The organism is Guptibacillus hwajinpoensis (assembly GCF_020171785.1).
In the GTDB taxonomy this organism is placed as follows: Bacteria; Bacillota; Bacilli; order Bacillales; family Guptibacillaceae; genus Guptibacillus; species Guptibacillus sedimenti.
The window spans coordinates 516,891-632,233 of record NZ_JAIVAE010000002.1; the positions used below are offsets into that span (position 1 = coordinate 516,891).

124 protein-coding genes, 2 tRNA genes and 2 pseudogenes (1 of these 128 only partly in view) are annotated in these 115,343 nt (G+C 40.9%); 107 read left to right on the plus strand and 21 right to left on the minus strand.

Annotation, left to right across the window (positions count from 1 at the left end):
• Positions 1-187 precede the first annotated feature (187 nt).
• From LCL91_RS22305 to hfq, 18 genes and pseudogenes are all read left to right on the plus strand, one after another.
• A pseudogene (locus tag LCL91_RS22305) lies at positions 188-625 on the plus strand (recombinase RecA); the annotation flags it as partial.
• Between the two features lie 377 nt (positions 626-1,002).
• On the plus strand, positions 1,003-2,565 hold the full coding sequence (gene rny, locus LCL91_RS03110) for a ribonuclease Y (protein WP_098443419.1): 1,563 nt from the start codon (positions 1,003-1,005) through the stop codon (positions 2,563-2,565).
• Positions 2,566-2,670: 105 nt separating this feature from the next.
• Positions 2,671-3,465: a TIGR00282 family metallophosphoesterase gene (locus LCL91_RS03115; RefSeq protein WP_098443420.1), complete on the plus strand. Its 795-nt coding sequence runs from the start codon at positions 2,671-2,673 to the stop codon at positions 3,463-3,465.
• Between the two features lie 101 nt (positions 3,466-3,566).
• Positions 3,567-3,827, plus strand: a complete 261-nt coding sequence (gene spoVS, locus LCL91_RS03120; protein WP_044391806.1) for a stage V sporulation protein SpoVS — start codon at positions 3,567-3,569, stop codon at positions 3,825-3,827.
• 88 nt (positions 3,828-3,915) lie between these two features.
• On the plus strand, positions 3,916-4,839 hold the full coding sequence (locus LCL91_RS03125) for a dipeptidase (RefSeq protein WP_224879842.1): 924 nt from the start codon (positions 3,916-3,918) through the stop codon (positions 4,837-4,839).
• Between the two features lie 109 nt (positions 4,840-4,948).
• The gene (locus tag LCL91_RS03130; RefSeq protein WP_224879844.1) at positions 4,949-6,700 is read left to right on the plus strand and encodes a 2-oxoacid:acceptor oxidoreductase subunit alpha; all 1,752 of its coding nucleotides are present in this window, start codon (positions 4,949-4,951) and stop codon (positions 6,698-6,700) included.
• Complete coding sequence (locus tag LCL91_RS03135) at positions 6,687-7,553, plus strand: 2-oxoacid:ferredoxin oxidoreductase subunit beta (RefSeq protein WP_098443423.1); 867 nt, start codon at positions 6,687-6,689, stop codon at positions 7,551-7,553. The genes LCL91_RS03130 and LCL91_RS03135 overlap by 14 nt, the downstream gene beginning before the upstream one ends.
• A 186-nt stretch (positions 7,554-7,739) precedes the next feature.
• Positions 7,740-8,780 (plus strand): L-threonine 3-dehydrogenase, encoded by a 1,041-nt coding sequence (tdh, locus tag LCL91_RS03140; RefSeq protein ID WP_179886195.1) that lies wholly within the window; start codon positions 7,740-7,742, stop codon positions 8,778-8,780.
• Between the two features lie 43 nt (positions 8,781-8,823).
• Positions 8,824-9,999: a glycine C-acetyltransferase gene (locus LCL91_RS03145; protein ID WP_224879846.1), complete on the plus strand. Its 1,176-nt coding sequence runs from the start codon at positions 8,824-8,826 to the stop codon at positions 9,997-9,999.
• Positions 10,000-10,296: 297 nt separating this feature from the next.
• A complete protein-coding gene (gene miaB / locus LCL91_RS03150; RefSeq protein ID WP_224879848.1) occupies positions 10,297-11,829 on the plus strand; it encodes a tRNA (N6-isopentenyl adenosine(37)-C2)-methylthiotransferase MiaB in 1,533 nt (510 codons plus the stop codon).
• The gene (locus LCL91_RS03155; protein WP_159782403.1) at positions 11,829-12,245 is read left to right on the plus strand and encodes a RicAFT regulatory complex protein RicA family protein; all 417 of its coding nucleotides are present in this window, start codon (positions 11,829-11,831) and stop codon (positions 12,243-12,245) included. Before miaB ends, LCL91_RS03155 begins: the two co-directional genes overlap by 1 nt.
• 207 nt (positions 12,246-12,452) lie before the next feature.
• Positions 12,453-12,971: a DUF6886 family protein gene (locus LCL91_RS03160; RefSeq protein WP_224879850.1), complete on the plus strand. Its 519-nt coding sequence runs from the start codon at positions 12,453-12,455 to the stop codon at positions 12,969-12,971.
• Between the two features lie 18 nt (positions 12,972-12,989).
• A complete protein-coding gene (locus tag LCL91_RS03165) occupies positions 12,990-13,739 on the plus strand; it encodes a phosphotransferase family protein (RefSeq protein ID WP_224879852.1) in 750 nt (249 codons plus the stop codon).
• A gap of 249 nt (positions 13,740-13,988) precedes the next feature.
• Positions 13,989-14,540, plus strand: a complete 552-nt coding sequence (locus tag LCL91_RS03170; RefSeq protein ID WP_159782405.1) for an outer spore coat protein CotE — start codon at positions 13,989-13,991, stop codon at positions 14,538-14,540.
• A 254-nt stretch (positions 14,541-14,794) separates the two neighbouring features.
• Complete coding sequence (gene mutS / locus LCL91_RS03175; RefSeq protein WP_224879854.1) at positions 14,795-17,398, plus strand: DNA mismatch repair protein MutS; 2,604 nt, start codon at positions 14,795-14,797, stop codon at positions 17,396-17,398.
• Between the two features lie 16 nt (positions 17,399-17,414).
• The gene (mutL, locus tag LCL91_RS03180) at positions 17,415-19,298 is read left to right on the plus strand and encodes a DNA mismatch repair endonuclease MutL (protein WP_224879856.1); all 1,884 of its coding nucleotides are present in this window, start codon (positions 17,415-17,417) and stop codon (positions 19,296-19,298) included.
• A gap of 38 nt (positions 19,299-19,336) precedes the next feature.
• Positions 19,337-20,275 (plus strand): tRNA (adenosine(37)-N6)-dimethylallyltransferase MiaA, encoded by a 939-nt coding sequence (gene miaA / locus LCL91_RS03185; RefSeq protein ID WP_224879858.1) that lies wholly within the window; start codon positions 19,337-19,339, stop codon positions 20,273-20,275.
• 52 nt (positions 20,276-20,327) lie between these two features.
• On the plus strand, positions 20,328-20,561 hold the full coding sequence (gene hfq, locus LCL91_RS03190; protein ID WP_048309744.1) for an RNA chaperone Hfq: 234 nt from the start codon (positions 20,328-20,330) through the stop codon (positions 20,559-20,561).
• Between the two features lie 53 nt (positions 20,562-20,614).
• Here the strand turns inward: hfq and LCL91_RS03195 are convergent, their stop codons facing one another.
• Positions 20,615-21,595 (minus strand): tyrosine-type recombinase/integrase, encoded by a 981-nt coding sequence (locus LCL91_RS03195; protein WP_224879861.1) that lies wholly within the window; start codon positions 21,593-21,595, stop codon positions 20,615-20,617.
• 128 nt (positions 21,596-21,723) lie between these two features.
• Here LCL91_RS03195 and LCL91_RS03200 point away from each other — a divergent pair, with 128 nt between their 5' ends.
• The 7 genes from LCL91_RS03200 to LCL91_RS03230 all read left to right on the plus strand — a co-directional run bounded on the left by LCL91_RS03200 (position 21,724) and on the right by LCL91_RS03230 (position 28,730).
• Entirely contained in the window at positions 21,724-21,909 is a 186-nt protein-coding gene (locus tag LCL91_RS03200; protein ID WP_098443435.1) for a cold-shock protein, read from the plus strand.
• A gap of 14 nt (positions 21,910-21,923) precedes the next feature.
• The gene (locus LCL91_RS03205; RefSeq protein ID WP_224879863.1) at positions 21,924-22,280 is read left to right on the plus strand and encodes a hypothetical protein; all 357 of its coding nucleotides are present in this window, start codon (positions 21,924-21,926) and stop codon (positions 22,278-22,280) included.
• A 90-nt stretch (positions 22,281-22,370) separates the two neighbouring features.
• Positions 22,371-23,297 (plus strand): stage V sporulation protein K, encoded by a 927-nt coding sequence (gene spoVK / locus LCL91_RS03210; RefSeq protein WP_224880163.1) that lies wholly within the window; start codon positions 22,371-22,373, stop codon positions 23,295-23,297.
• 55 nt (positions 23,298-23,352) lie between these two features.
• A complete protein-coding gene (hflX, locus tag LCL91_RS03215) occupies positions 23,353-24,615 on the plus strand; it encodes a GTPase HflX (RefSeq protein ID WP_224879865.1) in 1,263 nt (420 codons plus the stop codon).
• A gap of 12 nt (positions 24,616-24,627) precedes the next feature.
• Complete coding sequence (locus LCL91_RS03220; RefSeq protein ID WP_224879867.1) at positions 24,628-25,896, plus strand: aminotransferase class I/II-fold pyridoxal phosphate-dependent enzyme; 1,269 nt, start codon at positions 24,628-24,630, stop codon at positions 25,894-25,896.
• 276 nt (positions 25,897-26,172) lie between these two features.
• On the plus strand, positions 26,173-27,510 hold the full coding sequence (gene glnA, locus LCL91_RS03225; protein WP_165995448.1) for a type I glutamate--ammonia ligase: 1,338 nt from the start codon (positions 26,173-26,175) through the stop codon (positions 27,508-27,510).
• Positions 27,511-27,713: 203 nt separating this feature from the next.
• Complete coding sequence (locus tag LCL91_RS03230; RefSeq protein WP_224879869.1) at positions 27,714-28,730, plus strand: hypothetical protein; 1,017 nt, start codon at positions 27,714-27,716, stop codon at positions 28,728-28,730.
• A 522-nt stretch (positions 28,731-29,252) separates the two neighbouring features.
• On the opposite strand, the gene cdr is transcribed toward LCL91_RS03230, so the two are convergent.
• Positions 29,253-30,902, minus strand: a complete 1,650-nt coding sequence (gene cdr, locus LCL91_RS03235) for a CoA-disulfide reductase (RefSeq protein ID WP_224879871.1) — start codon at positions 30,900-30,902, stop codon at positions 29,253-29,255.
• 325 nt (positions 30,903-31,227) lie between these two features.
• Between cdr and LCL91_RS03240 the strand changes: the two genes are divergently transcribed.
• From LCL91_RS03240 to LCL91_RS03280, 9 genes are all read left to right on the plus strand, one after another.
• A complete protein-coding gene (locus tag LCL91_RS03240; protein WP_224879873.1) occupies positions 31,228-31,992 on the plus strand; it encodes an NlpC/P60 family protein in 765 nt (254 codons plus the stop codon).
• Between the two features lie 125 nt (positions 31,993-32,117).
• Complete coding sequence (locus tag LCL91_RS03245) at positions 32,118-32,582, plus strand: NUDIX hydrolase (protein WP_224879875.1); 465 nt, start codon at positions 32,118-32,120, stop codon at positions 32,580-32,582.
• A 111-nt stretch (positions 32,583-32,693) separates the two neighbouring features.
• Positions 32,694-33,320, plus strand: a complete 627-nt coding sequence (locus tag LCL91_RS03250) for a TetR/AcrR family transcriptional regulator (RefSeq protein WP_224879877.1) — start codon at positions 32,694-32,696, stop codon at positions 33,318-33,320.
• Between the two features lie 465 nt (positions 33,321-33,785).
• On the plus strand, positions 33,786-34,319 hold the full coding sequence (locus LCL91_RS03255; protein WP_224879880.1) for a dihydrofolate reductase family protein: 534 nt from the start codon (positions 33,786-33,788) through the stop codon (positions 34,317-34,319).
• Between the two features lie 149 nt (positions 34,320-34,468).
• Complete coding sequence (locus LCL91_RS03260; protein WP_224879883.1) at positions 34,469-34,723, plus strand: hypothetical protein; 255 nt, start codon at positions 34,469-34,471, stop codon at positions 34,721-34,723.
• A gap of 28 nt (positions 34,724-34,751) precedes the next feature.
• A complete protein-coding gene (locus tag LCL91_RS03265; protein ID WP_224879885.1) occupies positions 34,752-34,985 on the plus strand; it encodes a hypothetical protein in 234 nt (77 codons plus the stop codon).
• 228 nt (positions 34,986-35,213) lie between these two features.
• Complete coding sequence (locus tag LCL91_RS03270; RefSeq protein WP_224879886.1) at positions 35,214-37,025, plus strand: glycoside hydrolase family 2 protein; 1,812 nt, start codon at positions 35,214-35,216, stop codon at positions 37,023-37,025.
• Between the two features lie 17 nt (positions 37,026-37,042).
• The gene (locus tag LCL91_RS03275; RefSeq protein WP_224879888.1) at positions 37,043-38,422 is read left to right on the plus strand and encodes an MFS transporter; all 1,380 of its coding nucleotides are present in this window, start codon (positions 37,043-37,045) and stop codon (positions 38,420-38,422) included.
• Between the two features lie 108 nt (positions 38,423-38,530).
• Positions 38,531-39,445, plus strand: coding sequence for an ArsR/SmtB family transcription factor (locus LCL91_RS03280; protein ID WP_224879890.1), 915 nt, complete (start codon positions 38,531-38,533; stop codon positions 39,443-39,445).
• A 731-nt stretch (positions 39,446-40,176) separates the two neighbouring features.
• On the opposite strand, the gene LCL91_RS03285 is transcribed toward LCL91_RS03280, so the two are convergent.
• Both LCL91_RS03285 and lexA read right to left on the minus strand, forming a co-directional pair.
• Positions 40,177-40,668, minus strand: a complete 492-nt coding sequence (locus tag LCL91_RS03285; protein ID WP_224880165.1) for a ferritin — start codon at positions 40,666-40,668, stop codon at positions 40,177-40,179.
• A gap of 122 nt (positions 40,669-40,790) precedes the next feature.
• On the minus strand, positions 40,791-41,411 hold the full coding sequence (gene lexA, locus LCL91_RS03290) for a transcriptional repressor LexA (RefSeq protein ID WP_159782425.1): 621 nt from the start codon (positions 41,409-41,411) through the stop codon (positions 40,791-40,793).
• A 154-nt stretch (positions 41,412-41,565) separates the two neighbouring features.
• Between lexA and yneA the strand changes: the two genes are divergently transcribed.
• The 10 genes from yneA (at position 41,566) to LCL91_RS03340 (ending at position 47,071) form a co-directional block, all read left to right on the plus strand.
• Positions 41,566-41,886 (plus strand): cell division suppressor protein YneA, encoded by a 321-nt coding sequence (gene yneA / locus LCL91_RS03295; protein ID WP_224879892.1) that lies wholly within the window; start codon positions 41,566-41,568, stop codon positions 41,884-41,886.
• Positions 41,887-41,889: 3 nt separating this feature from the next.
• Entirely contained in the window at positions 41,890-42,540 is a 651-nt protein-coding gene (locus LCL91_RS03300) for a YneB family resolvase-like protein (RefSeq protein ID WP_224879894.1), read from the plus strand.
• 66 nt (positions 42,541-42,606) lie between these two features.
• Complete coding sequence (locus LCL91_RS03305) at positions 42,607-42,843, plus strand: DUF896 domain-containing protein (RefSeq protein ID WP_224879896.1); 237 nt, start codon at positions 42,607-42,609, stop codon at positions 42,841-42,843.
• Positions 42,844-42,965: 122 nt separating this feature from the next.
• Positions 42,966-43,250 carry a HesB/YadR/YfhF family protein gene (locus tag LCL91_RS03310; protein ID WP_224879898.1) on the plus strand — a complete coding sequence of 95 codons (285 nt, stop codon included), beginning with the start codon at positions 42,966-42,968 and terminating at the stop codon, positions 43,248-43,250.
• Between the two features lie 159 nt (positions 43,251-43,409).
• Positions 43,410-43,853: a sporulation inhibitor of replication protein SirA gene (gene sirA, locus LCL91_RS03315; RefSeq protein ID WP_098443498.1), complete on the plus strand. Its 444-nt coding sequence runs from the start codon at positions 43,410-43,412 to the stop codon at positions 43,851-43,853.
• A gap of 92 nt (positions 43,854-43,945) precedes the next feature.
• The gene (locus tag LCL91_RS03320) at positions 43,946-44,173 is read left to right on the plus strand and encodes a YneF family protein (RefSeq protein WP_098443499.1); all 228 of its coding nucleotides are present in this window, start codon (positions 43,946-43,948) and stop codon (positions 44,171-44,173) included.
• A 113-nt stretch (positions 44,174-44,286) separates the two neighbouring features.
• Positions 44,287-45,180: a M15 family metallopeptidase gene (locus LCL91_RS03325; RefSeq protein WP_224879900.1), complete on the plus strand. Its 894-nt coding sequence runs from the start codon at positions 44,287-44,289 to the stop codon at positions 45,178-45,180.
• A 105-nt stretch (positions 45,181-45,285) separates the two neighbouring features.
• Positions 45,286-45,996: a cytochrome c biogenesis CcdA family protein gene (locus LCL91_RS03330; RefSeq protein WP_224879902.1), complete on the plus strand. Its 711-nt coding sequence runs from the start codon at positions 45,286-45,288 to the stop codon at positions 45,994-45,996.
• 20 nt (positions 45,997-46,016) lie between these two features.
• Positions 46,017-46,472, plus strand: a complete 456-nt coding sequence (locus LCL91_RS03335) for a Na(+)/H(+) antiporter subunit B (protein ID WP_098443502.1) — start codon at positions 46,017-46,019, stop codon at positions 46,470-46,472.
• A 110-nt stretch (positions 46,473-46,582) separates the two neighbouring features.
• Positions 46,583-47,071 (plus strand): CcdC family protein, encoded by a 489-nt coding sequence (locus tag LCL91_RS03340; protein WP_224879904.1) that lies wholly within the window; start codon positions 46,583-46,585, stop codon positions 47,069-47,071.
• A 32-nt stretch (positions 47,072-47,103) separates the two neighbouring features.
• On the opposite strand, the gene LCL91_RS03345 is transcribed toward LCL91_RS03340, so the two are convergent.
• Positions 47,104-47,529, minus strand: coding sequence for a DUF2621 domain-containing protein (locus LCL91_RS03345; RefSeq protein ID WP_159782434.1), 426 nt, complete (start codon positions 47,527-47,529; stop codon positions 47,104-47,106).
• A gap of 87 nt (positions 47,530-47,616) precedes the next feature.
• Entirely contained in the window at positions 47,617-47,997 is a 381-nt protein-coding gene (locus tag LCL91_RS03350; RefSeq protein ID WP_224879906.1) for a DUF4183 domain-containing protein, read from the minus strand.
• A 146-nt stretch (positions 47,998-48,143) separates the two neighbouring features.
• On the opposite strand from LCL91_RS03350, the gene LCL91_RS03355 reads away from it, so the two are divergent.
• Positions 48,144-48,491: a DUF4183 domain-containing protein gene (locus LCL91_RS03355; RefSeq protein ID WP_224879908.1), complete on the plus strand. Its 348-nt coding sequence runs from the start codon at positions 48,144-48,146 to the stop codon at positions 48,489-48,491.
• A gap of 1 nt (position 48,492) precedes the next feature.
• Here the strand turns inward: LCL91_RS03355 and LCL91_RS03360 are convergent.
• Positions 48,493-48,589, minus strand: a tRNA-Sec gene (locus LCL91_RS03360).
• A 494-nt stretch (positions 48,590-49,083) separates the two neighbouring features.
• Between LCL91_RS03360 and selB the strand changes: the two genes are divergently transcribed.
• From selB to phnC, 4 genes are read left to right on the plus strand one after another with little or no spacing between them, the layout of a single operon-like run.
• The gene (selB, locus tag LCL91_RS03365) at positions 49,084-50,964 is read left to right on the plus strand and encodes a selenocysteine-specific translation elongation factor (RefSeq protein WP_224879910.1); all 1,881 of its coding nucleotides are present in this window, start codon (positions 49,084-49,086) and stop codon (positions 50,962-50,964) included.
• A gap of 24 nt (positions 50,965-50,988) precedes the next feature.
• A complete protein-coding gene (phnD, locus tag LCL91_RS03370) occupies positions 50,989-51,891 on the plus strand; it encodes a phosphate/phosphite/phosphonate ABC transporter substrate-binding protein (protein ID WP_224879912.1) in 903 nt (300 codons plus the stop codon).
• 55 nt (positions 51,892-51,946) lie between these two features.
• On the plus strand, positions 51,947-52,645 hold the full coding sequence (gene phnE / locus LCL91_RS03375) for a phosphonate ABC transporter, permease protein PhnE (protein WP_255639859.1): 699 nt from the start codon (positions 51,947-51,949) through the stop codon (positions 52,643-52,645).
• Positions 52,635-53,390: a phosphonate ABC transporter ATP-binding protein gene (gene phnC, locus LCL91_RS03380; RefSeq protein WP_224879917.1), complete on the plus strand. Its 756-nt coding sequence runs from the start codon at positions 52,635-52,637 to the stop codon at positions 53,388-53,390. The genes phnE and phnC overlap by 11 nt, the downstream gene beginning before the upstream one ends.
• Before the next feature lie 34 nt (positions 53,391-53,424).
• Here the strand turns inward: phnC and selD are convergent, their stop codons facing one another.
• Positions 53,425-54,474, minus strand: a complete 1,050-nt coding sequence (selD, locus tag LCL91_RS03385) for a selenide, water dikinase SelD (RefSeq protein ID WP_224879919.1) — start codon at positions 54,472-54,474, stop codon at positions 53,425-53,427.
• Between the two features lie 146 nt (positions 54,475-54,620).
• On the opposite strand from selD, the pseudogene LCL91_RS22175 reads away from it, so the two are divergent.
• Both LCL91_RS22175 and selA read left to right on the plus strand, forming a co-directional pair.
• Positions 54,621-54,815 (plus strand): annotated as a pseudogene (locus LCL91_RS22175) (Rdx family protein); the annotation flags it as partial.
• A 47-nt stretch (positions 54,816-54,862) separates the two neighbouring features.
• Positions 54,863-56,254, plus strand: coding sequence for an L-seryl-tRNA(Sec) selenium transferase (selA, locus tag LCL91_RS03395; RefSeq protein WP_224879921.1), 1,392 nt, complete (start codon positions 54,863-54,865; stop codon positions 56,252-56,254).
• 33 nt (positions 56,255-56,287) lie between these two features.
• On the opposite strand, the gene LCL91_RS03400 is transcribed toward selA, so the two are convergent.
• Positions 56,288-56,425 (minus strand): small acid-soluble spore protein P, encoded by a 138-nt coding sequence (locus LCL91_RS03400; protein WP_098443510.1) that lies wholly within the window; start codon positions 56,423-56,425, stop codon positions 56,288-56,290.
• 115 nt (positions 56,426-56,540) lie between these two features.
• Here LCL91_RS03400 and LCL91_RS03405 point away from each other — a divergent pair, with 115 nt between their 5' ends.
• On the plus strand, positions 56,541-56,798 hold the full coding sequence (locus LCL91_RS03405; protein WP_159782439.1) for a hypothetical protein: 258 nt from the start codon (positions 56,541-56,543) through the stop codon (positions 56,796-56,798).
• Between the two features lie 40 nt (positions 56,799-56,838).
• Here the strand turns inward: LCL91_RS03405 and sspO are convergent, their stop codons facing one another.
• Complete coding sequence (sspO, locus tag LCL91_RS03410) at positions 56,839-56,988, minus strand: small acid-soluble spore protein O (RefSeq protein ID WP_098443512.1); 150 nt, start codon at positions 56,986-56,988, stop codon at positions 56,839-56,841.
• A 190-nt stretch (positions 56,989-57,178) separates the two neighbouring features.
• Here sspO and acnA point away from each other — a divergent pair, with 190 nt between their 5' ends.
• From acnA to LCL91_RS03450, 8 genes are all read left to right on the plus strand, one after another.
• Positions 57,179-59,890 carry an aconitate hydratase AcnA gene (gene acnA, locus LCL91_RS03415; protein ID WP_224879922.1) on the plus strand — a complete coding sequence of 904 codons (2,712 nt, stop codon included), beginning with the start codon at positions 57,179-57,181 and terminating at the stop codon, positions 59,888-59,890.
• Between the two features lie 159 nt (positions 59,891-60,049).
• Positions 60,050-60,178, plus strand: coding sequence for an FbpB family small basic protein (locus tag LCL91_RS03420; protein WP_098443514.1), 129 nt, complete (start codon positions 60,050-60,052; stop codon positions 60,176-60,178).
• Positions 60,179-60,235: 57 nt separating this feature from the next.
• Complete coding sequence (sspN, locus tag LCL91_RS03425; protein WP_098443515.1) at positions 60,236-60,379, plus strand: small acid-soluble spore protein N; 144 nt, start codon at positions 60,236-60,238, stop codon at positions 60,377-60,379.
• A gap of 137 nt (positions 60,380-60,516) precedes the next feature.
• Positions 60,517-61,041 carry a hypothetical protein gene (locus tag LCL91_RS03430; protein WP_224879925.1) on the plus strand — a complete coding sequence of 175 codons (525 nt, stop codon included), beginning with the start codon at positions 60,517-60,519 and terminating at the stop codon, positions 61,039-61,041.
• 46 nt (positions 61,042-61,087) lie between these two features.
• Positions 61,088-61,582 carry a hypothetical protein gene (locus LCL91_RS03435; RefSeq protein ID WP_224879927.1) on the plus strand — a complete coding sequence of 165 codons (495 nt, stop codon included), beginning with the start codon at positions 61,088-61,090 and terminating at the stop codon, positions 61,580-61,582.
• Between the two features lie 79 nt (positions 61,583-61,661).
• Complete coding sequence (tlp, locus tag LCL91_RS03440; protein WP_224879928.1) at positions 61,662-61,871, plus strand: small acid-soluble spore protein Tlp; 210 nt, start codon at positions 61,662-61,664, stop codon at positions 61,869-61,871.
• A 113-nt stretch (positions 61,872-61,984) separates the two neighbouring features.
• Complete coding sequence (locus LCL91_RS03445) at positions 61,985-62,425, plus strand: acyl-CoA thioesterase (protein WP_224879930.1); 441 nt, start codon at positions 61,985-61,987, stop codon at positions 62,423-62,425.
• Positions 62,425-62,736 carry a hypothetical protein gene (locus LCL91_RS03450; RefSeq protein WP_224879932.1) on the plus strand — a complete coding sequence of 104 codons (312 nt, stop codon included), beginning with the start codon at positions 62,425-62,427 and terminating at the stop codon, positions 62,734-62,736. The genes LCL91_RS03445 and LCL91_RS03450 overlap by 1 nt, the downstream gene beginning before the upstream one ends.
• Before the next feature lie 37 nt (positions 62,737-62,773).
• Here the strand turns inward: LCL91_RS03450 and LCL91_RS03455 are convergent, their stop codons facing one another.
• Positions 62,774-63,064, minus strand: a complete 291-nt coding sequence (locus LCL91_RS03455) for a HesB/YadR/YfhF family protein (protein WP_160919379.1) — start codon at positions 63,062-63,064, stop codon at positions 62,774-62,776.
• Between the two features lie 194 nt (positions 63,065-63,258).
• Between LCL91_RS03455 and LCL91_RS03460 the strand changes: the two genes are divergently transcribed.
• The 5 genes from LCL91_RS03460 to LCL91_RS22310 all read left to right on the plus strand — a co-directional run bounded on the left by LCL91_RS03460 (position 63,259) and on the right by LCL91_RS22310 (position 66,212).
• Complete coding sequence (locus LCL91_RS03460; RefSeq protein ID WP_224879934.1) at positions 63,259-64,185, plus strand: GDSL-type esterase/lipase family protein; 927 nt, start codon at positions 63,259-63,261, stop codon at positions 64,183-64,185.
• 68 nt (positions 64,186-64,253) lie between these two features.
• A complete protein-coding gene (locus tag LCL91_RS03465) occupies positions 64,254-65,078 on the plus strand; it encodes an SGNH/GDSL hydrolase family protein (RefSeq protein ID WP_224879936.1) in 825 nt (274 codons plus the stop codon).
• A gap of 16 nt (positions 65,079-65,094) precedes the next feature.
• The gene (locus LCL91_RS03470) at positions 65,095-65,748 is read left to right on the plus strand and encodes a uracil-DNA glycosylase family protein (RefSeq protein WP_224879939.1); all 654 of its coding nucleotides are present in this window, start codon (positions 65,095-65,097) and stop codon (positions 65,746-65,748) included.
• A gap of 135 nt (positions 65,749-65,883) precedes the next feature.
• Positions 65,884-66,024, plus strand: coding sequence for a hypothetical protein (locus LCL91_RS03475; protein WP_224879943.1), 141 nt, complete (start codon positions 65,884-65,886; stop codon positions 66,022-66,024).
• A gap of 92 nt (positions 66,025-66,116) precedes the next feature.
• A complete protein-coding gene (locus tag LCL91_RS22310; protein WP_425589651.1) occupies positions 66,117-66,212 on the plus strand; it encodes a putative holin-like toxin in 96 nt (31 codons plus the stop codon).
• A 1-nt stretch (position 66,213) separates the two neighbouring features.
• Here LCL91_RS22310 and LCL91_RS03480 read toward each other — a convergent pair whose 3' ends face one another.
• Entirely contained in the window at positions 66,214-67,101 is an 888-nt protein-coding gene (locus LCL91_RS03480) for a helix-turn-helix domain-containing protein (protein WP_224879945.1), read from the minus strand.
• Between the two features lie 181 nt (positions 67,102-67,282).
• Between LCL91_RS03480 and LCL91_RS03485 the strand changes: the two genes are divergently transcribed.
• On the plus strand, positions 67,283-68,059 hold the full coding sequence (locus LCL91_RS03485) for an SDR family NAD(P)-dependent oxidoreductase (protein WP_224879947.1): 777 nt from the start codon (positions 67,283-67,285) through the stop codon (positions 68,057-68,059).
• 35 nt (positions 68,060-68,094) lie between these two features.
• On the opposite strand, the gene LCL91_RS03490 is transcribed toward LCL91_RS03485, so the two are convergent.
• A complete protein-coding gene (locus LCL91_RS03490; protein ID WP_224879949.1) occupies positions 68,095-68,640 on the minus strand; it encodes a hypothetical protein in 546 nt (181 codons plus the stop codon).
• 175 nt (positions 68,641-68,815) lie between these two features.
• On the opposite strand from LCL91_RS03490, the gene dat reads away from it, so the two are divergent.
• From dat to LCL91_RS03510, 4 genes are all read left to right on the plus strand, one after another.
• Positions 68,816-69,658 carry a D-amino-acid transaminase gene (gene dat / locus LCL91_RS03495; protein ID WP_224879951.1) on the plus strand — a complete coding sequence of 281 codons (843 nt, stop codon included), beginning with the start codon at positions 68,816-68,818 and terminating at the stop codon, positions 69,656-69,658.
• A gap of 213 nt (positions 69,659-69,871) precedes the next feature.
• Positions 69,872-71,356 (plus strand): DEAD/DEAH box helicase, encoded by a 1,485-nt coding sequence (locus tag LCL91_RS03500; protein WP_224879953.1) that lies wholly within the window; start codon positions 69,872-69,874, stop codon positions 71,354-71,356.
• A gap of 191 nt (positions 71,357-71,547) precedes the next feature.
• Positions 71,548-75,162, plus strand: a complete 3,615-nt coding sequence (locus tag LCL91_RS03505) for a dynamin family protein (RefSeq protein WP_224879955.1) — start codon at positions 71,548-71,550, stop codon at positions 75,160-75,162.
• A 3-nt stretch (positions 75,163-75,165) separates the two neighbouring features.
• On the plus strand, positions 75,166-75,981 hold the full coding sequence (locus LCL91_RS03510; protein WP_224879957.1) for a sulfurtransferase: 816 nt from the start codon (positions 75,166-75,168) through the stop codon (positions 75,979-75,981).
• A 58-nt stretch (positions 75,982-76,039) separates the two neighbouring features.
• Here LCL91_RS03510 and LCL91_RS03515 read toward each other — a convergent pair whose 3' ends face one another.
• Positions 76,040-77,194 (minus strand): aminotransferase A, encoded by a 1,155-nt coding sequence (locus LCL91_RS03515; RefSeq protein WP_224879959.1) that lies wholly within the window; start codon positions 77,192-77,194, stop codon positions 76,040-76,042.
• Positions 77,195-77,542: 348 nt separating this feature from the next.
• The gene (locus tag LCL91_RS03520) at positions 77,543-78,997 is read right to left on the minus strand and encodes a PucR family transcriptional regulator (protein ID WP_224879962.1); all 1,455 of its coding nucleotides are present in this window, start codon (positions 78,995-78,997) and stop codon (positions 77,543-77,545) included.
• Between the two features lie 135 nt (positions 78,998-79,132).
• Between LCL91_RS03520 and LCL91_RS03525 the strand changes: the two genes are divergently transcribed.
• The 11 genes from LCL91_RS03525 (at position 79,133) to LCL91_RS03570 (ending at position 88,834) form a co-directional block, all read left to right on the plus strand.
• Entirely contained in the window at positions 79,133-80,503 is a 1,371-nt protein-coding gene (locus LCL91_RS03525; RefSeq protein ID WP_224879965.1) for an aspartate aminotransferase family protein, read from the plus strand.
• Positions 80,504-80,522: 19 nt separating this feature from the next.
• Complete coding sequence (locus LCL91_RS03530) at positions 80,523-81,215, plus strand: CoA transferase subunit A (RefSeq protein ID WP_224879967.1); 693 nt, start codon at positions 80,523-80,525, stop codon at positions 81,213-81,215.
• Entirely contained in the window at positions 81,185-81,847 is a 663-nt protein-coding gene (locus tag LCL91_RS03535; RefSeq protein WP_224879969.1) for a 3-oxoacid CoA-transferase subunit B, read from the plus strand. Before LCL91_RS03530 ends, LCL91_RS03535 begins: the two co-directional genes overlap by 31 nt.
• On the plus strand, positions 81,844-83,094 hold the full coding sequence (locus tag LCL91_RS03540; protein ID WP_224879971.1) for a peptidase: 1,251 nt from the start codon (positions 81,844-81,846) through the stop codon (positions 83,092-83,094). The genes LCL91_RS03535 and LCL91_RS03540 overlap by 4 nt, the downstream gene beginning before the upstream one ends.
• 85 nt (positions 83,095-83,179) lie before the next feature.
• On the plus strand, positions 83,180-84,034 hold the full coding sequence (gene ablB, locus LCL91_RS03545) for a putative beta-lysine N-acetyltransferase (protein WP_224879973.1): 855 nt from the start codon (positions 83,180-83,182) through the stop codon (positions 84,032-84,034).
• A 42-nt stretch (positions 84,035-84,076) separates the two neighbouring features.
• Positions 84,077-85,450 carry a sigma-54 interaction domain-containing protein gene (locus tag LCL91_RS03550; protein ID WP_224879975.1) on the plus strand — a complete coding sequence of 458 codons (1,374 nt, stop codon included), beginning with the start codon at positions 84,077-84,079 and terminating at the stop codon, positions 85,448-85,450.
• A 132-nt stretch (positions 85,451-85,582) separates the two neighbouring features.
• On the plus strand, positions 85,583-86,986 hold the full coding sequence (gene ablA, locus LCL91_RS03555; protein ID WP_224879977.1) for a lysine 2,3-aminomutase: 1,404 nt from the start codon (positions 85,583-85,585) through the stop codon (positions 86,984-86,986).
• Positions 86,983-87,270, plus strand: coding sequence for a YokU family protein (locus LCL91_RS03560; protein ID WP_224879979.1), 288 nt, complete (start codon positions 86,983-86,985; stop codon positions 87,268-87,270). Before ablA ends, LCL91_RS03560 begins: the two co-directional genes overlap by 4 nt.
• A gap of 125 nt (positions 87,271-87,395) precedes the next feature.
• Positions 87,396-87,653 carry an IDEAL domain-containing protein gene (locus LCL91_RS03565; RefSeq protein WP_224879982.1) on the plus strand — a complete coding sequence of 86 codons (258 nt, stop codon included), beginning with the start codon at positions 87,396-87,398 and terminating at the stop codon, positions 87,651-87,653.
• A 60-nt stretch (positions 87,654-87,713) separates the two neighbouring features.
• The gene (locus LCL91_RS21965) at positions 87,714-87,836 is read left to right on the plus strand and encodes a hypothetical protein (RefSeq protein WP_255461983.1); all 123 of its coding nucleotides are present in this window, start codon (positions 87,714-87,716) and stop codon (positions 87,834-87,836) included.
• Between the two features lie 119 nt (positions 87,837-87,955).
• Positions 87,956-88,834 carry a 5'-3' exonuclease gene (locus tag LCL91_RS03570; protein ID WP_224879984.1) on the plus strand — a complete coding sequence of 293 codons (879 nt, stop codon included), beginning with the start codon at positions 87,956-87,958 and terminating at the stop codon, positions 88,832-88,834.
• Between the two features lie 64 nt (positions 88,835-88,898).
• Here the strand turns inward: LCL91_RS03570 and LCL91_RS03575 are convergent, their stop codons facing one another.
• A complete protein-coding gene (locus LCL91_RS03575; RefSeq protein WP_224879986.1) occupies positions 88,899-89,291 on the minus strand; it encodes a reverse transcriptase-like protein in 393 nt (130 codons plus the stop codon).
• Positions 89,292-89,417: 126 nt separating this feature from the next.
• Between LCL91_RS03575 and LCL91_RS03580 the strand changes: the two genes are divergently transcribed.
• Positions 89,418-89,594, plus strand: coding sequence for a zinc-finger domain-containing protein (locus LCL91_RS03580; protein WP_098443544.1), 177 nt, complete (start codon positions 89,418-89,420; stop codon positions 89,592-89,594).
• A 12-nt stretch (positions 89,595-89,606) separates the two neighbouring features.
• Positions 89,607-90,269: a DUF771 domain-containing protein gene (locus tag LCL91_RS03585; RefSeq protein ID WP_224879988.1), complete on the plus strand. Its 663-nt coding sequence runs from the start codon at positions 89,607-89,609 to the stop codon at positions 90,267-90,269.
• Between the two features lie 26 nt (positions 90,270-90,295).
• Here LCL91_RS03585 and LCL91_RS03590 read toward each other — a convergent pair whose 3' ends face one another.
• The gene (locus LCL91_RS03590; protein ID WP_098443546.1) at positions 90,296-90,544 is read right to left on the minus strand and encodes a DUF2564 family protein; all 249 of its coding nucleotides are present in this window, start codon (positions 90,542-90,544) and stop codon (positions 90,296-90,298) included.
• A 117-nt stretch (positions 90,545-90,661) separates the two neighbouring features.
• Positions 90,662-90,862 (minus strand): cold-shock protein CspD, encoded by a 201-nt coding sequence (gene cspD / locus LCL91_RS03595; protein ID WP_159782470.1) that lies wholly within the window; start codon positions 90,860-90,862, stop codon positions 90,662-90,664.
• Positions 90,863-91,145: 283 nt separating this feature from the next.
• Here cspD and LCL91_RS03600 point away from each other — a divergent pair, with 283 nt between their 5' ends.
• Together LCL91_RS03600 and LCL91_RS03605 are read left to right on the plus strand one after the other, a co-directional pair.
• Positions 91,146-92,834 (plus strand): formate--tetrahydrofolate ligase, encoded by a 1,689-nt coding sequence (locus tag LCL91_RS03600; protein WP_224879989.1) that lies wholly within the window; start codon positions 91,146-91,148, stop codon positions 92,832-92,834.
• Between the two features lie 16 nt (positions 92,835-92,850).
• Positions 92,851-93,369: an acyl-CoA thioesterase gene (locus LCL91_RS03605; RefSeq protein ID WP_224879991.1), complete on the plus strand. Its 519-nt coding sequence runs from the start codon at positions 92,851-92,853 to the stop codon at positions 93,367-93,369.
• Positions 93,370-93,406: 37 nt separating this feature from the next.
• On the opposite strand, the gene LCL91_RS03610 is transcribed toward LCL91_RS03605, so the two are convergent.
• Complete coding sequence (locus tag LCL91_RS03610; RefSeq protein ID WP_224879993.1) at positions 93,407-93,676, minus strand: DUF2524 family protein; 270 nt, start codon at positions 93,674-93,676, stop codon at positions 93,407-93,409.
• A 131-nt stretch (positions 93,677-93,807) separates the two neighbouring features.
• Between LCL91_RS03610 and LCL91_RS03615 the strand changes: the two genes are divergently transcribed.
• The 14 genes from LCL91_RS03615 (at position 93,808) to LCL91_RS03680 (ending at position 108,218) form a co-directional block, all read left to right on the plus strand.
• Positions 93,808-94,668, plus strand: a complete 861-nt coding sequence (locus tag LCL91_RS03615) for a CvfB family protein (protein WP_224879995.1) — start codon at positions 93,808-93,810, stop codon at positions 94,666-94,668.
• Positions 94,669-94,745: 77 nt separating this feature from the next.
• Complete coding sequence (locus LCL91_RS03620) at positions 94,746-95,003, plus strand: YhdB family protein (RefSeq protein WP_098443551.1); 258 nt, start codon at positions 94,746-94,748, stop codon at positions 95,001-95,003.
• Positions 95,004-95,100: 97 nt separating this feature from the next.
• Complete coding sequence (locus tag LCL91_RS03625; protein WP_224879997.1) at positions 95,101-96,111, plus strand: glycoside hydrolase family 15 protein; 1,011 nt, start codon at positions 95,101-95,103, stop codon at positions 96,109-96,111.
• A gap of 216 nt (positions 96,112-96,327) precedes the next feature.
• Positions 96,328-98,235: a 1,4-alpha-glucan branching protein GlgB gene (gene glgB / locus LCL91_RS03630; protein ID WP_224879999.1), complete on the plus strand. Its 1,908-nt coding sequence runs from the start codon at positions 96,328-96,330 to the stop codon at positions 98,233-98,235.
• The gene (locus LCL91_RS03635; RefSeq protein ID WP_224880001.1) at positions 98,228-99,367 is read left to right on the plus strand and encodes a glucose-1-phosphate adenylyltransferase; all 1,140 of its coding nucleotides are present in this window, start codon (positions 98,228-98,230) and stop codon (positions 99,365-99,367) included. Before glgB ends, LCL91_RS03635 begins: the two co-directional genes overlap by 8 nt.
• 17 nt (positions 99,368-99,384) lie before the next feature.
• On the plus strand, positions 99,385-100,491 hold the full coding sequence (gene glgD, locus LCL91_RS03640; RefSeq protein WP_224880003.1) for a glucose-1-phosphate adenylyltransferase subunit GlgD: 1,107 nt from the start codon (positions 99,385-99,387) through the stop codon (positions 100,489-100,491).
• 15 nt (positions 100,492-100,506) lie between these two features.
• Positions 100,507-101,937: a glycogen synthase GlgA gene (gene glgA, locus LCL91_RS03645; RefSeq protein WP_224880005.1), complete on the plus strand. Its 1,431-nt coding sequence runs from the start codon at positions 100,507-100,509 to the stop codon at positions 101,935-101,937.
• 91 nt (positions 101,938-102,028) lie between these two features.
• On the plus strand, positions 102,029-103,063 hold the full coding sequence (locus LCL91_RS03650) for an EAL domain-containing protein (protein WP_224880006.1): 1,035 nt from the start codon (positions 102,029-102,031) through the stop codon (positions 103,061-103,063).
• Between the two features lie 162 nt (positions 103,064-103,225).
• Entirely contained in the window at positions 103,226-104,329 is a 1,104-nt protein-coding gene (gene ytvI / locus LCL91_RS03655; protein WP_224880008.1) for a sporulation integral membrane protein YtvI, read from the plus strand.
• Between the two features lie 15 nt (positions 104,330-104,344).
• The gene (locus tag LCL91_RS03660; RefSeq protein ID WP_224880010.1) at positions 104,345-104,938 is read left to right on the plus strand and encodes a lytic transglycosylase domain-containing protein; all 594 of its coding nucleotides are present in this window, start codon (positions 104,345-104,347) and stop codon (positions 104,936-104,938) included.
• Positions 104,939-105,000: 62 nt separating this feature from the next.
• The gene (locus tag LCL91_RS03665; protein WP_224880012.1) at positions 105,001-106,122 is read left to right on the plus strand and encodes a conserved virulence factor C family protein; all 1,122 of its coding nucleotides are present in this window, start codon (positions 105,001-105,003) and stop codon (positions 106,120-106,122) included.
• A 20-nt stretch (positions 106,123-106,142) separates the two neighbouring features.
• On the plus strand, positions 106,143-106,571 hold the full coding sequence (locus LCL91_RS03670; RefSeq protein WP_165995577.1) for a BrxA/BrxB family bacilliredoxin: 429 nt from the start codon (positions 106,143-106,145) through the stop codon (positions 106,569-106,571).
• Positions 106,572-106,629: 58 nt separating this feature from the next.
• Positions 106,630-107,070: an OsmC family protein gene (locus LCL91_RS03675; protein WP_224880014.1), complete on the plus strand. Its 441-nt coding sequence runs from the start codon at positions 106,630-106,632 to the stop codon at positions 107,068-107,070.
• 179 nt (positions 107,071-107,249) lie between these two features.
• Positions 107,250-108,218 (plus strand): rhodanese-related sulfurtransferase, encoded by a 969-nt coding sequence (locus LCL91_RS03680; protein WP_224880017.1) that lies wholly within the window; start codon positions 107,250-107,252, stop codon positions 108,216-108,218.
• A 35-nt stretch (positions 108,219-108,253) separates the two neighbouring features.
• Here the strand turns inward: LCL91_RS03680 and LCL91_RS03685 are convergent, their stop codons facing one another.
• Together LCL91_RS03685 and LCL91_RS03690 are read right to left on the minus strand one after the other, a co-directional pair.
• Positions 108,254-109,114 (minus strand): hypothetical protein, encoded by an 861-nt coding sequence (locus tag LCL91_RS03685; RefSeq protein WP_224880019.1) that lies wholly within the window; start codon positions 109,112-109,114, stop codon positions 108,254-108,256.
• A 17-nt stretch (positions 109,115-109,131) separates the two neighbouring features.
• Entirely contained in the window at positions 109,132-110,202 is a 1,071-nt protein-coding gene (locus tag LCL91_RS03690; protein ID WP_224880022.1) for a toxic anion resistance protein, read from the minus strand.
• A 212-nt stretch (positions 110,203-110,414) separates the two neighbouring features.
• On the opposite strand from LCL91_RS03690, the gene LCL91_RS03695 reads away from it, so the two are divergent.
• From LCL91_RS03695 to LCL91_RS03730, 8 genes are all read left to right on the plus strand, one after another.
• Positions 110,415-110,669 (plus strand): glutaredoxin domain-containing protein, encoded by a 255-nt coding sequence (locus LCL91_RS03695; RefSeq protein WP_224880024.1) that lies wholly within the window; start codon positions 110,415-110,417, stop codon positions 110,667-110,669.
• Positions 110,670-110,695: 26 nt separating this feature from the next.
• A complete protein-coding gene (locus LCL91_RS03700) occupies positions 110,696-111,841 on the plus strand; it encodes an acyl-CoA dehydrogenase family protein (RefSeq protein ID WP_224880026.1) in 1,146 nt (381 codons plus the stop codon).
• 145 nt (positions 111,842-111,986) lie between these two features.
• Complete coding sequence (locus LCL91_RS03705; protein WP_224880029.1) at positions 111,987-112,595, plus strand: cell wall hydrolase; 609 nt, start codon at positions 111,987-111,989, stop codon at positions 112,593-112,595.
• Between the two features lie 74 nt (positions 112,596-112,669).
• Positions 112,670-113,065: a kinase-associated lipoprotein B gene (locus tag LCL91_RS03710; RefSeq protein WP_224880030.1), complete on the plus strand. Its 396-nt coding sequence runs from the start codon at positions 112,670-112,672 to the stop codon at positions 113,063-113,065.
• Between the two features lie 100 nt (positions 113,066-113,165).
• Positions 113,166-114,068: a rhodanese-related sulfurtransferase gene (locus tag LCL91_RS03715; protein WP_224880032.1), complete on the plus strand. Its 903-nt coding sequence runs from the start codon at positions 113,166-113,168 to the stop codon at positions 114,066-114,068.
• Between the two features lie 58 nt (positions 114,069-114,126).
• Positions 114,127-114,882 (plus strand): NRDE family protein, encoded by a 756-nt coding sequence (locus LCL91_RS03720; RefSeq protein ID WP_224880034.1) that lies wholly within the window; start codon positions 114,127-114,129, stop codon positions 114,880-114,882.
• A 126-nt stretch (positions 114,883-115,008) separates the two neighbouring features.
• The gene (locus LCL91_RS03725; protein WP_224880037.1) at positions 115,009-115,164 is read left to right on the plus strand and encodes a hypothetical protein; all 156 of its coding nucleotides are present in this window, start codon (positions 115,009-115,011) and stop codon (positions 115,162-115,164) included.
• 153 nt (positions 115,165-115,317) lie between these two features.
• A tRNA-Val gene (locus LCL91_RS03730) sits at positions 115,318-115,343 on the plus strand; it runs 50 nt beyond the window's last position.

Here is a 115,343-nt window from a genome sequence, read left to right on the forward strand (position 1 = left end):
GTTTATGGGTAATACCGTGCCAAGCCTCTTTAAGAGGAAGGTGTAGAGACTACCGAAAAGAACTCATATAGGAGTTAACTTAGTAGGGTACGGCAGAAGATAGGCTGCTGCTGGAAGTGCAAGGCTCTCAATTTATTGAGATGAAGAGATAGTCCACACTATAGAAATGGAAAATCTATAGAAAATGCCAGAAACAACTCCAGGCGGACGTGCGCTGAAATTCTATTCATCTGTTCGATTAGAAGTTCGTCGTGCTGAGACGCTGAAACAGGGTAATGACATGGTCGGTAACAAAACGCGTATTAAAGTTGTAAAGAACAAGGTGGCTCCGCCGTTTAAACAGGCAGAAGTCGACATCATGTACGGGGAAGGTATTTCCAAGCAGGGTGAGATCCTTGATATTGGTTCTAACCTTGAAATCGTTCAGAAGAGCGGCGCATGGTTCTCATTCGAAGGCGAACGCCTTGGACAGGGTCGCGAAAATGCAAAACAATTCTTGAAAGAAAACCCGGCAATGGAAGCTGAGATTGAAGGGCGTATTCGCGCTCATCATAATCTTGATGCCGATAAGCAAGTGGATGAAGCGGCTGCAGGTAACGAAACGCTTCTTCCTGACGAAGAATAAAAGCTTTGAAAAAGCCGGTCACTAAGACCGGCTTTTTCTCTAACTACATAGTGTTTGTCTACTAGTCTTCTCACTATAGAACTTACTGGATTTCCATGATCAGGCAGTGAATGACCATTCAATTACAAAGTTATCACGAGAAGTTTAAGGCGTAAAAATGAGCTAGAAAGAGATATTTAAAGGGATTTTGCCTCTATGTGCTCTCTTGACAAGCTTTACGCTGAAAGATACAATATTAATTGTATAATTATAATTTTCTAGTAAAATTATACTTTACTCTTAAAAGATGACATGTGCTGGATTGAAATCTTGCAAGTGGTACTAAGAATTAACATGACAGCAAACCAACAAGTTGATAGCAGGAGGAGGTGAGTTCGATGGATATAGTGATCATCATCTCCACTATGCTGGTCTCTGCAGTAGTCGGAGCAGTTGTTGGATTTCTTGTTCGCAAAACGATTGCTGAAGCGAAAATCTCCAGTGCAGAAATGGAAGCGCAACGGATTATCAAAGAGGGTAAAAACGACGCTGAAGCTTTGAAAAAGGAAGCTATGCTTGAAGCGAAGGACGAGAATCATAACCTTCGTGTTGAAGCTGAGCGTGAAATTCGTGAACGCAGAAATGAGTTACAAAAACAAGAGAATCGTTTGGTACAAAAAGAAGAGGTCCTTGATCGTAAAAGTGAGACTCTTGACAAAAAAGAGGATTCCCTCGAAAGAAGAGAGGACTCTCTCACCAAAAAACAACGACAAATTGAAGAGATGGAAGGCAAAGTGGAGGAGTTGCTCCAAGAGCAACAACACGAGCTTCAGCGAATTTCCGGTTTAACAAGGGAAGAAGCGAAGCAAATCATCTTCCGTGAAAGCGAGCAGGAACTTGAGCATGAGCTTGCGCAGATGGTGAAAGAGCGCGAGAACTTTGCGAAAGAAGAAGCTGATAAGAAAGCGAGAGAAGTATTGTCGCTTGCGATTCAGCGCTGTGCAGCGGATCATGTTGCAGAAACGACGGTTTCCGTTGTTAACCTGCCTAATGATGAGATGAAAGGTCGAATCATCGGTCGTGAAGGCCGAAACATTCGAACTCTTGAAACGCTAACGGGGATTGACCTCATTATCGATGATACACCTGAGGCAGTTATTTTGTCCGGTTTTGATCCGATTCGAAGAGAGATTGCTCGTAATGCCCTGGATAAACTCGTACAGGATGGAAGAATTCACCCTGCACGAATTGAAGAAATGGTTGAGAAATCACGCAGGGAAGTGGATGAATACATTCGCGAAGTGGGAGAACAATCCACATTTGAAATTGGAGTTCACGGACTCCACCCAGATCTAATTAAGATTTTGGGCCGATTGAAGTTCCGTACAAGTTATGGACAGAATGTCTTGAAGCACTCTATGGAAGTAGCTTATCTAACCGGTCTAATGGCCGCAGAGCTTGGAGAAGATGTACAGCTTGCACGTCGCGCTGGTCTCCTTCACGATCTCGGTAAAGCAATTGACCACGAAGTTGAAGGTAGCCATGTTGAAATCGGCGTTGAGCTTGCAACGAAGTATAAAGAGCATCCGGTTGTTATTAATGCAATCGCATCTCACCATGGTGATACGGAAGCAACATCAGTAATCTCCACGCTTGTGGCAGCAGCAGACGCTCTATCAGCTGCACGTCCAGGAGCGCGTCGTGAAACGCTTGAGACGTACATTCGTCGTCTTGAGAAGCTTGAAGAAATTTCTGAGTCGTTTGAAGGCGTTGAGAAATCATTCGCTATTCAAGCAGGTCGAGAAATTCGGATTATGGTAAAACCTGATCTAGTCGATGACGTTTCATCGTATCGTCTTGCACGAGAGATTACAAAGAAAATCGAAAATGAACTGGACTACCCTGGGCACATTAAGGTCACGGTCATCCGTGAAACAAGGGCAGTTGAGTATGCAAAATAAAGCGATGCCGCGCGCATCGCTTTATTTAATTTCACCAAAAACTTACGAACGATACTTTCTTTTGATAAACTGATAAAGACTGAAAAAAGAGATTGGAGCATTCATATGAAGATTTTATTTATTGGAGACGTTGTCGGGTCCCCGGGACGCAATATGGTTTCAACTTATTTACCTCGCTTAAAGAAAAAGTATAAACCTACCTTTACGATTGTAAATGGAGAGAATGCTGCAAGTGGGCGCGGCATTACAGAGAAAATTTATCGTGGCTTCCTTGAGTCAGGTGCTCAAGTCATTACAATGGGGAACCATACGTGGGATAACCGGGAGATTTTTGAATTTATTGATCGAGCTCCGAAACTCGTCAGACCTGCAAATTATCCAGAAGGAACACCTGGTAATGGATCAACGATTGTAAATATAAATGGCATTGAAGTTGGCGTCATTAACCTCCAAGGTCGAACGTTTCTTCCTGCAATGGATGATCCCTTCCGTAAAGCGGATGAACTGATTGAAGAAATGAGAGAAAGGACACCGGTTATCTTTGTTGATTTTCATGCAGAAACAACAAGTGAAAAACAAGCGATGGGCTGGTACCTTGATGGAAGAGTAACTGCGGTTGTTGGAACGCACACTCATGTGCAAACGGCTGATGAGCGTATTTTACCTGGCGGAACAGCTTACTTAACAGATGCAGGGATGACGGGACCTTACGATGGCATTCTAGGTATGGAGCGAGAAGCTGTTATCAATAAGTTCCTGACAACGATGCCTGTGAGGTTTGAAGTAACGAAAGGGCGGGAACAACTTAGTGGGGTCTTTTTAACACTAGATCCAAAAACTGGTAAGGCCACTAAGATTGAACGGATTGCCATTAACGACGACCATCCATTCTATGATTAAAGAACGTTTGGAAAAAATGGCGGAAACAGCAGGAATACAAGCTTCTTACAAGGAATATAGTCTAGAGTGGTAATGGATGATCAAATTAAGGAGGGGCTATAATGGATATATTAAAAGTTTCAGCAAAATCCAATCCTAATTCTGTAGCTGGTGCACTTGCGGGCGTCCTTCGGGAACGCGGAAATGCCGAGATTCAAGCGATTGGAGCAGGTGCACTAAATCAGGCTGTGAAGGCAGTAGCCATCGCAAGAGGGTTTGTAGCACCTAGTGGCGTTGACCTCATTTGTATCCCTGCTTTCACCGATATACTAATTGATGGTGAAGAGCGTACCGCAATTAAGCTAATTGTAGAGCCTCGCTAAATAGTTCCGTCAGAAAAACCTGTTTGTTTTTACAAACAGGTTTTTTATACTTTTATTTGAACCATAGGAAGCATGAAGGAGGATCATCATGAATATAGTAGATGCACATTGTGATGTGCTATGTAAAATGTGGCTTAACCCTTCTCTCTCATTTGAGAATGGTCAAAGTCTTCATACAAATCTTGAACAAATGAGGGAAGCGGGAGCAAAGCTACAGCTCTTTGCGATTTACGTTCCAGAAAGCGTACCAGATTCCGCTAAATTTGATTGTGCGCTAGAGATGGTGGATATTTTCCATGAGAAAATTGTAAAACCTTATGATGACGTCATCGCAGTCTATTCGAAAAAAGAAGCAGAGCAACTTCCTAAAGGGAAAATAGGTGTGATGCTAACACTAGAGGGTGTGGATGCAATTGGAAGAGAAGCAACTAGACTAAAAACGCTGATCAGACTTGGCGTGCGATCCGTTGGTTTAACATGGAACTATGGGAATGCAACGGCTGACGGGATCCTTGAATCGCGCGGTGCAGGATTAACCGATTTTGGTAGAAGCGTTGTTGATTTACATAACCAGCATCGGATTTGGACAGATGTTTCCCATCTTTCTGTACGGGCCTTCTGGGACGTCGTCGAACATGGACGTTATGTTATCGCAAGTCATTCTAACGCAAAAGCCATTTGCACGCATCCAAGGAACCTTGATAACCAGCAGTTAACGTCTTTAATCGAAAAGAATGCCTTAATCGGCGTTACTTTTGTACCAAAGTTTTTGCGCAATGACCGCAATGCTAGTGTTTCGGATATTATCCATCATATTGAACACATTTGTAGCCTCGGGGGTGCGGAAAATATAGGGCTTGGCTCTGATTTTGATGGGATTGATCAAGTGCCGAAAGATCTAACATGTTACAGCGACTATCCTCGACTTATTGAGGAGCTACATCGCTATTACAATGACGACCAGGTAAAGGGCTTTTTAAGTGAAAATTTGATTGCTAGAATCCCTAGTTAAGTAAGAATTTAGGAATTGTCAGTTTTAAGAGCAGGGAATTATCATCCTATTTCGAACTAGTAATATAAGCAAGCGGTTTCAGGTACTAGATTAGAAAGGGTGGGACGTTATGATCGAACAACTTTCGTGGAAAGTTGGAGGACAGCAGGGTGAAGGAATAGACAGTACAGGAGAAATATTTGCAATCGCATTAAATCGACTTGGCTACTATTTATACGGTTACCGGCATTTCTCGTCCCGTATTAAAGGCGGGCATACGAATAATAAAATTCGGGTTAGCACGAAAGAAGTTCGAGCGGTTTCAGATGACCTCGACATGCTGATTGCGTTTGATCAAGAAACGATCGACGTCAATGCGCATGAACTTCATAGTAGAGGAATCATTATAGCCGATGCCAAATTTAAACCAGTTAAGCCTGATCATTGCCAGGCGACACTTGTTATCATTCCCTTTACTGAAATCGCGACTGAACTAGGCACTTCTTTAATGAAAAACATGGTAGCAATCGGTGCTACGAGTGCTGCTCTTGGTATAGACACTGCAACGTATCAAGCCGTTGTAGAAGAAATTTTTGGCCGAAAAGGCGAAAAGGTCGTCAACAATAACATGGAAGCTATTCAGCGTGGTGCCGATGCTTATACAGCTTCTGCTGGGGAAAGTGTCCAAACGCTTTCTCTTAAAAAAGCAGATGGGAAAAATCGCCTGTTCATGATTGGCAATGATGCGATTGCACTAGGGGCGCTTGCAGGTGGAGCAAGGTTAATGGCAGCTTACCCAATCACCCCAGCATCAGAAATCATGGAATACTTAATTAAGAAGCTTCCGGAATTTGGTGGCACCGTTGTGCAAACAGAGGATGAAATCGCTGCGGCAACGATGGCCATAGGTTCAAACTATGCGGGGGTTAGAACGTTAACAGCTTCGGCTGGACCGGGGTTATCGCTCATGATGGAAGCTATTGGGTTATCTGGTATTACCGAAACGCCGCTCGTCATTGTCGACACTCAGCGCGGTGGGCCAAGTACTGGACTTCCAACAAAGCAGGAGCAGTCAGATTTGCTGGCGATGATTTACGGCACGCATGGGGAGATTCCTAAGATTGTCATTGCGCCGAGTACCGTTGAGGAAGCATTCTATGATGCGATTGAAGCGTTTAATCTCGCAGAGGAATATCAGTGTCCCGTTATTTTACTCTCAGATCTTCAATTATCTCTTGGCAAGCAATCCGTTGAGCCGCTCGATTACAATAAAATCAACATTCGAAGGGGTAAGCTGAACGATCAAGAAATCGCTGAAAGAGAAGATAAGTCGTACTATAAACGTTTTGAACTTACGGATGATGGCGTTTCAAATCGTGTCATTCCAGGGACGAAAAATGGTATTTTTCACGTAACCGGTGTTGAGCACGATGAAACAGGTAAACCGTCAGAAGTTCCGCAAAACCGAAAAGATCAGATGGAGAAAAGACTTCGTAAAATTCAAAACATCTCCTTTCAAAATCCGATTTATACAGTAGCGCCGCATGAAGCGCCCGATTTGCTGCTAATTGGTTTTAACTCGACGAGAGGAAGTATCGAAGAAGTTATCCCAAGACTTGAAGCGGATGGCTTAAAAGTCAATCATGCTCAAATTCGTCTTGTACATCCATTTCCAGCAGATGAGCTTAAGCCATTGTTACAAGCGGCGAAGAAAGTGATTGTGGTTGAACACAATGCAACGGGCCAGCTGGCAAGTCTCGTGAAAATGAACGCAGGCTACGGTGAAAAGATTGAAAGTATATTAAAATACGACGGCAATCCATTCTTACCAGGTGATATCCATCAACAATGTAAGGAGATGTTCGCGAATGGCCACATTTAAAGATTTTCGTAATCAGGTAAAGCCAAACTGGTGCCCTGGCTGTGGAGATTTCTCCGTACAAGCAGCCATTCAACGAGCAGCTGCGAATGTGGGGCTAGAACCAGACGATCTTGCCGTCATTTCTGGAATTGGCTGCTCGGGGCGTATTAGTGGCTACATTAATGCGTATGGTTTCCATGGGATTCATGGGCGCTCGCTACCAATTGCACAGGGCGTGAAAATGGCAAATCGCGATTTAACCGTAATTGCGTCCGGGGGAGATGGCGATGGCTTTGCGATCGGAATGGGGCACACGATCCATGCGATGAGGCGAAATATAGACATCACGTATATCGTGATGGACAATCAAATCTATGGTTTAACAAAAGGGCAGACTTCTCCAACGAGTGCAGAAGGGTTTAAAACGAAAAGTACGCCTTCTGGATCCATTGAATCTTCTCTTTCCATCATGGAACTCGCGCTCTCAAGCGGCTGTGGTTTTGTAGCACAAAGCTTTTCAACCGATTTAAAGGACCTCGTAGCGATCATTGAACAAGGCATTCAACATAAAGGATTTTCATTGATTAACGTGTTTAGCCCGTGCGTGACGTTCAATAAGGTGAATACGTATGACTGGTTTAAACAAAACCTTATTAGTTTAAATGATATTGAAGGGTATGATCCACACAATCGGATGATGGCGATGCAAACGTTAATGGAGCACAATGGACTTGTGAAAGGACTGATTTACGAGAATCCAACTCGTCCATCTTACCAAGAATCAGTTCGAGGCTATAGTTCTAGTGCGTTATCAAAACAAGACTTAAATCTTCCTGAAGAAAAATTTACAGAGTTAATGGCTGAGTTTATGTAAGGCGACGAACCCTTCAAGTAGTGAAGGGTTTTTTTATGCTGAAAAGGATGAACGAATTTTTCCATAAATAAAACTATAAGTGTCCTTGTATGGAGGACAGATCACCTTTACGTTAGAAGTGATAAATGATACGATGTTTGTGATAACAGTGTTTGAAGAACGTTTTGAAAAAGTGAGGTGTACGCTGTGGAAGGAAAAATGAAGGCGATTGTGAAACATGAACGTAGCAAAGGTGCTCAGCTGCAAACCGTCGATATTCCACAAATTAATGATAATGAAGTATTAATTCAAGTAAAAGCAACTTCGATTTGCGGTACAGATGTACATATTTATACGTGGGATGAATGGTCTCAGAGTCGCGTCAATCCTCCATATGTTTTTGGACATGAGTTTGCGGGAGTTGTCGTAGAAAAAGGAAAGAACGTAACGAACTTGGAGGTTGGAGACCATGTTTCAGCAGAAACACATATTGTTTGCAACCAATGTCCACAATGTTTAACAGGGAAGTTTCATATTTGCGAAAATACGAAAATTATTGGTGTCGACACGGATGGCTGCTTTGCAGAATACGTCGCGCTCCCTTCTCAAAACATCTGGAAAAATCCTGAGTCACTATCATTTGATGTGGCTTCTGTACAAGAGCCGATGGGCAACGCAGTACATACTGTACTCGCTGGAGATGTAGCAGGAAAAACCGTAGCGATCATTGGCTGTGGGCCAATCGGTATTATGGCTGTAGGTGTAGCGAAAGCAGCTGGTGCTTCACAAGTTATCGCACTTGATTTAAATGATTATCGTCTGAACCTTGCGAAAGAAATGGGCGCAACGACTGTCATTAATTCTCGAAATGAAGATCCACTTCACGTTGTGAAAGAGCTGACTAACGGTCACGGTGTTGACGTTGTCTGTGAAATGTCAGGACATCCAATCGCGATGAACCAGGGCTTTAAAATGGTAACAAACGGTGGACGTGTTTCCATCCTAAGTTTGCCAGTCCGTCCTGTTGAAATTGATGTGACGAATGACATTGTTTTTAAAGGCATAACCGTTCAAGGTATCACAGGAAGAAAAATGTTCGAAACTTGGCGCCAGGTGTCCGGGCTTTTGCAGTCAGGACAGGTCGATGTGGAGCCGATGATTACGCATCACTTCCCGCTTGAAGACTTTGAAAAAGGCTTCGAATTAATGATTGAAGGTAAATGTGGTAAGGTAGTATTACATCCATAAGGCTCACACGTGAGCCATTACATACTAATGAGGAGGCCGATCAATGAAAGGTTTTGAATATCTCCAAGAAGAGCTTGATCAAATGCAGGAGGAAGGCGTTTTTCGTAACTTGATTCCACTAGAGTCTGCTCAAGGATCACGCGTTACGATTAAAGGAAAAAACGTTATTCAGCTATCATCAAACAACTATCTCGGACTGACGGACCACCCGAAAATGAAGCAAGCAGCGATTGAAGCCGTTGAAAAATACGGTGCGGGAACAGGCTCTGTTCGAACCATTGCTGGAACGCTCTCCATGCACGAACAGTTTGAAGAAAAGCTTGCTGAGTTTAAGCATACGGAAGCGGCACTCGTTCTTCAATCAGGATTTGCTACGAATCAGGCGGTCCTTTCAGCGATTCTAACAAAAGAAGATGTCGTCATTTCTGATGAATTAAACCACGCTTCGATTATCGATGGCATTCGCTTAACAAAAGCGGGACGTCGTATTTACAAGCATACGGACATGGAAGACCTCGAGAGCGCATTGAAAGAAACGCAAGATTATCGCACGCGTCTTGTTGTCACAGATGGCGTCTTCTCAATGGATGGAAACATTGCGCCGCTAACTGAAATTGTCGAGCTATGTGAAAAGTATGATGCGCTTGTCATGGTTGATGACGCTCATGCAAGTGGTGTACTTGGTGAGAACGGACGTGGAACGGTTGACCACTTCGGATTAAACGGACGCGTTCATATTCAGGTTGGGACACTTAGTAAGGCGATTGGCGTTCTTGGTGGTTACATTGCAAGTACGAAAACACTTCGCGATTACCTGATTCATAAAGGTCGTCCGTTCTTATTTAGTACCTCTCATCCTCCTGCAGTAACAGCAGCTTGCTCAGCCGCAATTGATGTTCTTGTGGAAGAGCCTGAATTGATTGAGAAGCTTTGGGACAACACAAAATTCTTTAAAGCGGGGTTAAAAGACCTTGGTTTTGATACAGGGATTAGTGAAACGCCAGTAACACCTGTTATCATCGGTGATGAGGCACTTACGCATAAGTTTTCCGATAAGCTATTTGAAAACGGTGTGTTTGCGCAGGGTATTGCGTTTCCAACTGTTGCAAAAGGGAAAGGCCGCGTGCGTACGATCGTAACGGCTCAGCATTCAAAAGAAGACCTTCAAGAAGCGCTAGACGCATTTGAAAAGTCTGCGAAAGAACTTGGAATTCTATAATTGAAAGAGAGGGGGGCTGATCCTCCTCTTTTTTTCGGCTAATGGGATCATTCTTTATTTGTTCACCTAATCGTGCTCGGAGGCTTTTCCAGGTTTTATTGATTAAATACTCTGAACCCCTTATAATAAAGGAATGTCCATTAGTTACACATTTCTTAATTGACGATAAAGGATAACAAATAAAACGGAAGCTTTTATAGAATTTATTTCTATTAGCGAGGTTTTTCTAAGTTTAGGAGCATTGCGCTCTTTTTCATAGCAGGGTCATCCTTTTTAATTAGAAAGGAGTCGAACGACATGAACGAACAGCAACGCCTGGATTCGCAAATCAATGTAAAGAAAACAGAGAAAACGACCGAAGATTACGCGAAGTATTTCCAGACAACGTACCAGGCACCTAACTTAAAAGATGCCAAGCGCAGAGGAAAAGAAAATGTAAACGTTCATTACGATTTTGAAATTCCAGAGAATATTAAAAACCTTGGAAAAGATAAGAAGTTTTTGATACGCACGTACGGATGTCAAATGAATGAACACGATACAGAAGTAATGGCAGGGATTTTTGAAGAAATGGGTTTTGAAGCTACAACAGAAGTGACAGAGGCAGATGTCGTTCTCCTCAATACGTGTGCCATTCGTGAAAATGCGGAGAACAAAGTATTTGGTGAGCTTGGCCATTTAAAACCATTAAAGATGGAAAATCCGGATCTGATCATTGGTGTATGTGGCTGTATGTCCCAGGAAGAATCTGTGGTCAATCGCATCATGCAAAAGCATCAGTTCGTTGATTTAATCTTTGGTACACATAACATTCACCGCCTTCCAGAACTGATGGAACAAGCAGTCTTTGGAAAAGAAATGGTGATGGAAGTATGGTCAAAAGAAGGTGACATTATTGAAAACCTTCCGCGTACAAGAAAAGGCGAAATCAAAGCATGGGTTAACATCATGTACGGCTGTGATAAATTCTGTACATATTGCATCGTGCCTTATACACGAGGTAAGGAAAGAAGCCGTCGCCCTGAAGATATCATTCAGGAAGTACGCCACTTAGCAGCAAAAGGCTATAAAGAAGTGACGCTCCTCGGACAGAATGTAAACGCCTACGGAAAAGATTTAGAAGATATTGAGTACGGCCTTGGTGATCTTATGAACGAGATTCATAAGATTGATATTCCTAGAGTTCGTTTCACAACGAGTCACCCACGTGACTTTGATGATCGTCTTGTAGAAGTACTTGGTCAGGGAGGCAATCTTGTCGATCATATCCATCTTCCTGTTCAAAGTGGAAGCAATGAGGTTCTGAAGTTGATGAACCGTCGCTATACGCGCGAGACGTATTTAGAGCTAGTTGGTAAGATTAAAAAGGTAATGCCAAACGCAACCTTTACGACGGATATTATCGTTGGTTTCCCGAATGAAACGGACGAACAGTTCGAAGAAACGATGGAACTCGTAAAAGAAGTCGAGTATGACAGTGCGTATACGTTCATTTACTCTCAGCGTGATGGTACGCCAGCGGCTAAAATGGCGGATAACGTACCAATGGAAGTGAAGAAAGAACGTCTTCAGCGCTTGAATGCCCTTGTGAATGAAATGGCTGCGAAAAACAACGCTGTTTTTGAAGGGCAAATCGTGGAAGTTCTCGTAGAAGGTGAAAGTAAGAAAAATGCGGATGTTCTTTCTGGCTATACGAGCAAGAACAAAGTAGTTAACTTTAGAGGTCCTAAATCATTAGTTGGTCAAATTGTCCAGGTGAAAATCACAAAAGCAAAAACTTGGTCACTTGATGGCGAATATATTGAAAAAACGGCTGAGGTGAATGCATAATGGTATCAAGAATGGAAGTTATTGCAAAAGCAAAAGATCTTGCGAAGCTCGTTTCAGAAACAGAAGAAGTCGATTTCTTCAAACGTGCAGAAGAAAAGATCAATGAAAATAAAAAAGTGCAAAGCTTGATTGCGCGAATTAAGTTAGAGCAAAAAGAAGCGGTAAATCTCCAACACTATAGCAAGCATGAAGCGTTGAAAGAGAAAGATGAGCGGATTGATAAGCTCATGCAGCAGCTTGATGAAATTCCTGTCGTGCAGGAATTCAAACGCTCGCAGTCTGATGTAAATGACCTTCTTCAGCTTGTCGCTAACACGATTTCGAATACAGTGACAGATGAAATTATTGAATCAACTGGTGGGAACGTGCTTGAAGGAACAACAGGCTCAACCCAGCAGGGACCTGGTTGTAAGTAATAGGGGCAAGATGAATACGAAAGTCTTCCAATCGTGCATTGGAAGACTTTTTTTTTGCCAAGGGACCTCTTTTTTCGTAATATTCTCTTAATTAATTAGGATATTATGCTACTATAAGCAAGAAGAGTTTGACGTGTGAACTCATTACATAACGAAAGAAGTTCAAGCCAACTTGGTAAGCCAACTGAAACGTAAAGGGGTGATCGTTTGCGTATTTTTCATGTTAGTGAAGAAGACGAAATTCATGAATTTCAGCCAAGGATTCCTACGCGTCAAGATCTTGACCAATCAAAAGGACTTGTATGGGCGGTTAACGAAACCTGTTTACCGAACTTTCTAACACCTCGTAATTGTCCCCGCATTTGCTTTCACGTCGGGCCAAATACTTCAAATGCAGATAAGCAAACATATCTATCATCGAGCTGTCAGCATGTGATCGTCCTCGAAAACAGCTGGTTTGAAACGATGACTCGAACTAAACTCTATTTGTATGAGTTTGATGCGATGCATTTTAAACTCCAAGACGAGAATGCCGGCTATTATGTAAGTGAAACCACTCAAGTTCCAAAGAATAAGATTAAGATTGATCACCCCATTCAGGAGCTATTCCGTCGTCAGGTAGAAGTGAGGTTTGTTGATCAGCTGTGGGATATCTATGATGAGATCCAACAAACCACACTTCAATGGTCCATGTGCCGGATGAGATTTGCTCGCTCAAGAAACTAAAAAGAGAGGAGTAGCGACATGGAACTTGGTCATCCAATCGCTGCTGGAAATACAGCGAAAGTTTACATTGTTCAAGATAAAATTGTGAAATTGTTTCGTGAAGACCTTCCAGAAGGAACCTCTTCCTATGAAGCTGAGAAACAACGTTATGCTTTATCAAAAGGTCTTCCGGTCCCAAAAATTATGGATGTAACGAAAATAGACGGTAGACAGGCGATCATCATGGAAAAAATTAGCGGACGCACATTAGGTGAGCGTCTTTTAGAGAATAAGAATCTAGCACATTATTATATGGAAATGTCCGTTAACATTCAACAAAACATTCATCGGATCAACGCCGATGCGTTTGAACCGATGAATGAAAAGCTAACACGCCAAATAGGTACAGCGGATCGATTAAGTCAATCTCAAAAAACAGCATTACTCTTTAAATTAAGTGAAATGCCAGTTAAGAAGCAGCTTTGCCATGGTGATCTTCATCTATTTAATCTGATCATGGGCGATAATGTGACGATTATTGATTGGGTTGATGCAAGTGCGGGGGATAGCCGAGCAGACGTTTACAGAACGTATCTATTGTATACGCAATTTTCAAGCGAATTAGCGGAACTGTATTTACAGCTCTATTGCACAAAAAGTGGCTTATCAAAAGATGAAGTCATGGAGTGGGCTCCGATTATTGCGGGGGCACGGTTATCAGAAGGAGTACTATCAGAAGACAGCGATCGTCTATTAGAGATTGTAAATAAGTTAAGCCTGAGAGGATAAAACGCCTCTCAGGCTTAACTTATTTCTATAAATAATTTCACATACCATACTTTTTTAAGAAAAATACGAAAAGGTTGTAAAGCATTGGACATTCGAGACATAGACTGATAGTGGAACAGCCTTTATATATAAAAAAACTTTTATTCTATGGTGTTGGTTATGTTCTTTTGCTGCGAAGAAAAAAAGAGGAACACTGGTCGTTTGTCTTGCATAGGATGAGAATGAAGATTGGAAGAGGAGGTATGATCGATGTCAGAGGAATATAATTACAGAGAGATATTCGCCAAAGCTGTTTGCGGAAAAGGGCGTAAATTTACACAGGATACAAACACAGTAACACCAACCCATAAGCCTTCTAGTATTTTGGGTTGCTGGATTATTAACAATCAATTCACTGCCAAGAAGCGTGGTGACGTTGTCCAAGTGGAAGGCTCTTATGACATTAATATCTGGTATTCTTACAGCCATAATACCAAAACAGAAGTTGTAACCGAAACAGTTAAATACCATGAAGAAATTCCTCTTCGCTACAAAGACAAAGACTGTGTTGCTGATGAAGTTGTTGCAAAAGCGATTCAGGAGCCTAACTGTCTCGAAGCTACCATTGCGCCGAGCGGTCATAAGGTGATTGTACAAGTGGAAAGAGAATTTCTAGTTGAAGTTATCGGCGAAACGAAGATTTGCGTTTACGTGAATCCAGATGGCTGTGAAGACGATGACGATGATTGGGATTATGATGTAGATGATGAAGAGTTTGAAGATTTAGATCCGAACTTCTTAATTGGTGATCTAGAGGAATAGTACGTCCAGGGAGAAGCAATCCTTCTTCCTGGTTTTTATTTTGTTATAAAGTACGTCTGTTCGATTTAAACAGAGGCTTCCGCTTTACTGATCCAGCTCCAACCTCCAGACACTCGGTCACTTCACCTTTTCCTCTGAATACAAAGAGCGTATTCAAATGAAAAGGTTCCAGTCCCGTGTCTAAACGGAGGCTTCCGCTTTACTGATATGCTATACTGTTAGGTGACTAGATTTAAGATTGGTGGAGAAGAAACATGGCTCGATATACCCCGATGATGGAACAATATTTGCGAATTAAGGCAGAGTATCAGGATGCCTTTTTATTTTTTCGTTTAGGCGATTTTTATGAAATGTTCTTCGATGATGCGATGCGTGCATCGAAGGAATTGGAAATTACATTAACGAGCAGAGATGGTGGGGGAGAAGACCGCATTCCGATGTGTGGTGTGCCTTATCATGCTGCTGAAAATTATATATCACAGCTGGTAACAAAAGGATACAAGATAGCGATATGTGAACAAACGGAAGATCCGAAACAGGCAAAAGGCGTTGTTCGAAGAGAAGTTGTTCAGCTCATTACACCTGGAACGGTTATGTCAGACCATTTAATTAAAGAAAAAGAAAACAACTACATCGTTGCGATCTCATCGTTTGATGATGAGACATTTGCGCTAGCAGCAAATGATTTAACGACTGGAGAATCCATGGCAACGATTTTAGCTGGTGATCATCATGAAGTGATCGGTGAGCTTTCAAATCTTGCCCCACGTGAAGTGATTCTTGCGAGCGACAGCGAAGCGCTATCGAACGCGATTCAAGAACGCATGACCGTGACCGTATCCATTGAAGATGACGTGACGATTCCGGACGCATTAAAGACGTTAAGTGACCATATCGACCAGCCGAAGCTCCTGCAAGTGTTTGGGAGATTGCTTCAATATTTGATTCGTACACAGAAGCGAGCGATGGATCACCTCCAGCCGCTTCGTCACTACCACGTTTCTCAATACATGAAGCTAGATGTGAACTCAAAACGAAACCTAGAGCTCGTTGAAACGATTCGCGATAAAAAGCGGACAGGCTCTCTCGTCTGGTTCTTAGATAGTTCCGTAACGGCAATGGGTGGGCGTTTGTTAAAGCAGTGGGTTGAGCGGCCGCTCTTACAGCAGCGAGAAATCGAGAAGCGTCAGGAGCTTGTTGAGACGCTTATGAAACAGTTTTTTGAACGTGAGACAATTCGCGAACAGCTTCAAGGCGTCTATGATTTGGAGCGACTTGCAGGGAAAGTGGCGTTTGGTAACCTAAATGCGCGTGACCTCGTGCAACTACGCAAATCGCTAGAGAAAATACCAGAGATCAAGCAAGCAGTAGGATCTCTAGATAATGTGTATGCGAATGAGCTTGCAGAAGAAATCCTTCCATGTGATGACCTTGTTCAGCTCCTGCAAGAAGCGATTGAAGACAACCCACCGCTTTCTGTGAAAGATGGGCAAATGATCCGAGACGGCTATCATGCCGATCTTGATAAATACCGAGATGCAAGCCGGAACGGGAAAGACTGGATCGCGGCACTTCAAATGCAGGAACGTGAGCGAACGGGTATCAAATCGCTTAAAATTGGCTACAACAAAGTGTTTGGCTATTATATTGAAATAACGCGATCAAACCTTGCGAACCTCCCAGAAGGTCGCTATGAGCGGAAACAGACGCTTTCCAATGCGGAGCGTTTTATTACCCCTGAATTGAAAGAAAAAGAAACGCTTATTTTGGAAGCTGAAGAAAAGATTGTTGATCTGGAGTATAGCTTGTTTACAAAACTGCGTGAAGAAGTAAAGGCCTACATCCCTGAGCTTCAGCAGCTTGCGAGAAAAATTAGTGAGCTTGACGTTCTTCAGTCATTTGCGGTTGTTAGTGAAGAGAACCGCTTCACAAAGCCCATTTTCTCAAAAGAGCGCAAAGTGGCTGTCGAAGGTGGGCGTCACCCGGTTGTTGAGAAAATGTTAAAAGGCAGAGAGTACGTCGCAAACGACGTAATGATGGATCGCGATCGTGAAATTCTCTTAATTACTGGGCCAAACATGAGTGGTAAAAGTACGTACATGCGCCAGCTTGCGCTCATTTCCATTCTTGGGCAAATCGGCTGCTTCGTTCCGGCAGAATCGGCGGTGCTTCCTGTGTTTGATCAAATCTTTACGCGAATCGGTGCAGCAGATGACCTTGCAGCAGGGCAAAGTACGTTTATGGTTGAAATGCTTGAAGCGAACTACGCGATCACGCGTGCTACGCAAGATAGCTTAATCTTATTAGATGAAATTGGTCGCGGCACCTCAACGTATGATGGTATGGCGCTTGCGCAGTCAATCATTGAATATGTGCATAGCGAAGTACGAGCGAAAACACTGTTTTCCACGCACTACCACGAGCTGACAACGCTTGAGGAAGATCTTGATCGCGTAAAGAATGTACACGTTAAAGCGGTAGAAGAAAAGGGAAGAGTTGTTTTCCTACACCGCGTGCACGACGGATCGGCCGATAAAAGTTATGGCATTCACGTGGCGCAGCTTGCGAACTTACCGGATGCGCTCATTCAGCGTGCAGAAGCCATTTTAGCTGAATTTGAGGCAGAACCTGATGTCGTGAAAGCGCCAAAAGTACCCGTAGAGAAACCTCGCATTGAAGTAAAAGAAGATGAAGCGCAGCTTGCCTTCTTCGATCAGGAAGAAGATAAGAAAAAACCCACCCGTACGTCAGGTGAAAAAGCGATTCTCGATCGATTGAAGTCTGTCGACATTATGGAAATGACGCCGATGGATGCGATCAATACGCTATATGAATTAAAGAAGCACTTAAAGTCTTAGAGAAAGGGTGAGGAAGATGGGAAAGATCGTACAGCTTGATGATCAGCTTTCAAACAAAATAGCTGCCGGTGAAGTGGTGGAAAGACCGGCCTCTGTTGTGAAGGAACTCGTGGAGAATGCAATTGATGCAGAAAGCAGTGAAATCACAATTGAAATTGAAGAGGGCGGTCTTTCCAAAATTCGCATCGTGGATAATGGAAGTGGCATGGATGAGGAAGACTGCAAACTTGCTTTCTTTCGACATGCGACGAGTAAAATCAAGAATGAGCGTGACTTGTTTCAAATTGAAACGCTCGGTTTCCGTGGAGAAGCTCTTCCTAGTATCGCAGCGGTTTCTCACTTAGAATTGAAAACTTCCACGGGAGAGGCGGCCGGAACGTACGTCAAAATTGAAGCAGGGAAAGTAGCTGAATTTAAAGCGACCGACAGTCGAAAAGGAACGGAAATGACGATTACGGGTTTGTTTTACAACACCCCAGCTCGCTTGAAACACATGAAGACCGTTCATACCGAGCTTGCGAACGTGGCGGACGTCATTAACCGTCAGGCAATGGCTCATCCTGATATCGCTTTTCGCTTCTTTCATAATGGGAAGAAACTTTTATCAACGACAGGCAATGGCGATCTTCTGCAAGTGATTGCAGCAATTTATGGCTATAACACGGCGCGTAAAATGCTCCCGTTGAAGGCAGAGACAATTGATTTTTCTGTTAGCGGCTATGCGGCAAAGCCAGAGTTAACGCGCGCTTCTCGTCAATACATTTCACTCATTATTAACGGGCGTTACATTAAGAACTTTCCGATATCAAAAGGGATACAGCAAGGCTACCATACCCTGCTTCCAATCGGACGCTATCCGATCGTTGTCCTTCATATTAAAATGAACCCAACGCTCATTGATGTGAACGTACATCCGTCAAAGTTGGAAGCGCGAATTAGTAAAGAACAAGATTTGGCGCTCGCTATTGAAAATGCGATTAAAGCGATTTTCAAAAAAATTGAGCTCATTCCTGAGCAAGCTCCTCCAAAGAAAAAAGAGGAGGAAAGCGAGCAGCCGGCATTCGAATTTCAACACAATGTTCAGGAGAAAGGTCCGGAAGAAATACCGGTTCGGCGGGAATGGACGAAAGAGAAGGTGGAACATTCGGAAGAGCAGTCGAAGCCACAGAAAGATTTCCTTCAACCTTTTAGTATAAAGGAAGAAATTCAAACAGATCAATACGAGTCGATCGCTCCTACAACACATTCCCCGCCACCTGAAACTCGAGACGAGCTTGAGATGGCCATGGACTATGTAAAGGAGACCAATAGTGATTCACGCATTCCGCCGCTTTATCCGATCGGTCAAATGCACGGAACGTATATCCTAGCTCAGAATGAGAATGGGCTCTACATTATTGATCAGCACGCCGCGCAAGAGCGGATAAAGTACGAGTTCTATCGGGAAAAAGTTGGTGAGATCGACCCAGTTGTACAGGAGCTTCTCGTTCCGATTACGCTCGAATACAACACTTCAGAGTCTGCAATCATTGATAGTCGGATGGATGATCTTGCGAAGGTGGGCGTTTTCTTAGAATCCTTTGGACCGAATAGTTATATGGTGAGTGCTCATCCAGTTTGGTTCCCTAAAGGGGCTGAACAAAATACGATTGAGGAATTGATTCAGGAAGTCGTTGATAACCGTCGAATTGATGTGAAGAAGCTACGTGAGGAAGCGGCGATCATGATGTCCTGTAAAAAGTCGATTAAAGCCAATCGTCATTTACGTGATGATGAAGTGTTTACGTTATTAGAGACGCTTAGACAATCCATTGATCCGTATACCTGTCCACACGGACGGCCGATCATTATTCATTACTCCACCTATGAGATGGAAAAAATGTTTAAGCGGGTTATGTAACGAGCACAATGAAATGAGAAAAGAATGCAGGAAAGTACGTGAGAGTGATGACTAAACAGAAACTAGTAACAGTTTTAGGTCCTACAGCGGTTGGGAAAACAAAAACAAGCATTGAACTTGCGAAGGCGCTTGACGGTGAAATTATTAGCGGCGACTCGATGCAAATTTACCGTGGCATGGACATAGGGACAGCGAAAGTAACAGAAGAAGAGATGGAAGGCATTCCTCATTATTTAATTGATATTAAGGAGCCAACGGAAAGTTTTTCAGCTGCTGAATTTCAAAAGCTTGCCACCGAGCTTGTTACGGATATTAATCGCCGTGGAAAAGTGCCGATTATTGCTGGGGGTACGGGTCTATACGTGAAATCCGTTACCCATCAGTACGCCTTTTCAGAAGCAAGAGAAGATCCGGCATATCGCAAGCAGCTTGAGCAACAAGCGGAAGAAGAAGGGCCGGCCATGTTTCACGCGCGACTAAAAGACGTTGATCCAGTGAGTTACGAGACAATCCATCCAAACAATGTTCGAAGAGTGATTCGAGCCTTAGAAGTGTATCACGTAACGGGTGAACCGGTCTCTGCTTCAAAAGATGCTTTACCTGAAGAGTCTCCTTACAATCTTGTCAATGTAGGTCTTACAATGGATCGCGATGTGCTTTATGAGCGCATAAACAAGCGTGTCGATCTGATGATGGAGGCTGGACTACTTGAAGAAGCTCAGCGACTTTATCATGATGGCGTTCGTCACTGTCAATCGGTACAGGCGATTGGCTACAAGGAAATCTATAATTATCTTGAAGAACGTGTTTCATTAGAAGATGCGGTCCTCGAGTTAAAGCAGAACTCAAGGCGATATGCAAAGCGACAATTAACGTGGTTTCGTCATCAGATGGCCATGGACTGGTACAACATGACCGCGCATCGTGAAGAAAAAATTCAAGAAATCTTGAAAGTTGTTGCAGGAAAGTTAGCATAAAGATAGAAATGTAGTTAAGGAATGCCTTTAGAGAAAAAGAGGAGGACTGACAATGAAGCAGCAAATTAACATCCAGGATCAATTCCTGAACCAATTAAGAAAAGACAACGTTTTTGTAACGGTGTACCTGCTTAACGGATTTCAGCTAAAAGGGACAATTAAAGGATTTGATAATTTCACGATTATCCTTGAGTCCGATGGAAAACAGCAGTTGATTTACAAACACGCCATTTCTACGTTCGCTCCACAGCGATCCGTTGAAATAAATTTTGAATCTGACAAGTAAACACATAGTCCCTCGTTCTGGTAAAAGCAGGATGAGGGACTTTTTCATATTTACTATGATGAAATTTGTTGTTTTTCCATATAATCGAAGTAGCGTTTCAGTGTGAGATCGGCTTTTAATCCAAACTGCATGCGCAGCTGGTCGACGGAAAGATCATTTTCAATAGCCTTAATGACGCATGTTCGTCTCATATGCTGAGCAGATACGCCTTTTCGCAAGCCGGCACGCTGAACTTCAAGGCGAATCATTTTTTGAATCGCGATTTCGGTTAGACGCTTCGGACGATCCACTTCATAACTCCAGCGATACGTTTGGCGTTGAAAATCAAATGAAACAAACAGCGGATCATCGCTATGAAGCCTTGGTCTAACGGGCGCGGGAATCGTATGATAATAATCGAACAAAATTTTCTTGTGCTCAGGATTTAAATGAACGGTACGTTTTCCGGAAGCCGAAGTGACGACTAGTTCATTTTGTTCGAATGAAAGATCTTTCATAGAAAGAGCAGATAGCTCTTGTAACGTTAAACCATAATTGAGGAAAAGCCTGGCAATGATCAAATTCCGATCAATCAGAAATTCCCGTGCTCTTAGCTGGTTGTCCGTTAAATCTTCAAGTGACACGATCGTTTCAAGAAGTTTTTGCGCTTCTTCTTCTTGGAGAAAGTCGGTCTCGATATAACCGGCATCTTCATTGGTTGGTAGGACGACTTCTTTCATTGGATTGGTCTTTGTTCGATTTAACGACATATAATAACGATATACTTGATTTAGTACAGTCATAATTCTCTTTAATGTTCGTTCTGAATAGTGACGCTCAAGGTGCAAATAGCGAATATACTCCTGTAGCTGCTCCGTTGTGAGATTACGAAAATTCTCGAAATCGACCTTTCGATGGAGAGTGCGATGCCAGACGGTAAAATCAACGAGGTCATAGCGATAGCGGCGGAGTGTAGATGCCTTGCGTCCTTTTCGTTCGAGCGACTGCAGGTACGCTTCTAGAAAGTCTGGAAGCGGCTGATTAAAAAGCTCCATTCGATGACCACCTCTCATTTTGTTCCATTATAACAAAATCAGTGCACGTGTTGTTTTACTTTGGGTTACATGTTTTTGGGATAATTGGAAATACTATTGATAACCAAATCGTAAAGGAGCGGTTAGACATGGCCTTTTTTTCAAAACAGCAGCAGGAACCTATTCCAGAAGTAGATACGGACGTCTGGTCTTGTGCGAGTGGAGATTGTGCTGGCTGGATGCGAGCCGATTACTCGTTTTCTGATACACCTGCTTGCCCTTTGTGTGGCGCTGAGATGATGAGTGAAGTTCGAAACCTACCAGAAATTAAATAATCATGGGGGAACACATGAATAAAATTGTTGAGAAAATTAGGGATAAAGCTGAACAAATTGTTAGCGTGACGAAAGCAGCGGGTAAAGGGAAGCACGTTGCCTCCATGCAGCACTTTTATGACGTTTTTACCGAACTTCCCGAAGTGCAACAGAAAGAGGTTTCTTATTTAAGAAGTCGTTTTGTTTTATATACGCTCCACGAGAACGATATATTCATGAAGATGCTCGAACGTTCAGATGGGCATGTGCTTGAGATTGACGTCGTTGAAAAAGGTGATGTGCTCACTCGTTACAGATCGTATGAAGCGAAGAGAGGCGAACAGAAAATTCATATTCCTGAATCCTTTGTTGATCGGATCGGAACAAGTTAAACACTCTTAAGGAGTGTTTTTCTTTTGGGCGTTTGTCACGGATTCTGGGCAGGTGCGTATACTATCGTGTCAGATTAAAGCGAGGTGAGCATCGTGCAGCAAACCGTAACGCAACGAAAAGGTCAAATTAATATCGTCCTTCGTCAGACGGAAGGACTACAAGAGACGGCGGATGCCGCACTAAGTCAAGCAACGAAAAAGCATATGCCGCTTGAGCGAATTCAGCAGGAAATGGAACAGCTAATCGGGTTAAAAGAAATGAAATACTTACTAAAAGAAGTGTATGCATGGCTTTATGTGAACAAGTGCAGAGAGGAAAATGGCTTAAAACAAAATACGCAGGCACTTCACATGATGTTCAAAGGAAATCCCGGCACAGGTAAAACAACGGTAGCCCGCCTATTAGGAACGCTTTTTCTAGAGATGAACGTTCTTTCTAAGGGGCATTTGATTGAAGTGGAGCGGGCTGATCTTGTTGGGGAATACATTGGTCATACCGCTCAAAAAACGAGAGAGCTTGTTAAGAAAGCAAAAGGCGGCATTCTATTTATTGATGAAGCCTATTCACTAGCGCGTGGTGGCGAGAAAGATTTTGGTAAAGAAGCGATTGATACACTTGTGAAGGCGATGGAAGATCACCACAAAGACTTTATCCTTATTCTAGCAGGCTATTCAGATGAAATGGAGCACTTTCTTTCGCTAAATCCTGGCTTGCCGTCGCGGTTTCCACTTGTGATTGATTTTCCGGATTATTCAAATGAGCAGCTGCTTGAGATCGCAAAAAAGATGGCCGCAGAGAGACAGTACCGGTTTTCAAGAGAGACGGAGTGGAAGCTAAAGCAAAGCTTTTTGAAGAAGCGTGAGCGGGAAACAAGTGCATTTAGCAACGGTCGCTTTGTTCGGAACATTATTGAAAAAGCAATCCGAAAGCAGGCGGTCCGTTTGCTTCAGGCAGACGTCATTGATCGCTCGGCGCTCGAGCTGCTCTTACCAGAAGACATCCCTATAGAAGATTAAATGCGCATCTGGTATGATGGGAACAGACTGATTGATAAAGGCAGGGAACGTACATTTGAATAAAGAAAGAATTGAAGCAGCTGAACCGGCTATTTTAATCGGCATTCAGCTTCAAAATCAAACAGATGCACAGTTTGCATATACGATGGATGAACTTGCGGCATTAACCGAAACGGCAGGCGGTGTCGTGGAAGGCACGCTCTCACAAAAGCGAGAGCGTATTCATTCGGCAACCTTTATAGGAAAAGGGAAAGTCGAAGAGCTAGCCTCGTTAATCGAAGAAAAAGAAGCAACAATTGTTATCTTCAATAGTGAGCTCTCCCCAAGTCAGCTTCGAAACTTATCAGAAGCGTTAGACGCAAGAGTCATTGACCGTACACAGCTCATTTTAGATATTTTCGCACAGCGAGCGAGATCACGAGAAGGCATGCTTCAGGTTGAGCTCGCTCAGCTTCAATACATGCTGCCGCGCCTTGCAGGACAGGGAACGTCCTTATCAAGGCTTGGAGGCGGTATTGGTACAAGAGGCCCAGGTGAAACGAAGCTTGAAACGGATCGTCGTTATATCCGTAACCGGATCACAGACCTGAAGCGTCAGCTCGACAATACGGTGAAGCACCGTGATCAGTACCGGGCGCGACGAAAGCGAAACGAAACGCTTCAAGTGGCGTTAGTCGGGTATACGAACGCTGGTAAATCAACGATTTTTAATCGACTAACGAAAGCCGATTCTTATGAAGAGGACAAGCTATTTGCAACACTTGATCCGATGACGAGACAGCTGAAGCTTCCGAATGGTTACAACGTGCTGTTAACAGACACGGTAGGATTCATTCAGGACCTCCCAACAACGCTTGTCGCATCGTTTAAATCAACGCTTGAAGAAGCCACAGAAGCAGATTTAATTCTGCATGTCATTGATGCGTCCCATCCTGATCGGGAACGTCATGAAGAAATCGTGCTAAAGCTATTAAAAGATCTAAAAGCGTCGCACATTCCCGTCCTTACCGTCTTTAATAAAATTGATCGAGCAGATCCGTCTGTGCAAAGTAGCGTGAATGAACAGATTCTCATTTCAGCTCTAAAGCAAGCAGATTTAAAGCGATTAAACGACCGTCTACAAAGCGAAGTGTTAAAGCAGATGGAGTATTTCTCGATTTCAATTAATGCAGACCAGGGCGACAAGCTCGCTTACTTACAGCGTAATACTGTTCTAATTGAGCGTAAATGGGATGAAGAAAAAGATCACTATCGATGTAAAGGATACGCTCCTGAACATTTATACAAGCGCATTATTAACGAGTGGAACAACGACTAGGAGTAGAAAACTATGTTTATGAATTTTACACATCAAGAAGAACTAAAAACATTATCACAGCAGGCTGAAGAAAAAATTCAGCCAGTTTTAAGAGAAATCGATGCGCGAGTTGAAGCGAATCAATACCGCGTTCTTGAGGCATTTCACAAAAATCGCATTAGCGACTTTCATTTTACACCATCCACAGGCTACGGCTATGACGATACGGGAAGAGATACGCTTGAACAGCTTTATGCGGACGTATTCGGCGGCGAAGCAGGGCTCGTTAGGCCTCAGATCGTCTCTGGTACGCATGCGATCTCAACTGCGCTATTCGGCGTACTGCGTCCAAACGATGAGCTTCTCTATATAACCGGTGCACCGTACGATACGTTAGAAGAAATCGTTGGCACTCGTGGAGAAGGAAACGGATCGTTAAAGGATTTTCATATTGGTTATCAAGCGATTCCTTTAGCGGACGGAGCGGTGGATTTTGACGCTGTGAAGAGGGGCATCACACCGCAAACAAAAATGATAGGGATTCAACGGTCAAAAGGATACGCGAATCGTCCGTCATTTACCATCGCAGAAATTGAAGAAATGATTGCATTTGTTAAATCAATTAAAGAAGATGTGATTGTTTTCGTTGATAACTGCTACGGTGAGTTTGTGGAAGTGCAGGAGCCATGTCACGTTGGGGCTGATCTTATTGCCGGATCACTGATTAAAAACCCTGGCGCAGGTATCGTCAAAACGGGCGGTTACCTTGTAGGGAGAGAAGATTTAATTGAGCTTTGCGGCTATCGCTTAACGTCCCCTGGAATCGGGAGAGAAGTAGGGGCATCGCTTTATTCGCTACAGGAAATGTATCAAGGCATCTTCCTTGCACCACACACAGTAGGTCAAGCGGTGAAAGGCGCTGTCTATAGCTCAGCGCTCCTTGAAGAAGCTGGGTTCAACACAACACCTCACTGGAACAGCAAGCGAACCGACCTCATTCAATCGGTTCAGTTCGATGACAGAGAGCGAATGGTTGCGTTTTGTCAGGCGATCCAGGCGGCATCTCCGGTCAATGCACACGTACGTCCTGAACCTGCCTATATGCCAGGGTATGAGGATGATGTCATCATGGCAGCGGGAACATTTATTCAAGGAGCGAGCCTTGAATTATCAGCTGACGGACCGTTAAGACCACCTTACGTTGCGTACGTCCAAGGCGGCCTAACGTTTGAACACGTGAAAATTAGCGTGCTTCGTGCCGTTGATGATTTGTTGAAAAAAGGTTTGATTACTGTTTCATAAGGGTAAAAGGTAGGGATTTCAGTCCCTGCCTTTTTTTGCGCGAAAAAGCATGTGATATTATCTAACGTACGTTAACACGATAACGTAAACATTCGTGTATGATGAGAGTAAGTGAAGAAGGGAGCGGCAATTTCGAATGTTAATGCGATTCTGAATTTTAGAATTGCGTGAAACTGTCCTCAAGTGGATAGAGCAAAAGAGCGTTAAGACGTGAAGCACTCGGTTATCCAAAGCATTCACTAAATCTTTTTATTTCTTAAGGAGGATTCATTTTACATGGCGAACAAATTCACAGCAGACGATATTAAGAAAATGGCGCAGGACGAGAACGTTAAGTTCATTCGCTTGCAGTTTACTGACCTACTAGGGATTATTAAGAACGTTGAAATTCCAGTTGATCAGCTTGAGAAAGCTCTTGATAATAAAATGATGTTTGACGGTTCTTCGATCGAAGGTTTCGTACGCATCGAGGAATCCGATATGTATCTTTACCCGGATCTTGATTCATGGGTAGTCTTCCCATGGTCATCTGAAAAAGGGAGAGTCGCTCGTCTAATTTGTGACATCTACAGCCCGGATGGCACGCCATTCGAAGGGGATCCTCGTTCAGTTCTAAAACGCGTTCTAAAAGAAATGGAAGAGCTTGGCTTCTCTGACTTCAACATTGGACCAGAGCCAGAATTCTTCCTATTCAAAATGGACGAAAACGGTGAACCAACGCTTGAACTTAATGACAAAGGCGGATACTTCGACCTTGCGCCAACAGACCTTGGTGAAAACTGCCGTCGTGATATCGTTCTTGAGCTTGAAGACATGGGCTTCGAAATCGAAGCATCTCACCATGAAGTAGCGCCAGGACAGCACGAGATTGACTTTAAATACGCTGATGCTCTTACAACGTGTGACAACATCCAGACGTTTAAGCTAGCAGTTAAAACAATTGCTCGTAAGCACGGCCTGCACGCAACGTTCATGCCGAAGCCACTATTCGGTGTTAACGGATCTGGGATGCATGCGAACATGTCCCTCTTCAAAGACGGAGAAAATGCATTCTACGAGCCGAAAGATGAGATTGGTCTAAGTGAAACAGCACGTCAATTCATTGCTGGAACAATGAAGCATGCTGAAGCATTCACAGCGATCACAAACCCAACAATTAACTCTTACAAGCGTCTAGTACCTGGATACGAAGCTCCTTGCTACGTAGCATGGTCTCTTCGTAACCGTAGCCCGCTTATCCGTGTTCCTGCTTCCCGCGGAATCAGCACACGTATCGAAGTACGTAGCGTAGATCCATCTGCGAACCCGTACCTCGCAATGGCAGCTCTACTTGCAGCTGGACTTGACGGCATCAAGAACAAAATGACGCCACCAGCGCCAACAGAGCGCAACATCTACGTGATGGATAAGCAAGAACGTGTAGAAGAAGGCATTACAGACCTTCCAGCAACACTACACGATGCGCTTGAACTTCTTAAAAAAGACGAAGTGATGATGAAAGCACTAGGCGAGCACGCAGCCGAGCACTTCATCGAAGCAAAAGAAATCGAATGGGATATGTTCCGTACGCAAGTACACCCTTGGGAACGCGAACAGTATATGACGACTTACTAAGATATGAATAAGAGAGGCCCCTTGACACGGTTGTGTTGAGGGTTTTTTTGTATTGAGGATTGATTAAATTGAATATTTTGATTAATTTGTGATGAGTAATATCTTTAATTCATCGATAAAAATTGAAATTGTAGACAAAAAATTGAAAATAAAGTAAAATTGATACAATTATGTATTTCAATTATGTTTGATAGGAGGCTCTTATGAATAAAATACCTATAATTCCAAGAAATAAAAATTACTGGTTAGTCAGGACCCAAAGTGGTAAATACTATAATGAATTTAAAAGAGGCAATTTCATAGGTGTGAATTGGAATGAAATAACATTCGAAGATATAGAATCTATGACAGAAGATGATATTAAATTAAAAATACTAAATAATCATCCCGAAACAAAAAGAATTGGAACCTCTATAAAACAGTTAAGGGTTTTTGCTAATGTAATTAAAAAAGGTGATTCAGTAGTAATTACTGGTCCTAACTCAAATGAGTTTTCTGTAGGTGAAATTGAAAATGATATACCTTATACTGCTGAAGTTAGCGAAGAACAGTTATTAGAAAATCCAAACCTTTGCCCATACTCTAAAAGAAGGAAAGTTAAATGGATTAATGAATACACAAAGTGGGATGTTGAAATCTCGATGTTCAAATTATTGCAACATGCTCAACACACTATTACTGATGCTGAAGACTATAAGGATGTAATTGAAAGCATGATACATGATTTCTACATAAGAGAAGACGGTTTGGGATATATAAGTCTTGAAGTAAGAAAAGAAGAAGACATCCCTACTAGAGCCTTTTTTGCTATGGGAAATGAATTACTTGATTTGGTGGAGGAATTTGGAAGGTATTCAAGTATTGATATAAATTTAGATCAAGTGTCAACAAAAATAAATGTAAACTCCCGTGGGAAAATAAAATTGAAAGGCACTTATGTTACTATTCTTGCAATCGGCCTTATATTTGTAGGGTTGGCTGGCGGTGGAATTAACGTTGACATTCCAGAAGCAGTTGGTGGTGGAACATATGAAATTCAAATGAATAGCTTAATTCATGAAGTATCTGATTTTCTAGATAGGCGACAGGAAAGAATTCAAGAGGACATGTTACTTGAAAAATACATACATGATTTAGATGTTAAAACTCCTGAAGAGTTGGCCAAGTTAATTGAAACTTTCGATGAAACAAGTGATATCCCAGATAAAGAAAACGAGTAGATTTCTAAAAAATTCTTCATAATAATTTAAAGGTGTTATAAAATAAATCTAGGAGGTGTTCAAGGATGGATTTGGTACTAAATGGAGTATCGGTTACTGGCACCTTTTTAGTTGTTTTCAGCATGCTTTATTTTCTTCAAAGATATACTTTAGGGTTTTTGCCATTTTTTAAGAAGGAACTGAAGAGAACTTTTACTGTAGGTAATATATTTTTTAGTAGTACTTCTTTAATAATAATCATGTTTTATGTGGATTTTATCCGACCATATTAGAGGTGGAAAATTATTAAATACTATATGTAACTGAGAATTGAAATATCGAACTAGGAGTACGAGAATTAAAAAGAGACAAAATGTGTAGAAAATACTGAATTATTAAAAACGAGTCTTAGTATAATTCTAAAGACTCGTCTTTCGTTTTGCACTTTTTATTTAAATAAAGGATGATTTTTTATCTTCCGCAATATTATGATTCTGAATACAAATGGTTTTAGTTGTATCCTTATTAATAAATTAATAATAATTATTCCCACTTAACCTGCTCATAAGTCCGATACCCTCCATCGAGGTTAACCGCCTCAAACCCATTCTCTCGAAGAATACGTGTCGCAATATATCCGCGTAACCCAACCTGACAATGCACATAAATCGTTTCATCCTGTGGCAGTTCATGAAGCTTACTCCGTAATTCGTCAACTGGAAGATTAATAGCTCCTTTTATAAAACCATTCTTAAATTCCCGAGGGCTTCGCACATCAATAAGTGTACCGCCGTTTTCCACGATCGCATCAATCTCATGCCACTGAATGGTTTCCATCATCCCTTCAACGATGTTACTCGCCACGTAGCCCGCCATATTCACCGGATCTTTAGCTGAAGAGTAAGGAGGAGCGTAGGCGAGCTCTAAGTCAGGGAGGTCGAGAACGGTTAGGCCACCTTTAATCGCGGTTGCGATGACATCGATTCGCTTATCCACGCCATCTTTACCGACTGCTTGAGCACCGAAGATCTTTCCGGTTTCTTTATCAAAAATGAGCTTCAAGGCAATAGGGTGGGCGTTTGGATAATATCCTGCGTGTGAACCTGGATGAACGTGCACGACTTCATAAGCAATGGCAAGGCTTTTTAAGGTTTTTTCATTATTTCCGGTCGTAGCAACGGTGTAGTCAAACACTTTGGCAATGGATGTCCCGAGTGTCCCTTTATACGGCTTTTTTTTGCCGTAAATGTTATCCGCAACGAGTCGTCCCTGTCTGTTTGCGGGCCATGCTAAAGGAATCATGGTTGGTTGTTTGTTGATAAAACACTTCACTTCAATGGCATCGCCAATCGCATAAATGGAATCATCGCTCGTTTGGAGGTATTCGTCTACTTGAATGCCACCTCGTGTTCCTACAGCTAACCCGGCATGGACAGCTAATTCATTTTCAGGGCGGACGCCGATTGACAAAATGATCAGATCCGTATCGATCTCTTTTCCGCTTACGGTGGCTACTTTCGTTCCATTGCCTTCAAAAGCCTTTACACCGTCATTTAAAATCAGGTTAATGCCTTTATCTCTAAGGTGCTCGTGAACGATCGCGGCCATTTCATAATCGAGTGGTGGCATGATTTGATTTGCCATTTCAATCAATGTGACGTTCATGCCGAGGTCGCTCAAGTTTTCTGCCATTTCAACCCCGATGAAGCCACCGCCTATAACAACAGCTTGGGATGGCTTCTCTTTATCAACATAAGCTTTGATCCGATCAGTATCAGGAATATTTCGAAGCGTAAAGAGTGCCTTTGCTTCGTTAAGACCAGGAATCGGTGGCACAATTGGACGGGCTCCTGGTGAAAGAATCAGTTGGTCATACGTTTCCTCGTAAGTTTGATCAGATTTTAAATCATGCACAGAAATAGTTTTCTTTTCGCGATCAATTCGTGTGACTTCACTCAGGGTACGAATATCAAAGTTATACCTTGCTGCCATGCTTTCTGGTGTTTGGACGAGTAGTTTCTTGCGGTCTTCAATCGTTCCACCTATATAGTATGGGAGCCCACAGTTGGCATAAGAAATATACTCACCTTTATCAAACATGACAATCTCTACCGTTTCATCTAATCTTCTTAAACGAGCTGCTGCTGTTGAGCCACCAGCTACGCCACCAACAATGACAATTTTCTTACTCATATGATCGTCTCCTTTTTAATTACCTGTAGGGGTATTTGACTCTTTCATTATATTTCATTTTTGTCGGGGAAAATGTGATGGTTCTCACATTTAATTGAATGATGATACATCTAGTAACATCGTGAATGCATTTTGTAAAAGTTATCATCCAGGCTTAATCACAGTGAAACCTCATGATAGAACTTTTCTGTTAGACTGAGTAAATCGGCTCGAAGGAGTGTGGAAATCACACGGCACCTAGTTTGCTAGTAGTTACATATCTTAAATTTTCATCTATCTATCAAGTTGCAAACTTCAGCTAGAATCAGTTACAGGAGGAATTTACATGAACAAGTCTAGATTAACCGCACGAATTGCTTCATCTACTTTGGTGGCCGCGATGGTCTTTTCTCCGGTCTTGAGTGATGGGGCATTTGCTAAGGTCGATTCAAATGAGGTGAAGCAAAGTGATTCTGTTAGCTCTTCGTCAAATAATGTTCTAAATAGTGGAGATCGTAGCGAGGCTGTTACGGCGTTGCAAACAGAACTTGAATCACTCGGTTATTATACTTATAACGTAGATGGTATTTTTGGTCAGATCACAGAAGATGCCGTTGAAGATTTTCAAGAAGAGAAGGGACTTACTGTTGACGGTATAGCTGGACCTGAGGTTATGGGTGCGCTATCTGCCAATGATAATTCCGAAGCTACAGAACCGACTTCAGATGAAGCACCTACTGAGTCCGTCTCGGAATCTGACGTCGTATCCACTGCGAAAAGCTTAATCGGAACGCCATATGTATGGGGCGGCACGACACCAGACGGGTTTGATAGCAGTGGCTTCATCCAATATGTGTTTAACGAAGCTGGCGTCGACATATCACGAACGGAACGTGATATGTGGAAATATGACGGAACAGAAGTAGAATCTCCAGCAATCGGAGATGTTGTCTTTTTTGAAGGCACTTATGATGTAGAAGGAGCTTCACATAGCGGAATCTATATCGGCGACAACAAAATCATCCACGCTGGTAGCGGCGGTGTAGAAGTTACTGATCTTAGCTACGACTTTTGGCAAGACCATTATTTAGGCGTGAAATCATTCAAATAAATCCAAAGCCAGTGCCCGGCGCACTGGCTTTTTCTGTGGAGCCATACATTTTTCGTGCTCATTTACAGTTTCTTCAACTATGAATATAGTAGTAAATGTACATAAGTATAGAATGGAGGTCATTCATGGATTACATACAGCACTTACGCTCGATGGTAGGTCACGAAAAAGTGATTATGGTCGTCGCGGGAGCAATGGTTTTCGATGCGGAGAATCGCCTTTTGCTACAACTTCGTACGGATAGTGAGTCATGGGGATTACCTGGTGGATTTATGGACTTTAATGAATCGGTTCAGGAAACGGCAAGAAGAGAAGTGTTGGAAGAAACGGGACTAATGCTAAAGGAAATGTCGCTGTTTGGGATTTATTCAGGCCCGGATAAAGAAAAAATATTCGATAATGGCGATCAGGTGTCGCCGGTTCAAATTCTTTTCAGATGTCAAGATTTTGAAGGTGTGCTACGAGGGAGTGGCGAGTCATATAAAACTGCCTTTTTCTCGTTGAATGAGCTACCAGAAGATTTATTTGGTGAGCACAAACAAATGATCAATGATCTTCTAAGTGGTAAAGATCAGCCTATCATCGGGTAGTTCAGGAATACGAATCGAAAGCTTGTTTTTTAATCTGGGTAATAGCGCATTAATAGTTGAAATATTGTGATTTTTACCTTATTATGTTTGTGACCGAACGTTCGGAGGGGGGTGAGGAAGATAGAAACCAAGCGAAAAATCATTAAGAATTCATTGAAGTTCTTTGCTAAAAAAGGATACGAAGGTGCCTCTATATCAGAAATAGCGAATGAAACGAATCTTACAAAGTCATCCATTTACAGTTATTTCAGTGGAAAAGAAGAATTGTATCTCAGCGTACTTGATTATGTACTAGACTTTCATGATCAGTATTGGCTAGATGGGCGAAAGAATCTTCCAAAGACATTTGATAAAAACGTTTTATATCATATGCTTCTCAAAGCAAAGGATACTTCTATTCAAGAGTCGGATATTTCGATCTTCTGGAAAAAGAATCAAATCTCACCTCCCCAAGAAATTGAAAACATTGTAAATTCAAGAATCATAGAAGCGAAAGTAAGTACGCTGAACTTTCTAGAACAAATATTTAGACAGGGACAAAATGAAGGTGTAATCAAAAAAAGTTTTGACATTCCTTACTTAGCCATAACATTTTATTCTTTGATTGGTTCTGCGGCTCTTCAGCACTTATATGGAACGATTTCTAATCATGATTTACTTATTGATACGATGTTTGAGGTATTCTGGAGCGGCATCGAAAAAAGAGATGAAAAAGTACCAGCAAGTCAATTGAATTAATGATATGGGAGATGATGTTCGTGCGGGTGTTACAAAAGAGGAGTACTCAAAGAAAAGAGGAAATTTTTCAAAATCAGCTTAGATTGGGTATTCGCTTTTACAAAAACCAATTAATGAATCCAACGATTAAAGATTTAAGCATTCTTTTGGGGTTATCGGAAGAAATGATTATTGAAATATCAGACCTTAATTATGACCTTGCTCGAAAAGAAAGAATGTTATCCATCACCTCCCATTTTCAAAATAAAAACATTTTATAACATTGTTTATAATAATGAAGTGGAACGATTTTTCGTTATACTTATTGTAAAAACATGGGTTCCTGTACGTAGTTGACCACGAGGGAACCTTTTTTGACGAATTTCAACTCATTAGGAGAGTCTAACAAAAGTAAAGGTATAAGTGTTATCATCATTTTATATAGTAAATATCCTAAAGAAGTAATAACATTGAGGTGTTAGTTCAATGACAAACCGAAAAGTATCTGTTTACATCGCAACAAGCGTTGACGGCTATGTAGCAACGGAAGATGACTCGCTCGACTGGCTTTTTAAAACCGAGCCTGAAGGAGACGCTGGCTATGAAGACTTTATGAAAGGTGTCGACACCATAATTATGGGACGTCGTACGTATGACTGGGTGATGGAACAAGAAAACGGAGTTAATCCGTACAAAGGGAAAATGTCCTACGTGTATACGACTCAATCAAGAGAAAACACAGAAGATGTCACATTCACATCGGAAGATCCGACGTCACTGATTGAACGATTAAACGAGCAGGGTGGTGGAACGATCTGGCTTATCGGTGGTGGTGTAGTCGTGCATGAATTTCTTGAGAAAAATTTGATTGATGAATTTATTATCTCGCTTGCTCCAACACTAATCGGAAAAGGGATACCGCTGTTTCAGAAAAGCGGCGTTACACATGATCTTGAATTAACCGATGTGCGCCAGTATGGACAGTTTGCACAGCTTCATTATCGCGTGAATAAAGCTTAATCTAACCTAATAATAGAGAAAAGCCATTCTATAAATACGCATGTTGCGTCTTAGATGGCTTTTTATTTGAGATCAAAACGTTTCTAAATAAATGGTAAAAATATGGTATCGTATATTAGTAGAATCATTTTTCTTAGAAAAGTGGAAAAATGAGTAATTGGAGTGGTTATTTGTATTTACTGTTAGCGATTGTATTAGCAATGATTTTAGGATTTATTTTAATGATGCTAGGTCCACTTGTAGGAGGAATTGTGGCGTTTGGAGTAGTAGCGGGATGTTTGTTTAGAGGGGTGTATTTACTTCATGACATGCATCGAAGAATCTCACGGATTACTCCTAAACCAGATCGAGCAAAAGAAGCGTATCAAAATTACATAAAAGAACGGGAAAATGCCTCTTCTTAAATGCTATAGTAACTGGAGGTGACGTGGAATGAAATGGAAGCCGTTTTTCTATGCGGTTTTGGCTGGAATATTGGCTGTTTTTGTTGTTTTTCTTCTGAATGGCTTCGCATTCGAATGGGCACCGTCAATAGGTATATTTCTTGGGATCGCACTGAATCAATATTATGGACAGCGGATTTTAAATAAAAAAAGATATAGGTTGTGCCCACTTGTTAGAGGAGGTCATGATTCCTATGACACCCATAGTTGGTTTTCCGTTTAAGCGCTCACTTTCTAATGTGAGCGCTTATTTGTGTAGTCAATATATTCTTAAATCACTTGCGTAAACTGCTTCTGTTTTTATCTATTTTGGAGGTGAAGCTCTCACTATTTTAAAAATATTTAGCTTTTTATTACTGTTTTAGTTGTAATGAAACTTATAATTATGTAATAATAGAAAATAATTAATGAAAGCCCTTACTTATAAGGTGCATTAGAGGAGGATCGTTACATGGCGATTAAGACCACATATGTTTTACAAAAGCGTGCGAGTACGGAAGAAGAGTATCCTCGACCTCAGTTTAAGCGAACGGAATGGTACGACTTAAATGGAGAATGGCAGTTTGAATTTGATGATGAAGATCGTGGAGAACCCGAAAAATTGTTTAATCAAAAAAAAGATTTAACACAAACAATTCAAGTCCCTTACGCTTACCAAAGCAAAAGATCTGGCATTGAGGTAGATGACAACCATGAAGTGGTTTGGTACAAGCGTGAATTCCATTGGGAGAAAGACACCGATAAAAACCTTTTACTGCATTTTGAAGCTGTTGATTATCACACAAAAGTTTGGGTGAATGGAGAATTTATTGGTAAGCATGAGGGTGGCCATACCCCATTTAGCTTTTCCATTACGAATGCCATCTGCACCGGTGAGAACACGATCGTCGTTCGGGTGGAAGATCGCAATAGTGTGGAGCAGCCGGTTGGGAAACAGTCGTGGAAAGATGATAACTTTTTATGCTGGTATTCAAGAACGACAGGTATTTGGCAATCGGTTTGGCTTGAGGAAGTGCCTCTTCAATATATTGAGGATGTTAAGATGACGCCTCAAGTGGAAGAAGGGAAACTCTCGATTGAAGCGAGTCTACCCCGTCAAAAGAAAAAAGCTTACTTCGAGGCAACTGTTTCTTTTAAAGGGGAGTGGATCGATACCGTAGGCGTATGGGTAAAAGAAAATCAAACGAGTGTTGAGCTGACCGCCAACGTTGAATCGGACCTAGCTGATTTTCGCGTCTTTTATTGGACGCCAGATACACCGAATCTATATGATGTCACGTTTCAACTATATATCGATCAAGAGATTGTGGATACGGTTGAAAGTTATTTTGGGATGAGGAGTATTGAAATTCAGGAAGGTAGAATTCTACTTAACAGAGATACCTTTTATCAAAAACTAATTCTCGATCAGGGCTATTATAAAGATTCGTTGATGACAGGGGATTACGAGCAGATGGAGTCTGATCTTCTTAAAGTAAAGGAGATGGGGTTCAACGGCGTTCGACGCCATCAAACAATTGCGGACAGACGGTACTTAGCTCTATGTGACGAATTAGGCTTAGTCGTGTGGGCGGAGATGCCAAGTAGTTTTAAGTTTACTAGCAAGGCGATGTTCCGCATGATGAATGAAACGAGAGAGATGGTGCAAAAACATTACAATCATCCATCCGTTATTATTTATACCCTTATGAATGAATCGTGGGGCGTGAATGAAATCTACCATCGAGAAGATCAGCAGGCGTTTGTAAACGCTCTCTATTATCAGACAAAGGCTCAGGATACAAGTCGACTCGTAATAGGAAATGATGGATGGGAACATACGCTAACCGATATCTTGACGATACATGATTACAATTCTGATGCGGAATCTCTTAGGAATAGCTATGAGAAGGCGGATTTTGTAAATGGTAGTCCTTCGAAAACGAGTCGAAAGCAAAATTATGCGAAAGGATATGCTTACCGTGGGGAACCGATCATGATGAGTGAATATGGCGGTATCGCTTATGGAAATGAACACAGCGATGTTGAGTGGGGCTATGGTAGTCGCCCTCAAACGGAGGAAGAGGTACTCCATCGTTTGGAAGAACTAACAAAAGCAATTATGGAGAATGACAGCATTCAGGGTTTTTGCTATACCCAGCTGACAGATGTAGAGCAAGAAGTGAATGGCCTTCTTGACCATCATCATGACTATAAATTTGATCCTAAAAAAATTAGGAAGATCTTATTATCCAGGCAGTCCAACGGTTTTATCTTTGAATAATAGAGGGGGAATAAACGATGGAAACAGCGAGAAAGTATGCTTCACCTAATATCGAAACGAAAGAGGATATTCGACCGAAAGAATTTGCTTCTTATTTTGGATATGGGTTTGGGCAGTGTATTAGCTTTGGATTGGTAGGATCTTATATTCTCTTTTTCTATACGGATATCCTCGGAATATCCGCTGCAGCAGCAAGTATTATTTTCCTTATTGCCAGAACGTGGGATGCGATTAATGATCCGATGATGGCTTCTGTGATGGACACGCTACATTCAAGACACGGAAAGTTTCGACCTTATTTAAAGTACATGCCTTTTTTCGTTGCGATTATCACGATTGTCTGTTTTCTCCCCTTAGATGGACTAAGTCCAACTGCCAAGTTAATTTATGCGGGTGGCACGTATATCCTTTGGGGTATGATTTATACCGTTTCTGATGTACCGTACTGGTCGCTCTCCTCTGTGATGAGTCAGGATGCACAGCAGCGCACGAAATTAATTACGTTTGCGAATATGGGCGTATTCGCCGGTATTGCTTTATCGCCAGTCTTATTTGTCCCCCTTGCCGAGTGGCTGGGTGGAGACGATATTGGACAGGGATATTTCCTTGCTACAGTGGTGCTCATGGTTTTTGCATTACCGATCATGCTGAATGGGTTTAAAAATACGAAGGAACGTGTCAAAGCTCCTAAGACAAAAGTAAAGCTCTCTGATGCAGCACGTGCCATTAAAGCAAACAAGCCAATGTTCGCCGTTTTAGTCGTTTTCTTTTGCAATGTTTTTATGAATATTACTCAAGCCTTAAACGTCTTCTTCTTCACATACAATCTTGGAAGCGCTTCACTAATGTCCATTTTCGGTATTATTAGTTTAGCGAGCTGTGTCGGGTTTTTCATTATCCCAACGCTAGCAAAGCGATTCAAGAAGAAGCATATGCTCATGGCGATTGTTTCCCTAGATATTGTCATCCGTGTCATCTGGTTTACTGTTGGTTACTCCAGTGTATTTGTTTCCTTTGTATTTATCGCGATCACCATGCTACTTTACACGGCAACGGGGCCATTAATTTCCTCGATGCTAGCGGAAACAATCGAATATACCGAATTGAAAACTGGGAAACGAAATGAAGCAATCATCTTCTCTGGACAAACCTTTACGGGGAAACTATCTGTAGCGATTGCTGGAGGTGCGACTGGGCTGATCCTTACATGGATTAACTATCGTCCCAATGAGGCTCAAACTGATTTTACACTTGATATGATGTTTTTCGTTATCGCGCTAGTACCTGCACTAGGTTCACTTATAAGATTAATTGTGATGTATTTCTACTCTTATACAGAAGACGAGTACAATGTAATTGTTGAAAAACTGCACGAAAGAAAATTGAGAGAGCAATAGAATAAGTTCCATAACAGTAGTAGCTTCCTTAATAGGGGGCTACTACTGTTATGTCGATAGTTTGTTATAATTGATCCTAGGGATAAAAGAGAGGGAGGTCTAAGTCATTTGAAAAAGTTGCAGCTATCTTTTGATAACATGGTGCCAATTAATAAAGCTCTTGCGAATCAAACAAGAGTCCAAATTCTTAAGTTGTTAAGTGACAAACCATATAATGTGAACGATTTAGCAGAAAAGCTTGAATTGCCTTTTTCAACAACAGCTTCACATGTTAGTAAATTAGAAGAAGTTGATCTCATTACCACCGAGCTAGTACCGGGAAGAGGAACTCAAAAAGTGAGTGCGATGAATTATGATCGCATTGTCGTTGATTTATATACTTCGGATGAAAAAAAGGAAGAGCAGCAAGTCACCTACGAAATGCCAATAGGAGATTATCTCGACTGCCATGTAGTACCGAATTGTGGAATAGTAGATGAGAAGGGTTTTATTGGAATGCAGGATGATCCTCGTTCCTTTTATGAACCTGACCGAAAGCAAGCACAGCTCCTGTATTTTAAAGATGGGTTTGTCGAGTATCGTTTTCCAAACCGTATTCCTTATGGCTTTAGAGCAAGTGAGTTAGAAATAAGTGCTGAAATTTGTTCAGAAGCACCCAATCACAAACTAGATTGGCCATCTGATATAACGGCATGGGTGAATCATGAAGAAGTTGGAACGTGGACCTCACCAGGTGATTTTGGTGGAGAGAGAGGTCAGTTAACACCTGAATGGTGGCGAACCAATCTAACGCAGTATGGGTTGTTAAAGCATTGGAAACTGAATAAAAGTGGTTGTTATATAGATGGAGAGAAAATATCTGATCGAACGATTGATGATTTTCAGTTGTCTAACTACCCTTACATTGCCTTTCGATTAGGGATAAAAGAAGACGCTGTCAATAGCGGTGGAATGAATTTGTTTGGTCCTAAGTTTGGGAATCATGAACAGGGAATTGTAGTTCATATCAAATATGATTCGTGAATAAATGATAATGCTACGGTTGAAGGTGCAAGGTAGTTGAAACTTTTAATCTAGCGCATCAAACAATGATCCCTCTTACAAAGTGGGACTACTTCATTCAAACATTTTTACTAAGGAATACAAAGGAAGTGAAATTCCTAGTTACTTGAAATAAATATAAAAGGCCGTTGAGTAGTTAAAGAACGATCCATTAGAAAGGCGTGATTTCTTTGACTCATTTACGAAAAGTGAATTTATTGTTGGTATTCGTAGCAATAGGAATGGCTTTCTCTCATTTTTTTATTTTTCCTAACGCGATTTCTAGTCAAGTCTTTCTATCATTTTTGTTTGTTATGTTTCTGTTATTTGGAATAGAAATAATTAGAGAAGAAAAACAAAATAAAAAAATAGCCAATACATACATTGTTACAGCGGTCATTCTTTTCATAGTGTTAATGACTAATTTATTATAAATAAAGATAAACTAATGAAAAAGACTGCGCCTCAGAACACACCTTATTTCGCAAATTAGTAAACTATATTTAAGTTATGTAAATTAGAAAGGGGGATTATATGCCCGACTGGTCCTATCATGTGATATTTAAACCTTTTCTATCAAAATGTAGTCCCGAATTCTCACGAGAGTTTATTCACCAATTTATTCAGAATTACAAAGAACATAACAAAAATAAAAAGACCTCACCTTCTTACTTATGAAGGTTGAGGTCTTTTGTAGGTTTTAAGTAGAAACCTTATCCTGGCTGCCTTTGACCAAGTTCTTGATCGATCAGTAAGAGTGCGGACGTGTTATCTCCTGCTAATTTCAGCCTTTCGACAATCGTAAGCGCCTGTGCTTCTTCGTCAATCTGTTCGCGTAGGAAATCCTGAACGATGACGGCCGTTTGCGGATCAATTTTTTTGATGTAGTTAAAAGCCTGTCGATAAGAATTCGTAACATACTGTTCGTGTTCTAAAACTTGCTGGAACGTTTCGAGCGGCGTTCCAAAGTCTGTCGATTGTTCTGGGAGTGCGCCTAATTCAACAACGCCATCTTTACCAGCTAAGTAATTAATCAGAGTAAGAAGATGCGTTCGTTCTTCAGCAGATTGAATTCTTAACCAATTGGCCATTCCAGTATAATTCTTTCGATCCAAGTAAGCAGACATCGCTAAATATAGCGTGGTTGAAATGTGTTCAATTTGAATCAGTGTGTTTAAAAGTTCTTGAACTTCTTTTTGTACCATTACAATCACCTCATCATCTTCCTATCATCACAAGTTATGAAGATGTGGATTGTCTCGTTACGATTAAGAGAGCGACCTTCAAGTCGTAATTGAGCATAAAAAAAGAAGCGCAATTTGCGCTTCTAGTGGATCGAGCGGAAAACACCAACCACTTTACCAAGGATCGAAACAGAATCAAGAATGATTGGTTCCATCGATGAGTTTTCTGGCTGTAGTCGGAAGTAGTTACTTTCTTTAAAAAAACGTTTTACCGTTGCTTCGCCATCGTCCGTCATCGCAACAACGATGTCTCCGTTATTTGCCGTTGGTTGCTGCTTCACGATAACCATATCACCGTTATAAATACCAGCTTCAATCATACTATCTCCTTCGATGACAAGAATGAATGTATGCTCTTCATCCTGAGCGAACTGTTCCGGAAGAGGGAAGTACTCTTCAACATTTTCAATCGCTGTGATCGGTTGACCAGCTGTTACTTTACCAATGACAGGAACATTCACCGTGTGCTGACGTGGGATGTCGATCGCTTCATCAAGGCCCAACACTTCAATGGCTCTTGGCTTTGTTGGGTCTCTTCTGATATAACCTTTTTTCTCGAGTCTGGCAAGGTGGCCATGGACAGTTGAGCTTGAAGCAAGTCCAACGGCTTCGCCGATTTCTCTAACAGACGGTGGATAACCTTTTTGTTTTACTTCGACTTTAATAAAGTCCAGAATGTCCTGCTGACGCTTTGATAGTTTCATATTTCTGGCACCTCGTTCCAATCTATCTATTTGTTACTAGTATACCAGAATTTTTGTTCGCATACAAACATAAGTTCGAAGTTACTAGTTGACACGAACAGGGGTTCTGATTATACTAAAAACAGAACAAATATTCGTATATGGGGTGATTGGGATGAGAAAGCAAGCTGGGGGCTTGTCTGGAATTGATTTTCTTGTCATTATATCTTTTGTAGCTGTGTTAATTATTGTGTTCGTATCTTTGCGAGCAGCAGCAGCTGAGGAGTATGATCGGTATACAACGATTCAACTGGAGCACGGGGATACGGTTTTAGAAATTGCTGATGAATATCGTTCCGCACATGAATTGTCTGATCAGAAATTTGTTAGCTGGGTTGAAGACGCTAATCGCATAGATGCTAATCGAATTAAAGCAGGAGATACTCTCATCATCCCTGTTGAAGCGAATGCTACCGCACTTGGGGGTACAGATTAAAGAATGAACGCCGTTATTTATTGCCGAGTAAGTACAAAAAAAGAAGCGCAGGAATCGTCTCTTGCAAGGCAAAAAGAAGAATTGCAACGATTTGCATCACAGTCAGGTTTTACCGTTCACCGAATGATTGAAGAAAAACACAGTGGGTATGACATTGATCGAGATGGCATACTCGAAGTGCTAAATTTGTTAAAAGAAGGGCAAGTCGAAGCATTGCTCATTCAAGATGAAACAAGACTTGGAAGAGGGAACGCTAAAATTGCTCTTCTTCATGCCGTTCACAAATACGGTGGAACCATTTATACGGTAAATCAAAATGGAGAACTTCAATTATCGGAAGCTGATTCAATGGTGCTTGAAATTGTAAGTATTGTCGAAGAATTTCAGAGAAAGCTTCACAACTTGAAAATTAAACGAGGTATGGATAAGGCGGTGAAAGAAGGCTATCGACCGCAGCGAAATTTAAGTCATCAAAATCACGGTGGAAGAGACCGTGTTGAAGTACCGATCGAGGAAATAGTTAATCTTCGTAATCGTGGCTTAACGTTCCATGAAATTGCAGCAACGCTTAAAGGTTTTGGTCACCATGCATCAAAAGCCACGGTACATAGACGCTATAAGGAATATGTTGACGAACAGAGTGAGAAGCACTAAACTTGTCTATGGTAAAAAGATGCGTTAGCATAGAACGTACAAGTTGCAGTAAAGGAGCTTTTTTACATGCTTTCTCAAGATAAAATTCAACGAATTAACGAGCTATCTCGTAAATCAAAAGAGTCATCTTTAACAGATGCTGAGAAAAAAGAACAAAAAGATCTTCGTCAGGAATACCTGGCAAGCCTTCGTTCTTCTTTTAGTAACCAGCTTCACTCTATCAAAGTTGTGGATGAAGAAGGCACAGACGTAACGCCTCAAAAATTAAAAGAAAGCAAGAAAAATCGCGGCTTTCTTCAGTAAAAAATAGCCTAATTTTGCATTTAGCAAAATTAGGCTATTTTTATGGTTGCAATTTTTCAAATATTCGTTATACTGTACTATAACAAGATGTACTAATACAAAAAACGGAGAGGGCGGATAAGATGTTTATTGTAACTGATTCTGCAGCGGAGTTTTACAAAAATGAAATGGAACTTACTCATGGTGATTGCCTAAGATTGTTTGTGCGTTATGCAGGAAGCGGAGACAGCGGTGGTTTTTCCCTTGGAGTCATGTCTGACCGGCCTTCATATGATGATTATAAGCAAGAAGTTGGAGGCGTTACTTACTTTGTTCGACCGGATGATCAGTGGTTTGTTGATCGAATGAAACTAGATTATGATGAAAGCAACGGTGGCGTTCTTTGTGACCTGCCGAGTATGGCATAGCAGTCAAGGGCCTGTACTATAACATCTATGTTATAGTACAGGTCCTTTTTAAATTCGACAAAACTAGTGATGTGACGCTCCAAGTATAGACAATCCTTTTAGAGAAGATGCAGTATACTATTTTTTATATGATTTGTTCTCTGATAAGGGGGAAGTGGTATGAGGCATTATGAAATGTATTTTGTTAAACAACACATCGCCGCTCAATATGCTGGTAAAGAACATCTTTTGTATCACCTTTTCCTTGAAAGAAAGCGAGCAATCCAGGTGGATGAGAAAGACCTTCTCGATAAGCAGGTTTCCTTTATTACTGAGCCCATTGCAGAAGAGGAGCTGAATACTTATCTTGTCAGCGAACTAGGGGCGTTCCGGACGTATGAATACAAAAACGAAGGGCACCGGTTAAGTATAAATCAATCAAAAAGCGATGCTTCTTTGTTTGTAAGAAAAGAGAAAGTGAATGTTTATGCGACTGGTGGTACTGAAGTTGAAACAGTCTTTTTTGAGGTGATTCGAAAATTAACTCCTTCATTCTTCGCGATCGACTTCCAATCAGGTCGATATGGATGGCTTAACCCGATCAAACAGCAGAAACTAGTTTAAACAAACTCCTACTATTTTAGTAGACGTTATTGTATAATCATTACGGGTTGTAGTACACTATTGGAAGAGAAAGAATAAGGAGGAAATCTAGAATGTGGTGGATGTACACGCTTGTGGGCGTGCTAGCGTTGATTGCTGGAGTAGCACTTGGCTTTTTTATTGCCCGCAAATATATGATGGACTATTTAAAGAAGAATCCCCCTATTAATGAAAACATGCTTCGTGTAATGATGATGCAAATGGGGCAGAAACCTTCTCAGAAGAAGATTAATCAGATGATGAAGGCTATGAATAGTCAAATGACGAACAACGATAAATAGCGTAATGGCACTCTGTTAGCAGAGTGCTTTTTGTATGGAGTAATTTTGGTTGACGGGTCTAATTGGTGTGATGGTATGATAGATTAGACTATAAAAAATCAGGAAGTGTTTACATGACAATGAAAAAGTTAGTAGTAGCAACTGGACTCTCGTTTACGCTTTTAGCCGGATGTCAGGCTGGAGATGAAGAGCAAACGTCTAACGAGCCGCAGAATCAAGTGGAGAACGGTGGACAATCGAATAACGATTCCACCAATGATTCTGGAAAATCCGAAGAAAATCAAACGAAAGATCATCAAGAAAACGATAGCCAGAATGACAATGAAGAGAGCAATAAAGAGCAGGATCAAAAAGATGACGATAAAGAGGGTGCTGCAGCTTATCCAACGATGGCTGAAACAGTCGAGAAAAATGGTGATAATTTAACGGTCACGAATCCAGACAGCATTTATGTCGTGGCTAATAAAGAACGTAATCTGCCTTCTGACTTTGTTCCAAAAAATCTTGTGGAACCAGACGTGTCTACATATGCCCCTGAAGGTGATCCGAAGCGTTTGATGGTAGAAGAAGCTGCCAGAGCGCTTGAAAAAATGTTTAAAGGGGCAAAAGAAGATGGCTATGAGTTAAAAGCTGTTTCAGGTTATCGCTCCTATGAGCGCCAGGAAGCTATTTTTGCTTATAATGCTGAGCAACGTGGAGAAGAAGTAGCGAACCAGGTAAGTGCGCAGGCGGGACAGAGTGAACATCAGACGGGCTTAACAATGGATATTAGCACACCTTCCCTTGGAAGCTCTCTTACTGAAGAGTTTGGTAACACACCAGAAGGGAAGTGGGTAGCGGAGCATGCGCATGAATATGGATTCGTTGTTCGTTACTTAAAAGGGAAAGAGGATATTACCGGATATCAATATGAGCCATGGCACGTTCGCTATGTCGGGAAAGAAGCGGCTGCTGATGTTCACGAGGCTGGCGTTACGCTTGAAGAATTTTTCACTGAAGAAAAATAGTTATGGAATGTTCATAGTTTGAATAAGATAAATCGTTTACAATAAAGGTTGAAAAGGTAACCACATGCACATGATAAGATCATGCATTAGACAGGGAGTAATTCAATGGCAGATTTGAACTTGTTTTTAGCGTTCGGTGCCGGCTTTTTATCATTTATCTCACCGTGTGTACTACCGCTTTACCCGGCGTTCATTTCTTACATCACAGGGGTTTCTGTAGATGATCTGAAAGAAGAACGTGGTATGATGCAAAAGAGAGCCATATTCCATACGATTTTCTTCCTAATTGGGTTTTCGATTATTTTCCTAGTGTTAGGAATGTCAACGTCCCTTGTTGGAAATTTGTTTATTCAGTACAAAGAGCTTCTACGTCAAGTGGGTGCCATTCTAATTGTGGTGTTTGGACTTGTTGTTGTTGGTTTTTGGACTCCGAACTTTTTAATGAAAGACCGTCGCTTAAAAATCCGCAACCGCCCATCTGGTTTTATTGGTTCTGCTTTAATTGGAATGGGGTTTGCGGCAGGCTGGACGCCTTGTACAGGCCCGATTTTGGCAGCTGTTATTGCTCTCGGTGTTTCTAATCCTGGAGCTGGACTTCTGTACATGGTAGCCTATACGCTTGGCTTTTCCGTGCCATTTTTCATTTTGTCCTTTTTTATCGGCAAAATGCAATGGATTAAGAGAAATAGCCGATTGATTATGAAGACTGGCGGGTATTTAATGATTGTCATGGGCGTTTTGCTTTACTTTAACTTTATGACGATGTTTACATCATTCCTTGTAAATAACCTCTTTGGTGGCTTTCAAGGATTCTAATTAAGAAAGGATGCGTTGGTTTGAAAGGAACAAATGACCTTATACTTAAAACGACGACAACTATTATCGTCTTTATTATTCTAGGATTTTCGATTTACTTATTTTTCGCAGGTCATAATGCACCGGGCGGGGGCTTTATTGGAGGTCTTATGACTGCTGGAGCATTGGTTCTTCTGTATATCTCATATGGGTTTAAAACCATGAAGAGAGTAATACGGATTGACTTTAAAAACTTTATTCCGATCGGTTTATTGATCGCTGTTCTTACGGGAGTAGGTTCGTTCATTTTTGGTCAACCCTTCCTAAGTCAAACAGATGCTTATTTTGAGTTACCGATTCTCGGACATTCTCACCTTGCGACCGCAATGTTATTTGATCTTGGCGTTTATTTCACTGTTGTTGGGGTAACAATGACGATTATTTTAAGTATTGCAGCTGATGAAGGTGAAGAGGAGCTTTCCAAATTAAATGGGTAGGGAAGAAAGAACGGCGGAATGCCGTTCTTTTTTTCGTGAGCTTGTATTTTTAGTCTCTTCCACATACAATGGAAATGATGGGTAGTACGGTATAGGTGAGGGATGAGTATATGCTGATTTTAAGTACAGTTGTAGGAGCGATGATGGCTCTTGCGATGGTAGTGATCAGGTTGAAAGCTTCAAAAAAACCTGCAACGATAAGGAAAATTATACTTCCGCCGTTTTTTATGGCGACCGGGTTTTTTATGTTTGTTGTTCCGGATGCGAGGGTTCCGTGGTACGAAGCAATTGAAGCGCTATCAGTAGGTGCAGCGTTTTCGCTGTTGTTAATTCGTACGTCGAAGTTTGAAATTAAAGATAATCAGATCTATTTAACTCGTTCAAAGGCATTTGCGTTTATTCTGATTGGATTACTTTTAGTACGGATTATTTTCAAACTAATCATTGGAGAGTCTATACCCGTTCTTCAGACGAGCTCGCTTTTCTTTGTGTTGGCATTTGGAATGATTGTACCGTGGCGAATCTCGATGTACTATCAGTTTAAGAAAACAGAGCGAAGTAGAGCACATGGAACAACACTTCATCAAACATTGCTATAAAAAACTCGTTTAGCTTAAGCTAAACGAGTTTTTTATTGAAGCAAATGATGATAAGGGGTCATATCGATTCGCTTTTCATTCAGTTTTTTTACGAGCCATTTGTGATCTCGTTTCGGAGTCGCGATAATATACCCCCGAATGATTAAATCTTGAGACATGTTTTTTGCTTTTTCTCTTAGTGCCAGCTCGCCTATTGTTCCTGCAATTTTATACTTCGCAATATCTCGAAACAATTCAGGTACGGGCGAGACCAATTCATCTAAAAGTTTCTTTTGATCGCTACTCCACATATGCTTCGTCTGTTCAATATAGTGTTCTTGCCAGTCGAGAATAGACTTGCCATCTTCTTTAGGAAGGCGTTTTAAAAACTTCCGGAACATAAAGAATCCACCGATTGCGATCAATGAAATTAAGATTACAGTCCATCCGACGATAAACCACTGGAACCATCCTGCCAACGCACTCACCTCATGGCATCATAATGTAATTGGTTGAATACGGTCACATTATACGCCGAAAGCGCTTTTTAATCAAGAGGTAGCGGGTTATGTTGAAACAGTAGAAGATGATGTTGGAGTAAAGTTCACGACCTCCAGAACAAATGGTGTATTGACTAATATACTAGCTAAAGCTGGAATATCAAATTCGAGTTGACCAACGCCTGTAGCGCCTGGTGTGTAAGTGGACAGCTCTTCCATTTGGAGGACGCCATTCACATAAACATTGAAATAACTATTATCTGTGCTAAGAGAGGGGAGGGTAGTAACGGCCGCGCCGGTATCATCAAAAAAATCAGCTGCATCGATCGTAAGAGTAGTTGGACCTACAAGTAAGCCCGTAGTGTTATAGAAAAAACGTTGAACAGTTGGAGTAGTTGTGATGGTAGAAGAGACGTCCACTACAATTTTCATAATTTGTAATGCCATACGATTCACCTCCATAAGTTTACTAATCATATGATATGTAAACGGATAGAAAGCGAATGAGTATATTCGCATAGAATAACAAAAAATGGGATCGTAACAACGCACATTTTTATGAGTGTTTAATTCTAGGGAAGGTGAGGGGGTTAATGACAAAAAAATATTGTGGTTTGAATGATTTATCACTCCCAGAGGTGTCATATCCCGAAGTGACATCACACGTGATTCGAAAGAAACTTCCTAAGAAAGTGATAGTGCATGAATATTTTGCATTTGCGAAAGAAGGGCAACGTATTTACACCGATCAAAATGCAGTAGAAGGATATCCGAAACAGCGAATTCTTAATCCGTGTGATGTATCTTATATTAATTTATTTATTAATGGGGTGCTACAGCCAGAATTAAATTACAGAATAAATGAAGGGGTCTTGGTTCTTCTTACAGAGGATGTTCCGATTTGTGGAGCAACAATCATTTTGCAAATGCTCGAATTGTAATTGGCGGGACTGTGTGGGAATCGAACCCACCGAAGACGGCACGCGCCTCCCAAGCGGTTTTGAAGACCGTGGCACTCACCAGACGTACAACCAGCCCCGTAATATAATGTACTTTTAATATAATAACTGAATGAATAGAAATATTCAACGCAAGTGCTCAAATTGATTATTTCAGAAAAATAAATAGTAAACTTTTAAGTAAAGTTTTACTTTAAAGAAATTGCGTAGTTCCTCTTAGCGGAAAGTTGTCGAATAAAGTCTGATTGCAATATTAGTATTTCGTTCTTTTGTTAAAATCGACAAAAATCGTTTTGTTTTATGAAATTCGAGTTTTCGACAAATTAACCAATAGAACAGTTTTCTATAACGAACTGATACAGTTTATTGAGTGGTACAGATCATAAATGAAGATATAACAGTTGTGGCTGTGGATAGCTGTGAATAACTTTTTCTTCATACAGGATTGAATAAATATACAGGAGTGCATAAAGAAAATGTTACTATTTTCTTAAACACAATGGTTTAAATTTGCATCCTGTACCTACATTTATTACTGTTAATAGAAGATGACAGGTGATAGGCAGGTGTTAGCATGAACTATTATACGATTGGTCTAGCGGGGCACATTGACCATGGAAAAACGACATTAACAGGCGCATTAACAGGCGTTGACACAGATCGGTTGAAAGAAGAGAAGGAACGCAACATTTCCATTGAACCAGGATTCGCTCCGTTTCAACTATCTGATGATATGAAAGTGTCAATCATTGATGTTCCGGGTCATGAACGATTTATCCGCCAAATGATTGCTGGGGTTGCTGGGATTGATCTAGTTGTTCCGGTTGTCGCGGCTGATGAAGGAGTGATGCCACAAACGCGAGAACATCTTGAGATTTTATCGCTTCTAGGTATACAGAGGTCGATTATTGCAATCACAAAAGCGGATATGGTGGAGGAAGACCTGCTTTCTCTCGTGCAGGAAGATATTCTTGAATACATAAAAGGAACCGGGTTTGAGGGATCAAAGATTCATATCGTTGATGGCAAAAGTGGAAGAGGCGTTGCTGAGCTTAAGGAAAGCCTTCACTCTTTTCTTATCAACACACCTTCAAGAAATAAAGCTGGAGCACTGAGATTACCAATTGATCAAGTGTTTACTTTACAAGGCCACGGCACGATTGCACGAGGAACGATTTTTGATGGAGAGCTAAAAGAAGGAGAACTTGTTACACTTCTTCCTGATCGCTTAGAAGCGCGAGTAAGACAAATACAAACGCACAGTACAAAAGTGGAGCAAGCTTTTGCGGGCGAACGAGTTGCGGTAAACCTGACAGGGCCAGATCGACATCAGATGGTTCGGGGACAAGTCATTGTTAATTCCAATTACTATCCTGTTACGTCGACCATTGATCTTTCATTTACGAAAGCTCTTACGATGTCTCATGACTTGAAACAGCGAGCTGAAGTAACGATACACATTGGAACGGCGGAGGTAAGAGGAACGATCGTCTTTTTCGATCGCAATACGCTTGAGGCTGGGAATCGAGAAGAACTCTTCTGCCAGATTCGACTTCATGAACCTATTACCGCTAAAAAAGGGGATCGCGTTATCGTAAGACGTCCTTCACCGGTTGAAACAGTTGGTGGCGGCAGTATTCTTAATGTGGCAGGAGAGAAATATAAATTTGGCGCTGAAACAATCGCGAAATTTGAACAAATGTTGAAAGGGACACCAGCTGAACAGCTTGAGCAAATTCTTGAAGTGGAGCAAATGTTATCAAAAGAACAAGTGATGCAGCAAATTGGGTTAAATGAGGAAGCGTTCCGCCAGCTTGAGGATAACGATCACCTTGTCTTTATTGACGGTGGTGTGACTTCACAAAATGTTTTTACACGAGTGGTTGAAGCGATTCATAAAAATTTGCAAGCGGCACATGAACGATATCCTATGCGAAAAGGTCCACAGAAAGCGGAAGTGGTGCAGGAGTTAAAGAAAACTTATCCTAAAAAAGTAATAGATGCCGTCTTGAGCAATCAGCTTCAGGAAGAACTTCAGCAAAAAGGGCCTTATCTTTCCATGCGCACTTTCCACCCATCGCTGCCGCCCGCATGGAAAACGCGTATGACAAATGTGTTAAAGCAATTAGAGGAGCAAGGAGTTAACGTCTCGCCAGTCGATCGTTTAATTGATGAGGAGCAAATTCCAGATCCATATAAGACGGAGTTTAAGAACTATATGTTGGAAGAAGAGATTGCGCTTAAATTAACAGACGAGCTTTATGTGCATGTTGAAAATTGGAAGCAAACCATTGCATCTTTAAAAGCGGAAACCGGGCAATCCTTTACGTTACAGGAGGCGAAAGATGTTCTTAATGTAAGTCGAAAGTATCTAGTGCCGATCCTAGAGAAGCTTGATAACGAAGGATATACCGTAAGAAAAGATCAGGAGAGAGTTTGGAGAGTAGAGAAATAGATTAAAACTGAGGAGTGGAGAAATATGAAAAAAGCAATTCTTTTTATAATGGTGCTTATGCTCGGTATTCTTGCGGCATGTAGCTCGAATGAGAACGAAAATACTTCAAAAGATACTAGTGAAAAAGAAGAAGGGGCCTTTACGATTGGTGTCATCCCAGTTCAAACGGAAGGTGAAATTGAAGAAGCAATGACGAAGCTTCAAGGTGAGCTTTCAGAAAAACTTGATCGTGATGTTGAAATTACAACGTTTCCTGACTATAACGGTGTTGTGGAAGCGATGAACTATGATCAAATTGATATGGCTTATTTTGGTCCGCTTACGTATGTCATTGCGCACGAGAAAAGTGGCGCAAAAGCTATTGTGACTCAGTTGATTGACGGTGAGCCTTTCTACCATTCTTACATCATTACGAATACAGAAAATGAGTGGGAGACGCTTGAAGAATACCTTGAAAATAGTGAGGAAAGAAGCTTTGCATTTGGCGATCCTAATTCAACATCAGGTTCATTAATTCCTTCAATAGAGCTCCAAGATCGCGATGTCTTTGAAGATCAGGATACAAATGATTTTGCTTCTGTTGCCTATACTGGCTCGCACGATGCAACAGCTTTATCTGTTCAAAATAAACAGGTTGATGCAGGCGCAATTGATAGCGCGATTTATAATCAGTTGCTCGAATCGGGAAAAATTGATGGAGACAAACTTAAAGTGATCTGGGAATCTGAAAAGCTTTTCCAATACCCATGGGCTGTTTCTAAAGGAACGGATGAAGAGACGATCGATCAGCTTCAGAATGCATTTCTAGCTATTGAAGATGAAACGATTTTAAATGCATTTGGGGCATCAGGATTTACGAAAGCAAGTAATGAAGATTATGAGAGCATAAGAAGCGCTGCTGATAAGCAAGGGCTGTTAACGAAGTAGAATGGCCTGGTTTAAATGGAGGCACCTTATTCTGTTTTTTTCGGTAGTTGGATTAATGGTATGGAGCATAGGTGTTACGGAGTTTGATGTAAGGAAGTTTAGTCAATTTAACAATATGATCGATTTCCTGTCGAATTGGTTTCCGTTAAATATATCGGTGCTTCCAACCATGTTAAAAGCAAGTCTTGTTACACTAGGGATGGCATTTCTTGGGAGCTTTGTGGGTTTACTCCTTGCGTTACCCATTAGCTTACTTGCTGCTAAAAATACGGCAGGCCCATTTTATGGGTCTGCGCGTGTTGGTTTAAGTTTCGTTCGGTCGATTCCAGAAATCGTATTAGGGTTAATGTTTCTTACGATTGTTGGACCTGGACCATTTGCGGCAACGATTGCGATTATTGTCCACAATGCGAGTGTTCTCTCTAAATTAATTGCAGAATTAATTGAAGCGGCTGATAAAGGCCCTCAGGAGGCCATGAAGGCAGTTGGAGCAAGACCGCTAACAGGTGCGTTATTTTCAGTCTTTCCTCAAATTTGGCCGAACGTTCTGTCGCATTATTTTTATCGATTTGAAGTGGCGATTCGAACTTCGTTAATGCTCGGTTTGGTTGGCGGGGGAGGAATTGGACAGCAGCTGTTTGTTCATTTCAAAACATTCCAATACTCGACCGTTGCGGTTGATGTGATGCTAATTATGATCATTGTCATTGTCGTTGATTTTCTCGGAAGTAGGGTGAGGCAATATGTCATGTAACGAAGCGTTGTTAACGGTTGAGAATGCATCCGTGCGCTATCAAAATGCTGAATCTTATGCGTTAGATCATGTTTCTCTCACTTTTCAAAGAGGCGAATTTGTTTGTATATTAGGAAAAACGGGCGCAGGTAAGTCAACGTTCATTCGGACGTTAAATGGCCTGCAATCTTTAACGGAAGGCGAGATTGTTTATAATAGTCGTTCTTTCCAAACCCTTGATCGAGAAGGGTTAAGAAGACAAAGGCGAAGTATGGGGATGATTTTTCAGCATCATCAGTTGATTCCTCGTTTAACAGTTTTGCAAAACGTCTACACGGGTTTATTCGGTTCTCGATCAACCATTCGCAATCTGGCTGGTTTATTTAATGAAAGTGAAAAAAAACTTGCGAGAGACGTTATCGAACAAGTTGAACTATTGCCTCATTTAAATAAGCGGGTCGATTTATTGAGTGGAGGGCAAAGGCAACGTGTTGGTATTGCCCGGGCACTTGCTCAATCGCCTGATATTTTTCTTGGAGATGAACCTGTCGCAAGTCTTGATCCAGGTACAGCTAATCGCATTTTTCAACTCATTCACCGTTTGCATGAGGAGCGGAACTTATTAACGATTATTAACGTTCATGATGTCAAACTAGCGAAAAGATATGCGTCTAGAATTGTGGCATTAAAAGAAGGTCGCGTTGTATTTGATGACCGACCAGAAGCGCTTACTGAGGAGATAGAAGATATGCTATATGAACTATAAAAAAGGAAGTTGGGGAATCCCCAACTTCCTTTTTTTATTTGCTTGCGGTGATCGCAAATGCATCTTTGTCATTCACGTGACCGACAATGTAAGCTGATTTCCCTTTAGCATTCATCCGTGATACATATTCATTCGCTTCATGCTCAGGCATGCTAATTAATAGGCCACCAGAAGTTACCGCATCACATAAAATGAATTGCTCAAGTTCTGTGAGGTTTTCGTATCTGACAGAATCAGCAATCCAGCGGTGATTTGCTTTTGATCCACCAGGGATATAACCTTGCTCCGCTAGCTCAACGGTGCCAGGTAAGATAGGCACGTTGTTATAGTCGATTTGAATGCTAACGTTGCTTCCGGTTGCCATTTCAAAAGCATGACCGAGTAAACCGAAGCCGGTGACATCTGTTACAGCATGAGGTGATAGACCTGATAGTTCTTCAGCTGCGGTTTTATTTAACTCAGCCATCGTTTCTGATACGCGCTGAAGCTGTTCAGTGGTTAACTTTTCAGGTTTAATGGCAGTTGTTTGTATGCCAACGCCAATAGGTTTTGTTAACACGATCGCGTCTCCCGACTTAGCGCCAACGTTCATCAGAATTTTATCTGGATGAACGAGACCTGTCACTGATAAACCAAACTTTGGCTCCTGATCATCAATAGAGTGTCCGCCAGCAGTAACAGCCCCTGCTTCATCAACTTTATCAGCAGCGCCTTTCAAAATTTCTGCAAGAATGGAAGGGTTCAAAGATTTGATCGGAAAACCGACTATGTTAAGAACGGTTTTCGGAACTCCACCCATTGCATAGACATCGCTTAATGAATTGGCCGCTGCAATTTGACCAAACATATATGGATCATCAACGATAGGTGTAAAGAAGTCTACCGTTTGAATCATGGCGAGTTCATCAGTTAGGCGGTACACGCCTGCATCATCGGAGGTTTCCACACCGACAAGTAAATTTGGATCTTTTTTCTTATTAGGTAATTGACGCAAAACTTGCGTCAGGTCCTCAGGACCGATTTTGCATCCTCAACCACCTTTTGTCGATAGGGATGTTAAACGGATGTTTTCTTCATTTGACATATGACCACCTCCTAACATGAGTATAAATCTTTTCTTCGTATTTTTGAAATGATATAGTATGTACAACTTGAAATTCATTAGAGGAGGTAGCTTATATGAAGTATCATGTAACGATCGAATTCTGCATGCAGTGAAACTATGCTCCAAAAGCCGCGAGTTTCGCGGAAGCACTATTTAACCATTTCAGACAGGAAATTAGTTCGCTAGAAATGATACCTGGTTCTGGTGGTGTGTTTGAAGTGAAGGTAAATGATCTGCAGATGCATTCAAAAAAAGATTCAGGTCAATACCCGGAAGTGGAATCATTTATTAAGAAAATGGAAAGCAGAACGTTCGAGTAAGGCACCCCGTTCAGGGTGTCTTTCGTTTCGATATAGGAGTTGAGAGTTTGAAATTACTTAGAGAACTACCCCCGATTCATCAAATTCAAGAAACGATGGTGAAAGATAACATAGGGAACGACCTCCCTCAGAAGCTTCTCAAACAAATGGTCCAACAGGAAGTGGACGATCTTCGTGCCTCTTTACTAAATGAAACGTATAGCGGGGATGCTCAAGATCGCCATGGTTTTCAGGTTGAAATTATAGCAAGCGTGCAAGAAAAATTAACGCGAAATACTTTTAATTTAGTGCCGGTTATTAATGCAACCGGTGTCGTTCTACATACGAATCTTGGGAGAGCGAGATTAAGCGATGCTGCAATAGATCATATGATTGAAGTAGCCAAAAGTTACTCCACCCTCGAATATAACCTCGCAGAAGGAAGGCGAGGCTCTCGACACACCATTGTTGAAGAAGCGGTTTGCAAGGCAACAGGGGCAGAAGCAGCGATGATCGTTAATAACAATGCTGCAGCTGTTTTCATGATTTTGAGTGGCCTTGCTAAAGAAAAGGAAGTGGTTGTATCACGAGGCGAACTCGTTGAAATTGGCGGATCATTTCGGGTTTCTTCAATAATGGAAGAGAGCGGGGCGCGCTTGAAGGAAGTAGGCACCACGAATAAAACGCATCCTGCTGACTACGAACAAGCTGTGAATGATGAAACAGCGATGATAATGAAAGTGCATCGTAGTAATTTTGCGATTGTTGGTTTTACGGCAGAAGTAGAGCGTGAGCAATTAGCATCCATTGCAAATGAGCAACAGATTATTTTTTATGAGGATTTAGGCAGTGGCGCATTATATGATTATCGTAAAGATGGTATTGGAGAAGAGCCAACTGTTCAGGAAACGCTTGCCGCTGGTGCAGACTTAGTATCCTTTAGTGGTGATAAGCTCCTTGGTGGCCCGCAGGCAGGTATTATTGCTGGTAAGAAAGAACTTGTGGATCGGTTGAAGAAACATCAACTAGCACGTGTATTACGCGTAGATAAGTTTACCCTTGCTGCTCTTGAGGCAACCTTACTCGAGCATTTGTATGAAGAAGCAAACAATATCCCTGCGATTAGAGATATTACGGTATCGCCAGAAGAAGTGCGAAAGCGTGCAATTCATTTCAAAGAAAGACTTGAAACGAAGTGTTCGCATTATCAAATTGATGTGGAAGCGGGTGTTTCCCAAGTTGGTGGCGGGACCATGCCTGCGGTTGAATTGCCAACATCTGTTGTTGCCATTCGAACAGGCCGTTTCAGTGTGAATGATCTCGAAGAAAAGCTTCGAAGGCGTCATCGCCCAATCATTACCCGTATTAAGGATGAAAAAATCCTCATTGACCTTAGAACTGTAACGACAGAAGAGGAAGAAGTGCTTTTAAGTGAATTGATGAACATAAGCAACGAATAAAAGGCGGCCGTTTGGCCGCCTTTGTCTTTGGGTTTAGAATCCTTCACCATTTTTTTGTCGCGTATGGTTTCTGTTTTTTACTTTATGAGAACCCTTCATGGGTTCAGGCTGACCAGTGTGGCCTTTAGGAGCGTTTTTACGAATATCTTTAAACGTATTACTTTCAGTCATAATAATCCCTCCTTACTCCTTAGTATGGACAGGTTGATGGCTCTTATTCTGATCGAATAGGACGTCGTTACATGGTTACACTATGGTGAAAGCAATAGTAAAGGAGGTTAAATGAATGCCATATAATAAAGACAAGCAACAATCCTTTCAGGCGGCTCAACAGGGATATGAACAGGCAGTTGATGCTAAAAAAGAAATTGTTGTAAGTAGCAGTGGGTATGGAAAAGATTTAAAACACCTTCAGCAAGAGGTTGGTGAGGCGAAACAGCAGATCGAAAGCGCGTTAGTAAACGCATCTGAACATCAGCGCACGCAGTTGCTACAGTTTCAACAGGATCTGCAGTCCATTGAAGCAGAAATGAACAACGAGTGACATTAAAAAACCCGTCATCCAATTGTGACGGGTTTTGCTTCTATTGGCGTTTTTTTGTCTTTTTATTATATTGTTTCTGTTCTGCAGTCATATGCTCATGCGCATACTCATTATCATAGCCAGCACCGTTTCCCTGTGCGCCAGCATCATTCATACCTGGACGAACACCATTTGCTTTGCGTTTTCCCAATGTTATCACCTCCCTCGTTCTAACATGTCCTGAACAGGGGGAATTATGTGGTGATAAGCTAGACTTATCAATAGCAATAACAATCTTGTTATTTACTTATGTTTAGAAATTTACTAAACTGGATAAAGGGAAGTTGAAAACGTTTTTTCGACATCCGCTTTGTTATGCAATTTGGAGGAGGGAACTACATATGGCAAATCATGAACTTTATAATTCCAAAGCAACATTCGATGCCAATGGTAAATCATATTCCTTCTATCGTCTTCAGGCGCTAGAAGAAGCAGGCATCGCTAAGGTAAGCAAGCTCCCTTATACGATCAAAATCTTGCTCGAATCCGTATTACGTCAGTATGACGGTAAAGTCATTAAAGAAGAGCACATCGAAAACCTCGCTAAATGGGGAACTAGCGAGCAAAACAAAGATATTGACGTACCATTTAAACCTTCACGCGTTATTCTTCAAGATTTTACAGGCGTGCCTGCTGTTGTTGACCTTGCGTCACTTCGTAAAGCAATGGCTGATATCGGTGGAGACCCTGACAAAATCAATCCTGAAATCCCAGTTGATCTTGTTATTGACCACTCGGTACAGGTTGATAAATATGCATCTGAGGATGCACTTGAATTTAATATGAATAAAGAATTTGAACGTAACCTTGAGCGTTATAAGTTCCTTAAATGGGCTCAAGATGCATTTGATAACTATCGCGCCGTTCCACCAGCGACTGGAATCGTTCACCAAGTAAACTTGGAGTACGTTGCAAACGTTGTTCAAGAAAATACTGTTGATGGCGAGAATGTTGCCTATCCAGATACATTATTCGGAACTGACTCTCATACAACCATGATCAACGGTCTTGGTGTTCTAGGGTGGGGTGTAGGTGGTATTGAAGCTGAAGCTGGAATGCTTGGTCAGCCTTCTTACTTCCCGGTTCCTGAAGTAATCGGTGTGAAGCTTACTGGAGAACTTCCAAGCGGAACAACCGCAACGGATCTCGCTCTTAAAGTAACTCAGCTTCTTCGCGAGAAAAAAGTAGTAGGGAAATTTGTTGAGTTCTTCGGACCAGGGCTATCAGGCATGCCGCTTGCTGACCGTGCAACAATTTCCAATATGGCACCAGAACAAGGTTCTACATGTAGCTTTTTCCCAGTTGATGAAGAAGCGCTTGAATACATGCGCCTAACTGGTCGCTCTGAAGAGCACATTAACCTTGTGCGTGAATACTCCATCGCTAACGGATTATTCTACACACCAGAATCAGAAGATCCTGAATTCTCAAGCGTAGTTGAACTTGATCTTGGAACTGTAGAGCCAAGTCTTGCTGGTCCTAAGCGTCCACAAGATCTAATTCTTCTTTCTGATATGAAGAAAGAGTTCAATAAAGCAGTTGTTGCCCCACAAGGTAACCAGGGTCTAGGTATGGATAAGAAAGAATTCGACAAGGAAGCTGTTGTTAAATTTAACGACGGAAAAGAAGTAACGATGAAAACAGGTGCAGTTGCGATCGCAGCGATTACAAGCTGTACAAATACTTCCAACCCTTCCGTTATGCTTGGTGCGGCTCTTCTTGCGAAGAAAGCTGTTGAAAAAGGATTAAAAGTTCCTGAATACGTGAAAACTAGCCTTGCTCCAGGATCAAAAGTTGTAACAGACTACCTTGATAAGTCTGGACTTATGCCTTACCTTAGAGACCTTGGTTTCCACCTAGTTGGTTATGGCTGTACAACTTGTATTGGTAACTCTGGTCCACTTAAAGAAGAGATTGAAGATGCGATTGCGAAGAGCGATCTTACGGTGACTTCTGTACTTTCAGGTAACCGTAACTTTGAAGGACGTATCCACCCACTAGTAAAAGCAAACTATCTTGCTTCACCACCGCTTGTCGTTGCTTATGCTCTTGCTGGCACAGTAGACTTTGATCTTCATTCAGATTCATTCGGTAAAGACAAAGACGGTAACGATATATTCTTGAAAGATCTATGGCCATCAGCAGAAGAAATCAAGCAAGCCGTTGCTGAAACAGTAACACCAGAAATGTTTAAGCGTCAGTACAAAACCGTATTCGACGAAAACAAACGCTGGAACGAACTAAGCACGAGTGAAGGAGATCTTTATAACTGGGACGATGAGTCTACTTATATTCAGAACCCTCCATTCTTCGAGAATCTTTCTAAAGATCCTGAAGATATTCACGAACTTAAAGACCTTAGAGCGATCGCGAAGTTTGGCGATTCCGTTACTACGGACCACATTTCACCAGCTGGTGCGATTGCTAAAGATATGCCTGCAGGACAATATCTACAAAACAACGGCGTTCGTCCAATTGACTTTAACTCTTACGGATCACGTCGTGGTAACCACGAAGTTATGATGCGCGGTACGTTTGGTAACATTCGTATTCGTAACGAAGTAGCTCCAGGCACTGAAGGCGGCTGGACAACATTCTGGAACACGGATGAAGTTATGCCGATTTATGATGCAGCAATGAAATACAAAGAAGAAGGTACAGGTCTAGTTGTTCTTGCTGGTAAAGACTACGGCATGGGAAGCTCACGTGACTGGGCTGCTAAAGGAACAAACCTTCTTGGAATTAAAACAGTTATTGCAGAAAGCTACGAGAGAATTCACCGTAGTAACCTTGTTCTAATGGGTGTGCTTCCACTTCAATTTAGAGATGGTGAATCTGCAGATACGTATAACCTCACTGGTAAAGAAACATTTGCCGTTGAAATCACGGAAAATGTGAAGCCACGTGATGAGATTAACGTAACGGCAACCTCTCCAGAAGGCGAAACGCAAACATTTAAAGTACTTGCTCGTTTTGATAGTGAAGTTGAAATTGACTACTATCGCCACGGCGGTATTCTTCAAATGGTTCTTCGCGATAAAATCGCAAATTAACTTAGGAAGGATGGCAAATGCCATCCTTTTTTTATTTATTACGACATTGTAAATACGAAAAATTCATTATAATAAACGAAAAAATCGGATTTTTGTAATAAGTTTCAGTAAATCGGGAATAATGGTTTTAAAACCTGTTGAAGAGGAAAGGAGACTAATATGAGAAAGTCTAAGAAGGTTTCATTTAAAGAATTAGTGATGCAAAATAAATTGGAAATAATGAGTGATAAGAAAGCGATTGACCGGATCGAAGATAAATTTGAACAAAAACATGCAAAAAATTTGTAAACGGGTAGATATTTCTCCTCTAGTTGCACAGCCTATAGCGTAAAGGAGGAGATTCATTTGAGTAATCCAAAAAAGTTCCCTAAATCATTTAAACCTAATCACCTCGCTTCTGTGAATCCTGAAGCAGAGGGGAACAAAGGAAAACAGATGCAAACAAAAGGAAACGCTGAACCGGACTACGCCCCTCCAAAAGGGAAATAGGCTGATGACAACCAGAAAGGAGCTCTCTTTCTGGTTTATTTCAATTTTAACAACTTCTTTTCATTTCATGTAAAGTCGTCCTAAAGGAAAGAAAGGTCGCGAAAGCTTAGGAGACAAACGTTTTCGGGGGGAACAATATGACAATTACAGCAAGAATTGAACCAATCACAGCTAGGGGTAGTGAAGCAGAGCGAAATGAAGATCTTCTTGTGAAAGAACTTGAAATAAAAATGCAGCAAATGGGTTATCTCGTTCCATATCGAGAAGAGTTAAATTGGGATCGGACCATTGCAAGTCTCGAGCTAGGTGAAGCACAAACTCTTCATCAACTGAAAAAAGCAGCGGCCAAAAACGATCGGGTCCTTCTCATCTATGCACGTTTATTTAAAGGGACCATTTTTCAACACCTTATTCTTCATCCTAACCAGTCAGGTATCTATCTTCCCTTTCGATTTGAAGAACCATTTGTGCTACAAGTAGAGGGTAGAAAAATATGGATTGGCTCTTCTGTAAGGCTTCTTGAGGAATTATCTTGGCTTCAAATTAGCTTTGATCAAGGAAATCATTCGGAAAGTGTGAAAGAATACTGGCAGAATTTAATCGAGATTTCTAAAAAAAGCGTAACGTACATGAGCCCGATTATTTTTGAAGAAGCCATTTAGAAGATTTTAGTAGAAGAAGAAAGGGTATGGGTCTATAGGAGAGGTGATGGAAGTGGATCATAAAGAAGAGTTAGGTAGCGACATTTACCGTATGCTTGAAGCATCTGGGCCACCTTATGGTTGTGGTACTGCATCAATTGTAGGTGGTTTTGCAGCGAGGCTTGCGGTCATGAGTCTTACAATTTCTGATATCGAGCACGACCTACATGATGTCCCAGGATCTTTTTTCCTTATGTGTGATGAAGATGACCGCGAATTTCAATCATTCCTAGAGGAAGGTGGAAACCATTCCCCTAATGATGTGCCAATTCGATTATTAGAATGCACCTACCGACTTCTCGTTGAATTATCTTCTTATGAAGAACAAATCCAAGAGAATGTGGCAGTCGATTATCGTATGGGCATTCGTATGTTGAAACAAGTGTTCACGGCAGCTGAGAACATACTTCTTAATAATGGCTGTTCCGCCGATGTTCGAAAAGAGATGTTATATTATGAAGGAAAACTAGAAGGGATTTTACCTAAAAGTCTCCAATCATAAGCGAATATCTCATGGATTAGTAAGCCATAATAAGCTCGTAATACCTTGTCATATCACTTTTAAACAAGGAGGGCTTACTTTGAAATCAAATCCAGATGATCGTCGAGACAACGCAGAGAAACTAAAGAACATGGTACAAGATACGATTGAGAACATTCACGATGCAGAAGCATCTTTAGAATTTACGGATAGCGATACACAAAAAAAGGCGATAAAAGAAAAAAATCAGCGTAGAAAACAAAGTATTGAGTCAATGCGCAATGAAATCAAAGATGAATCGAAACAATAAGTGAGAGAAGGACTGAATGACTTAGAGTCATTCAGTCCTTCTTATTCATGCTTCATGAGTGGTTTATGCTAAAATAAGAGTGACACCACGTTGAAGTTAGGAGAGGAAATACGATGTACATAGCAACTAAGTCAATAGATGTTCGATACGCAGAAACCGATCAAATGGGGGTTGTTTATCATGCCAACTATCTTATTTGGTTTGAACTTGGCAGAACAGCTTTAATAAATGATTTAGGATTCAGGTACGCTGATATGGAAAAAGAGGGGATTCTATCTCCGGTCATGGATATAAAAGCAAGCTACAAACGTCCAGTTCGATATGGAGATGAAGTCATCGTCAAAACCTGGGTGGATTCTTATGATGGTCTACGCGTTAATTATGGGTATGAAGTAATCAATGGAGACGGTGATATTTGCGTGACGGGTGAATCCATGCATACGTGTGTGAAGCGAGACACGTTCCGTCCTGTATCGATTCGAAGAAAGTTTCCGGAATGGCATCAGGCGTATGAGAATGCTAAAAAACAGACTGCTTCTACTGGAGTTGAATAATGGCTTTTGGTTTGTCGAAGGGTGAGCTTGCAGAATGGAAAGCAAAGGTTAGAAGGGGAGAAATCGCTTTATTAACTCATTTTTGGTATGATCCTCGTTTTCCGCAATTTCATTCAGTTACTAAAGCGGGATGCAGTGATAAAGAAAAGCTTGCAAAATGGGGCCAACAGTATGGTTTAAAGCGAGAATGGATGCACGAACGGGAAATGTTCCCGCATTTTGACTTGCTTGGAGACGACCAAATTCGGATTCTTGAACAAGAAGGTTTATGTTCTCACATTCAGCGATTTCGACTAAAAAAGATCTATTAAAAAAACGCGAAAGCGAGAAGCTTTCGCGTTTTTTACATCAATTTCCGTGCACAAACTGAATTTCTTCTTTATTTCGACTGAATTTAACAGTGAAATCTTGATTCTCAAAGAACCAGATGTCTTTTTGTTCTACAAAAAAGGTAATGCCTTCTTCTTCAAGCATAAGAGCAGGCTCAGTTGGCTCTTCGACAGTCATGCCAAGTGAGAATCCATCTTGTACAGTACTGCATCCACCTACGCGTACAAAAAAGCGGAGATGATCCCCTTTTTCAAGATCCATTTCTCTTTTAAACCAGTTCATAGCCGGTTTTGTAATTGTCATTTTCAAGTGTCATTTCCTCCTTTGCCGAACGGCTCTACTCGTACTATTATAAAGAAGTAACGGGAACTTGCAAAAAGAAAAAGGTTATGGAACGAAAAAATGTCAATAAATCCATATCTTGAATGAAAGCATTTCGTATTTTGCGTTAATTCTTCATACAATAAGGGTATAAAAAGAATTGTAATGAGGAGGTTTTTTAAATGAAAAAACAGAGAGTATGGCTGTTTTTATTCCTCATTCTTGCTGGAGGTATTTTATTAAGTGTTAAACCAATAATGGAATACCGCAGTCAGCGTTTGAATGAAATAAAGCAAGCAGCATCCATGATGGTGATGAGTGAAGCACCAAATGAAACTGTCATTTCATCAATAGCAAATAAAAATGATCAAGCTAAAACGGATATAGAACCAGAAGTGACTGCTACCAAAGAAGAACAAAAGCCTGAGAAAGTTGAAACAGCAGTAACTGATCCAGATATTCGAATTGTAGGACTCGGTGATTCTCTCACTAAAGGTAGCGGGGATTCCACAGATCAAGGATACATCGGAAGGCTTGCAGCGAATCTTGAGCGTGATACGGATACATCGATATTAGTTGAAAATTACGCGGTTCATGGTAGACAAACTCCTAAATTATATAAAATGTTAGTAGAAAATAATGCGAAATCTTCGCTTGCAGAAGCTGATTTGATCGTCATGAGCATTGGTGGAAATGATTTAATGAAAGTTGTGAAAGAACATTTTCTAGACTTACAGATCGATGTTTTCCAGCGTGAACAAACAAGCTATGTTGAACGACTTGATGCGATTATGAAACGTCTTCGAAGCATCAATTCTGATGCACCGATTTTGTTTATTGGCCTATATAATCCATTATTAGAGAATTTTCAATCGGTGACAGAAATTGATCAAATTGTCCAAAGGTGGAATGGCGCAAGTCAAGACACCGTAGAGAAGGATAATCGTACGACATTTGTACCGATCTATGAATTGTTTAGCTCAGTTGATGAGAATTTATTTTTTGAAGATGGATTTCATCCGAACGATCAAGGATATGAACTCATTGCGAGACAAATTCAATATCGATTGAAGCAAGACGCTATTGTCGAAGAAATCCCTTTTGAATAGCACATGTACGAGATAAGCTCCTTTTGATAGAATAGTAGTAACAATGGATAGAGAAAAGGAAAATGACAATGAAGCGATGGATGAAATGGTTGTTGATCACCCTGATTCTTTTAATTTTTAGTGGGGCAGGGACGTTCACCTATTTTTATTTCTACACGGATTCACACTCTGAACAAACGAATTCACTCCCACTTAGTGATAAAATACAGGAAGCGTTTCAAGAGGAACCGGATCTTGACGAGCCAAAAGAAATTCGAATTATAGGACTTGGAGACTCTTTAACAAAAGGAGTTGGAGACCAGGCAAAAGAAGGATACATTGGCTATGTAAGTGATAAGTATTTTGAAAAGGATCAAGATGCAACTGTCACGCTAAATAATTATGCCATTACAGGAAGTGAAACAGAGGATCTATTAAAACGGCTTGAACAAGAATCTGTACGTAATGGGGTTCAAAAGGCTGATTATATCTTTTTAACGATCGGTGGAAATGATCTTTTCGGTGTTGTGAAAAATCACTTTATGAATTTGGATCAGCAGTTTTTCACTCTTCAAAAGAAAATCTACCTAGAAAACCTGACGACTATTTTAGCTACTATACGTAACCTTAATCCCGATGCGCCAATTTATTTTACGGGTTTATTCAATCCCTTTTCGAAAGCATTTGGGGATATTCCTGAAATGAATGAAATTGTGGATGATTGGAATCAAGTAAGTCGCTCAACGGTTTCAGATACAACTGATGCAACGTTTGTACCTGTTGCTGATTTGTTTCTTGAAAGTGAGGAGAACTTACTTTATGAAGATGCTTTCCATCCTAATGATGAGGGTTATCATTTGATGGGAGATCGAATCGTATCGTATTTAAAAGAAAATAACGTAGCAAATCGATAAAGGCAGGGAATGGTTTATGGATACACCAGAAAAATTTGAACGGCAATATCAAGCACTTGCAAAAAATTACGAAGTGCCAGAAGTCATCTCATCGAAAACAAAGCTTGTTTTTATATTAGAATCTCCACACGTAGCGGAAGTGAAAAACGGCGTACCCGTTGCTGGTCCTTCAGGTGCAACGATGTCAAAGAAGCTTTTTGGGCCGGAGTATGCAAAGCCTCTTGGACTATTATTGAAAAAGCACCGAGAAGAAGAGTTGGAAAGACCTTCTCTTGATGTAGTCGGTTTGCTAAATGTGTGTAATATACCAATGCAAGGTAAACCTTATGCATCTGAAGATCTAGAAAGCAACCGTGAGTTACTAGATTGTCTGGGTACAATTCGAACATCTGCAAAGAAAACGCCTTTTAAAGATGAAGCGTTAATTAAGGTGAATGAACTTCTTTTAACAAAATTCAAAAACCGTTTGATGGAACTGATCGATCGAGAACTGACGCTCGTCCCCTGTGGACGATTTGCTCAAAAGTATTTTGAACTCGCAAATGTATCGAGTGATAAATGGACGATCGTGCAGGACGTTCCTCATCCTAGCTATAATTCTTGGAGTCGTGAGCGTTATCAGGAGCCTGTCAATAGGGTAGTTGATGCGTTTAATTGTCATAAAATATAAGCATGTTTATTGATTAGATCGAAAAGCCCCATTGGAATTCCAATGGGGCTTTTTCTATGAAGTAAGAGAGCGCATAGAGCGAATGCATAAATATTGGCTCCGTTGTAATATAAATGTAATGAAAGGAGGGTTGACATGATGAAGAAATGGGCAGCATTACTTCTCGTCTCATTGGTATTCATGAGTGGATATGCGATCACCCCTCATCATTCGTCTGACATGATTCAAGCATCATCATATGTTGTTCAAGATGAAGATCTACCTTATTGTCATTAATTAATGAAAAGGGTCTGTCGTGTGTCTGCACCTTTCCAATTTATATTAAACCGAATGAATAGTCCATGATCTTTATGAAAGGAGGACATGCTATGGAAGAACTCACATTGTTTATTACGGCAGGACTTTTCTTCGTGTCTCTCTTTAATTTCATCGTTATCTTGATTGAAAAGACAAAGCATAAATAAGCTACGCATTTTGAATCATTCCGATTTTCTTTGCATAATGATCGACATGTTCTTTAAAAACCTGGTTTTGATCAAGTTCAAAAATGGTGGAGGCTGTCGCGAGATATTCATAGGCTAACTCTTGCTTTCCGAGTAGATAGTGAAGCTTGCCACACTGATAGCTAAGTTCGCCAAAAAGATAGAGGCGCTGTTTCTCGCGACAAAGTAGAAATCCCTCTCGTGCAATGGACAGAGCTTTCTCGTAGTTTCGGCAAGTGGATAGAGCTTTGGAATAATTATAATAGAGACGGATTTCAATCGTTTCATCATTAATAATGGGGAAAAAGCGAACATGATAGAGCGCTTTATGAAATAACGGTAGCGCGCGTTCCCAATCTTTTTCCTCACTATACAAGATCGCCATGCTAATGAGTAGTTCGATTTCACGTTCAGAGTAATTCTTGGAAGTAGTCGTCGTAAGGCGTAGGGCTTCATCTAAAAGCTGAAGGGCAGAGTGGGGGTCTCGTTCTAAATAATAGGTGCAAATTGCTTTGTGCCACAGATAGAATTGTTTATTCTTTACTGTTCGAAATAGCGGGTTTGCTTCTTCTGCTTCAAGAATTTCAGCAACTTCACGATATTCGCGCCGTTTAATGTGTTTCCTAACCTGTCGAATGACTTCATTCACATAATCAAGGCGAGGTGTCTCTTTCATATGAAAAAAATAATTAATATCAACGCCAAGTCGTGATGCCAACTGGTAAAGGAGCTCTGCGGAAGGTGATACATCATTGTTTTCAATCTGGCTTATTAACGCTTGTGTACAGATGCCTTCTGATAAATCGGACTGTGATAGTCCAAGGTACAATCGAAGTTCGCGCAACGCATATCCGAGTGTATCCTTACGCACCTGCAATCCCCCTTTTTTTGACCTCATTGTATCACGATTCTCTTTCAAATACATATTTTTCTAAATTAAGAATCAATAATATTATTATGTGAACCAGTATGTGTGAAGGAATTTTTAACTTGGTCGAGAACCTCTTTATTATAAGGCGAAGTTAGCTGTATAAAGATGAAGAGGAGGAGAAATGTTGTCTTATTTACCATCATTTGAATTAACCAATCAAGTCGTTGTGGTGACAGGTGCAGGAAAAGGAATTGGGAGAGCACTTGCGATAGGAGCGGCAGAAGCAGGGGCTGATGTTGTGGTTCTGGCAAGAACAGAAGTGGATATTCAAGAAACAGCTGGGCTTGTCCGGGAGGTTGGTCGAAAGGCTTATCCCATTCGAGCTGACATAACGAAAGAGATCGAACTCACAGAAGCTGTTCAACAAATTGAAAAAGAAGCAGGAAAGATTAATGTGTTAATTAATAACGCAGGAATGAATATTCGCTCAAAAGCGAGCGATGTTTCGGAAGTGGAGTGGACGCAAATTTTCCAAACAAACTTGCAGGGTGCTTTTTTTATGTCGCAAAAGTGTGCAGAAGTAATGAAAGAAGGTGGAGGAGGAAAGATTATTAATATCTCTTCTGTTGCAGGACACGTTGCGTTAAGAACAGGTGTCGCATATGCAGCATCTAAAGCAGGTATGATTCAGATGACAAAAAACCTCGCACTAGAATGGGCTGAGAATGGTATTACAGTGAATGCAATTGGGCCGTGGTATTTTCAGACACCACTTACAGAAAAGTTACTGCAAGATGAGCAGTATTTAGCAGATATTCTAAATCGAACTCCAATGAAACGAGTAGGTGAACTAAAAGATTTAGTTGGAGCAGCCGTATTCTTATCTTCTGAGGCATCAAATTACATAACGGGTCAAACGCTGTTTGTAGACGGTGGCATGACGAGCTATGGATTTTAGAAAAAACCGTTACTCAGCTGAGTAACGGTTTTCCATTAGTCGACTAAATCAGCTGAAAAGCTAGGTGCTGTAAGGCCGGCATCTTCGTAAACGGTAGCCATTTTTTCTTCAAAAGAAGCGAATTGTGCATCACTTTCTTCATAAGTTGCTTCAGGCTCGTCAGAAAGATTAGCGGCACGTGTTTCATAAGATTTAGCAAGATCCTCTAATGCAGCTTCTATGTCGCTTTTGTAAGTGTCTAGCTCAGTTGGGACTTCGACAGCACGAACATCTTCAGCAACTGTTTTAGCAGCTGCTTCAGCATCAGCTTTCATTGTAGCAAGCTCTTCATCAGACGGCTTTTCTTCCGCCACTTTAGCGGCTTCAAAAGCGTAGATAGGGCTATCACTCTTGTTAACTGTTTGAATTAAATTCATTTGAAAGTCGAGAAGATCACTTTTTACATCTGTTTCACTAGCATCACTTGTTTCTTCTGTGCTTCCTGAATTATTCGTAGCGCCGCCTTCGTTTGCTTCATTGTTGCTACAAGCAGCTACAAAAACGAAAACAAGCAGCATTACTAGCGGTAAAAATCGTTTCATTCAAAACCCTCCTAATTTTTAGAAAATTCCCTTTCGAATACAAATTTTAGTGTATTCTTTGCTGTTTGTAAACTAAAAAAAGATAAACCTGGCATAAAATGTAATAAGTAAAACTATTCTGAAAAATACAGGTTAAGGTAAGCTGTCGAATATGTTATTGTGAAGAGGGAAAAAAATGGCTAGAGGAGTGGGCATGATGATTTTAGTAAACAACGATTTAATGACAAGAGATCAGGCAACAATAGATATTGAAGATCGAGGGTACCAATTTGGTGACGGCGTTTATGAAGTCGTACGAATTTACAATGGTGTTTTTTTCGAATTGGATGCACACCTTGATCGATTAGAAAGAAGCGCAGGTGAGATTAAAATTGTTTTACCATTTACTCAAGAAAAATTAAAAGCCAATTTAAACAAGCTCATTCAGCAACATCCTGTGCAAAGTGGGCATGTTTACATGCAGGTGACTAGGGGTGTTGCTCCGAGAAATCATCCGTTTCCAGATAAGACAGAACCTGTCTTTGTAGCCTATACAAAAGAATACGAGAAAGAGCCATCACGCTCACCAGGACGAGCTGTTTTCACAGAAGATATCCGCTGGTTAAGGTGTGACATTAAAAGCTTGAATTTACTCGGGAATGTACTTGGAAAACAGTTTGCAAACGAACTGAATGTCGATGAAGCAATTTTTCATCGAGGGGAATGGGTAACAGAAGGAAGTTCTACGAATGTATTTATCGTAAAAAACAACGTACTTTATACGCACCCTGCCAACCATTTTATTCTCGATGGAATTACGAGAAAAGTTATTCTATCTGATGCGTATGAACTGGGAATACAAGTAGAGGAAGAAGCGTTTACAAAGCAGGATCTACTTAATAGTGATGAGGTGTTTATCTCAAGTACAACGCAAGAAGTAAGACCGATAGTAGAAGTGAACGGTCAATCGATTGGAAGTGGAAAAGAAGGCGAGATAACTTTATCTCTCCATGCGAAATTCACTAGTCGCTTAAGGTGAACAATTGGTTTAAACAAAAATCTTTTTATTTTGTTTAGTTGAATTTTGCACGAAACAGTGGTACTGTTAACTTTGGCTATATGTGAATGAAGAGTTGCTTGTTCCGAGCGTTTTCCAACATTAGGAAAATGCTTTTTTTGAACATTATCAGGAGATTATTCTCCCGTCTATAGCATTTAATGCATTTTAAAAGTAAAAAGGAGTTTTTAAAAGTTGAAAAAATTTCAAGATCTAGGTTTAAGTAATACACTGCTAGACGCAGTTAATCAAATGGGATTCGAAGAAACAACACCAATTCAAGCAGGAACAATTCCTCTAGCGCTTGAAGGCAACGACGTTATCGGTCAGGCTCAAACTGGTACTGGTAAAACAGCTGCTTTTGGTATCCCAATGATTGAAAAGATCGATACTTCTCTATCTCATGTACAAGGAATCATTCTTGCGCCAACACGTGAGCTTGCTGTACAGGTTGCAGAAGAATTGAACCGTATTGGTCAAGCAAAAGGCGTGCGTGCCCTTCCTATATATGGTGGACAAAGCATCGTTCACCAAATCAAAGCACTTAAAAAGAGACCTCAGCTCGTTGTAGCGACGCCAGGCCGTCTTATTGATCATATGGAACGTAAAACGATTCGTCTTTCAGAAGTTTCATTTGTTGTTCTTGACGAAGCAGACGAAATGCTTAACATGGGCTTCATTGAAGATATCGAAAAGATTCTTAAAGGTGTTCCTGAAAAGCGTCAAACGCTTCTATTCTCAGCAACAATGCCAAAACGTATCGCAATTCTTGCAGAGAAATTCATGAGCAACCCTGAAACAGTTAGAACGAAATCAAAAGAAATGACTGTTCCATCAATCGAACAGCATTACTATGAAGTTCGTGATTCTAAGAAATTCGATATTCTTTGCCGCCTTCTTGATACTCAGTCTCCTGAGCTTGCGATTGTATTCGCAAGAACTAAAAAGCGCGTAGACGAAGTATCTGAAGGGCTTAAGAAGCGCGGATATATGGCTGAAGGAATTCACGGTGACCTTCCACAAGGGAAGCGTGATCAAGTTATTAAACAATTTAAAGACAGCACAATTGATATCATGGTAGCAACAGACGTTGCTGCACGTGGTCTAGATATTAGTGGTGTAACGCACGTTTATAACTTTGACATTCCTCAAGATCCTGAAAGCTACGTACACAGAATCGGTCGTACTGGCCGTGCAGGTAAGTCAGGTCTTGCTTCAACGTTTATTACTCCACGTGAGTACGATCACCTTAAAGTGATTGAGAAAATTACGAAGAAGTCTATGCAAAAACGTACGATTCCTAGCTTTGCTGAAGCGATGGAAGGCCAGCAGCAAATGGCGATTCAACAGCTACAAAGCACAATTGAAGAACAGGATCATTCAGGATACCGCTCATCTGCTGAACAGCTTCTTGACGATCATGATTCTGTAACGCTTCTTTCTGCAGCACTTAAGTTGCTTACAAAAGAACCGGATACAACTCCAGTTAAAATTACTGAGATCGCACCACTTCGTGCGAAAAAAGCTCATGGCCGTGGCGGCAGCGGCGGCAACCGCAACCGTAACCGCAGCAATGATCGCGGAGGCCGTAAAGGTGGAAGCGGTGGCGGATATCGCGGAGACCGCAACAGCGGAGGCGCTAGCAAGCGTCGTAAGTTTAACGACAAAGGAAATAAATAAGACATGCCAAACAGTCGGGAGAAATCCCGGCTTTTTTTATTTGTCATGATCAATAAGTGTGAAAAACCCAATCCAATTTATTTCTGTTTTCATTAATAATAAGAGAGAATATTTTTAGACAATGCTGGGAAAATGTCTCTGAAAGCGTTATTCTTAGAGAGACACTATTTACGGAAAGGCAGCGGGATATTATGAAGCATGATTACCAGTCACAGACGAAAGTAAAAGAAGACGTCCTGCTAGAACGTCTTGCTCTCATTCAAACAGAGTTAGCGCCTGCACAAGCATCGAAAATGAAGCAATTAAGCGATAAATTGATGAGCGGTGAACAGCACTTTCTTTTCTCTGGGCATTTTTCTGCAGGAAAGTCATCATTAATTAATGCGTTATTTGAAACCAATTTACTGCCATCAAGTCCTATTCCTGCAAGTGCGAATACGGTTCGGATCAGGTCTGGACAATCAGGTGCTTCTGTTCATTTTATCAATGGCAAAAAAATGATTTTTAAAGCGCCATATGATATCGATCAAGTAAAAGGTTACTGCCTGAATGGAGAAGAAGTAGAGCGCGTGGAGTTGTCTGCGCCATCTACAATTGAAAAAGACGTTATTTTCATTGATACTCCTGGAATCGACTCAACTGACGAAGCTCATAGGCTTTCGACCGAGTCATCCATGTATTTAGCTGATGTTGTTTTCTATGTGATGGACTATAATCATGTTCAATCGGAAGTAAACTATCAGTTTATTCGCGAATTATATCGTCAAAATAAGAAAATCATCCTAATTGTGAACCAAATTGACAAACATAACGAGGCTGAGATTTCATTTAAATCCTTCAAGAAATCAGTTGTGGAGTCTTTTGAGACGTGGGGGATGTCACTCGAATCGTTTTTCTTTATCTCTTTACGTGATCAAAATCATCCTCAAAACCAATTTCATCAGTTGAAAACCTACATCGAAGGTCTTTCCAAGAAAACCCCCGAAGATAAAGTTAAGCGAGTTTACGATGCGGCGATCGAACTTATTGAAAACACTGATACGGTTGATGAGGATAATGAGGTGATCCAAGCTTATGAGGAGATGGAAACCAAACTCTCTTTTTCAAAGGAGCGCATCAAGCTGATTGAAGAGGAGTTTCAATCTGAAGCTTCCACGATCCAGAAAAGCGCGATTCTAATGCCTTATGAAGTAAGAGAGGCAGGGCGTGCCTATCTAGAGTCTTTACAATCTGGATTTAAGGTAGGGCTAATTTTTCGTGACAAAAAAACACAGCAGGAACGTTCGAACCGATACAAGGCATTTGTAACAGGTTTAGAGGAACAAGTGAAGTCACAACTTGAATGGCATTTTAAGGAGCTACTTCAGGAGCTAAAATCGACTGCAGCCTTAACGAAAGTCGACCCTCCAGTTTTAGATGATTCATTCGACATCGATTTCACTGTTATTCAAGAAGAAGCAAAAAAGGGGAACGGTGCAACGGGTGAAGCTGTACTTCATTATACAGAAAATATCGCGCATAGCATGAAGACTCAAATCAAGCAGCAAGCAGAAAAACGAAAGAATTTGCTCATTGATCAGGTGAATGTAGAGCATAACCAAATCGCAATGGATGTCCAAAAAGCTTTTGAAACTCAAGTTGGAGAAAAAGATTCCGAAGTGTTCTTAGCAAAGATGGAATTGGTGAGTGAGAAAGCTAACGGACTATGGGCGATCCTTGAGGGAAATCGTGATGAAGAAGCTAGACGCATAGCGAACAGTGAAGATCGACAAGAGGACCCTCAGCAGGTCATTATTGTGGAGTCCGTCGAAAAATCTAACAATGATATTCACAGCGAAAATGAGGACTCTTTAGTAGAAGAAGTTGTTAAAAAGCATGATGATGATCTTCCTACTTCTGAAACGACGGTACAGGCGCTTCAAAATATCGCGACTGAACTAACCGATCTTCCAGGTTTCGATCATACGAAACAAAATTTAATAAAAAAAGCGAGTAAACTTGCGGATCAATCATACACAGTTGCGTTGTTTGGTGCATTTAGTGCTGGTAAATCATCTTTCGCCAATGCTTTGATAGGTGAGACGATCTTACCTTCTTCGCCGAATCCAACCACGGCAACCCTTAACCGCATTTGTCCTGTTACAACGGAGCACGCACATAAAACAGCAATGATTCATTACAAGACGGAAGAGGAGCTTCTTGAAGACTTAAATCATTCTCTTTCTTATTTTGGAGAACAGGCTTATTCGCTTCAAGACAGTTTGCAAATTATATCAGCTGGTAAGCTGTTCAAGCGAGAGTCGGCCGAAACAAAACCTCACGCATTATTTTTACGTGCAGTCGTTAAGGGAAAAGAGGAGCTTTCGTACCTCGGGATGGACCGAGAAGTAACGTTAACAGAATACGAAGATATGGTTGTAAACGAATCAAAAGCAGCTTTTATTGCTTCCATTTCTTTATACTACGATTGTCCTCTAACGAGAGAAGGTATTACGCTTGTGGACACGCCTGGTGCGGATTCGATCAATGCTCGACATACGGGCGTCGCTTTTCAATATATGAAAGCCGCTGACGCAATTCTGTATGTGACCTATTACAATCACGCCTTTTCAAAAGCAGATCGCGAATTCTTAATTCAGCTCGGGCGGGTGAAAGATGTATTTGAGATGGATAAGATGTTCTTTCTTCTAAATGCTTCTGATCTTGCAGAAAATGATGGGGAACTTCGCATTGTACTCAATCACGTGAAAAAACAGCTGCAGCAGTATGGGATTCGCTATCCATCCCTCTATCCGGTTTCAAGCCTTGCGGGAATGCTTCAATCACAATCGGTAAGTGAGGAAGATGAAGCGTTTCTTGCAAAGTTACCAAAACAGATCAGAACTAAAGGTGGACTTGCTTCTTTTGAAGAACGTTTTTATCGCTTTATCCGAACAGATCTATCGAAACTGGCCGTTGAAGCTAGCCTAAGTGAAATAACCCGGATCAGAGAAGAACTCGCCCATTGGATCGAACATTTTGAATTGAATGCCAATGAAAAAGAAGAGCAGCTGCAGCGCCTGTACCTTCAAAGTGATAAGGCGGTTGAAGAAGTGGAGCAATATGCTATTTCAAACTCCTTACAACAAATTGAACAGGAGTTAACGGAACTTGTACACTACGTGCCGCAACGCCTTTTCTACCGTTTTAATGACTTCTTTAAGGAAGCATTTAACCCTTCTATCATTCAAAACCGTGATGGACTAAATGCTGCTTCGCGTTCACTTCTAGAAGATATTGAACAAGATCTTCTTCAAGAGTTGAGAGCGGCGTCACTCCGGATCGATCGGTTTATTAAGCGAGAGCTTCAAAAGAATGAGAAAGACATGCAGATGACAATTCGTAACCACTTAACAGATTTCCGCTATGTGTCTAACGAATCAAGGGACATGGCGACACCTGCATTTACAGCTTCACTCTCAACCTGGATCAGCAGTGAAACGCTTGTAAAGTTAGCGCGCAGTTCTTTTAAATCTTCAAAGCAATTTTTTGAACAAAATGGTAGAGATAGCTTACACGATGTGCTGAAAAAGGAATTTCAACAGCCTGTTAGTGACTATATAGCTAAGGAACAACAGGTGATTATGTCAATGGCGACAAATTTTTATGAAGAAAACCTTGATGTAATGAAGCGCGAACTCCTAAACGAAATAAAGGAGTATATTGAAACGAGAACAACCATGTTAAATAGTCATTTATCAAAAGCTTTCTTACAAACGAAACAGTCAAATGTAGCAAGAATTCAAACGAACTTATTGGGGGAATAGGCGATGAAAAATCTTGTTTCTGTTGAATGGCTCGCACATCATTTATACGATGAACATCTTGTGGTTGTTGATTGTCAGTTTGAATTAGGCAAGCCTGAAAGTGGCTATGCTGCTTATGTAGAAGGTCATATCCCTGGGGCTTTATATGCAGATCTTGAAAAGGATTTATCGGGTGAAGTGGGAGAGCACGGTGGGAGACACCCTTTACCAGATCAAGAACAGCTTCAGGAGCTCGTTGAAAGGTTAGGCATCCAGCAGGATTCAAAAGTGATTGTATATGACCATGAATATGGGGCGATGGCTGCAAGATTATGGTTTTTACTTGGTTTTGCTGGTCATAAGGAGCGAGCTGTACTTGATGGAGGACTGAAAGCCTGGAGAGGGGAGGGGCATAAGCTTGAGACGAAGGTTCCGGAAATTAGCCGATCTGAATATCCAATTAGCCTTGATAAATCAATGATTGTTTCGATGAACGATGTGAAGCAGGCGCAACAAGAAGGGCGAATGATTATTGATTCTCGTGCTCCAGAGCGTTTTAATGGAGACAAAGAGCCGATTGATCAAAAAGCGGGACATATCCCTGGGGCAATCAACTATTTTTGGAAAGATAACTTGAACGAAGATCAAAAATGGAAAGACCCTGAAGAGAGAGTAGGGATAAACGAGCATGGACAGGAGCCAATTGTTTACTGTGGGTCCGGGGTAACAGCTTGTGTGAATTTGCTCGCTCTACAAGAAGCGGGGGTTCATGCGAAGCTTTACCCAGGTAGCTATAGTGATTGGGTGTCTTATCAAAACAATCCAATTGATTCAAACTAAATGAAAGCCAGCCCGAAACACATGTCGGGCTGGCTTTTTTCTGTGCACTTATATGGTCTTAAAGAGTAGAAAGAAAACGTTCTAGTCGATCCATTCCTTCTTTTAACACATCGAGATTATATGCGAAGGAAATTCGAACATATCCTTCTCCGAACGTGGAAAAAGCGCTCCCTGGCACCACCGCAACATTACCTTCTTTTGCGAGTTTCATGGCGAAATCAAAAGAGGTTAAGCCAAATTGTTTAATAGAAGGAAGGATATAGAATGCACCGTCAGGCTTGATTGGTGATAGCCCCATTCCAACTAATCGATCAAATACATAGTTCATTCTTTTCGAGTATTCCGTTCTCATTTCGATAGGATCATCAAGTCCGTTATCCAACGCTTCGAGAGCAGCATACTGAGACACAGAAGAAGCGCAGGAAACATTATATTGGTGCACTTTCAAAATGTGTTTTGCGAGCGCTTCTGGTGCGAATAAAAAGCCGATTCGCCATCCTGTCATTGCGTGTGACTTGGAAAGTCCGTTGATAACAATTGTCTTTTCTCGCATACTAGCAAATTGAGCGATGGAAGCGTGATCGCCTGAAAAGGTTAGTTCTGAATAAATTTCGTCAGAGAGAACGAAAATGTTTTTATCTTCCAATAGAGCCGCAAGATCCTCAAGTTCAGCTGCAGACATAGCGACGCCTGTTGGGTTGGATGGTGATGGAAGAATGATGCATTTTGTTCGTTCTGTCAGCGCTGATTCAACTAGTGAGCGTGACAACTTAAAGCCATTTTCCGTCGTATCAACGTGAACAGGAACAGCGCCACATAGCGTAATGATTGGTTCGTATCCGGGATATACTGGTCCAGGTAATATAACCTCATCGCCTTCAGTAAGAAGAGTACGAAGTGTTACATCAATTGCCTGGCTAGCGCCTGAAGTAGTAATGACCTCTGTTTCTGGCTTATATGTTAGGTTGTACTTTGTTTTTAGAAAATGGGATGCTGCTTTACGGAGTTCAAGTATGCCAGCATTGTGTGTATACGTCGTCTTATTTTGATCAATGGCCATTTGAGCCGCTTCTTTAATGTGAACGGGCGTTTCAAAATCTGGCTGACCGATTGTTAACGAAATCATGTTTTCATAATCTGCCACCATATTAAAAAAAGTACGGATACCTGAAATTTCAATGTTGTTTACTCGAGGGTTTAATAAATGTTCCATAGGGCTGTCTTCCTTTCCGTCTCAACTTCTCATAAACATCATTGTAGCATAATTTTTAAGCTATCGTCGAAATGAAGTTCTTTTGCGGATAAGTTCCAAAATGGATTAAGAATGCAGGTGTTGATAACTCGGCTAAGTACTGGTAGTATTGGTTTTCTGAGACTTATCAACAGGAGAAACTATATACCCACACCCGGTATTTTCGTTTTGCGCGGGGGTATGATAGGGGGATATAGGTTACCCACAAAATTCTGTGGATAACCAATATTCAGATAATTTAGGGCAGATCACCAAATTCTTTCATGATACACAAAAGACCAGATTCCAGTTTAGTGGAATCTGGTCTTTTTAGTTTGATGACAAAATACTGTCTGTCAAATAAGCCAGTAAAGCGAATTGAACGTGGATGCGCTGTTCATAAGAGTAAATATCAATTCCCATTAGTTTTTCTAATTGTTTAATTCGATAATTTAGCGTATGCCTGTGTATGAATAGTTTCTCCGCTGTGCGATTAATGACGAGGTTATTTTCCAAAAAAGCTTCAAGCGTTCTCATTAGTTGAGATTGGTGTTTCTGATCATACGAGACAATTGGTGATAAAAGAGGTTCATAATAAACCGTAAGATCCTCTCCATTTTCTTTTAAGCGAATGAATACCTGGTAAGCTCCTAAGGATTTAAATTGAATGAGAGATTCTTTTCGATACCGGGCAAAATGATGAGCAACTAACGCTTCTTTAAGAGCAGATTCAAGCTCCCGAATCCCTGCAGCTTTGCTCACACCTGCCGTAGATAAAGACGACTTTTGCTCGTCTATAAAAGGTTCAAAATCACCGCATAAAAGAACGACTACGTGATCCATTTTCCTTTTGATTAAGCCTTTTGTTCTTGTTGAAATCAACGTTTGCTGACACTGCAGTTCGAGTTCAGATAAGTTGGAGGAAGAAAGAACAGCTACGCAGTTAAGGCCGGTTAAATCATAGCCCATTTCTTTGCTTTTTTTGAGAATCGTTTTCTCATCTTCATATGAATGCGAAAAGAGGATATCAAGAAAATCCGCTTCCATTTGTGAGCGTGTATCTTCAATTATTCGTAACTTAAGAAATTCAATCGCAAAGATATTCGCTGCTTGTTTAAGCGCAAGCTGATCAAGTGACGTGAGAGGAGTCCGTTTTTGAATGAAGATTGTTCCGATCGTTTGCCCTTCTGTCACAATCGGATAAGCGTGTTCGATTGGATATTGTCGGTTAGTTATATATGACCCTGCTAAAAGAGCTTGATTTGATTTATAGAGAGATACATTGCAGTGAAGTAATTTTGAAAGCGCATCTGTTAACGATGAAAAGCCGGTATTTTTAATGACGAGAGCTGTTAATTCATCTTGAATGCGCTGTGCTTGCGTGAGCATACTAAGCTGCTTATTAACAAGTTGTTCGAGTATACTTCTAGTAACTGTAGAAAAATTCATCGTTCTTGGAATTTCAAGGAGCGGTAGCCCCGTTCGATTTGCGGCTTCTATCATCGCTAATGGCACAACATCCAAATAAAACCCCGTATGGATTGCGACCGCGGAAAGCTGCCGGTTTGAAAGTGCATGAATAAGCATGGAGTAAGAGTCGGATTTTTCATGCCAACCATATGCCGTAGTAATTAAGAATTCACCTTCATGAAGACGTGTGACGTCCTCCATAACTTCCACAATCGTTAACCACTTAATATCGCGATCGATTCCTTGTTTTCCAGCAATTAATTTGATTTCCCTCATTTCGGATAGTTGTAACGCCTCTCTAACGGATAGTCCCATCGTGTGTCCCCCAATCCTCTTATCCAAATCGTACAACAAAGTCTGAATTTTTTGTAGATGGTGTGGAATAGAATTTTCTTGCCATCCCACATAGGCTAGAGATATAGACAAAAAAAGTGAGGTGACCAATCCGAAATGACGAAAAGAACCCACTTAATCAAACCTTTGCTTGGGATGGATTATGCTGTTATTTCTCACGGAAAAGGAATTTATTTATACGATGAACAAGGTCATGCTTTTATTGATGGATGCTCAGGGGCTGTCACTGCGAACATCGGGCATGCCGTTCCAGAAATTAAAGAAGCGATGCTCGCGCAAGCAGATCAGGTATCATTTGTGTATCGTTCCCAGTTTACAAGCACTTCAGCTGAGCAACTCGCAGAACGTCTTTGTCAATCTGCACCGGGTGACCTTGACTGGGTGTTTTTTGTGAACAGTGGATCTGAAGCGATGGAAACGGCTTTAAAAATAGCTGTGCAGTACTGGCAGGAACTTGGTCGACCAACGAAGAACAAAGTCATATCACGGTGGATGAGCTACCATGGAATTACAATGGGAGCTCTATCGATGTCAGGTCATGTGATTCGTAGAAGTCGTTTTAATGCGATGCTTGAACACTATCCAGCGCTATCGCCTCCTTATTGTTACCGATGCTCTTTTCATGATCATTGCCCAAATTGTTCGAAGCAATATGCGTTTGAATTTGAACAAACCATTCAACGGCTCGGTGCTGAAACAATCGCAGCCTTTGTTTGTGAACCTGTGATTGGTGCAGCTGGAGGAGCTGTGGTACCACCGGATCGTTATTTTCAAGAAATGAAAGCCGTTTGTGAACGCTATGACATCCTCTTTATCGCGGATGAAGTTATGACAGGTATCGGTCGAACAGGGAAGATGTATGCGATGGAACACTGGGGAATTGCCCCGGATATTTTAGCGCTCGGTAAAGGAATGAGTGCCGGATACACACCGATGGCAGCTACGCTAGTATCGGATCGAATCATTCAAGTCATTGAACGGGGATCAAAGGTGGTCTTAAGCGGGCATACGTTTAGTGCAAACCCATTATCATCAGCTATTTGTCTTGCTGTTCTCGACTATATTGATAAAAACGATGTTGTTCAAAATGCTTCCAAAAGTGGGGCCATTCTTATAAAAGGATTAAAAGAGTTACAAGCACAATATCCCATTATCGGAGATGTGAGAGGGCTCGGTTTACTAACGGCCATTGAATTTGTTCAAGATCAAGTGACAAAAGAGCCGTTTTCGCTTCAACATGAAGTAACAAATCGTTTTATTCGGAAATGTTATGAAGCTGGTCTTCTAGTATATACAGCTGCAGGTGGCCTTAACGGAATGGCTGGTGACGCTGTCATTGTGGCGCCTCCGCTTGTGATTAAAGAACATGAAGTTCAGCTACTCTTATCCAAGCTGAACGTAGGGTTGATTGAATTGGAGAAGGAACTTGAAGCAGAAGGACTCTACCAAAAACGCTCGATAAGCTGATGATCGGAGGAAACTCACTATGCGAAGTAAGACATGCGACTTGTCAGAACTAGATATTTTGAAAGATAACATGACCATCATGTGCGGTGGTTTTGGGGGAGTCGGTTCACCGCCATCGCTTATTGAATGGATACTAGATTCCGGCATTAAAAACATTACCCTCATTTGTAACGATGCTGGATTCCCTTGGATAGGACCGGGAAAGCTTGTAACGGAAAAAAGGGTTTCAACACTCATTGCCTCACATATTGGATCTAATCCTGAAGCGGGGAAACAAATGCATCGAGGAGAGCTCAATGTTCAATTTTACCCCCAGGGTACGCTAGCGGAGAAAATTCGTGCAGGTGGGATGGGACTTGGTGGGATATTAGTTGATGTAGGGCTTGGAACATCTGTTGAAGAGGGTAAAGAAAAGGCGGTTGTCCAGGGAAAGGAATATATGATTGAACCTGCTTTAACGGCCGATCTATCGATTGTGGCCTGTAAGCAAGCTGATTTATATGGAAACCTGCTTTATGATCAAAGTGCGCGGAATACGAATCCGCTTGTGGCACAGGCTGGGGATCTAACGATAGCGGAAGCGGCTGAAATCGTCCAAATAGGTGAGCTTGATCCTGAACAAATTGTAACGCAAGGTGTTTTCGTTGATCACGTGATCAAAAGCAAAGGGGTTGATTGGAAATGGGTATGGGAGCTGAAACGAGAAGGTTGATCGCAGAAAGAGCTGCACGAGAAGTAACGTATGGCATGATGGTTAACCTTGGGATCGGTATTCCTACGCTAGTAGCCGACTATATTCCAGCTTCCCTGGACGTTATGCTTCATACGGAGAACGGTATTCTAGGCATGGGAGGTAGCCCGGAGGCTGGTCATGAGGACGGGAACCTTTCAAACGCGGGAGGTTACCCAGTTACCATTCAACCCGGTGCTTCTTTTTTTGATAGTGCAGAAGCATTTGGAATGGTGAGAAGAGGTTATCTCGATTTAACGATTCTCGGTGCTCTAGAGGTAAGTGGCAAAGGAGACATTGCTAATTGGATTGTTCCGGGAAAAAGGGTTCCGGGTATGGGTGGAGCGATTGATCTTGCCCAAAAAGCTAAGAAAGTGATTGTTTTAATGAGCCATACAACAAAGGAAGGTTATCCTAAAATTGTACAAGAATGTTCATTACCTTTAACGGTTAAAGAGGGCGCTGATATGATTATGACTGAGCGAGCAGTGATGAAGGTGGAAGAGGGTAACCTTTATTTGTTAGAAGTGATGCCAGGCTACTCCGTGGCTGATGTGTTAAACGCTACAGAAGCGCGCGTAAATGTTGATCATGTAAGGGGGCAGACGTATTGAAGAGTAAAATCAAAAGATGGATGGACGATCATCAAAACAGCGGCATAAACCTGCTTCAACGATTTGTGCAGTGTGATAGTGTACAGGGGAATGAAGCTGAAGTGCAGCGCCTTGTGGAAGCTGAACTCGAACAATTAGAAATGAAAGTCGATCGCTTCTTTCCAGGGCCTGAGACGATCAATCATCCTGCCTTTTGTGCAAACCGTACTGATTTTTCGCAAAGTCCTAATATCATCGGCGTCTGGAGGGGCAGTGGTGGTGGTCGATCTCTCATATTAAATGGCCACATTGACGTAGTACCACCGGGGAATAGGAGTGATTGGGAAGAGGATCCCTATAGTGGATTAGTGAAGGATGGTCGACTTTTTGGTAGAGGTGCCACGGATATGAAAGGCGGAAATACATCTATGCTCCTTGCCTTAAAATGCATTAAGGAATTAGGAATTGTATTAAAAGGCGATGTTATTTTTGAAAGCGTTGTCGAAGAAGAAAGTGGTGGCACAGGTACGCTTGCGGCAATTGAACGCGGGTATCAAGCGGATGCCGCGCTTATTCCCGAGCCTACTAAAATGAAAATTTTTCCGAAACAACAAGGGTCAATGTGGTTTCGCTTAAACGTAACCGGTCGAGGCGCGCACGGGGGAACACGGTATGAAGGGGTTTCAGCGATTGAGAAAACGATGTTAGTCCTTACAGCAATCCAAGAGCTTGAGCAAAAGCGAAATGCCGCGATTACGGACCCCCTTTATCAAAATATCCCAATCCCCGTACCGATTAATATCGGAAAAATTTCTGGTGGGGACTGGCCATCTTCAGTGCCTGATCATGTAGTTGTTGAAGGGAGAATGGGGGTTGTTCCTGGTGAAGAGTTAGATCATGCAAAAGAAGAAATGACGCGTGCGTTAAAGGAAGTGAACGACGCATGGTTAGCGGAAAACCCAGTTGGAATCGAATGGTTTGGAGCGAGATGGCTTCCTGGTGAAGTAGCTGAAGATCATCCACTCGTGACAATTATTCGTCAGAGATACAAGGAAATAACGGGAGAAGAAGTCGTTGTTGAAGCGTCTCCGTGGGGGACGGATGGAGGCTTGTTACAAGAAGTAGGAAAGACGCCTTCTATTGTGTTTGGTCCTGGCGAGACGGCTGTTGCTCATTTTCCTAATGAATACATCGAAGTTGAAAAAATGATGCTAGCGGCAGAACTTTATGTTCATATCATAATGGAATGGTGCGGATTTAACAATTAAGAGCGGCGGCGCTCTTTTTTCTTTTTTAAAGGAGTTCCTTCTAAGAAAGAAGAAATATTGTTTAGGAAGTGGGGAGGGAATTAAGGTGAATCAAAAACAATTAGAAGCAGTGGAGCAAGTGTATTGTGACGGGGATTATACGTTTACGTGTACGCTTGATCGCTTTAATGAGCGAATTCGTGTGGATCATTATGATGGTAACCTTCGTTCCATAGTCGCTCACATTCAGAGTATTTTTACAAATGAGTATACAAAATGCATTGTGAAAGCAAAAGGTGAACACGTTCCGTTCTTTCTTTCTGAATGCTACACGTATGAAGGCGTCATTCAATCCTATTATTCAGGGAGTGATGCTCATTTAATGACGTTATATAACGGAGCCTGGCGTCGAAATAGCGAAACGTGGTTGGAAGAGGATCAGCTACTAGTTGCAGTTCGTCAGAAGCAAGTCTCTCCACTTAAGGAAAAGCCTCTTATACGAAAAGGGAAGGAAGCGGATGCAGAGAAACTTGCAGCTCTCTATCAAGCAGTATTTGCCGTTTATCCAACTCCGATGGATAACCCAAACTATATTAAGAAAGTAATGAGAAGTGATACGATTTTCTTTCTGATTGAAGAGAGTGACCGGATTGTGAGTGCTGCTTCAGCGGAAGTGAACCGCACGTATAAAAACGCGGAAATGACAGATTGCGCCACGCTCCCAGAGTACAGAAAAGGAGGTACGATGCGCCATTTAATTATGGCGTTGGAACAAGAACTCCTTCGAGAAAATATTTATTACGCATACTCAATTGCGAGAAGCCGATCGTTTGGCATGAACGCTGTTTTACATCAACTTGATTATCAGTACGGAGGAAGGCTTGTCAATAATGTGAAAATTTTTCAAGATTGGGAGAATATGAACCTTTGGAGTAAGCTTCTTATTAAAAGTGCTGAATAATGGGCACTAAGAGATGGATTTCTGGCATAAAGGAGGACGTCTATGAGGAAAACGTTAACTGAAGGCATGTTTGAAGCCATTTTAGAAAGTATTGATGAGGGCATTCACGTTGTAGATAATCAAGGCGTTACGATTTACTACAATGAAATTGCAGCAAAACACGATGGATTACTTGTAGAAGATGTGTTAGGAAAGCATTATTTAGAAGCGTTTCCTTCTCTTTCGAAAGAAACGAGTACGCTTTCACACGTTCTTATGACGAGAAAAGCGATTTTTAATAAAGATCAAACGTATCGTAACGTGAAAGGGAAACTTATCTCAACTATAAATACGACGTTGCCTATTGTCGTTAAAGGTCATCTAGAAGGTGCTGTAGAAATTGCTCGTGACATTTCTCGTATTAAAACGTTATCGGATAAAGTAATGGAGTTACAATCAAAAATGAACAAGAAAACAGCGAAAGAATTTGATGATGGAACAAGTTATACGTTTGATCATATTCGAACAAATGACCCAGTGTTTATGCAAGTGAAGGAGCGGGCAATGAAAGCTTCAGCGCTAAACTCTCCTATTCTTGTTTATGGTGAAACAGGTACTGGAAAGGAGCTAATTGTGCAGTCCATTCACAATGCTTCAAAACGACCAGGACCATTTATCGCCCAAAACTGTGCAGCCTTACCCGCATCGATTCTCGAGTCAATTCTTTTTGGAACGGCAAAAGGAAGCTTTACTGGTGCGGAGGAAAGAGAGGGTTTATTTGAGCTTGCGAATGGCGGAACGCTTTTTCTAGATGAAATCAATTCGATGCCAATTGATGTTCAAGCAAAGCTACTTCGCGTATTAGAAGATGGGGTGATCCGACGAGTAGGCGCAGGCAAAACAAGAAAAGTGGATGTGCGAATCATTGCAGCGATCAATGAAGAACCGGAATTAGCCCTTGAAGACAAGCGTTTACGTGTTGATTTGTTTTATCGTCTAAATGTGATTTACCTCCGAATACCTCCACTTCGTGAACGACGTGGAGACATTCCTGATTTAATTGCCCATTTTATCGAAAAGTATAATAAAAAGTTCCAGAAGCACATTGTTACCATTGATGAGAAAGCAGAATTCCGATTGCTTCATCGAAATTGGCAGGGAAACGTTCGAGAGCTAGAGCATGTGATTCAATCAGCGATGAATTTCGCAGAAGGCGACATGTTAGTTGAAACGGACTTTCCAATGTTACTTTCAGAGCCAATGCAAGAAATAGTGCAGTCTCTCCCGGAGATCTTACTTAAGACAGAAGGAGATCTTATCCAGCAAGCGATGAAAAATTGTCTTGGTAATGTGAAAAAAGCAGCAGAGCAGCTCGGCATTCCTAGACAAACGCTCCAATATAAACTTTCCAAACATCAAAGTCAGAGTGCCGAATAATGAGCACCTCTGACTTTTTTTATTGCACGTTACTCTCCTCATGCGAGGTTCTCTGCTTTCTTGAAAGAAATAATGGAGCTGGCACGTTACTTGCATAGTATAAAAGTAGATTACATGAAGGGGGAATGTAAGATGCTAATGCAACTTTATAAGCCTGGTCGTCATTGGAAAGACATTGAACTGTGGAAGGATGTAACCGAAGATCAATGGAATGATTGGATATGGCAGCTTACGAATACGATTCGAACGCTAGATGATTTAAAGAAAGTCGTTAATTTGACACCGGACGAAGAAGAGGGTGTCAAGATTGCGACAAAAACCATTCCATTAAACATAACACCTTACTATGCTTCATTAATGAATCCTGACGATCCTCGTTGCCCGGTACGCATGCAGTCAGTGCCAATTTCTCAAGAGATGTATAAAACAAGGTATGACCTTGAAGACCCTCTTCATGAAGATGAAGATTCGCCTGTTCCAGGGTTAACGCATCGTTACCCGGACCGCGTTCTTTTTCTAGTAACAAATCAGTGTTCTATGTACTGCCGTTATTGTACGAGAAGGCGCTTTTCTGGGCAAATTGGAATGGGTGTTCCAAAAAAACAGCTGGATGAAGCGATTCAGTACATTTCCAATACGCCTGAAGTGAGGGATGTTCTCATTTCTGGTGGAGATGGATTATTGATAAATGATAAAATTCTTGAATACGTTTTGAAAAATTTACGAGCAATTCCACACGTTGAAATTATTCGAATCGGAACGAGAGCGCCTGTCGTCTTTCCGCAGCGGATAACGGAAGATTTATGTAATATTCTTAAAAAGTATCATCCTGTTTGGTTAAATACCCACTTTAATACAAGTATTGAAATTACCGAGGAATCCAAAAAAGCATGTGAAATGCTGGCAAATGCGGGTGTTCCAGTCGGAAATCAAGCAGTTATTCTTGCGGGTATTAATGATAGCGTCTCTATCATGAAGAAGCTGATGCATGATCTCGTGAAAATAAGAGTAAGGCCTTACTACATTTATCAATGTGATTTATCAGAAGGAATCGGTCATTTTCGCGCTCCAGTTTCCAAGGGTTTGGAAATTATTGAAGGATTGCGAGGACATACGTCAGGTTATGCCGTTCCTACCTTTGTCGTAGATGCACCTGGTGGGGGTGGGAAGATCGCTCTACAGCCGAATTACATGATTTCCCAAAGTGCAGATAAAGTTATTTTACGAAACTTTGAGGGAGTTATTACCTCTTATCCAGAGCCAGAAAATTATACCCCAGGCACAGCCGATACGTATTTTAATCAAGTTTATGAAATGAAGAAAAAACCAGCAATTGGGATCCATTCCTTGATGACGGATGAACGATTTAATCTTGTTCCAGAGGGGATCCAGCGGTTTGATCGCAGGTCGAAGTACGAACAAGATGCGGCGCACAGCTCATTAAAAGATAAACGTGATAAGCGAGATTTAATGAAGGAAAAGAAATTTAATGCTGAGCAACAGAAGTACAGTGAGAAAGGAGAAGAAAGCGTATGATCTGCAATTGGTGCGAGCAACAGGGCGCATTTGAAACGCTTGATAAAGGGTATTGGGAGCTCCCAGACGGATCTAGAGCTGTAGAAATAAGTGATTTGCCGTCGATTCAATGTAGTGACTGTGGGATGTGTTACCAAACAGACGAATTAGTTGGTGATGTGGAGGAACAGCTTATGCTAATTGATACGTCGAAATTACCTACTTCTTTTTCGTACAAAGAATTAATGAGTCAGGAGAGACTTTTAAAGAAAAACTATTTTGACATTAATCGTTATCCGCTTTAAAAAGGACTTTCAAAGACAAAAATATGGATTAAAAAAAGTTATATCGGAATATTCTGAAAAATATTGATATTTTGACGATTCCCTCGTATAATAGAAAAAAGAGCTTCAGAGGGGGGAGAGCTAGCATGAACAATCATAATAAGTCGTATAAAGACAATATGAAACAACGTGCTATGAAAAAGAAACAAGAACAGGAAACGTTTGAGTTGGAATTGTACGCCCAATTAATCCTTGATGAAGCCGTGTTTACTTTCCAGGAAGAACGTTACCAGCAAACCATTGATCAAGCTCTAGACCGACGAGACGAGAAGGCATTTGAAGAAGCGTCAAAGCAGTATGTTGCGTTTCTCCGTTCTTACAAGCAGGAGCTTCATTTCGACTGAATAGAATAAGACCTAACTGACACAAACTAGAGAAGAATTACTTTCTAAAGGAGTGTCACGATGGGCAGACAGAAAAAAGGCAATCCAAATGCACAACGTAATAATAATGCAAAACAGCAAAAAGCGAAACAAATGCCATCTTATGCAGAGATGGAAGCAGAAAAGCTAAAAAATCCGCAGTAAAGAAAAAACCTCCAATTCATTTTGGAGGTCTTTTCTTTTGCGCTCAAAACGTATTTTCTGAATCTATGTTACCATTACAAAAGAAAATAGGTTTTTTGAGCGAAGGGAAGATCAGAAACATGGGAAGACTAATCTTAATTGATGGGTTTAATTTATTAAGTAGGGGGTATTTTGCTACCGCATATGGGAAGTCAGAAGAGCAGCTTTCAAAAACCTCTGAAGGACTTTTCACAAATGCTTTAAGAGTGAAGCTACAAAAAATAATGTCTCTTATAAATGATTATGAACCAACTCATTTTGTTGTCACATGGGACGTCAAACGAAATGAAGTAAAGCGTAAAGCGCTATATGAAGACTATAAAGGTACAAGAGATGATCTACCAGCTCCTCTGATTCAGCAATATGAAACAGCAGTGAATTTGTTTCATGCAACAGGAATTCCCCAGATGAGTGTAGAAGGATTTGAAGCGGATGATGTTATCGGCACACTTTCAGAAAAGTGGACAAAAGAGGGGCTTGGCGATTGTTACATCTACAGTAACGATAAGGACTTGCTTCAGCTTTTAAATCCTGCCGTTTCACAAATCATCGCGGTTCGAAAAGAAGGCGATCTGGTATATACAGAAGATCATTTTAAAACGGAGTATGGCATTAATCCTGGTCAGTGGATTGATGTGAAAGCTCTCTTAGGTGATAAGAGTGATAATATCCCTGGTGTTGCAGGTGTAGGGGACAAAGCAGCGTTACCACTGATTCAGCAATATGGATCGGTTCAAGGTGTGTATGAAAGTATTGGTGTATTAGACAGCAAGTTTAATCGCTATCGAAAAAAGCTGAGTGAGGGTGAGGAATTGGCGAAATTAAGTTTAGAGCTCGTTACAATTGAGCGCGCGATTCCCGAACTTGATCTTTATTCTTTTGCGGAGTGCAAGTTAGATCTTGATATGAACCAAATAAAATCCGAGTTCGATAAGTTAGGGTTACGCATCCGTATGTAAAGAAAAAGAACATAAAAAACAGCGCCTTTGCATGTAAAGGCGCTCGTTTTATTCGGTTAAAGGATTATTGTTCATTTTGTTGAATGGCTTTTCGAGCAAGTTCGTCCGCCATTTTATTTTTAGAACTAGGAATCCACTTAATAAAACAGAGATCAAACTGATCTACTAATTCAAGGCATCGACTTAAATAGGGTAGATAAACTTTATTTTTGACGTACCTTCTATCTACAGCGCTGCTGACGAGCTGTGAGTCTGTTCGAATGGATAGTGTACGGTACTGATTTTCTTTGCAGATGGAGAGCGCGTGAATTAACGCTTCAAATTCTGCTTCATGGTTTGAGAGCATGCCAAGTGGAAGAGCGGATTTAATGACGCTACCTTCAGCTTTAATAAAAACACCGGCACCGGAAGGGCCTGGATTACCTGCGCTTGCTCCGTCTACGTAGACTTCAATCATATGGTGCTCCTCTCTGTGGACTGGTCTTGCTGTATTTTATCATAATCATGTTCGTAGAGAGAAGACATACATTTAAGATAAAAGGAGAAAGCTGTATAGAAGGGACTGTGTGTAGGAGTGAAAAGTATGAAGAAAAAAGAAGTGATGATGGAAGTTGGATTAATCCTTGATACATATTGTCAGGATTGCTTATTAAAACGAGTCAACCAGCATGATTACGGTAAGTGTCACGCCCAGCGTTTTTGCATTACCGAATGCACGGTTGGAGATGAATTAAAACAATTAGGCAAACATTTGACATAAGGAGGACCAATGATGGATGTAATTGTAAAATGGAAATACAAAACACCTCGAGGTATTTCTTCCTGGATGACGTCTGATGAAATGCCATTTAACGAAGCCATGCTTATGGCACGAGATATTACAAAAACGGGTCGATCCATCGACCTTTACTTTTTAGATAATCGAGGAACAAAATGGTCAGTGAAAGAATTGGAAACCTACATGACCAAAAAGCAGGAACGTCCTGCTTCGATTGAGATTATTTTTGATGGTAGCTTTGATAAGCAAACAAAGAAGGCTGGATGTGGAGCGGTAATCTATTATCATGAGGGAAGGCAGCGAAAGCGAATACGGATAAATAAAGCGCTTGATTATCTTGAAAACAATAATGAAGCAGAGTATGCTGCTCTTTGGTTAGGTCTTCAAGAAATTAAAACCATTGATGTGGAAGATACAGAGATCATGATCAAGGGTGATTCTCAAGTCGTCATCAATCAGCTTGCAGGTGAGTGGGCTGTTTATGAACCACTGTTTACGAGATGGATGGATCGAATTGAAGATACGCTCCAACAACTTAGACTGCAGCCTGTGTACAAGCATATTTCTCGCGATGAAAATAAAGAATCTCATCGCTTAGCGAGGCAAGCGTTGAATGGAACAGAAATTAGTAGCACGATTGAGCTGGATAACGAATAAGAGAAGCAGCAATTAGGCTGCTTCTCTTATTCGTTCGCTTCTCTTAGTTGAGTTTCGCATTTTTCAATTAATTCACTTGAGAATTCATAAAATTGTTCATTAGTACCGGATTTGTGTGAAAGTGCCTGCTGAAATTGCTCTTTGGCCTGGTTAATCGCGTCTTGAGCAGCTTTCAATTGATTCCCATTCATACTTTTTGTAGCCTGGCCAACGAGATGCTGTGCTGATTTAATGGACATTTCAATTTGTTGTAAATCAGAATATGGTTCTGACATGTCATCCCACCTTTATCAATCATTCAAGCATAGTATAGCCACAACTAATGGGAATTAACCGAAAAAAGACGCAAAAAAAGGAACTGATGTAGGCATCAGTTCCTTTGAGGTTTATAATTAAAGTTTGTTAACGTTAGCAGCTTGAGGTCCGCGGTTTCCTTCAACGATTTCGAAAGAAACTTCTTGGCCTTCTTCTAGTGTTTTGAAACCTTCGTCATTGATTGCTGAGAAGTGTACGAATACATCGTCAGCTCCTTCGATTTCGATGAAACCGAATCCTTTTTCTGCATTAAACCATTTTACTTTACCGTTTTGCATGTTTGTTCCTCCTAAAAGCTTAGCACAATCCTTGTGCACTTTAAATTTCAACCATTCATCGGATGTTGAAGAAGAGATATTCGATGTGTACGAGAAGTGCACAAAAAATCGAATTCAAATTCTCAATCAAATATCCTATGTGATAAATGGTTAATTTAACTATAACGTCTCACTATAAAAATGTCAACACCACCTAGAGAATAGCACATAATCCTTAACGTAGAGAATAAAGTTGGGTAAGATGGAAAATGGAGTGATGTAATTTAATTTATGGAGGGGTTTTATGAAACCGGGACTAACATATAAGAGTGATATCGAAATTGCACAAGAATCGAAAATGACGCGAATTAAATCGATCGCTGCACAATTAGGGTTACATGAAGATGAATGGGAGCCCTATGGTCATTATAAAGCGAAAATTTCTTTGAATTCGATGAAACGTTTGAATTCACATCCTTCTGGTAAAGTTGTGCTTGTTACTGCAATCAATCCGACCCCTGCAGGAGAAGGGAAGAGTACGGTAACAGTCGGTCTTGCTCAAGCATTAAATCGAATCGGTGAAAAAGCCATTGCGGCAATGAGAGAACCTTCACTAGGTCCAAGCATGGGTATTAAAGGCGGTGCAGCTGGGGGAGGTTATTCTCAAGTTATGCCGATGGAAGACATAAATCTCCATTTTACAGGAGATCTACATGCCATAACGTCTGCTCACAATGCTCTTTCTGCCCTTATTGATAACCACATTCATCAAGGAAATGAAGTCGGATTTGATACTAGACGCGTGACGTGGAAGCGAGTTGTGGATCTAAACGACCGGGCATTGCGAAACGTTATTGTTGGTTTAGGCGGTCCAACGCAAGGAGTACCCCGTGAAGATGGGTTTGATATCACTGTAGCGTCAGAGATCATGGCCATTCTTTGTCTAGCATTTGACTTATCAGATTTGAAGAAACGGATTGCCTCCATTGTGATCGGATATCGCTCAACAAAAGAGCCGATTACAGCTGGCGACTTAGGTGTAGAAGGGGCAATTACACTTCTATTAAAAGATGCCATGAACCCGAATCTCGTTCAGACGTTAGAAAATACACCTGCGCTCATTCATGGAGGCCCATTCGCAAACATTGCTCATGGGTGCAATAGCGTCGTTGCAACGAAAATGGCTCAAAAGCTTTCTGATTATGTGATCACAGAAGCTGGTTTTGGGGCTGATTTGGGCGCTGAGAAGTTCTTCGATATTAAAACGAGAGCAGGAGAAATTGAACCAGCGGCAACCGTTATCGTTGCCACAATTCGTGCTCTTAAAATGCACGGCGGCGTAGCGAAAGATCAGCTTAAAAAAGAAGATGTTGGTGCCTTACAAGCAGGGCTCGTTAATCTTGAGCATCATGTATCTTCCGTTAAAAAATTTGGCGTTCCTTTTGTAGTGGCGATTAACAAGTTTATCACTGATACCGAACTTGAAGTAAATGCATTGCTTCAATGGTGTAAGGAAAAGGACATACCAGTGGCTTTAACAGACGTATGGGCAAATGGTGGAGAAGGTGGCGTAGAACTTGCTAACACGTTATTAAACGAAATGGAACAAAATGAGAACCATTTCAAACCTCTCTATGACCTTGAAAGCACCATTGAAGAAAAGTTGGAAAAAATCGCAACAGAAATTTATGGAGCTGAAGGCGTCGATTTATCCGCTAAAGCAAAAAAGCAAATGCAAGAATTTGAGGAAAATGGGTGGGGGCATCTGCCAATTTGTATGGCAAAAACACAGTATTCACTTTCGGACGATCCTTCACTACTTGGACGGCCATCTGGCTTTCGAATAACGATCCGTGAATTTCGCCCTTCCATTGGAGCCGGATTTATCGTAGCATTAACCGGTAACGTGATGACCATGCCAGGATTACCTAAAAAACCAGCAGCTCTTAATATGGATGTTTCAGAAGATGGAACCGCAATTGGGCTTTTCTAGAAAGTGTGGCTAAAAAATGACGAATACTGCTTTATCAAAGAAATTAATACGTGATTCTAGAACGACAAAATCAAGCTTTGTATTACCCTCAGACACGAATACACACGGAACACTATTTGGTGGTAAACTAATGTCTTACATAGATGACATTGCGGCGATTTCAGCGTCAAAACACGCTAGATCCGCTGTTGTCACTGCATCAGCGGACTCCATTGATTTTCTAAGCCCGATTCGTGAAGGAGAAGTCGTTAGCTTAGAAGCCTATGTAAGCTGGACGCATAATACATCAATGGAAGTGTTTGTGAAAATCTTTGCGGAAAATGTGATTTCGAGTAAAAAGAAAGTATGTGCTACGTCCTTTTTAACGTTTGTGGCGCTAGATGAAGAAAGCGTTCCGGCAAGGGTGCCAGAAGCCATTCCTGAAACGGAAGAAGAGAAGTTCGTGCACGATGGTGGTTTTGAACGTATGAAAGCGAGAAAGGCTAGAAGGAAACATTCACAGACGTTAGCAAGTGAATTTGGCGTTTTTTCTTAACCTTCTCCCACAAAAAAAGATCTGCTGATAGCAGATCTCACGTTTCAAATCCAAGAATGAAGTTATTCTGTCGATCCTGAATTTGCTGTTGCGCTCTGTGAAGCGCGTCTCGCTGTTCAGGATTTGCACTGTGAATCATTTTATCAAGTTCAATAGACATACGTTCAAGCAATTGTTGCGTTTCTGTATAACCCGTATCGTTGACCGCTGATTGCTGCTTTGTAGCTAGTTGGAGCTGCTCATCAGCATATTCAGTTAGCTCATGAGCGTTTTTTAACATTTCTTCTACTTTACGGTATGTGGACATGAAGAACCTCTCCTTTTGTATGGATACATGATTAGTATTGACAGGAAAGATACTTTTATGAGAACAAAGGGGAAAATAACAGAAGTGAAAGTGATATACTAAGATGAGAAACAAGAAAGGCGTGAATCAAGTTGGCAAGTGAATTACATGCAGGAGAAATGACGACGTTACGTGTCGCACGTATGCAAGAATACGGTTATTTTTTAACAAATGGATATGAAGATGTCATGCTTCATAAAAAAGAAGCTAAAAACCACTACGAAGAAGATGATGAAGTAGAGGTATTTCTATATCACGATCATCAAGGAAGACTTTCAGCCACTGAAACAGTTCCGCTCGTAACAATGGATTCCTTTTCGATTCTAAAGGTTGTAGAAGTGAAGCGAAGCCTCGGTGTATTTGTGGATATTGGCATTCAAAAAGACATGCTTTTATCAAAAGATGACTTACCTTATGACTGGGCTACCTGGCCTGCTATTGGTGATGAGCTCTATTGTGGACTAAAGCTTGATAAAAAGCAGCGTCTTTTTGCTGATTTGAGTAAATTTGAAGAAATCCAGGAACTTTCGGTTGCAGCACCAGCAGATAGTAAAAATGCTGAAGTTGAAGGATTAGTTTTCCGCTTCCTTGATGATGGCGTTTCAATTCTAACAAGTGAAGGGTATCTTGCTTATTTGCATAAAGATGAGATGAAAGAACAAGTAAGACTAGGTCAGCGTCTTACAATGAGAATTACATTTGTAAGGGAAGACGGTCGTGTGAACGTATCAACAAGACCTCTTGTAAAAGAAGCAAGACTTGAGGACTCAGATCGCCTTGTTGCCTATATGGAGAAGCACGGCAATCAAATGCCTTTTACTGATAAAAGTGATCCAGAAGCGATTAAGAATGAATTTAACATAAGTAAAGCTGCTTTTAAGCGTGCAATGGGGAAATTGATCAAAGAAAAGAAGGTTGAACAACAAGAGGGAGTCACCATTTTAAAATCCTAATATGTCATCTTTTTCTTCGTGTAACTGGAGCTTACGGGCTAATACTATACCTAAGCTCCTAGAAAGGGGGCAAGTCATTGGATATTACTGACTATGACAAAGCTCTATATTACACGCATCATTGTGCATGCATTGATCTTAGCGTTTTGATGATGAAAACAGAAGATGACATCCTTTCGAAGCGAATTGAACAATTTGTTTATGCCTTTATACGTGAAACTGAATTTATGAAGGTAAAGGAAGCACGGGATACGCTACTTTCCTACATTGATTACGTATATCGGATGGAACCTGACCTTAGTGAAATGGCCGCTATAAATCAGACTTTAGACTGACCTCAAGCATATGGGGTCGGTTTTTTTATTGTTAAAAAGGTTTAAAATTGTCGAAAAGGGTATAATTGTAGTAAAAAATAAGGAGCAGGTGAGAAATATGAATCAACAGCAGCTGCACAGTGTACTTGAAAGTATGCGACTACCCAACGGAGCTTATGTTGCAAGTACATCGGATGATTACGACTACGTATGGATCAGAGATGTATGCTATGCGGTTATGCCATATTTAAATTCGAAATGTTCACGATATGAAAAAGCGTACCATGCTTTACTTACACTCCTTAGAAAATATGAGTGGAAGCTTGATATTCATACGGAACAAAAGCCGCATTATTTACATGAATACATTCATGCACGTTATACAAGAAATTTAGAAGAAATTCCCGTCGAATGGGGCCATGCGCAAAATGATGCAGTTGGGATTATGTTATTCGGAATCGGTCAAGGAATTCAAAATGGTAAGCCGATGTTAAGAGACAAAGTAGACCAGCGTATCGTTCAAAAACTTGTAGAGTATCTAGAGTGTCTCGAATACTGGAAAAGCCCTGATAATGGCATGTGGGAAGAAAATGTAGAATTACATGCGTCAAGCATTGGAGCCTGTGTAGCGGGACTAAAAGCCGTTAAAACTCTCGTTAACGTCCCGTCATATATGATTGAGGAAGGTGAAAAAGCTTTAGATAAACTTTTACCTTGTGAAAGTGAAACGAAAGAAACGGATTTAGCTCTTTTATCATTAATTTATCCTTTAAATGTTGTATCAAGAGAACAAGCGATCCAAATTGTGGACCGGGTCACAGAGCGGCTTGAGCGAGAAAGAGGCATTATAAGGTATGAAAATGATGTGTATTATAACGAAGGTAGCGAAGCAGAATGGTGTTTTGGATTCCCGTGGTTAGGCCTTTGCTATGAGCAGCTAGGAGAACTTGATAAAATGAGTGAATACTGGTCGAAGACGATGAGTATAACACCTGAAAGTGGAAAGATTCCTGAACTTTATATTGGTGGTACGAATATTCCAAATAAAAACACACCGTTAGCTTGGTCTATTTCCATGGCTTATCAACTTCAATTACGGATGAATGAAATGCAAGAGAATGTATCTTAAGGTTTTTATTTATAAATGTGAAAGGTTGCGCTGCGATGCGCAACCTTTTTTTATTGCAATTCATGAAAAAATATTCCCTTATTTGTCGAAAAATACATGTATTTTTCGACAATAAATTTTTTAAGAGGAAACCTAAAGGTACGTGTCGAATCTTTAGGATGTAGAGGATAAGTATCGTGGAATCCCTCTATTTATCAATGAGAGCGAGGTGTCACAATGACTGTATCTATGCCGACAGAGTATGATCGGTATCTATTTCATCAGGGAAATTTATTTCAGGCTTATCGTTCAATGGGCGCCCATTTAAGGGAAGAAGATGGACGGTTTGGAGTCAGGTTTACAGTCTGGGCTCCTCATGCTGTAGCAGTAGCTGTAACAGGGAATTTTAATCAATGGGATACCACGTCGCATCGTATGGAAAAAGTGGAAGAGTCAGGACTATGGTCGTTATTTGTAGAACATTTATCAGAAAATGAGCTCTACAAATATGCTGTCGAAACAACTGCAGGGGAGACGCTTATGAAGTCTGATCCTTATGCTTTCTATTCGGAACTGAAACCGAAGACGGCTTCCATCGTAAAAAAAGTTGATCATTTTGACTGGCATGATGCGAAGTGGATGGCGAAACGAAAGAAAACTGCCCCATATGATGGGCCGCTATCCATTTATGAAGTTCATCCTGGTTCCTGGCGAAGGAAAGAAGATGGTTCCTATTATTCCTATAAGGATCTGATGCATGAATTGATTCCTTATGTGAAGGAACATGGGTATACGCACATTGAACTAATGCCGGTAATGGAGCATCCATTTGATCGCTCATGGGGGTATCAAATTACAGGGTACTTTTCAGTCACAAGTCGGTTTGGTGAGCCTGATGATTTAAAAGCGTTTATCGATAAATGTCATCAGGAAGATATTGGCGTGATTCTTGATTGGGTGCCTGCTCATTTTTGTAAGGACGCTCACGGCCTCGGTCAATTTGACGGCGGACCGGTATTTGAACCGTCTGATCCGGCTCGAGCGGAACGACATAATTGGGGAACGTATAATTTCGATTATAGTAAACCTGAAGTGGTCAGTTTTCTTATCTCGAATGCTGTCTTCTGGTTTGACTATTACCATATTGATGGGTTAAGGGTCGATGCAGTTTCACAGATGCTTCTTTATCACCATGATCATGAAAGCGGTGGCGTGGAAGGAGAGAATTCTGCAGCCAAGGAATTTATTCAGAAATTAAATCGAACAATCTTTGAACAATTTCCAAATGCTTTAATGATGGCAGAAGAGTCGACGGATTATCCGTTAGTAAGCGCACCTATTCATGAAGGTGGCCTCGGTTTCAATTATAAATGGAACATGGGATGGATGAATGATGTTCTAAAGTACATGGAGCTCCACATGGATGATCGTAAACACCATCATAACTTGTTAACGTTCTCTTTTTTCTACGCTTTTTCAGAAAACTATTTGTTGCCGCTTTCGCATGATGAAGTGGTACATGGGAAAAAGTCATTACTAAATAAGATGCCAGGTGATTATTGGCAAAAATTTGCCAATCTTCGAACGCTTTATGGGTACATGATGGCTCATCCCGGAAAAAAACTCCTCTTTATGGGAGGAGAATTTGGTCAATTCGTTGAATGGAAAGATTTATCGGAGCTTGACTGGTTGCTTTTTGATTATGATATGCATAGGAAAATGAACGCTTATGTAAAAGAGCTTAATCATTTTTATCTTGATTCAAGGGCAATGTGGCGCATTGATCATGAGTCTGAAGGATTTGAATGGATTGATGCGAACGATAACACCCAGTCTGTCCTCACCTTTATGAGAAAAGGCAAAGCAAAAGGAGATTGCGATATCGCGATTATTAATTTTTCTCCTAATGTGTACTATGATTATCGGATTGGCGTTCCATCTACTGGAACGTATATTGAAATGTTTAATAGCGATCAAGAAAAGTACGGTGGGTCAGGTCAGTTAAACGCAGACGAATTGCAAAGCGAAAAAACGCCCTATCACAATCAACCTTATAGCCTGATGCTTAAAGTACCACCGCTTGGAATTGTTGTTCTCGGCAAAAAAAATAAAAGCAACCTTGAAAGGAGAAATCGCTATGTCTAAAAAACGTTGTGTCGCCATGCTACTCGCAGGAGGTCAGGGGACAAGATTAGGAAAATTAACGACTCGTCTTGCGAAGCCTGCCGTTCCGTTCGGAGGTAAATATCGCATTATTGATTTCACACTTAGTAATTGTAGCAATTCTGGTATTGATACGGTTGGCGTTCTCACCCAATATCAGCCGTACATACTCAATTCATATATCGGAATTGGAAGTTCATGGGATCTGGACCGGAAAAATGGAGGCGTTTCCGTCCTTCCCCCTTATATGGGCCAAAAGGGCGGCGAGTGGTACCGTGGCACAGCGAATGCGATTTACCAGAACATGTACTACATCAAGCAATACGACCCAGAATATGTTCTTGTTATTTCAGGGGACCACATTTATAAAATGGATTACTCTGAGATGCTTGATTATCATGAGCAACGTGATGCGGATGCAACAATTGCGGTTCTTGAAGTGCCATGGAATGAAGCAAGTCGCTTCGGTATTATGAATACGGATGACGAAGATCGGATTGTTGAGTTTCAAGAGAAACCAGATGAACCGAAAACAAATTTAGCATCGATGGGCATTTATATTTTTAATTGGAAAACGCTTGAAAAGTATCTAACAGAAGATGAGCAAAATCCTGGATCTTCCAATGACTTCGGTAAAGATATCATTCCGGCCATGATTGAAGACGAAAAGAACGTATTTGCCTACTCATTTAATGGATACTGGAAGGATGTTGGAACGTTACAAAGCTTGTGGGAAGCAAACATGGATCTTCTCGATGATGACCCAGCCTTGATTCTTAATGATCCTGCCTGGAAAATCTATTCGGTGAATCCAAATCAACCACCACAATATATCGCTCCTCAAGCGAAAGTGACACGTTCACTAGTAAATGAAGGGTGTGTTGTCTATGGAGACGTTTATCGATCGGTTCTTTTCTACGGCGTGCACGTTGGACTTGGAAGTACGATTCGAAATTCAATCATTATGCCAAATGTAAAAATTGGAGCAAATGTAACGATCGAAAACGCGATTGTAGAAAGTGGCACTGTAGTAGAAGATGGTATGTCATTAGGATCAAGTGATGGTTCCATTTCTTTAATCGCTGATGGCGAAATCGTCTCGGTACCAAAATAGAGTAGGGGGATTAAACGATGAAAAAAGTAGTAGGAGTTATTAACCTCGTAGATGAAAAAAACACATTAAGTGAGTTAACCAATCATCGGAGCTTTGCCTCTGTTCCATTTGCAGGGCGGTATCGATTGATCGATTTCTCTTTATCAAACTTAACAAATGCAGGTGTTAACACGGTAGCCGTTTTTACTCGTGAAAAATACCGTTCCTTATTTGACCATTTAGGTTCCGGCCGAGAATGGGATCTCGATCGTCATCAGGGAGGGCTTTTCTTCCAGCCCCCTGCAGATGAAGAACGCAAAAATTCTGGTGACATCCACTCATTTTATGAGAACCTTTCCTTTTTTAAGAGAAGCCTTTCTCATTATGTTCTTGTAACGAACGGGCAGCTTGTCTGGAATGTAGATTTCGATCAAATCATTGACGAACATGAGGCGGAGAATGCTGATATAACGGTTGTATACAAACCTTGCGACGACCCTTATACGAGTGGCAGTCATTATAACGTGTTATATACGAATGATGATGAACGGGTAGATCGGTTAAATTTAGGTGTTGAACCATTGCCTGGAGATAACGTATTCCTGAACACCTTCTTGATGAAATCATCTCTCCTTATTTCTCTTGTTGAAGATAGCATTGAGAGCGGGAAACATGAGAGCATTAATGAAGCAATTGCTGCAAATTTAGATCGTTACCATGTACACGCCCATCATTTTGGTGGATACGTTACCTTCATCGATAGTGTTGAGAGCTACTATCGGTATAGTATGGAAATGCTTGATCCAAATGTGACGCAGGAATTATTTTATAACACGGGTCCTATTTATACGAAAGTTAAGCACGAATCTCCTGCGAAGTATTTAGAAAGCTCCAGCGTGTCGAACTCTTTGATTGCAAACGGGTGTACGATTTCAGGGACGGTAGAAAATAGCATTTTGTTTAGAGGAATTAGAGTTGGAAAAGGTGCAGTTATTAAAAACAGTATCATTATGCAAAAGTGTGAAATTGGTGAGGGTGCAGTGATTGAGAATGTGATTCTGGATAAAGACGTTTCCGTATCACCAAACGAGAAGGTCATTTCAGAAGACCAACCACGCGTTATCGCAAAATCGACTGTCATTTAGTAGGGGGAACTTGTAATGAACGTACTATTTGCCGCATCTGAAGGTCATCCATTTATTAAAACGGGTGGTCTTGGTGATGTGATCGGTGCTCTTCCAAAAGCACTTCAAAAACAGGGAGCGAACGTTTCTGTTATCTTACCTAAATATCAAGATATGAATGAGACGTTTAAAAGTCAGCTTGAATTAAAAGAGACGATTACCGTTTCAGTTGGCTGGCGTGATAAATATTGTGGCATTGAAATGCTTAAGTATGACGGCATCACCTATTATTTCGTCGACAATGAGTATTATTTTAAGCGAAGTGGTAGCTATGGATACTTTGATGACGGTGAGCGCTTTTCATTTTTTTGTAAAGCCGTCTTAGAAGCGATCCCCTATCTTGAAGATCAGCCAGACATTCTCCATTGCCACGATTGGCAAACTGGGATGATTCCTGTACTAAAGAAAGCCCATTATAGAAACCACCCTTACTATGAGGGAATTAAGGTCGTTTATACCATTCACAATTTGCGTTATCAGGGAATTTTTCCGAAGTCCATATTGCATGATTTGCTAGATTTAAGTGAACTTCATTTTAATAATGAAGGAGTAGAGTTTCATGGTAATGTAAGCTTCATGAAAGGCGGACTACTTTATGCAGATTACATTACAACCGTAAGTCCATCGTATGCCGATGAAATTAAGCAGCCGTATTTCGGTGAATACTTGGATGGCGTTATGAGAAAAAGAGAAAATGAATTTACTGGAATTATTAACGGAATTGATACGGACCTTTATGATCCAGCCAGTGATTCGGCTCTTGCTTATACGTATCACGCCTCACACTTACTAAAAGAAAAAAACAAAACCGATCTTCAAAAGAATCTCGGTCTACAAATAGGAGAAGGCATTCCAGTTATTGCCCTCATTACTCGACTTGTCGAACAAAAGGGAATTGATCTGTTCTTCAGAGTCTTGCCAGAAATAATGGAGCAAAAAGTCCAGGTAGTTGTACTTGGAACAGGTGATGAGCATTACGAGCATATGCTTCGAGAAGCACAAGCACGCTATCCTGGTAGATTTTCAGCAAACATTTATTTTGATGATGGTTTTGCGCGCCAGCTATATGCTGCATCTGATTTGTTCTTAATGCCTTCCCAATTTGAGCCATGTGGCATTAGTCAGCTGATCGCGTTACGATATGGTAGTCTTCCCATTGTACGAGAAACTGGTGGCTTAAAAGATACTGTCCAACCTTATAACAAGTTTACAGGGGAGGGGCATGGATTTAGTTTTGCGAACTATAATGCGCACGAAATGTTAGATACAATCCGTCTTGCTCTGGATCTCTATCATCATGATGACATCACGTGGAAAAAACTCGTTGTAAGAGCGATGCGTCTTAACTATTCGTGGGAAGCTTCATCAGTGAAATACTTAAATTTGTACCAAAACCTATTAAAGTAATTTCAATTTTTACCGATAAGAAAAGCAGAGGGGAAACTCTCTGCTTTTTTCGTTAAAAATGCTACAAATTTAAGATAGGAGAAAACGACTGATGATATCATGTACAAAGTGCCAAACGATACCAACCATTCATTCTGCTGGTTATATAGAAATTTTCACTACCGTTCCTCAGCTTAATCAAAGTTTACATGACCTCATGGGCCGAAAGCAGCTAGATCATCCGCTAGTCATTCCTTTTGTTGGTCAAGAAGCTTTAGCGGATGTTTGCCGATTGATCGCTTCGAATTTTAATCAGGCAGCAGTTGACATGTTTTATTGCTCAACATACTCAGAGAATGAAAGGGCGAAAAGTCAACCACTCTCATTCTCGCAATTTTATTCAAGAGTCCAGCACCCTGATTACATAGAAATAATGAAACACTCCCTTTTTACAAGTCATATGCAGCCAATTATCACGCTTGCTGATCAGAGTATTACAGGATATGAATTTTTAATGCGGCCGACGAGTGAAGACTTTCTTTTTTATCCGAACGAATTATTTGAAATGGCAAGACAATCTGGTTTACAGTCATTTCTTGATAGTGCCGCTAGAATTGCTTCACTTAAAGTAAGCGCCTCTCATCTAGAAAATGGGATGAAGCGATTTATTAACTTCTTACCATCTTCCATTTATGATCCTGCTCACTGTCTTCGAACGACGTTTCAAGCTGTGAATGCTTTCAAAATTGATCCGAATGACCTTGTGTTTGAAGTAGTAGAAACGGAAAAAATTAATGAAATTGCTCATTTGAAGAAGATTTTTAAAACCTATCAACAAGAGGGAATGAAGATGGCACTCGACGATGTTGGGGCGGGTTTTGCAACAAGAGAAATATTATTAGAATTAAAACCGGATTATGCAAAGATTGATCGAAGTTTGATTTCCCACAGTGACCAGGACCCTGTTAAACAGAAGTATTTAATTGAAATGGTCTCGTTATCAAAAGAGCAAGGCATTACATTGCTCGCTGAGGGGATTGAACGAAAAGAAGAAGTTGATTTTTGTAGGGAAATAGGAATCCCGCTTGGTCAGGGCTATTATTTTGGACGTCCTGCAAAGGAACCTGTTACAGCTCTACAAGTATAAGTGGAGAGACATGACTAAATTCGAGTGAGTGACGCTTATGGTCAAGAGTTTCATAACTTCTCATACTATTAAGAAAAAGAAGGGGGCTCCCTTCTTTTTCTTATGGAAATTTAGACTGAAAACCGATATGCTTACGACAGATTATAAAATTGAGGTGACGGAATGTTAACGTTTTATCAACGCTATGCACGTACAGCTTTTGATATTGCACTTATCGTATTAACCGTATTTCTAATCATGTTAGTATCTAGTTTTTTATTTGATATTGCAGCACCCATAATCGTAGGGTATGTTATCTTTTTAATCATTGAACCTTTCGCACGGTTTCTACATCGAAAAGGAATTGGGAAGACAGCCGCAACGACCATTTCCACGCTTTTGTTTGTTCTGGTTGTTTTAAGTGTTGTCTTTCTAGCTGGAGCTATCTTTGTTCTTCAGTTACAAAATCTAATCGGCTTAATTCCAGGATATGTTGCGAAGTTTCAAGATCAGATTATGAATTATATTGAATGGGGACAGCTTCAGATAAATGCTCTTCCACCTGACGTACTTGAAAAGGCTCAGGACTTTTCATTAACTCTTGTCGAAAAGGCTTCCTTTATGCTTACTGCATTCTTAAATAGTGTGTTTGCCTTCGTAACGTCAATCCCCACACTGGTCATTAATTTTATTGTCGGAATCGTACTTGCTTATTTTTTAAGTATCGAAATTGAAATGTGGAAACGAATTGCAGTAAAACGCACGCCGAATACGTTTAAGATCGCGTACTACTTCTTAAAGGAGAATGTATTAAGCGGTATTGGAGCGTACTTAAAGGCACAGTTAAAGCTCATAACCATTACGTTTGTTCTCGTTCTCTGTGGATTATGGATCTTGCGAGTAGATAATGCGTTTACTCTTGCTCTATTATCAGCGTTTTTTGATTTATTACCGCTTCTCGGTGTTTCGGCCATTTTTATACCGTGGGCTATTTATCTCTTTGCAGTAGGCCAAACATCTCTTGCAGTATCGCTTTTAATTTTGCTTGGGGTTGTCATGCTTGTAAGACAGATTATGGAGCCGAAAATCACGGGGGATTCTCTTGGTGTGTCAGCCTTTACAATTTTATCCTTTATGATTATTTCACTCTCATTATTTGGGATTTCAGGAGTTATTATTTCACCGATTTTACTCATATTGATCAAAGCTCTTTATGATCATGGGTATTTAAGTAAGTGGATTCATCTTCCTAGTGAGGAATTTTCAAATCCACAGGATAGACGGTAGGAAGGAAGAACGAATGTGAAACGAACGGGAAGTTTAATTATCGTAACGATTATCATTAGTGTTGTGATTGGCTTAATTTTAAAGCAGTCACCGGATTCTTTTTCTCAGCCATTAAAAAAATCCGAAGTACCAGAGGAGTATATTGATCTCTACCGTGAAGCAGGAGATGAATATGATGTGCAATGGGAGCTTCTCGCAGCTGTCCATCGTGTTGAAACAAAATTCTCCACGATGTCGACATTAGAAAGTCCAAAAGGGGCAATTGGCCATTATCAATTTATGCCTTTAACCTGGATTGGTTGGAGTTATGGCGGCAGCCGTCTTGGTGAACTTGATAAGGGTGATTTAGTGGATATTACGGATTTAGAGCTTATTCAAAAACACGGTGGATATGGAAAAGATGGAAACGGTGATGGAAAAGCGGATCCTTATAATCTTAAAGATGCTGCTTATACAGCAGCAAGCTACCTTTCAGCGAATGGAGCTAGTGAGGGAAGACTGGAAAGTGCGCTGTTTGCTTACAACCAAAGCGATGAGTACGTCGAAGAAGTGCTATCATTCTATAATGAATATAAAGAAAACGCGACAGTTGTGAAATTAGATCCTTGATTCAATGTAATGGTACAGTGCTTTCACATATGATAAAATCACGATTAGAAGGGGGCGATTGCGTGAAGATTGTTTCAATCGAACCGACTCCAAGTCCAAATTCGATGAAAATTAATTTAAGTGAAGCGTTACCAGCTGGAGACACGAGGCAGTATAAACTTGAGACTGATCTCACAAATGCTCCAGTGTATATTCAGAAATTAATGGCCGTTCCAGGCGTTAAGGGCCTTTATCATGTGATGGATTTTATTGCACTAGAACGAAATGCGAAATACGCCTGGGAAGATATTCTCCCAGGTGCAAGAGAGGCGTTCGGTGAAGTTGTTGAGGAATACAAAGCATCAGAACAGGCTTCTGAAGATTTCGGTGAAATAAAAGTATCAATCCAAATGTTTCGTGGCATCCCGATGCAAGTGAAGCTAGAAGAAGGGGAATCTGAACAGCGCTTTGGATTACCTGAGCGCTTTATGCAAGCAGCAATGAAAGCCTCATCAGCTTCAGAAAATATGGTGATGGAGCGACAGTGGAAGGAACAAAATCCAAGGTACGGTTCACCTGAAGAAATCGGACAAGAGGTTACGGAAGAAATTGCGGCGACTTACAGTGAAGAGCGTCTTGAAGCACTTGTAAAAGCTGCATTTTCAGATCAAAGTGAATCCATTAAGCAAGAGAAAAAAGTGGTCACCCTTGCGATGCTTGATGATGCTGACTGGAAGGTCAGATACGCTGCACTTGACCGTATGGATCCAGAGCTTACTGATCTACCAGTGCTAGAAAAGGCATTGCAGGATGAAAAAGCTTCTGTACGACGCTTATCAGTCGTTTTCCTCGGTATGATCGAATCGAAGGAAGTGCTTCCGCTTCTTTATCAAGCATTGAAAGATAAGTCTGTTACAGTAAGGCGAACAGCTGGAGATTGTTTGTCTGATCTAGGTTTTGTTGAAGCCATTCCCGAAATGATTGAATCGCTACAAGATCGTAACAAGCTTGTTCGATGGAGGGCGGCAATGTTCTTATATGAAGTGGGAGATGAAACGGCAATTCCGGCACTTGAACAAGCGGCAAATGATCCGGAGTTTGAAGTAAAGATGCAGGCTAGTATGGCGTTAGAGAGGATAAAAGGCGGAGAAGAAGCAAAAGGTTCTGTCTGGCATCAGATGACGCAAGCAAGAAAATCAAATTAAATTCACAGGAGGTATAGGATATGAATCCATACGAAGAATATATGCGTCAGATGGCGCAGCCAATGCGTGATGAATTAACTTCAGCTGGTTTTGAAGAGCTTACAACACCGGATGAAGTAGCAAGCTTTATTACGGAGAAAAAGGGAACCTCACTTGTTTTTATCAACTCCGTATGTGGTTGTGCAGCTGGTCTCGCTCGCCCTGCCGCTCGTGAAGCGATTGAGTATGAAAAGAAACCAGAACATCTTGTAACCGTTTTTGCAGGACAGGATCGTGAAGCAACTGGAAAAATGCGTGAATATCTAGAAGGATATGAACCATCATCACCTTCCATCGCCCTTTTAAAAGATGGTCAGGTACTTCACTTTATTCCAAGAGAAGAAATTGAAGATCACGATGTGGAAGAAATCGTAGCAAACTTGACAGGAGCTTTTGAACAATATTGTTAATGACAAAACTCCACTCATATGAGTGGAGTTTTGCTCGAGTTAATAGGAGGTCGATAAAATGGATCACGTATTTGAACTGCAAGGAAGCTGGAAGGGTGGCCTCTCTGGTGAAGGGATTGTTAAAACGGAAAACCTTACGACAGACGTCTCAATCCCATCGTCAATGGGAGGAAGTGAAAAAGGAACGAACCCGGATGAATTGCTTTTAAGCTCGTCTGCTGCTTGTTATTTTATGACAATCGGATTGTATCTAGAAAGAAATGAAATTCCATTTGAAGATATTAAAATTTCATCTAAATTGACAGTAAGTGATAAAGGAAGGCTTCACGTTGCATCTATTCATCATTATCCAGTCATCTACCTGTCAAATGATCCTAATGAGGCAATGATTGCACGAATTCATGAGATTGCCCATCGAGCAGAGGAAGGCTGTATGATTACAAGAGCGATTAAAGGAAATGTTGATGTTATCGTAGAACCATCTATATCAAAAGTGTGATGTTTTTCACTGAAATCGTTCATTTGTTTTGATAAGCTGACAAAACTTGCCTGTCTTAACCGTTTAGATCCTATTATGAATCTGACCCTTTGCATTTCTTGCGAAAATCATTATAATAAGGTTTTGGAACGGAACTGTGACGGGCAAAATGGAAACAGTGAAATAAAGGAGATAGAAGCATGAATAAAGACTATCGTGTATTATTGTTTTATAAATATGTACAAATTGATCAACCAGAAGAATATGTGGAGGAACACCTTGCATTTTGTAAAGAGCATAACTTAAAAGGAAGAATTCTTATTGCAGAAGAAGGCATTAATGGAACGCTTTCTGGAACACCTGAAGAAACACAGCAATATATGGATATGATGCATGCCGATGAGCGGTTCGCTGATTTATTCTTTAAAATTGATGAAGCTACTGAGCATCCATTTAAAAAGATGCACGTTCGTTTAAGACCAGAACTAGTAACACTTCGTCTCGATAAAAATCATGATCCAAATCAGGTTGGTGGAAAACACTTAAAGCCTGCTGAATGGCGTGAAGCAATGCAGCAAGATGACGTTATTATTCTTGATACTCGCAATGATTATGAGTATGATGTCGGTCATTTCCGCGGTGCCATTCGTCCAGACATTAAGAACTTCCGCGATCTCCCTGAGTGGGTGGAGGAAAATCTTGCTGATCAAAAAGACAAGAAAATTCTGACATACTGTACAGGTGGAATTCGCTGTGAGAAATTCACAGGCTGGATGGTGAATCAAGGATTTGAGGACGTAAATCAGCTTGATGGTGGTATCGTCACATATGGTCAGGATGAAGAAACCAAAGGAGAGCTTTGGGATGGCCAGTGCTATGTGTTTGATGGCCGTATTACAGTTCCGATTAACCAAAAAGATCATGTTGTTGTAGGGAGAGATTACTTCACAGGTGAACCGTGTGAACGCTATGTTAATTGTGCAAGCCCTGAATGTAATAAGCAAATTATTACATCAGAGGAGAACGAACATAAATACTTGCGTGGATGTTCCCATGAGTGTAGAACTTCACCTCGTAATCGTTACGTAGCTGAGCACGGCTTAACGCAAGAAGAGGTCAATGAACGCCTACAAAAATTAATGCAAGAGCATATTGAACAAGAGGTTTAATCAAAAAAGCTAGCTGTCTGCAGACAGCTAGCTTTTTATTTGTCATATCGGATTTTATTTACTTTAAGAAGATGATCCACTTTTGAAAGACGATGGTCTTCTATTTTTTCGAGGTATTGATGAAGCGTTAACTCCATTTGGCAAAGAGCTTGAAATAGGTCACGGTGCCGCAACTCTCGATTTTCTGCAGATAGGGCAGTAAAGCCTGTCAGTATGTTTGGTAGCTCAGTTGAAAGCATTCGCTTTACAACATGGCGCTCCTCAAGGTCAAGCGGCTCAAGTTCAGGTAAGATTTGCCGGAAAAGGTGAATGAGCCTTGTCGCTCTAGAATGAATAACGCCACTAATATAAGCGTGTGTAGCCACTTGCTCTAAATGATTTAGCTGTTCTTTTAAAACCGGATCAATTGCTCCTTGTTCTTGCGTTGCATTTCTACCTATTAAGGCGTGATCCAATAATTTCATGCGCTGAAAAATCCCTTTAAAAAAAGGAGAACGTTTAATACTTCGTTTAATAATTTTTCCTCGATCATTAATTAAAATGGTACCCTGCTTGCATTTACCTGAATCTCGTTTTGCAATCATTTGTCGTTCCCATTGAATGTAGAACTTTTTTGGCGTAGACGAACGGTCTTTTTGGCTATCATATCCAGAAAATAAAATAAGGTTTCGTCGTATTTTTAAATAAACAGTAAATCCTCGTTCTGTACGTTTCCATTTTTGTGGCTTATTTTCTAAAGGGTCGAGTTTATCAATAAATTCATCTAACAACTGCTCCGCGTATGAAAGGAAGTTAGTTGTACTCGCATCCTGAAGTAGTGATGCTTCCACCGTCTTGAATTGCGGTGGTAACAGCTTTTCAAGCCACTGGGGTTCAGAAGAATCGAAAAGCCCCATGGGATTCCCTCCTGTCATTAAAGTCGATCAGCTGCATCAGATAGCTGCTTTTGTCTCGACGTTGTGCTATCCAATTTGGTTTTCATTTCTTTGTTTAACTGATCCATTTCTAGTATGAACTTCTTACCGCTATCAATAATACGGACATTTGATTTTTCTGTAATCTCAATGGCTTCAAATACATCCTGATAGGCTTTTCGGAAGGATTCAATCGCAATGGCCGGTTTTTCAAGTGTTTTAACCGTTTCCTCCGTATTTTGCTTTAGCATTTCAGCATTTCGAAGTAGCATTGACTCTGTTGCTTCGTTAACATTTTGAACAGCGGAAATGACCTTCTGTTGGTTGCCGAGTGCTAACTGGATCGAAGCTGTAACCGTGATGATGTTCTTCGTCATCGTAACGGCATTGAAGATTGCTTCCTCTAACTTCTCATTATTTTCCATGATCAAATCGACGGAGGCCATAGACTGACGAAGAACCATGACAGCCTGTGACATATTCTTTACTCGACTAACGACTTTTTGTTGCGCCTTTTGGATCGGTAGGGGATTGTCTTTCCATTCGGTCTTAGCCGCTTCCTCATCAAGCATTGTCATGAGCGTCTGACCTAGCTCCATTTGCTCTTCTAAGCCGAAAATTCGATCTCTAGCCACATCTTTAAGTTCTTTTAACATCACATTATCTTCTTGTAGTTTATCTTTACCGGTTAAAAGAGACTCAACAATAACTTCAACTTGAGATTCTACCGTTTTATATTTCTTCGCATATTGCTCCACTTCATTACGACCCATGACCCGATTTAGCAGTTTGTTAAATTTATTTTTCTTTAAGTAAGAGGGCTCGAGTTCTGAAACGTGTTCTCTAAGTTTGTGTAGATTATCAGGTAAATCGTTATTCGGTTGATCAATCATTCCTTTAACTGGTCGCTTTAATGCTTCTAATGACTCACCGGCATCACGCTGGGCATCTTCACCTAGCCCAGATAAGGATTGAAGTATTTTATCTGTATCATCTTCATGATAAAAGCTTTGAATAATTTCCTCAGCTTTTTCACGTTGAGAGTTAACTTTTTCAGGCTGATTACTCATATATGACACTCCTTCAATAGAATGAAATCGTTTGGATTTACTTCCTACCATTCTATACGAATAGATTTCGCGAAAAGTTTCAAAACACCTTCAGCAAAACCTTTCCCTTTGCGAAATAAGTACAAACGTATCGCATGTAAAATAGTTGAAAGATGATGAGAGGGGTGATATGTTTTAAACGGATTTATTTTAACGTTAGGACGTGATGAAAGATGAAAAATGTAAAGCTCTACACCCAACCGGCATGTCCACCGTGCGAGTTTGTGAAAAATTATTTTCAAATGCATGGTGTCACATATGAACTGTTAAATATAAAAGAAAACCAGGCAGCGCGGAATGAGCTCATCAACGAGCACGGATCAATGTCCACGCCAACGATTGTCATTGATGGTGAAGTGATTATTGGATTTGAACAAGAACGGATTGATGAACTTCTTGATCTTTCGGCTTCTAAAATGAAGGATTGATAACTTGTTGAAAGAGGGTGGATGAAATGATTGAGAAATTTGTTCGCAATGATCGTCAGAAAGAGCTCCTGGATCTAGCTAGTAAGCATCGCGCTGAGCTTAAAGAGAGCGCTGAGCAAATTGACAAAGAAGCGCGCATTCCTGACGCCATTATAGCAAGTATGAAGGATTCAGGTTTTACTTCACTGCCCATTCCAGAGGAATTTGGTGGGAAAGGACTTTCCCTTTACGAATTAGTCCTAATTCAAGAGGAACTTGGAAAAGGCGAAGGAGCTGGTGCTCTATCAATTGGTTGGCACTTTGGTATTCTAAAAGACCTGCAGGACCGTCGCCCGTGGAACTTTCACACTTATAAAGGCCTATGCAAAAATGTTTTAAATGGAGCGCTTGTGAATAGAGCTCAAACAGAAGAGGAGACTGGTGATCCAACGAGAGGAGGACTGCCTGCAACGATCGCTACAGAAGTAGAGGGGGGCTATCAGCTTACTGGCCGAAAAACATTCACAACGTTAAGTCCACATCTTGACTCAGTGATTGTGAAATCGACGTTAAATGGTGTGCCGGCTGACTTTTTAGTATCAATGAATCAAGAAGGTGTGTCCCTTGAACAAACGTGGGAAGTTTTGGGGATGAGAGGAACGAGAAGTGATGATCTTGTCTTAAAAGACGTCTTCGTTCCGTCTGAAGCTCTCCTTGAAATTTATGATAAGGAACGCAAAACGGCATCCCTTCCTCCTGCCTGGTTACTTCATATCCCCGCTGTATATCTTGGGATTGCTGAATCTGCACGAGAAGAAGCGGTGAAATTTGTTAGTTCTTATCAACCGAACAGTTTAGATATTCCATTAAAAGATGTTCCCCATATCCAAGATAAGTTTGGGCGCATTTCCCTTGCGCTCTTAAGTGCTCGTCACTTTCTTTATTCGGTCGCAGAGCAGTGGGATCAGTATCCAGAAGAGCGAATGAACATGCAGGGACAGCTTTTTGCTGCGAAAACCCAGGCAGTGAAAGCTGCAATGGAAGCTGTTGACCTTTCCATGCGCATTGTTGGGGGGCGGAGCTTAATGAAAAAGAATCAGTTGGAACGCTTATACAGAGATGTTCGAGCGGGACTTCATAATCCTCCTAGTGATGAATTAACGCTACAAGTTCTTGCGATGAAGCAATTTTAAGATGAGTGTTTACTCCTTCTATAATTGGAAGGAGTTTCTTTTTGTTCTTATATGTGGATCTCATCCCTATGACTCCCTATTGTAAGTCTGCTGTTCTTCCTCTATCCTTTATGTCGTGTTAAAAGCTACTGAAAGGATGGGGTGTATGAAAAAGTCTGTTCTGACGATTTTAATGACAAGTCTCTTTTTTACGATGTTTTCTGCTCAGTCTCATCAAGTAGGGGCGGTTACTATGATGAAGGCACCTCCGATGATTGAAGAAGAGCAACCCGCAATTGCTCCTAGTGAAATGCCTGAACCGGAAACGAAGCAGGATGTGGCACTATTGCTTAACCTTCCTGTTAAAAATATGAATGATGTTAAGAAAGTAACGAAGGATCAATTTTCCGTTACCAACTATTCAATAGAAGAAATCGAAATGCTAGCCAAATTAGTTAATGGGGAAGCGAGAGGCGAAACGTTTGAAGGAAAAGTAGCAGTAGCTTCTGTAACCATTAATCGTGTTCTTTCTTCAAAATTTCCAAATAGCCTAAAAGAAGTAATCTTTGAAAGTGGCGCATACACGGCCGTCTCAGATGGTCAATATGATCAGCGTCCAGGACCTGAGTCCTACAAAGCAGTCTATGCAGCACTTAGTGGTCAAGATCCAAGTTCAGGCGCTTTGTTTTATTATAACCCTGAGATTGCAACGGACGATTGGATTCGGACAAGGCATATTATTAAAGAAATTGGCAAACATGTTTTCACAAGATAAAATCCTCCTGACGAAGGAGGATTTTATGATATCATCGACTTGTACCCACAGTTTGATGAAGGAGTGAAGCGAAAATGACACAGAAAAAAACGTTTCAACCAGGTGAAATAGTCACAGCAGGATATAAGACAGGTAGGTATATTGGAGAGGTTATAGACCTTAAGGATCCAAAAGCGGTTGTTAAAGTGCTTGCGGTGATGAAACACCCAACACAGGGCGATCTTCATAATCCAAAACAGCTAGATGTTCCGCTTTTCCATCAACGTAAAGCGCTGGCTCAATATGAGAAGGCGCTTGTGCCGTTATCAGCTATTAACCACTATGAAGGGGACGTTCCGAATTACAACGAATCGTTGCAAGAAGCCCTTGGTACACAAGAAGCTGAGTTAAAGCATGAAGGCGGAAGATGGGCAGAGGCCTCTCTCATTGAAATTGAAAAACTTAAAGAAGAGTATTTTCCGACAAGATAGTCTTCTTTACATCACTATTTAAATCGGGTAAGATATAGTATTGATTTAGGCTTGCAATAAGAAGTACTAAGTGAAGAAGACGTAAAGGGTGGTTTTTGATTTGCAATCAGAAGCTTCAGCATATCAAGTGCTGTTATATTATCAGTATGTAGAAATTGAAGATCCAGCTTATTTTGCTCGAAAGCATCTTAAGTTCTGTCAATCTTTGAATTTAAAAGGAAGAGTGCTTGTCGGTACAGAAGGAATTAACGGAACTGTATCAGGAACCGTTCAGGATACTGAGCGGTATATGGAAGAACTAAAAGCTGACGAACGCTTCCACGATATGGTGTTTAAAATTGACGAAGCAGATGGTCATACGTTTAAAAAGATGCACGTTCGACCACGTGAAGAGATTGTTTCATTAAGACTTGAGGAAGATGTTAATCCGAAAGAAATCACCGGTAACTACCTTGAGCCGAAGGAGTTTATGGAAGCACTAGAAGACGATGATGTGATTGTTATTGACGCTAGAAATGATTATGAGTATGATATTGGTCATTTCCGTAATGCCATTCGTCCTGACATTAAAGCATTTCGTGATCTTCCAAACTGGATCGAGCAGAATCTTGCCGACCAAAAGGACAAAAAAGTATTAACGTATTGCACGGGCGGAATTCGCTGTGAGAAATTTTCAGGATATTTATTAAAGAAAGGGTTCTCTGATGTTTCTCAGCTTCATGGTGGGATTGTCACGTACGGTAAAGACCCAGAAGTACAAGGCAAATATTTCGACGGTAAATGCTTTGTTTTTGATGATCGCCTTGCTGTACCTGTGAACCGTACTGATGAAGATAGGGTGATAGGGAAATGCTATCATTGCGAGGAACCGGCAGATACGTATATTAATTGTGCCAATGTTACGTGTGACAAGCTTCATATCGTTTGTGATTCTTGCAAAGAAGAACATCAGCACTATTGTTCATCAGCTTGTGAAGAAGAAGTTCACATGGCGCAAATGTAACGCAGCGGATACCGCTGCGTTTTTTTTACACTTAACCAGGGTGAGGAGGTACGTGGAGGTGTGTTTAATTGCTGTAGCAATACATGCTCATAAAAAATACCCTTTTATTTTAATCGCTAATCGAGACGAATTTTACGAGCGTCCAACAATGCCTGCGCATTATTGGGACGATGTACCTGGATTACTAGGTGGTCGTGATTTGAAAGCAATGGGAACATGGCTTGGTGTTACAACAAAAGGGAAAGTTGCGGCGCTTACAAATTATCGAGAACCTGGTGAAGAACCTAAGAAGCACTCAAGAGGCGATTTACCTACTGATTACTTACGACAGAATCAAACAGCAGAGGCATATTTAAAAACCGTTCAACAAAAGAAAGATCAGTACAATGGATTTAATTTACTTGCGGGAGATTTCAACACCCTTTATTACTATTCAAATAAGCAAAACCAAATTTCCAGAGTAGAAAGTGGCATTCATGCGGTAAGTAATCATTTATTGAATACGAACTGGCCGAAAGTAGAGATTCTTAAGGATGCGCTCACCCACTATATACGAGAAGAAAACGAACTTGATCAGGAACGGCTTTTTGAAATGCTCTCACACGCCGATGCTGCGCCAGATCATTTATTACCTGAAACAGGGGTACCAATCGAATGGGAGAGAATGCTTTCACCAGTATTTATTTCCTCTGAGAATTACGGTACAAGAGCGCAAACGATCATCACCGTTACACGGGATGGTCAAGTAACCTTTACCGAGCGATCAGGAAAGGATCAGGAAAACACATACCAATTTATCCTGAATGAGGAATAAAGTTTCAGGTACTGAATAAATTATGTGTTACCTGTAACTTTTCAATCTAAAATAAAGTAAGAGGTTCTAGTTTCAAAACGAGCATACAGGGGTATTGAGAGTTAATACTTATGAGGAGGGGTTTTTTTGAAAAGAAAGCGTCACTATCTTGAAGATCAGCTTTTGAGGGAATCACTTGATATGAGGGAATACCGAAAATATGATTCTGAAATGGTGACTAAAAAAAGACCAGTACTCCGTGAAAATAAAAAGAAAAAACCACTTATTCAAACCCTAGTATAAGCGAGGAAGAAATCCCTCGCTTTTTTTTATGAAAAAGGGTTGTGTTTTTTATAAAGCGATGATAAGATAAGTCTTGTCCTTGAAAAAACACAAGAAATTAAGTGTTGACAAAGAAACAGATTATATAGTAAGATAATGAAGTCGCTGTTTAATGGAGGATTAGCTCAGCTGGGAGAGCA

Coding starts and splice junctions, on each gene's coding strand:
- rny (WP_098443419.1), top strand. CDS start 1,003: ATGGATATAGTGATCATCATCTCCACTATGCTGGTCTCTGCAGTAGTC.
- LCL91_RS03115 (WP_098443420.1), top strand. CDS start 2,671: ATGAAGATTTTATTTATTGGAGACGTTGTCGGGTCCCCGGGACGCAAT.
- spoVS (WP_044391806.1), top strand. CDS start 3,567: ATGGATATATTAAAAGTTTCAGCAAAATCCAATCCTAATTCTGTAGCT.
- LCL91_RS03125 (WP_224879842.1), top strand. CDS start 3,916: ATGAATATAGTAGATGCACATTGTGATGTGCTATGTAAAATGTGGCTT.
- LCL91_RS03130 (WP_224879844.1), top strand. CDS start 4,949: ATGATCGAACAACTTTCGTGGAAAGTTGGAGGACAGCAGGGTGAAGGA.
- LCL91_RS03135 (WP_098443423.1), top strand. CDS start 6,687: ATGGCCACATTTAAAGATTTTCGTAATCAGGTAAAGCCAAACTGGTGC.
- LCL91_RS03145 (WP_224879846.1), top strand. CDS start 8,824: ATGAAAGGTTTTGAATATCTCCAAGAAGAGCTTGATCAAATGCAGGAG.
- miaB (WP_224879848.1), top strand. CDS start 10,297: ATGAACGAACAGCAACGCCTGGATTCGCAAATCAATGTAAAGAAAACA.
- LCL91_RS03155 (WP_159782403.1), top strand. CDS start 11,829: ATGGTATCAAGAATGGAAGTTATTGCAAAAGCAAAAGATCTTGCGAAG.
- LCL91_RS03165 (WP_224879852.1), top strand. CDS start 12,990: ATGGAACTTGGTCATCCAATCGCTGCTGGAAATACAGCGAAAGTTTAC.
- LCL91_RS03170 (WP_159782405.1), top strand. CDS start 13,989: ATGTCAGAGGAATATAATTACAGAGAGATATTCGCCAAAGCTGTTTGC.
- mutS (WP_224879854.1), top strand. CDS start 14,795: ATGGCTCGATATACCCCGATGATGGAACAATATTTGCGAATTAAGGCA.
- mutL (WP_224879856.1), top strand. CDS start 17,415: ATGGGAAAGATCGTACAGCTTGATGATCAGCTTTCAAACAAAATAGCT.
- hfq (WP_048309744.1), top strand. CDS start 20,328: ATGAAGCAGCAAATTAACATCCAGGATCAATTCCTGAACCAATTAAGA.
- LCL91_RS03195 (WP_224879861.1), bottom strand. CDS start 21,595: ATGGAGCTTTTTAATCAGCCGCTTCCAGACTTTCTAGAAGCGTACCTG.
- LCL91_RS03200 (WP_098443435.1), top strand. CDS start 21,724: ATGGCCTTTTTTTCAAAACAGCAGCAGGAACCTATTCCAGAAGTAGAT.
- LCL91_RS03205 (WP_224879863.1), top strand. CDS start 21,924: ATGAATAAAATTGTTGAGAAAATTAGGGATAAAGCTGAACAAATTGTT.
- LCL91_RS03220 (WP_224879867.1), top strand. CDS start 24,628: ATGTTTATGAATTTTACACATCAAGAAGAACTAAAAACATTATCACAG.
- glnA (WP_165995448.1), top strand. CDS start 26,173: ATGGCGAACAAATTCACAGCAGACGATATTAAGAAAATGGCGCAGGAC.
- LCL91_RS03230 (WP_224879869.1), top strand. CDS start 27,714: ATGAATAAAATACCTATAATTCCAAGAAATAAAAATTACTGGTTAGTC.
- cdr (WP_224879871.1), bottom strand. CDS start 30,902: ATGAGTAAGAAAATTGTCATTGTTGGTGGCGTAGCTGGTGGCTCAACA.
- LCL91_RS03240 (WP_224879873.1), top strand. CDS start 31,228: ATGAACAAGTCTAGATTAACCGCACGAATTGCTTCATCTACTTTGGTG.
- LCL91_RS03245 (WP_224879875.1), top strand. CDS start 32,118: ATGGATTACATACAGCACTTACGCTCGATGGTAGGTCACGAAAAAGTG.
- LCL91_RS03255 (WP_224879880.1), top strand. CDS start 33,786: ATGACAAACCGAAAAGTATCTGTTTACATCGCAACAAGCGTTGACGGC.
- LCL91_RS03260 (WP_224879883.1), top strand. CDS start 34,469: ATGAGTAATTGGAGTGGTTATTTGTATTTACTGTTAGCGATTGTATTA.
- LCL91_RS03265 (WP_224879885.1), top strand. CDS start 34,752: ATGAAATGGAAGCCGTTTTTCTATGCGGTTTTGGCTGGAATATTGGCT.
- LCL91_RS03270 (WP_224879886.1), top strand. CDS start 35,214: ATGGCGATTAAGACCACATATGTTTTACAAAAGCGTGCGAGTACGGAA.
- LCL91_RS03275 (WP_224879888.1), top strand. CDS start 37,043: ATGGAAACAGCGAGAAAGTATGCTTCACCTAATATCGAAACGAAAGAG.
- LCL91_RS03285 (WP_224880165.1), bottom strand. CDS start 40,668: ATGGTACAAAAAGAAGTTCAAGAACTTTTAAACACACTGATTCAAATT.
- lexA (WP_159782425.1), bottom strand. CDS start 41,411: ATGAAACTATCAAAGCGTCAGCAGGACATTCTGGACTTTATTAAAGTC.
- yneA (WP_224879892.1), top strand. CDS start 41,566: ATGAGAAAGCAAGCTGGGGGCTTGTCTGGAATTGATTTTCTTGTCATT.
- LCL91_RS03300 (WP_224879894.1), top strand. CDS start 41,890: ATGAACGCCGTTATTTATTGCCGAGTAAGTACAAAAAAAGAAGCGCAG.
- LCL91_RS03305 (WP_224879896.1), top strand. CDS start 42,607: ATGCTTTCTCAAGATAAAATTCAACGAATTAACGAGCTATCTCGTAAA.
- LCL91_RS03310 (WP_224879898.1), top strand. CDS start 42,966: ATGTTTATTGTAACTGATTCTGCAGCGGAGTTTTACAAAAATGAAATG.
- sirA (WP_098443498.1), top strand. CDS start 43,410: ATGAGGCATTATGAAATGTATTTTGTTAAACAACACATCGCCGCTCAA.
- LCL91_RS03320 (WP_098443499.1), top strand. CDS start 43,946: ATGTGGTGGATGTACACGCTTGTGGGCGTGCTAGCGTTGATTGCTGGA.
- LCL91_RS03325 (WP_224879900.1), top strand. CDS start 44,287: ATGACAATGAAAAAGTTAGTAGTAGCAACTGGACTCTCGTTTACGCTT.
- LCL91_RS03330 (WP_224879902.1), top strand. CDS start 45,286: ATGGCAGATTTGAACTTGTTTTTAGCGTTCGGTGCCGGCTTTTTATCA.
- LCL91_RS03340 (WP_224879904.1), top strand. CDS start 46,583: ATGCTGATTTTAAGTACAGTTGTAGGAGCGATGATGGCTCTTGCGATG.
- LCL91_RS03350 (WP_224879906.1), bottom strand. CDS start 47,997: ATGGCATTACAAATTATGAAAATTGTAGTGGACGTCTCTTCTACCATC.
- LCL91_RS03355 (WP_224879908.1), top strand. CDS start 48,144: ATGACAAAAAAATATTGTGGTTTGAATGATTTATCACTCCCAGAGGTG.
- selB (WP_224879910.1), top strand. CDS start 49,084: ATGAACTATTATACGATTGGTCTAGCGGGGCACATTGACCATGGAAAA.
- phnD (WP_224879912.1), top strand. CDS start 50,989: ATGAAAAAAGCAATTCTTTTTATAATGGTGCTTATGCTCGGTATTCTT.
- phnE (WP_255639859.1), top strand. CDS start 51,947: ATGGTATGGAGCATAGGTGTTACGGAGTTTGATGTAAGGAAGTTTAGT.
- phnC (WP_224879917.1), top strand. CDS start 52,635: ATGTCATGTAACGAAGCGTTGTTAACGGTTGAGAATGCATCCGTGCGC.
- LCL91_RS03400 (WP_098443510.1), bottom strand. CDS start 56,425: ATGACTGAAAGTAATACGTTTAAAGATATTCGTAAAAACGCTCCTAAA.
- LCL91_RS03405 (WP_159782439.1), top strand. CDS start 56,541: ATGCCATATAATAAAGACAAGCAACAATCCTTTCAGGCGGCTCAACAG.
- acnA (WP_224879922.1), top strand. CDS start 57,179: ATGGCAAATCATGAACTTTATAATTCCAAAGCAACATTCGATGCCAAT.
- LCL91_RS03420 (WP_098443514.1), top strand. CDS start 60,050: ATGAGAAAGTCTAAGAAGGTTTCATTTAAAGAATTAGTGATGCAAAAT.
- LCL91_RS03430 (WP_224879925.1), top strand. CDS start 60,517: ATGACAATTACAGCAAGAATTGAACCAATCACAGCTAGGGGTAGTGAA.
- LCL91_RS03435 (WP_224879927.1), top strand. CDS start 61,088: ATGGAAGTGGATCATAAAGAAGAGTTAGGTAGCGACATTTACCGTATG.
- LCL91_RS03445 (WP_224879930.1), top strand. CDS start 61,985: ATGTACATAGCAACTAAGTCAATAGATGTTCGATACGCAGAAACCGAT.
- LCL91_RS03450 (WP_224879932.1), top strand. CDS start 62,425: ATGGCTTTTGGTTTGTCGAAGGGTGAGCTTGCAGAATGGAAAGCAAAG.
- LCL91_RS03460 (WP_224879934.1), top strand. CDS start 63,259: ATGAAAAAACAGAGAGTATGGCTGTTTTTATTCCTCATTCTTGCTGGA.
- LCL91_RS03465 (WP_224879936.1), top strand. CDS start 64,254: ATGAAGCGATGGATGAAATGGTTGTTGATCACCCTGATTCTTTTAATT.
- LCL91_RS03470 (WP_224879939.1), top strand. CDS start 65,095: ATGGATACACCAGAAAAATTTGAACGGCAATATCAAGCACTTGCAAAA.
- LCL91_RS03475 (WP_224879943.1), top strand. CDS start 65,884: ATGATGAAGAAATGGGCAGCATTACTTCTCGTCTCATTGGTATTCATG.
- LCL91_RS22310 (WP_425589651.1), top strand. CDS start 66,117: ATGGAAGAACTCACATTGTTTATTACGGCAGGACTTTTCTTCGTGTCT.
- LCL91_RS03485 (WP_224879947.1), top strand. CDS start 67,283: ATGTTGTCTTATTTACCATCATTTGAATTAACCAATCAAGTCGTTGTG.
- LCL91_RS03490 (WP_224879949.1), bottom strand. CDS start 68,640: ATGAAACGATTTTTACCGCTAGTAATGCTGCTTGTTTTCGTTTTTGTA.
- dat (WP_224879951.1), top strand. CDS start 68,816: ATGGCTAGAGGAGTGGGCATGATGATTTTAGTAAACAACGATTTAATG.
- LCL91_RS03505 (WP_224879955.1), top strand. CDS start 71,548: ATGAAGCATGATTACCAGTCACAGACGAAAGTAAAAGAAGACGTCCTG.
- LCL91_RS03510 (WP_224879957.1), top strand. CDS start 75,166: ATGAAAAATCTTGTTTCTGTTGAATGGCTCGCACATCATTTATACGAT.
- LCL91_RS03515 (WP_224879959.1), bottom strand. CDS start 77,194: ATGGAACATTTATTAAACCCTCGAGTAAACAACATTGAAATTTCAGGT.
- LCL91_RS03520 (WP_224879962.1), bottom strand. CDS start 78,997: ATGGGACTATCCGTTAGAGAGGCGTTACAACTATCCGAAATGAGGGAA.
- LCL91_RS03525 (WP_224879965.1), top strand. CDS start 79,133: ATGACGAAAAGAACCCACTTAATCAAACCTTTGCTTGGGATGGATTAT.
- LCL91_RS03530 (WP_224879967.1), top strand. CDS start 80,523: ATGCGAAGTAAGACATGCGACTTGTCAGAACTAGATATTTTGAAAGAT.
- LCL91_RS03535 (WP_224879969.1), top strand. CDS start 81,185: ATGGGTATGGGAGCTGAAACGAGAAGGTTGATCGCAGAAAGAGCTGCA.
- LCL91_RS03550 (WP_224879975.1), top strand. CDS start 84,077: ATGAGGAAAACGTTAACTGAAGGCATGTTTGAAGCCATTTTAGAAAGT.
- ablA (WP_224879977.1), top strand. CDS start 85,583: ATGCTAATGCAACTTTATAAGCCTGGTCGTCATTGGAAAGACATTGAA.
- LCL91_RS03560 (WP_224879979.1), top strand. CDS start 86,983: ATGATCTGCAATTGGTGCGAGCAACAGGGCGCATTTGAAACGCTTGAT.
- LCL91_RS03565 (WP_224879982.1), top strand. CDS start 87,396: ATGAACAATCATAATAAGTCGTATAAAGACAATATGAAACAACGTGCT.
- LCL91_RS21965 (WP_255461983.1), top strand. CDS start 87,714: ATGGGCAGACAGAAAAAAGGCAATCCAAATGCACAACGTAATAATAAT.
- LCL91_RS03570 (WP_224879984.1), top strand. CDS start 87,956: ATGGGAAGACTAATCTTAATTGATGGGTTTAATTTATTAAGTAGGGGG.
- LCL91_RS03575 (WP_224879986.1), bottom strand. CDS start 89,291: ATGATTGAAGTCTACGTAGACGGAGCAAGCGCAGGTAATCCAGGCCCT.
- LCL91_RS03580 (WP_098443544.1), top strand. CDS start 89,418: ATGAAGAAAAAAGAAGTGATGATGGAAGTTGGATTAATCCTTGATACA.
- LCL91_RS03585 (WP_224879988.1), top strand. CDS start 89,607: ATGGATGTAATTGTAAAATGGAAATACAAAACACCTCGAGGTATTTCT.
- LCL91_RS03590 (WP_098443546.1), bottom strand. CDS start 90,544: ATGTCAGAACCATATTCTGATTTACAACAAATTGAAATGTCCATTAAA.
- cspD (WP_159782470.1), bottom strand. CDS start 90,862: ATGCAAAACGGTAAAGTAAAATGGTTTAATGCAGAAAAAGGATTCGGT.
- LCL91_RS03600 (WP_224879989.1), top strand. CDS start 91,146: ATGAAACCGGGACTAACATATAAGAGTGATATCGAAATTGCACAAGAA.
- LCL91_RS03605 (WP_224879991.1), top strand. CDS start 92,851: ATGACGAATACTGCTTTATCAAAGAAATTAATACGTGATTCTAGAACG.
- LCL91_RS03610 (WP_224879993.1), bottom strand. CDS start 93,676: ATGTCCACATACCGTAAAGTAGAAGAAATGTTAAAAAACGCTCATGAG.
- LCL91_RS03625 (WP_224879997.1), top strand. CDS start 95,101: ATGAATCAACAGCAGCTGCACAGTGTACTTGAAAGTATGCGACTACCC.
- glgB (WP_224879999.1), top strand. CDS start 96,328: ATGACTGTATCTATGCCGACAGAGTATGATCGGTATCTATTTCATCAG.
- LCL91_RS03635 (WP_224880001.1), top strand. CDS start 98,228: ATGTCTAAAAAACGTTGTGTCGCCATGCTACTCGCAGGAGGTCAGGGG.
- glgD (WP_224880003.1), top strand. CDS start 99,385: ATGAAAAAAGTAGTAGGAGTTATTAACCTCGTAGATGAAAAAAACACA.
- glgA (WP_224880005.1), top strand. CDS start 100,507: ATGAACGTACTATTTGCCGCATCTGAAGGTCATCCATTTATTAAAACG.
- LCL91_RS03650 (WP_224880006.1), top strand. CDS start 102,029: ATGATATCATGTACAAAGTGCCAAACGATACCAACCATTCATTCTGCT.
- ytvI (WP_224880008.1), top strand. CDS start 103,226: ATGTTAACGTTTTATCAACGCTATGCACGTACAGCTTTTGATATTGCA.
- LCL91_RS03670 (WP_165995577.1), top strand. CDS start 106,143: ATGAATCCATACGAAGAATATATGCGTCAGATGGCGCAGCCAATGCGT.
- LCL91_RS03675 (WP_224880014.1), top strand. CDS start 106,630: ATGGATCACGTATTTGAACTGCAAGGAAGCTGGAAGGGTGGCCTCTCT.
- LCL91_RS03680 (WP_224880017.1), top strand. CDS start 107,250: ATGAATAAAGACTATCGTGTATTATTGTTTTATAAATATGTACAAATT.
- LCL91_RS03685 (WP_224880019.1), bottom strand. CDS start 109,114: ATGGGGCTTTTCGATTCTTCTGAACCCCAGTGGCTTGAAAAGCTGTTA.
- LCL91_RS03690 (WP_224880022.1), bottom strand. CDS start 110,202: ATGAGTAATCAGCCTGAAAAAGTTAACTCTCAACGTGAAAAAGCTGAG.
- LCL91_RS03695 (WP_224880024.1), top strand. CDS start 110,415: ATGAAAAATGTAAAGCTCTACACCCAACCGGCATGTCCACCGTGCGAG.
- LCL91_RS03700 (WP_224880026.1), top strand. CDS start 110,696: ATGATTGAGAAATTTGTTCGCAATGATCGTCAGAAAGAGCTCCTGGAT.
- LCL91_RS03705 (WP_224880029.1), top strand. CDS start 111,987: ATGAAAAAGTCTGTTCTGACGATTTTAATGACAAGTCTCTTTTTTACG.
- LCL91_RS03710 (WP_224880030.1), top strand. CDS start 112,670: ATGACACAGAAAAAAACGTTTCAACCAGGTGAAATAGTCACAGCAGGA.